107 protein-coding genes, 1 tRNA gene and 1 riboswitch (2 of these 109 cut by a window edge) are annotated in these 112,063 nt (G+C 75.7%); of the genes, 50 read left to right on the forward strand and 58 right to left on the reverse strand.

Features of this window, described 5'->3' with window-relative positions; translation table 11 throughout:
- Nucleotides 1–3,046: the 5' portion of a SpoIIE family protein phosphatase gene (locus ACI79D_RS08295; protein ID WP_456917890.1), read on the reverse strand. 2,060 nt of this gene lie to the left of the window's left edge; only the first 3,046 of its 5,106 coding nucleotides appear in the window; its start codon is at nucleotides 3,044–3,046; its stop codon lies off the left edge, out of view.
- A 44-nt stretch (nucleotides 3,047–3,090) separates the two neighbouring features.
- On the reverse strand, nucleotides 3,091–4,314 hold the full coding sequence (locus ACI79D_RS08300) for a DUF6986 family protein (RefSeq protein ID WP_456917891.1): 1,224 nt from the start codon (nucleotides 4,312–4,314) through the stop codon (nucleotides 3,091–3,093).
- 59 nt (nucleotides 4,315–4,373) lie between these two features.
- Between ACI79D_RS08300 and uraD the strand changes: the two genes are divergently transcribed.
- From uraD to ACI79D_RS08320, 4 genes are read left to right on the forward strand one after another with little or no spacing between them, the layout of a single operon-like run.
- Nucleotides 4,374–4,871: a 2-oxo-4-hydroxy-4-carboxy-5-ureidoimidazoline decarboxylase gene (gene uraD, locus ACI79D_RS08305; RefSeq protein ID WP_456917892.1), complete on the forward strand. Its 498-nt coding sequence runs from the start codon at nucleotides 4,374–4,376 to the stop codon at nucleotides 4,869–4,871.
- A 2-nt stretch (nucleotides 4,872–4,873) separates the two neighbouring features.
- Nucleotides 4,874–5,185, forward strand: coding sequence for a hydroxyisourate hydrolase (uraH, locus tag ACI79D_RS08310; RefSeq protein ID WP_456917893.1), 312 nt, complete (start codon nucleotides 4,874–4,876; stop codon nucleotides 5,183–5,185).
- Nucleotides 5,186–5,231: 46 nt separating this feature from the next.
- Nucleotides 5,232–6,122 (forward strand): factor-independent urate hydroxylase, encoded by an 891-nt coding sequence (gene pucL, locus ACI79D_RS08315; RefSeq protein WP_456917894.1) that lies wholly within the window; start codon nucleotides 5,232–5,234, stop codon nucleotides 6,120–6,122.
- Entirely contained in the window at nucleotides 6,122–6,706 is a 585-nt protein-coding gene (locus ACI79D_RS08320) for a DUF6461 domain-containing protein (protein WP_456917895.1), read from the forward strand. Before pucL ends, ACI79D_RS08320 begins: the two co-directional genes overlap by 1 nt.
- Here ACI79D_RS08320 and ACI79D_RS08325 read toward each other — a convergent pair.
- Complete coding sequence (locus ACI79D_RS08325; protein ID WP_456917896.1) at nucleotides 6,697–7,191, reverse strand: hypothetical protein; 495 nt, start codon at nucleotides 7,189–7,191, stop codon at nucleotides 6,697–6,699. The genes ACI79D_RS08320 and ACI79D_RS08325 overlap by 10 nt on opposite strands.
- A gap of 66 nt (nucleotides 7,192–7,257) precedes the next feature.
- On the opposite strand from ACI79D_RS08325, the gene ACI79D_RS08330 reads away from it, so the two are divergent.
- The gene (locus tag ACI79D_RS08330) at nucleotides 7,258–7,749 is read left to right on the forward strand and encodes a phosphoribosyltransferase (RefSeq protein WP_456917897.1); all 492 of its coding nucleotides are present in this window, start codon (nucleotides 7,258–7,260) and stop codon (nucleotides 7,747–7,749) included.
- A gap of 34 nt (nucleotides 7,750–7,783) precedes the next feature.
- Here the strand turns inward: ACI79D_RS08330 and ACI79D_RS08335 are convergent, their stop codons facing one another.
- The 3 genes from ACI79D_RS08335 to ACI79D_RS08345 all read right to left on the reverse strand — a co-directional run bounded on the left by ACI79D_RS08335 (nucleotide 7,784) and on the right by ACI79D_RS08345 (nucleotide 11,870).
- Nucleotides 7,784–9,367, reverse strand: a complete 1,584-nt coding sequence (locus ACI79D_RS08335; RefSeq protein ID WP_456917898.1) for a methyl-accepting chemotaxis protein — start codon at nucleotides 9,365–9,367, stop codon at nucleotides 7,784–7,786.
- Between the two features lie 128 nt (nucleotides 9,368–9,495).
- The gene (locus ACI79D_RS08340; protein ID WP_456917899.1) at nucleotides 9,496–10,587 is read right to left on the reverse strand and encodes a class I SAM-dependent methyltransferase; all 1,092 of its coding nucleotides are present in this window, start codon (nucleotides 10,585–10,587) and stop codon (nucleotides 9,496–9,498) included.
- Nucleotides 10,588–10,745: 158 nt separating this feature from the next.
- A complete protein-coding gene (locus tag ACI79D_RS08345; protein WP_456917900.1) occupies nucleotides 10,746–11,870 on the reverse strand; it encodes a class I SAM-dependent methyltransferase in 1,125 nt (374 codons plus the stop codon).
- Between the two features lie 196 nt (nucleotides 11,871–12,066).
- Here ACI79D_RS08345 and ACI79D_RS08350 point away from each other — a divergent pair, with 196 nt between their 5' ends.
- The 3 genes from ACI79D_RS08350 to ACI79D_RS08360 are packed head-to-tail and all read left to right on the forward strand — an operon-like array spanning nucleotide 12,067 to nucleotide 13,998.
- Nucleotides 12,067–13,089: an NADP-dependent oxidoreductase gene (locus ACI79D_RS08350; RefSeq protein WP_456917901.1), complete on the forward strand. Its 1,023-nt coding sequence runs from the start codon at nucleotides 12,067–12,069 to the stop codon at nucleotides 13,087–13,089.
- 28 nt (nucleotides 13,090–13,117) lie between these two features.
- Nucleotides 13,118–13,321, forward strand: coding sequence for a hypothetical protein (locus ACI79D_RS08355; RefSeq protein WP_456917902.1), 204 nt, complete (start codon nucleotides 13,118–13,120; stop codon nucleotides 13,319–13,321).
- Nucleotides 13,318–13,998 carry an alpha/beta fold hydrolase gene (locus tag ACI79D_RS08360; protein WP_456917903.1) on the forward strand — a complete coding sequence of 227 codons (681 nt, stop codon included), beginning with the start codon at nucleotides 13,318–13,320 and terminating at the stop codon, nucleotides 13,996–13,998. The genes ACI79D_RS08355 and ACI79D_RS08360 overlap by 4 nt, the downstream gene beginning before the upstream one ends.
- Nucleotides 13,999–14,045: 47 nt before the next feature.
- Here the strand turns inward: ACI79D_RS08360 and ACI79D_RS08365 are convergent, their stop codons facing one another.
- Nucleotides 14,046–15,065 carry a 1-aminocyclopropane-1-carboxylate deaminase gene (locus ACI79D_RS08365; protein WP_456917904.1) on the reverse strand — a complete coding sequence of 340 codons (1,020 nt, stop codon included), beginning with the start codon at nucleotides 15,063–15,065 and terminating at the stop codon, nucleotides 14,046–14,048.
- Nucleotides 15,052–15,708 carry a GntR family transcriptional regulator gene (locus ACI79D_RS08370; protein ID WP_456917905.1) on the reverse strand — a complete coding sequence of 219 codons (657 nt, stop codon included), beginning with the start codon at nucleotides 15,706–15,708 and terminating at the stop codon, nucleotides 15,052–15,054. Before ACI79D_RS08370 ends, ACI79D_RS08365 begins: the two co-directional genes overlap by 14 nt.
- A gap of 114 nt (nucleotides 15,709–15,822) precedes the next feature.
- On the opposite strand from ACI79D_RS08370, the gene ACI79D_RS08375 reads away from it, so the two are divergent.
- Nucleotides 15,823–16,287 (forward strand): rhodanese-like domain-containing protein, encoded by a 465-nt coding sequence (locus ACI79D_RS08375; RefSeq protein WP_456917906.1) that lies wholly within the window; start codon nucleotides 15,823–15,825, stop codon nucleotides 16,285–16,287.
- Here the strand turns inward: ACI79D_RS08375 and ACI79D_RS08380 are convergent, their stop codons facing one another.
- Entirely contained in the window at nucleotides 16,288–16,833 is a 546-nt protein-coding gene (locus tag ACI79D_RS08380) for a GNAT family N-acetyltransferase (RefSeq protein WP_456917907.1), read from the reverse strand.
- Between the two features lie 77 nt (nucleotides 16,834–16,910).
- On the reverse strand, nucleotides 16,911–17,423 hold the full coding sequence (locus ACI79D_RS08385; RefSeq protein ID WP_456917908.1) for a VOC family protein: 513 nt from the start codon (nucleotides 17,421–17,423) through the stop codon (nucleotides 16,911–16,913).
- Nucleotides 17,424–17,516: 93 nt separating this feature from the next.
- Here ACI79D_RS08385 and ACI79D_RS08390 point away from each other — a divergent pair, with 93 nt between their 5' ends.
- From ACI79D_RS08390 to ACI79D_RS08415, 6 genes are all read left to right on the forward strand, one after another.
- Complete coding sequence (locus ACI79D_RS08390) at nucleotides 17,517–18,974, forward strand: aminotransferase class I/II-fold pyridoxal phosphate-dependent enzyme (protein ID WP_456917909.1); 1,458 nt, start codon at nucleotides 17,517–17,519, stop codon at nucleotides 18,972–18,974.
- Nucleotides 18,975–18,991: 17 nt separating this feature from the next.
- Nucleotides 18,992–19,696: a Mut7-C RNAse domain-containing protein gene (locus tag ACI79D_RS08395; protein WP_456917910.1), complete on the forward strand. Its 705-nt coding sequence runs from the start codon at nucleotides 18,992–18,994 to the stop codon at nucleotides 19,694–19,696.
- Between the two features lie 106 nt (nucleotides 19,697–19,802).
- On the forward strand, nucleotides 19,803–21,095 hold the full coding sequence (locus ACI79D_RS08400; RefSeq protein WP_456917911.1) for an Nramp family divalent metal transporter: 1,293 nt from the start codon (nucleotides 19,803–19,805) through the stop codon (nucleotides 21,093–21,095).
- Between the two features lie 96 nt (nucleotides 21,096–21,191).
- Nucleotides 21,192–21,295, forward strand: a riboswitch (TPP riboswitch).
- The gene (locus ACI79D_RS08405) at nucleotides 21,293–21,907 is read left to right on the forward strand and encodes an ECF transporter S component (RefSeq protein WP_456917912.1); all 615 of its coding nucleotides are present in this window, start codon (nucleotides 21,293–21,295) and stop codon (nucleotides 21,905–21,907) included. Its footprint overlaps the riboswitch before it by 3 nt.
- 32 nt (nucleotides 21,908–21,939) lie before the next feature.
- Nucleotides 21,940–23,331 carry an ABC transporter ATP-binding protein gene (locus ACI79D_RS08410; protein WP_456917913.1) on the forward strand — a complete coding sequence of 464 codons (1,392 nt, stop codon included), beginning with the start codon at nucleotides 21,940–21,942 and terminating at the stop codon, nucleotides 23,329–23,331.
- On the forward strand, nucleotides 23,328–24,095 hold the full coding sequence (locus tag ACI79D_RS08415; RefSeq protein WP_456917914.1) for an energy-coupling factor transporter transmembrane component T family protein: 768 nt from the start codon (nucleotides 23,328–23,330) through the stop codon (nucleotides 24,093–24,095). The genes ACI79D_RS08410 and ACI79D_RS08415 overlap by 4 nt, the downstream gene beginning before the upstream one ends.
- Before the next feature lie 12 nt (nucleotides 24,096–24,107).
- On the opposite strand, the gene ACI79D_RS08420 is transcribed toward ACI79D_RS08415, so the two are convergent.
- Complete coding sequence (locus ACI79D_RS08420) at nucleotides 24,108–25,442, reverse strand: uracil-xanthine permease family protein (protein WP_456917915.1); 1,335 nt, start codon at nucleotides 25,440–25,442, stop codon at nucleotides 24,108–24,110.
- Between the two features lie 117 nt (nucleotides 25,443–25,559).
- Between ACI79D_RS08420 and ACI79D_RS08425 the strand changes: the two genes are divergently transcribed.
- Nucleotides 25,560–26,093, forward strand: a complete 534-nt coding sequence (locus ACI79D_RS08425; protein ID WP_456917916.1) for a DUF1697 domain-containing protein — start codon at nucleotides 25,560–25,562, stop codon at nucleotides 26,091–26,093.
- A 119-nt stretch (nucleotides 26,094–26,212) separates the two neighbouring features.
- Nucleotides 26,213–26,638 carry an ATP-binding protein gene (locus tag ACI79D_RS08430; RefSeq protein ID WP_456917917.1) on the forward strand — a complete coding sequence of 142 codons (426 nt, stop codon included), beginning with the start codon at nucleotides 26,213–26,215 and terminating at the stop codon, nucleotides 26,636–26,638.
- 135 nt (nucleotides 26,639–26,773) lie between these two features.
- Here the strand turns inward: ACI79D_RS08430 and ACI79D_RS08435 are convergent, their stop codons facing one another.
- Together ACI79D_RS08435 and ACI79D_RS08440 are read right to left on the reverse strand one after the other, a co-directional pair.
- Nucleotides 26,774–28,816, reverse strand: a complete 2,043-nt coding sequence (locus ACI79D_RS08435) for a SpoIIE family protein phosphatase (RefSeq protein ID WP_456917918.1) — start codon at nucleotides 28,814–28,816, stop codon at nucleotides 26,774–26,776.
- 866 nt (nucleotides 28,817–29,682) lie between these two features.
- Entirely contained in the window at nucleotides 29,683–30,408 is a 726-nt protein-coding gene (locus ACI79D_RS08440; protein ID WP_456917919.1) for a hypothetical protein, read from the reverse strand.
- 325 nt (nucleotides 30,409–30,733) lie between these two features.
- Between ACI79D_RS08440 and ACI79D_RS08445 the strand changes: the two genes are divergently transcribed.
- Together ACI79D_RS08445 and ACI79D_RS08450 are read left to right on the forward strand one after the other, a co-directional pair.
- On the forward strand, nucleotides 30,734–32,077 hold the full coding sequence (locus ACI79D_RS08445; protein ID WP_456917920.1) for an APC family permease: 1,344 nt from the start codon (nucleotides 30,734–30,736) through the stop codon (nucleotides 32,075–32,077).
- Nucleotides 32,078–32,089: 12 nt separating this feature from the next.
- Complete coding sequence (locus ACI79D_RS08450; protein WP_456917921.1) at nucleotides 32,090–33,043, forward strand: nucleoside hydrolase; 954 nt, start codon at nucleotides 32,090–32,092, stop codon at nucleotides 33,041–33,043.
- Here ACI79D_RS08450 and ACI79D_RS08455 read toward each other — a convergent pair.
- Nucleotides 33,006–33,734 carry an ANTAR domain-containing protein gene (locus ACI79D_RS08455; protein WP_456917922.1) on the reverse strand — a complete coding sequence of 243 codons (729 nt, stop codon included), beginning with the start codon at nucleotides 33,732–33,734 and terminating at the stop codon, nucleotides 33,006–33,008. The genes ACI79D_RS08450 and ACI79D_RS08455 overlap by 38 nt on opposite strands.
- Nucleotides 33,735–33,884: 150 nt before the next feature.
- Between ACI79D_RS08455 and ACI79D_RS08460 the strand changes: the two genes are divergently transcribed.
- Nucleotides 33,885–34,382, forward strand: a complete 498-nt coding sequence (locus tag ACI79D_RS08460) for an ATP-binding protein (RefSeq protein WP_456917923.1) — start codon at nucleotides 33,885–33,887, stop codon at nucleotides 34,380–34,382.
- Between the two features lie 77 nt (nucleotides 34,383–34,459).
- Here ACI79D_RS08460 and ACI79D_RS08465 read toward each other — a convergent pair whose 3' ends face one another.
- From ACI79D_RS08465 to ACI79D_RS08515, 11 genes are all read right to left on the reverse strand, one after another.
- Nucleotides 34,460–36,046, reverse strand: a complete 1,587-nt coding sequence (locus tag ACI79D_RS08465; RefSeq protein ID WP_456917924.1) for a GTPase — start codon at nucleotides 36,044–36,046, stop codon at nucleotides 34,460–34,462.
- Nucleotides 36,043–37,740 carry an ABC transporter gene (locus tag ACI79D_RS08470; RefSeq protein ID WP_456917925.1) on the reverse strand — a complete coding sequence of 566 codons (1,698 nt, stop codon included), beginning with the start codon at nucleotides 37,738–37,740 and terminating at the stop codon, nucleotides 36,043–36,045. The genes ACI79D_RS08465 and ACI79D_RS08470 overlap by 4 nt, the downstream gene beginning before the upstream one ends.
- A 30-nt stretch (nucleotides 37,741–37,770) precedes the next feature.
- Nucleotides 37,771–38,412 carry a flagellar brake protein gene (locus ACI79D_RS08475; RefSeq protein WP_456917926.1) on the reverse strand — a complete coding sequence of 214 codons (642 nt, stop codon included), beginning with the start codon at nucleotides 38,410–38,412 and terminating at the stop codon, nucleotides 37,771–37,773.
- A gap of 124 nt (nucleotides 38,413–38,536) precedes the next feature.
- A complete protein-coding gene (locus tag ACI79D_RS08480; RefSeq protein WP_456917927.1) occupies nucleotides 38,537–38,773 on the reverse strand; it encodes a hypothetical protein in 237 nt (78 codons plus the stop codon).
- Nucleotides 38,774–38,844: 71 nt separating this feature from the next.
- Nucleotides 38,845–40,341 (reverse strand): phospholipase D-like domain-containing protein, encoded by a 1,497-nt coding sequence (locus tag ACI79D_RS08485; RefSeq protein ID WP_456917928.1) that lies wholly within the window; start codon nucleotides 40,339–40,341, stop codon nucleotides 38,845–38,847.
- A gap of 3 nt (nucleotides 40,342–40,344) precedes the next feature.
- A complete protein-coding gene (locus ACI79D_RS08490) occupies nucleotides 40,345–41,046 on the reverse strand; it encodes an NYN domain-containing protein (RefSeq protein ID WP_456917929.1) in 702 nt (233 codons plus the stop codon).
- Between the two features lie 127 nt (nucleotides 41,047–41,173).
- Nucleotides 41,174–43,225 carry a putative bifunctional diguanylate cyclase/phosphodiesterase gene (locus tag ACI79D_RS08495; protein WP_456917930.1) on the reverse strand — a complete coding sequence of 684 codons (2,052 nt, stop codon included), beginning with the start codon at nucleotides 43,223–43,225 and terminating at the stop codon, nucleotides 41,174–41,176.
- A gap of 166 nt (nucleotides 43,226–43,391) precedes the next feature.
- The gene (locus tag ACI79D_RS08500) at nucleotides 43,392–45,038 is read right to left on the reverse strand and encodes an acyl-CoA dehydrogenase family protein (RefSeq protein WP_456917931.1); all 1,647 of its coding nucleotides are present in this window, start codon (nucleotides 45,036–45,038) and stop codon (nucleotides 43,392–43,394) included.
- 276 nt (nucleotides 45,039–45,314) lie between these two features.
- Nucleotides 45,315–46,388 carry a DUF222 domain-containing protein gene (locus ACI79D_RS08505; RefSeq protein ID WP_456917932.1) on the reverse strand — a complete coding sequence of 358 codons (1,074 nt, stop codon included), beginning with the start codon at nucleotides 46,386–46,388 and terminating at the stop codon, nucleotides 45,315–45,317.
- A gap of 577 nt (nucleotides 46,389–46,965) precedes the next feature.
- Nucleotides 46,966–47,352, reverse strand: a complete 387-nt coding sequence (locus tag ACI79D_RS08510; protein ID WP_456917933.1) for an SRPBCC family protein — start codon at nucleotides 47,350–47,352, stop codon at nucleotides 46,966–46,968.
- On the reverse strand, nucleotides 47,349–48,620 hold the full coding sequence (locus ACI79D_RS08515) for a competence/damage-inducible protein A (RefSeq protein WP_456917934.1): 1,272 nt from the start codon (nucleotides 48,618–48,620) through the stop codon (nucleotides 47,349–47,351). Before ACI79D_RS08515 ends, ACI79D_RS08510 begins: the two co-directional genes overlap by 4 nt.
- A 126-nt stretch (nucleotides 48,621–48,746) precedes the next feature.
- Between ACI79D_RS08515 and ACI79D_RS08520 the strand changes: the two genes are divergently transcribed.
- The gene (locus ACI79D_RS08520) at nucleotides 48,747–49,445 is read left to right on the forward strand and encodes a hypothetical protein (RefSeq protein ID WP_456917935.1); all 699 of its coding nucleotides are present in this window, start codon (nucleotides 48,747–48,749) and stop codon (nucleotides 49,443–49,445) included.
- Nucleotides 49,446–49,459: 14 nt separating this feature from the next.
- On the opposite strand, the gene ACI79D_RS08525 is transcribed toward ACI79D_RS08520, so the two are convergent.
- The 5 genes from ACI79D_RS08525 to efeU form a co-directional block, all read right to left on the reverse strand.
- The gene (locus ACI79D_RS08525; RefSeq protein WP_456917936.1) at nucleotides 49,460–51,085 is read right to left on the reverse strand and encodes a protein kinase domain-containing protein; all 1,626 of its coding nucleotides are present in this window, start codon (nucleotides 51,083–51,085) and stop codon (nucleotides 49,460–49,462) included.
- Nucleotides 51,086–51,161: 76 nt separating this feature from the next.
- A complete protein-coding gene (locus ACI79D_RS08530) occupies nucleotides 51,162–52,814 on the reverse strand; it encodes a serine/threonine-protein kinase (RefSeq protein ID WP_456917937.1) in 1,653 nt (550 codons plus the stop codon).
- A 219-nt stretch (nucleotides 52,815–53,033) separates the two neighbouring features.
- Nucleotides 53,034–54,320 (reverse strand): iron uptake transporter deferrochelatase/peroxidase subunit, encoded by a 1,287-nt coding sequence (gene efeB, locus ACI79D_RS08535; protein WP_456917938.1) that lies wholly within the window; start codon nucleotides 54,318–54,320, stop codon nucleotides 53,034–53,036.
- Nucleotides 54,321–54,398: 78 nt separating this feature from the next.
- Entirely contained in the window at nucleotides 54,399–55,571 is a 1,173-nt protein-coding gene (gene efeO, locus ACI79D_RS08540) for an iron uptake system protein EfeO (protein WP_456917939.1), read from the reverse strand.
- The gene (gene efeU, locus ACI79D_RS08545; RefSeq protein WP_456917940.1) at nucleotides 55,558–56,457 is read right to left on the reverse strand and encodes an iron uptake transporter permease EfeU; all 900 of its coding nucleotides are present in this window, start codon (nucleotides 56,455–56,457) and stop codon (nucleotides 55,558–55,560) included. The genes efeO and efeU overlap by 14 nt, the downstream gene beginning before the upstream one ends.
- Nucleotides 56,458–56,767: 310 nt before the next feature.
- Here efeU and ACI79D_RS08550 point away from each other — a divergent pair, with 310 nt between their 5' ends.
- The 4 genes from ACI79D_RS08550 (at nucleotide 56,768) to ACI79D_RS08565 (ending at nucleotide 61,130) form a co-directional block, all read left to right on the forward strand.
- On the forward strand, nucleotides 56,768–57,766 hold the full coding sequence (locus ACI79D_RS08550) for a cyclase family protein (RefSeq protein WP_456917941.1): 999 nt from the start codon (nucleotides 56,768–56,770) through the stop codon (nucleotides 57,764–57,766).
- 5 nt (nucleotides 57,767–57,771) lie between these two features.
- Nucleotides 57,772–59,436 carry a long-chain-fatty-acid--CoA ligase gene (locus ACI79D_RS08555; RefSeq protein ID WP_456917942.1) on the forward strand — a complete coding sequence of 555 codons (1,665 nt, stop codon included), beginning with the start codon at nucleotides 57,772–57,774 and terminating at the stop codon, nucleotides 59,434–59,436.
- 99 nt (nucleotides 59,437–59,535) lie between these two features.
- On the forward strand, nucleotides 59,536–60,312 hold the full coding sequence (locus ACI79D_RS08560; protein ID WP_456917943.1) for an enoyl-CoA hydratase-related protein: 777 nt from the start codon (nucleotides 59,536–59,538) through the stop codon (nucleotides 60,310–60,312).
- Nucleotides 60,313–60,413: 101 nt separating this feature from the next.
- Nucleotides 60,414–61,130 carry a hypothetical protein gene (locus ACI79D_RS08565; RefSeq protein WP_456917944.1) on the forward strand — a complete coding sequence of 239 codons (717 nt, stop codon included), beginning with the start codon at nucleotides 60,414–60,416 and terminating at the stop codon, nucleotides 61,128–61,130.
- Here the strand turns inward: ACI79D_RS08565 and ACI79D_RS08570 are convergent.
- From ACI79D_RS08570 to ACI79D_RS08580, 3 genes are all read right to left on the reverse strand, one after another.
- Nucleotides 61,035–62,621 (reverse strand): dynamin family protein, encoded by a 1,587-nt coding sequence (locus ACI79D_RS08570; RefSeq protein ID WP_456917945.1) that lies wholly within the window; start codon nucleotides 62,619–62,621, stop codon nucleotides 61,035–61,037. The two genes, ACI79D_RS08565 and ACI79D_RS08570, sit on opposite strands and share 96 nt — an antisense overlap.
- The gene (locus tag ACI79D_RS08575) at nucleotides 62,618–64,429 is read right to left on the reverse strand and encodes a dynamin family protein (protein ID WP_456917946.1); all 1,812 of its coding nucleotides are present in this window, start codon (nucleotides 64,427–64,429) and stop codon (nucleotides 62,618–62,620) included. Before ACI79D_RS08575 ends, ACI79D_RS08570 begins: the two co-directional genes overlap by 4 nt.
- A gap of 109 nt (nucleotides 64,430–64,538) precedes the next feature.
- Nucleotides 64,539–65,684, reverse strand: coding sequence for an IniB N-terminal domain-containing protein (locus tag ACI79D_RS08580; RefSeq protein WP_456917947.1), 1,146 nt, complete (start codon nucleotides 65,682–65,684; stop codon nucleotides 64,539–64,541).
- A gap of 294 nt (nucleotides 65,685–65,978) precedes the next feature.
- Between ACI79D_RS08580 and ACI79D_RS08585 the strand changes: the two genes are divergently transcribed.
- Nucleotides 65,979–67,916, forward strand: coding sequence for an Hsp70 family protein (locus ACI79D_RS08585; RefSeq protein ID WP_456917948.1), 1,938 nt, complete (start codon nucleotides 65,979–65,981; stop codon nucleotides 67,914–67,916).
- A complete protein-coding gene (locus tag ACI79D_RS08590) occupies nucleotides 67,913–70,477 on the forward strand; it encodes a LuxR C-terminal-related transcriptional regulator (protein WP_456917949.1) in 2,565 nt (854 codons plus the stop codon). The genes ACI79D_RS08585 and ACI79D_RS08590 overlap by 4 nt, the downstream gene beginning before the upstream one ends.
- A gap of 70 nt (nucleotides 70,478–70,547) precedes the next feature.
- Here the strand turns inward: ACI79D_RS08590 and ACI79D_RS08595 are convergent, their stop codons facing one another.
- A complete protein-coding gene (locus tag ACI79D_RS08595; protein ID WP_456917950.1) occupies nucleotides 70,548–70,778 on the reverse strand; it encodes a hypothetical protein in 231 nt (76 codons plus the stop codon).
- A 117-nt stretch (nucleotides 70,779–70,895) separates the two neighbouring features.
- On the opposite strand from ACI79D_RS08595, the gene ACI79D_RS08600 reads away from it, so the two are divergent.
- Nucleotides 70,896–71,534: an MBL fold metallo-hydrolase gene (locus ACI79D_RS08600; RefSeq protein ID WP_456917951.1), complete on the forward strand. Its 639-nt coding sequence runs from the start codon at nucleotides 70,896–70,898 to the stop codon at nucleotides 71,532–71,534.
- Between the two features lie 25 nt (nucleotides 71,535–71,559).
- On the opposite strand, the gene ACI79D_RS08605 is transcribed toward ACI79D_RS08600, so the two are convergent.
- From ACI79D_RS08605 to ACI79D_RS08620, 4 genes are all read right to left on the reverse strand, one after another.
- Nucleotides 71,560–71,829, reverse strand: a complete 270-nt coding sequence (locus ACI79D_RS08605; protein ID WP_456917952.1) for a GlsB/YeaQ/YmgE family stress response membrane protein — start codon at nucleotides 71,827–71,829, stop codon at nucleotides 71,560–71,562.
- 240 nt (nucleotides 71,830–72,069) lie between these two features.
- On the reverse strand, nucleotides 72,070–72,537 hold the full coding sequence (locus ACI79D_RS08610) for an SRPBCC family protein (RefSeq protein WP_456917953.1): 468 nt from the start codon (nucleotides 72,535–72,537) through the stop codon (nucleotides 72,070–72,072).
- A 34-nt stretch (nucleotides 72,538–72,571) separates the two neighbouring features.
- On the reverse strand, nucleotides 72,572–73,312 hold the full coding sequence (locus ACI79D_RS08615; RefSeq protein ID WP_456917954.1) for a GntR family transcriptional regulator: 741 nt from the start codon (nucleotides 73,310–73,312) through the stop codon (nucleotides 72,572–72,574).
- Between the two features lie 51 nt (nucleotides 73,313–73,363).
- A complete protein-coding gene (locus ACI79D_RS08620; RefSeq protein WP_456917955.1) occupies nucleotides 73,364–73,627 on the reverse strand; it encodes a DUF167 domain-containing protein in 264 nt (87 codons plus the stop codon).
- Nucleotides 73,628–73,732: 105 nt separating this feature from the next.
- Here ACI79D_RS08620 and ACI79D_RS08625 point away from each other — a divergent pair, with 105 nt between their 5' ends.
- Nucleotides 73,733–74,305, forward strand: a complete 573-nt coding sequence (locus tag ACI79D_RS08625) for a TetR/AcrR family transcriptional regulator (RefSeq protein WP_456917956.1) — start codon at nucleotides 73,733–73,735, stop codon at nucleotides 74,303–74,305.
- A gap of 4 nt (nucleotides 74,306–74,309) precedes the next feature.
- Here the strand turns inward: ACI79D_RS08625 and ACI79D_RS08630 are convergent, their stop codons facing one another.
- Both ACI79D_RS08630 and ACI79D_RS08635 read right to left on the reverse strand, forming a co-directional pair.
- Nucleotides 74,310–75,524 carry a metallophosphoesterase gene (locus ACI79D_RS08630; RefSeq protein ID WP_456917957.1) on the reverse strand — a complete coding sequence of 405 codons (1,215 nt, stop codon included), beginning with the start codon at nucleotides 75,522–75,524 and terminating at the stop codon, nucleotides 74,310–74,312.
- A 48-nt stretch (nucleotides 75,525–75,572) separates the two neighbouring features.
- Entirely contained in the window at nucleotides 75,573–77,186 is a 1,614-nt protein-coding gene (locus ACI79D_RS08635; protein WP_456917958.1) for a CYTH and CHAD domain-containing protein, read from the reverse strand.
- Nucleotides 77,187–77,329: 143 nt separating this feature from the next.
- On the opposite strand from ACI79D_RS08635, the gene ACI79D_RS08640 reads away from it, so the two are divergent.
- The gene (locus ACI79D_RS08640; RefSeq protein ID WP_456917959.1) at nucleotides 77,330–78,466 is read left to right on the forward strand and encodes a YsnF/AvaK domain-containing protein; all 1,137 of its coding nucleotides are present in this window, start codon (nucleotides 77,330–77,332) and stop codon (nucleotides 78,464–78,466) included.
- Between the two features lie 33 nt (nucleotides 78,467–78,499).
- On the opposite strand, the gene ACI79D_RS08645 is transcribed toward ACI79D_RS08640, so the two are convergent.
- The 8 genes from ACI79D_RS08645 to ACI79D_RS08680 form a co-directional block, all read right to left on the reverse strand.
- Nucleotides 78,500–79,276, reverse strand: coding sequence for a nitrilase-related carbon-nitrogen hydrolase (locus tag ACI79D_RS08645; RefSeq protein ID WP_456917960.1), 777 nt, complete (start codon nucleotides 79,274–79,276; stop codon nucleotides 78,500–78,502).
- Nucleotides 79,273–80,463, reverse strand: a complete 1,191-nt coding sequence (locus ACI79D_RS08650; RefSeq protein WP_456917961.1) for a pyridoxal phosphate-dependent aminotransferase — start codon at nucleotides 80,461–80,463, stop codon at nucleotides 79,273–79,275. The genes ACI79D_RS08645 and ACI79D_RS08650 overlap by 4 nt, the downstream gene beginning before the upstream one ends.
- Before the next feature lie 41 nt (nucleotides 80,464–80,504).
- Nucleotides 80,505–80,765 (reverse strand): RNA-binding S4 domain-containing protein, encoded by a 261-nt coding sequence (locus tag ACI79D_RS08655; RefSeq protein WP_456917962.1) that lies wholly within the window; start codon nucleotides 80,763–80,765, stop codon nucleotides 80,505–80,507.
- A gap of 61 nt (nucleotides 80,766–80,826) precedes the next feature.
- On the reverse strand, nucleotides 80,827–81,546 hold the full coding sequence (locus ACI79D_RS08660; protein WP_456917963.1) for an MOSC domain-containing protein: 720 nt from the start codon (nucleotides 81,544–81,546) through the stop codon (nucleotides 80,827–80,829).
- Between the two features lies 1 nt (nucleotide 81,547).
- Complete coding sequence (locus ACI79D_RS08665; RefSeq protein ID WP_456917964.1) at nucleotides 81,548–82,471, reverse strand: aldose epimerase family protein; 924 nt, start codon at nucleotides 82,469–82,471, stop codon at nucleotides 81,548–81,550.
- Nucleotides 82,472–82,516: 45 nt separating this feature from the next.
- On the reverse strand, nucleotides 82,517–82,693 hold the full coding sequence (locus ACI79D_RS08670; protein ID WP_456917965.1) for a hypothetical protein: 177 nt from the start codon (nucleotides 82,691–82,693) through the stop codon (nucleotides 82,517–82,519).
- Between the two features lie 50 nt (nucleotides 82,694–82,743).
- Nucleotides 82,744–83,223: a GNAT family N-acetyltransferase gene (locus tag ACI79D_RS08675; protein WP_456917966.1), complete on the reverse strand. Its 480-nt coding sequence runs from the start codon at nucleotides 83,221–83,223 to the stop codon at nucleotides 82,744–82,746.
- A 10-nt stretch (nucleotides 83,224–83,233) separates the two neighbouring features.
- Entirely contained in the window at nucleotides 83,234–83,833 is a 600-nt protein-coding gene (locus ACI79D_RS08680) for a TetR/AcrR family transcriptional regulator (RefSeq protein WP_456917967.1), read from the reverse strand.
- Between the two features lie 84 nt (nucleotides 83,834–83,917).
- Here ACI79D_RS08680 and ACI79D_RS08685 point away from each other — a divergent pair, with 84 nt between their 5' ends.
- The 8 genes from ACI79D_RS08685 (at nucleotide 83,918) to ACI79D_RS08720 (ending at nucleotide 89,856) form a co-directional block, all read left to right on the forward strand.
- The gene (locus ACI79D_RS08685; RefSeq protein WP_456917968.1) at nucleotides 83,918–85,081 is read left to right on the forward strand and encodes an acyl-CoA dehydrogenase family protein; all 1,164 of its coding nucleotides are present in this window, start codon (nucleotides 83,918–83,920) and stop codon (nucleotides 85,079–85,081) included.
- A 65-nt stretch (nucleotides 85,082–85,146) separates the two neighbouring features.
- Complete coding sequence (locus ACI79D_RS08690; protein WP_456917969.1) at nucleotides 85,147–85,626, forward strand: pyridoxamine 5'-phosphate oxidase family protein; 480 nt, start codon at nucleotides 85,147–85,149, stop codon at nucleotides 85,624–85,626.
- Between the two features lie 90 nt (nucleotides 85,627–85,716).
- Nucleotides 85,717–86,199 (forward strand): DUF1707 SHOCT-like domain-containing protein, encoded by a 483-nt coding sequence (locus tag ACI79D_RS08695; RefSeq protein WP_456917970.1) that lies wholly within the window; start codon nucleotides 85,717–85,719, stop codon nucleotides 86,197–86,199.
- A gap of 162 nt (nucleotides 86,200–86,361) precedes the next feature.
- Complete coding sequence (locus ACI79D_RS08700) at nucleotides 86,362–86,637, forward strand: metal-sensitive transcriptional regulator (protein ID WP_456918008.1); 276 nt, start codon at nucleotides 86,362–86,364, stop codon at nucleotides 86,635–86,637.
- A 21-nt stretch (nucleotides 86,638–86,658) separates the two neighbouring features.
- Entirely contained in the window at nucleotides 86,659–86,970 is a 312-nt protein-coding gene (locus ACI79D_RS08705; protein WP_456917971.1) for a rhodanese-like domain-containing protein, read from the forward strand.
- 58 nt (nucleotides 86,971–87,028) lie between these two features.
- Entirely contained in the window at nucleotides 87,029–88,408 is a 1,380-nt protein-coding gene (locus ACI79D_RS08710; RefSeq protein WP_456917972.1) for an MBL fold metallo-hydrolase, read from the forward strand.
- Nucleotides 88,409–88,510: 102 nt separating this feature from the next.
- A complete protein-coding gene (locus ACI79D_RS08715; RefSeq protein ID WP_456917973.1) occupies nucleotides 88,511–89,086 on the forward strand; it encodes a rhodanese-like domain-containing protein in 576 nt (191 codons plus the stop codon).
- Nucleotides 89,083–89,856 carry a sulfite exporter TauE/SafE family protein gene (locus tag ACI79D_RS08720; protein ID WP_456917974.1) on the forward strand — a complete coding sequence of 258 codons (774 nt, stop codon included), beginning with the start codon at nucleotides 89,083–89,085 and terminating at the stop codon, nucleotides 89,854–89,856. The genes ACI79D_RS08715 and ACI79D_RS08720 overlap by 4 nt, the downstream gene beginning before the upstream one ends.
- 465 nt (nucleotides 89,857–90,321) lie before the next feature.
- Here ACI79D_RS08720 and ACI79D_RS08725 read toward each other — a convergent pair whose 3' ends face one another.
- Entirely contained in the window at nucleotides 90,322–90,831 is a 510-nt protein-coding gene (locus ACI79D_RS08725; RefSeq protein ID WP_456917975.1) for a hypothetical protein, read from the reverse strand.
- Nucleotides 90,832–90,928: 97 nt separating this feature from the next.
- Nucleotides 90,929–91,171: a response regulator transcription factor gene (locus tag ACI79D_RS08730; protein WP_456917976.1), complete on the reverse strand. Its 243-nt coding sequence runs from the start codon at nucleotides 91,169–91,171 to the stop codon at nucleotides 90,929–90,931.
- 209 nt (nucleotides 91,172–91,380) lie between these two features.
- On the opposite strand from ACI79D_RS08730, the gene ACI79D_RS08735 reads away from it, so the two are divergent.
- Both ACI79D_RS08735 and ACI79D_RS08740 read left to right on the forward strand, forming a co-directional pair.
- A complete protein-coding gene (locus tag ACI79D_RS08735; RefSeq protein WP_456917977.1) occupies nucleotides 91,381–92,430 on the forward strand; it encodes an AraC family transcriptional regulator in 1,050 nt (349 codons plus the stop codon).
- Nucleotides 92,423–93,709 (forward strand): MFS transporter, encoded by a 1,287-nt coding sequence (locus ACI79D_RS08740; RefSeq protein WP_456917978.1) that lies wholly within the window; start codon nucleotides 92,423–92,425, stop codon nucleotides 93,707–93,709. The genes ACI79D_RS08735 and ACI79D_RS08740 overlap by 8 nt, the downstream gene beginning before the upstream one ends.
- Before the next feature lie 77 nt (nucleotides 93,710–93,786).
- Here the strand turns inward: ACI79D_RS08740 and ACI79D_RS08745 are convergent, their stop codons facing one another.
- The gene (locus ACI79D_RS08745; protein WP_456917979.1) at nucleotides 93,787–94,032 is read right to left on the reverse strand and encodes an STAS domain-containing protein; all 246 of its coding nucleotides are present in this window, start codon (nucleotides 94,030–94,032) and stop codon (nucleotides 93,787–93,789) included.
- 1,420 nt (nucleotides 94,033–95,452) lie between these two features.
- A tRNA-Leu gene (locus tag ACI79D_RS08750) sits at nucleotides 95,453–95,538 on the reverse strand.
- Nucleotides 95,539–95,712: 174 nt separating this feature from the next.
- Between ACI79D_RS08750 and ACI79D_RS08755 the strand changes: the two genes are divergently transcribed.
- The 7 genes from ACI79D_RS08755 (at nucleotide 95,713) to pknB (ending at nucleotide 105,355) form a co-directional block, all read left to right on the forward strand.
- A complete protein-coding gene (locus ACI79D_RS08755; protein WP_456917980.1) occupies nucleotides 95,713–96,525 on the forward strand; it encodes an FhaA domain-containing protein in 813 nt (270 codons plus the stop codon).
- A 96-nt stretch (nucleotides 96,526–96,621) separates the two neighbouring features.
- The gene (locus tag ACI79D_RS08760; RefSeq protein ID WP_456917981.1) at nucleotides 96,622–97,083 is read left to right on the forward strand and encodes an FHA domain-containing protein FhaB/FipA; all 462 of its coding nucleotides are present in this window, start codon (nucleotides 96,622–96,624) and stop codon (nucleotides 97,081–97,083) included.
- A 55-nt stretch (nucleotides 97,084–97,138) separates the two neighbouring features.
- Nucleotides 97,139–98,527 carry a PP2C family protein-serine/threonine phosphatase gene (locus ACI79D_RS08765; protein WP_456917982.1) on the forward strand — a complete coding sequence of 463 codons (1,389 nt, stop codon included), beginning with the start codon at nucleotides 97,139–97,141 and terminating at the stop codon, nucleotides 98,525–98,527.
- A gap of 43 nt (nucleotides 98,528–98,570) precedes the next feature.
- A complete protein-coding gene (locus ACI79D_RS08770) occupies nucleotides 98,571–99,989 on the forward strand; it encodes an FtsW/RodA/SpoVE family cell cycle protein (protein ID WP_456917983.1) in 1,419 nt (472 codons plus the stop codon).
- Entirely contained in the window at nucleotides 99,986–101,428 is a 1,443-nt protein-coding gene (locus ACI79D_RS08775; RefSeq protein WP_456917984.1) for a peptidoglycan D,D-transpeptidase FtsI family protein, read from the forward strand. The genes ACI79D_RS08770 and ACI79D_RS08775 overlap by 4 nt, the downstream gene beginning before the upstream one ends.
- Nucleotides 101,428–103,266, forward strand: coding sequence for a serine/threonine protein kinase (locus tag ACI79D_RS08780; RefSeq protein WP_456917985.1), 1,839 nt, complete (start codon nucleotides 101,428–101,430; stop codon nucleotides 103,264–103,266). Before ACI79D_RS08775 ends, ACI79D_RS08780 begins: the two co-directional genes overlap by 1 nt.
- Before the next feature lie 133 nt (nucleotides 103,267–103,399).
- Nucleotides 103,400–105,355, forward strand: coding sequence for a Stk1 family PASTA domain-containing Ser/Thr kinase (gene pknB / locus ACI79D_RS08785; protein ID WP_456917986.1), 1,956 nt, complete (start codon nucleotides 103,400–103,402; stop codon nucleotides 105,353–105,355).
- Between the two features lie 58 nt (nucleotides 105,356–105,413).
- Here the strand turns inward: pknB and ACI79D_RS08790 are convergent, their stop codons facing one another.
- On the reverse strand, nucleotides 105,414–106,070 hold the full coding sequence (locus ACI79D_RS08790; protein ID WP_456917987.1) for an aminodeoxychorismate/anthranilate synthase component II: 657 nt from the start codon (nucleotides 106,068–106,070) through the stop codon (nucleotides 105,414–105,416).
- A gap of 82 nt (nucleotides 106,071–106,152) precedes the next feature.
- Entirely contained in the window at nucleotides 106,153–106,899 is a 747-nt protein-coding gene (locus tag ACI79D_RS08795) for a DUF881 domain-containing protein (RefSeq protein WP_456917988.1), read from the reverse strand.
- A gap of 87 nt (nucleotides 106,900–106,986) precedes the next feature.
- On the opposite strand from ACI79D_RS08795, the gene crgA reads away from it, so the two are divergent.
- A complete protein-coding gene (gene crgA, locus ACI79D_RS08800; protein ID WP_456917989.1) occupies nucleotides 106,987–107,259 on the forward strand; it encodes a cell division protein CrgA in 273 nt (90 codons plus the stop codon).
- Between the two features lie 475 nt (nucleotides 107,260–107,734).
- Here the strand turns inward: crgA and ACI79D_RS08805 are convergent, their stop codons facing one another.
- Nucleotides 107,735–108,892: a thiolase family protein gene (locus ACI79D_RS08805; protein ID WP_456917990.1), complete on the reverse strand. Its 1,158-nt coding sequence runs from the start codon at nucleotides 108,890–108,892 to the stop codon at nucleotides 107,735–107,737.
- A gap of 95 nt (nucleotides 108,893–108,987) precedes the next feature.
- On the opposite strand from ACI79D_RS08805, the gene ACI79D_RS08810 reads away from it, so the two are divergent.
- Nucleotides 108,988–109,422: a PH domain-containing protein gene (locus tag ACI79D_RS08810; protein ID WP_456917991.1), complete on the forward strand. Its 435-nt coding sequence runs from the start codon at nucleotides 108,988–108,990 to the stop codon at nucleotides 109,420–109,422.
- Here the strand turns inward: ACI79D_RS08810 and ACI79D_RS08815 are convergent, their stop codons facing one another.
- From ACI79D_RS08815 to ACI79D_RS08825, 3 genes are all read right to left on the reverse strand, one after another.
- Nucleotides 109,423–110,181 carry a rhomboid family intramembrane serine protease gene (locus tag ACI79D_RS08815; protein ID WP_456917992.1) on the reverse strand — a complete coding sequence of 253 codons (759 nt, stop codon included), beginning with the start codon at nucleotides 110,179–110,181 and terminating at the stop codon, nucleotides 109,423–109,425.
- A 134-nt stretch (nucleotides 110,182–110,315) separates the two neighbouring features.
- Entirely contained in the window at nucleotides 110,316–110,849 is a 534-nt protein-coding gene (locus ACI79D_RS08820) for a peptidylprolyl isomerase (protein WP_456917993.1), read from the reverse strand.
- A 106-nt stretch (nucleotides 110,850–110,955) separates the two neighbouring features.
- The gene (locus tag ACI79D_RS08825) at nucleotides 110,956–111,450 is read right to left on the reverse strand and encodes a DUF1059 domain-containing protein (RefSeq protein WP_456917994.1); all 495 of its coding nucleotides are present in this window, start codon (nucleotides 111,448–111,450) and stop codon (nucleotides 110,956–110,958) included.
- A 216-nt stretch (nucleotides 111,451–111,666) separates the two neighbouring features.
- Here ACI79D_RS08825 and ACI79D_RS08830 point away from each other — a divergent pair, with 216 nt between their 5' ends.
- Nucleotides 111,667–112,063 carry the 5' portion of a VOC family protein gene (locus ACI79D_RS08830; RefSeq protein ID WP_456917995.1) on the forward strand. Its footprint extends 14 nt past the window's final position, so the window shows 397 of its 411 coding nt (coding positions 1–397); it begins with the start codon at nucleotides 111,667–111,669; its stop codon lies off the right edge, out of view.

A 112,063-nucleotide genomic window follows, 5' to 3' on the forward strand; every position in this document is an offset into this window, starting at 1 on the left:
TCTCCTCGGCCAGCGTCCGGTCGTCCTCGGTGTAGGCGGGGGCGTCCGCCCGGCGGCCCAGGACGAGGACGGCGAGCACCCGCCCGCGCACGGTCAGCGGGAGGGCGAGCACCGAGGCGACGGCCAGCGGCGGCGCGACGGCCGGGTGGTCGGCGCCGAGGTCGGTGGCCCCGGACAGCGCCGAGTGCACGACCGACCGGCCGGTTCGCACCACGCCCGGTCCCACGCCGACGTCGGGGTCCAGGCCGGCGAGCGCGGTCTCGGTCTCCCCGTCCAGGCCGGCGATGCCCGCCCAGCGGAGCCGGCCGTCGTCGGTGACCAGCCGGACCGTGCACAGGTCGGCCAGCCGCCGGTCCACCAGCAGCCGGGCCAGCGCGCCCAGCTGCCCGTCGAGGGTCGTCTCCCGGTCCAGCGCGGCCCCGACGTCGGCCAGCAGCGTCTGCCGCTCGGTCTCGCGGATGCGGGCGTTGACGTCGGTGCAGCTGCCGACGTGCCCGGCGAAGGTCTCCCCCGAGCCGATCGGGACGGCCCGCTCCAGCAGCCAGTGGTAGGCCCCGTCGCTGCGGCGCAGCCGGAACTCGACCTCCCAGCCCTCGCGCCGGGACACGGCCGCGTCCACCGTCGCCGCGTAGCGGTCCCGGTCCTCCGGGTGCAGCCCGTCGACCCAGCCGCGGCCGAGCTCCTCCCGCGCCGAGCGGCCGGTGTACTGCGGCCAGCCGCGGTTGACGAACACCCGGCGGCCCTCGGGGTCGGACACCCAGATGAGCGCCGGCGCGAGGTCGGCCATGGCGGTGAACCGCTCCTCCGCGGCCCGGCGGGCCCGACCGAGGCCGAGGTGCGCCCCGACCCGGGCGATGAGCTCCTGCGCGGAGAACGGCTTGACCAGGTAGTCGTCGGCGCCGGCGGCCAGGCCCTCGACCGCCGCCTCCTCCCCGGCCCGGGCCGACAGCAGCACCACCGGGACCCGCGCCGTCCGCGGGTCGGCGCGCAGCGCGGCCAGCAGCTGCACGCCGTCCATCCCCGGCATCATCACGTCGCTGACGACGAGGTCCGGCGGGTCGGCGAGGGCGGCCTCGAGAGCCAGGCGCCCGTCGGCCACGACCCGGACGTCGTACCGGGGGGCCAGCAGCCGGCGGACGTACTCGCGCATGTCGGCGTTGTCGTCGGCCACCAGGACGCGGCCGGCCCGGGCGCCGGCCCCGGGCAGGGGAACGGGGGCCGTCGCGCCGTCGTCCCCGCCGGGGAGCCAGCGCAGCGCCTCGGTGAGGTACGGGGTGGCCGCCGGCGAGACGGCGGGGGCGTCCCCCGCGCCCTCGGCCAGCCGGTCGGACGGCAGGTGCTCGGTGCCGAACGGGAGCGTGACGGTGAACGTCGTCCCCTGCCCGAGGACGCTGTCGACGCCGATGGTGCCGCCGTGCAGGACCACCAGCTCGCGCACCATCGCCAGGCCGATGCCGCTGCCCTCGCCGGAGCGTCCGCGGGCCTCGGCGACCCGGTGGAAGCGCTCGAACAGGCGCGGCAGCTCCTCGGTGGGGATGCCCGTCCCGGTGTCGCTGACGGTGAGCTCGGCGCCGTCGTCCACGGGGCGCAGGCGGACGGCGATGCCGCCGGTGAAGGTGAACTTCAGCGCGTTGGAGAGCAGGTTGAGGACGACCTTCTCCCACATGTCCCGGTCGAGGTGCACCGGTTCCCCGAGCGGCGCGCAGTCGACGGTGAAGTCCAGCCCGGCGCGGGTGACCGCCGAGCGGAAGACGCTGGCCAGCTCGCTGGTGGTGGCGGCCAGGTCGACCGGCTCGAACCGGGCGTCGATGCGCCCGGCCTGGATGCGGGAGAAGTCCAGCAGTGTGTTGACCAGCTTCTGCAGCCGCAGCGTGTTCCGCTCGATGACCTCCAGCTCCTGGCTGATCCGCGGGTCGGCGTTGGCCGCCGGGGAGTGGCGCAGCTCGGCCACCGGACCGGCGATGAGGGTCAGCGGGGTGCGGAACTCGTGGCTGACGTTGCTGAAGAAGTCCGTCTTCGCCCGGTCCAGTTCGGCCAGCGCCTCCGCACGGCTGCGCTCGGCCTCGTAGCTGCTGGCCGCCTGCAGGCCCGAGGCGATCTGGTTGGCGACCAGCTCGAGGAAGCCGCGGTAGCGGTCGTCGTAGCGGCGGTGCGGGTTGAGGCCGGTGACGAGGAAGCCGGTGACGCCCCCGGGGGTCGCACCGATCGGCACCAGCACCGCCTCCTGCGGGGGCCGCCGCCAGTCCCCCGTCGGCAGGCCGGGGAAGCGGTCGGGGAGCTCCTCGACCAGCACGTGCTCCCCGGCCAGCGCCCGCGCCAGCGGCCAGACGCCGTCCCCCGGCCGGAGGACGTGGGGCGCGGCGGCGGAGCCGGGGGCGATCCCGGCCGCGCAGCCCAGCCGGGCGGTCCCGTCCGCCTCGGCCACGTAGGCGAGGCTGAACGGCAGGTCGGCGAGGTTCCGCCCGAGCTGCTCGCAGACGGCATCCAGGACGTCGGCCTGCGTGCGGGTGGCCGCGACCGCCGCGGCGAGGTCGCGCAGGGTGGCCATCCGGCGCTCGCCGACGACGCGCCCGGTGGTCTCGGTGACCACGCAGAGCATGCCTCCCGTACGGCCGTCGGCGTCGTCGAGCGGGCTGTAGGAGAACGTGTGGTAGCTCTCCTCGGGGTAGCCGTTGCGCTCGAGGAACAGCAGCAGGTCCTCGTCCCAGGTCGCGACGCCGGTGTGGAGGACCGACTCGATCCGGGGCCCGATGTCCCCCCAGATCTCCGCCCACACCTCCCGGGCCGGTCGGCCGAGCGCCAGGGGGTGCTTGGCCTGCAGGGTGTCGTGCATGTAGGCGTCGTTGTAGAAGAACGTCAGTTCGGGGCCCCAGGCGGCCCACATGGAGAACCGCGACGTCAGCAGGATCCGGACGACGTTGCGCAGCTCCGCGGGCCAGCTCTCGGGTGGGCCGAGCGGGGTCTCGGCCCAGTTGCGCTGGGCCATCGCGCGGCCGACCTCGCCACCGTCGGCGAACAGCGACCGCTCGAGGCCTCCCTCGTTCACCGCGGCATCACGCAGGGATGGTAGGTCGTGCGGGGCCGGATGGCTCACACCGTGCGGGTCGCGGGCGGCCGACCGGCCAGCTCGTCGAGGACGGCGCGGTCGACCCCGGCGGCGGCGCGCACCTCGGCGTCGTCCACCGCGCCGCAGTCCAGGCCGCGTACCAGCACGCCGGCCAGCGCCCGCGCGGTGGCCGGTTCGTCGAGGACGCCGCCGTCCACGCGCTCCCGGTAGGCGGCCAGCCGCTCCGCGGCCGCGGGCAGCGCCGCCCGGTAGGAGGCGTACGTGGCCACGTAGCGGGTCACCAGCTGGGCGGGGTGCAGGTCCCAGCCCTGGGCGAAGCCGCGCTCCAGCGCCCGCCGCACCAGCCCGGCGTGCAGCCGCCAGGCGGCGTGCACCCGGTCGCGCGGACCCACCGGCAGCACGTTGGTCGACCCGTCGACGGCGCGCGCCCCGGTGCCGGCCACGGCGACCTGCAGCACCTGCTTGGCGAAGTCGGCGGCGGGGTGGTCCGAGGCCTGGTGCGCCGCGGGGATGCCGAGGGCCGCGCTGTAGTCGTAGGTGCCGTAGTGCAGGCCGGTCAGCCGGGGACCGGCCGCGTGCACCAGCCGCGCGGCGGTCGCCGTCCCGTCCGCGCCGAGCACCGCCTGCGGCGTCTCGATCTGCAGCTCCAGGTCGAGGGGGACGCCGTGCGCGGCCTCCAGCGCGTCGAGGACCGGCAGGAAGGCGCGCACCTGCTCGACGTCGGTGACCTTGGGCAGCGTGACGGTGCACCGCGGCGCCGTCCCCGCGAGGCCGCCGAGGAAGAGGTCCAGGCTGCGGACGCCGCGGCGCCGGGTGGGCTCCTCCAGCGACTTGGCCCGGATGCCGATCGACGGCGGGGCCGTCCCCGCGACCACGTCGGCCGCCACCGCCTCGGCCGCCCGGCACACGTCACCGTCCTCGGCACCCGGCGCGCCGCGGTAGCCGTCCTCGGCGTCCACGCGCAGGTCCTCGACCGGCTCCGCGGCCAGCTTGGCGCGCACCCGCGGCAGCACCTGCTCGAGCAGGCCGCCGTCGAGCCCCAGGTCGGGCAGGCCGTGCTCGTCGAGCGCGGCCAGCGCGGCCGCGCCCCAGGCGGCCGCCAGGCCGGGGACGACGGCGTCGGCGGGCACGTAGCAGGTGTGCACCGGCTGCCGGCCGGTCCGTTCACCGGGGTAGCCCGCCGCGCGGGCGGCGTCCACCGGCCCCAGCCGGCGGTCCAGCTCGGCGTAGACGTCGTCGGGGAGCACCCGTCGACCCTGCCACGCCGGCGGGTGTCTGCGCGGCGACGGGCTGGCATCCTCGGCGCATGGGAGCCCTCGACGACTTCAACGCCGAGCCCGCCGACCGCGCCGTCCAGCGGCTGCGGGCCTGCAACGACGCGCCGCGCTTCGCCGCCGAGGTCGCCGCCGGCCGGCCGTACCCGGACGTCGGGACGCTGGTGTCCCGCGCGGAGGAGGTGGCCCGCGGGCTGCCGTGGGCGGAGGTCGAGCTCGCCCTGGCCGTGCACCCGCGGATCGGCGACCGGCCGGAGGGCTCCTCCCCCGGCGCCGAGGCCTCCCGCCGCGAGCAGAGCTCGATGGCCGGGGCGGACGACGCCACCCGGGCCGCCCTGGTCGACGGCAACCGGCAGTACGAGGAGCGCTTCGGCCACGTGTTCCTCGTCCGCGCCGCCGGCCGCAGCCCCGGGGAGATGCTGGCCGAGCTGCGCCGCCGGCTGGGCAACGACGAGCAGGCCGAGCGCGCCGAGGTCACCGAGCAGCTCGCGCAGATCACGGCGCTGCGGGTGCGGGGGCTCGTGTCGTGAGCGTGAGCACGCACGTCCTCGACTCGGTGCTGGGGCGGCCGGCGATGGGGATGGCCGTCCGGCTGTACGCCGGGACCGACCTGCTCGCCGAGGGGGTCACCGACGCCGACGGCCGCTGCCGGCTGGCGGAGGGCGCGACCGGCCCGGGCACCCACCGGCTGGAGTTCGCCACCGGCGTGTGGTTCGCCGAGCAGGGGCGGGACACCTTCTACCCGCAGGTGGTGCTCACCTTCGCCGTCACCGAGCCCGCCGACTCCCACCACGTGCCACTGCTGCTGGCCCCGTTCGCGTACTCCACCTACCGCGGGTCGTGAACGCGCGCGTCATCCGCGCGCAACGTTCCACGTGCAACAGTGCCGCATGGCGATCCGGCTCGGCCCGAACCAGTACGGCAAGGCGGAGGTCCGGGTGGTCGCGGTCGACCGCAGCGGGCCACGGCACGCCCTCGTCGACCTCAACGTCAGCACCAGCCTGCGCGGGGACTTCGCCGCCGCGCACACCGCCGGCGACAACTCCCACGTGCTGCCGACCGACACGCAGAAGAACACCGTGTTCGCCTTCGCCCGCGACGGCGTCGGCACGGTCGAGTCCTTCGGGCTGCGGCTGGCCCGTCACTTCACCGGCGCGTACCCGTGGATCACCGGCGCCCGCGTCGCGATCGACTCCTTCGGCTGGGACCGGATCACCGTCGCCGGGCAGCCGCACGACTCCGCCTTCCGGCGGGACGGCGGCGAGGTGCGGACGGCGGTGGTCACGACCGACGGGGACGACGTGCACGTGCTCGCCGGGCTGCGCGACCTCGTCGTCCTCAAGACCACCGGCTCGGAGTTCTGGGGCTTCCCGCGCGACCGGTACACGACGCTGGCCGAGACCCGCGAGCGGATCCTGGCCACGGCGGTGACCGCCCGGTGGCGCTACACGAGCGCCGACATCGACTTCGACGAGGTGTTCGCGGGGGTCCGGACGGCGCTGCTGGAGACCTTCGCCGCGACCCACTCCCTGGCCCTGCAGCAGACGCTCTACGCGATGGGCGAGGCGGTGCTGGAGCGGTACCCGTGCGTGGCGGAGGTGCGGATGTCGATGCCGAACAAGCACCACTTCCTCAGCGACCTCTCCGCCTTCGGGTCGGACAACCCCGACGTCGTCTACGCCGCCGCGGACCGGCCGTACGGGCTCATCGAGGGCACCGTGCTGCGCGACGACGTCCCGCCCGCCGAGGCGGCCTGGCGGGGGACGCCCGGCTTCTGCTGATGGGCTCCCGTTTCGACTGGTTCGCCGACCGGGTCGCCGAGCACGGGCTGCTCACGCTGACGGCGGTGCGCGGTCCGGGGGTCGAGGACCTGCTGGCCGAGCTCGAGGCGGGCGAGGTCGACCGGGGCGGGTGCACGCTGCGCGAGGCGAGGGACGCCGCCCCGCCGGCCGTCCGGGTCGGGACGACCCAGGGCTGGGTCTACGCCGTGGAGTCCACGACGGTGCGCGGCGCCGACCCCGCGCTGCTCGAGCGGCTGACCGTGGAGGGCGGGGAGGCCGTGGTCCTCTGCTTCACCCCGGCGACCGGCTCCTGCCTGCACGCGCGCGACGGCGTGTACGTGACCGGGTTCGACGCGGCCGTCCCGGAGTTCCGCTGGGGCCGGGAGCCGCACGCCCTGGACACCGAGCTGACCGAGGTCGGGCTGCTGTCCGCAGGTGGGCCGCTGGAAGGGGACGGGCCGCTGGGTGGGGGTGGGCCGCGACCGGCGGCCGCGTGCGCGGAGCTCGTCGAGCGCCGCTTCGGCCTGACCGTCCCCCGCGAGGCGCTCGACGGCCGGCTGCCCTGCGCGACGCTCTACGACTGAGCCGTCGCCGCCGCCTCGACGCCGATGCCGCCGAACAGCATCTGGGCGTGGATGCGCAGGTCGGCGCCGCGCTCGTCGTCGGTACGGGTCAGCCCGGCGCCCTGCTCCACGCCGATCCCGCCGACGCCGCGGAAGGCCCACCACACCCGCCAGTCGGCCGGGACCCGCACTCCCAGGCCACCCATGAGCGCGCGGACGGTGAGGTCGACGCCGCCCGGGACCCGCGGCACGCCGGTGAGGTCCAGCTCGCCGCCGCCCATCACCAGGTCGAGCCGCACCCGGGACAGCTCGGGGTTGGTGGGCCGCAGCTGCACGCCGCCGACCGCGACGACCCGCCGGATGCCGGCCGTGCCCTCGTCGCCCTCGTCCTTGCGGCGGGCGACCAGCCGGCCGGTCACGGCCACCGCCGCCTGGAGCGCCCACCAGCCCAGGAGCCACGGCAGGACCCTGCGGACGGCGGGAGGCAGGCGGCGCGACGTCGTCATGTCCCCAGCCTGCCGGTATCCCGGGCCGCTGCCCAGGGGCGACACCGGGACTGCGACCATCGGCCGGTGAGCGAGCGCGAGACGCTGACCTACGAGACGTTCGGCACCGCGGCGCGCGAGCTGGCCGAGCAGGTCGCCGCGGACGGCTACGAGCCCGACCTGATCCTCTCCATCGCCCGTGGCGGGCTCTTCCTCGGCGGCGCGCTGGGCTACGCCCTCGACGTCAAGAACCTGTTCGTGATGAACGTCGAGTTCTACACCGGCGTCGACGAGCGGCTGGAGCTGCCGGTCGTGCTGCCGCCGACGCTCGACGTCGTCGACCTGACCGGGGCCAACGTGCTGGTGGCCGACGACGTCGCCGACACCGGCAAGACGCTGGAGCTGGTCCGCGACTTCTGCGCCGGCTACGTCGCCGAGGTGCGGACGGCGGTCGTCTACGAGAAGCCGCAGTCGATCGTGCGCTGCGACTACGTGTGGCGCCGCACCGACCGGTGGATCGACTTCCCCTGGTCGACGCTGCCCCCGGTCCGCCGCCGCAGCAGCTCCCCCGGCCGCTGAGCACGGCCCCTGCAGGGGCCGAGGACGGGTCCTCTCAGTAGCGGAAGCGGCCCACCGAGGCGCTGAGCGCGGCGGCCATGCGGGCCACCTCGTCCATCGCGGTCCGCGCGTCGGTCATCGCGCGTGTCGTGGCCCCAGCGGCGCCGGCGACCGAGGCGATGTTCTCGGCGATCTGACCGGCCGAGGTCGCCGCCTCGGCGACGTTGCGGTTCATCTCCGCGGTGGTCGCCGTCTGCTCCTCGACCGCGGCGGCGATGGTGCCCTGCGAGTCGTTGATCAGGCCGATGATCCGGGAGATCTCCCCGATCGCGCGGACGGCGCCGGAGGTGTCGCCCTGGATGGCCTCCACCCGGGCGGTGATGTCCTGGGTCGCCCTGGCCGTCTCCTGGGCGAGCTCCTTGACCTCGTTGGCCACGACGGCGAAGCCCTTGCCGGCCTCCCCGGCCCGGGCGGCCTCGATGGTCGCGTTGAGGGCCAGCAGGTTGGTCTGTTCAGCGATCGCGGTGATCACCTGCACGACCCCGGCGATCTCCGCCGAGGACTCTCCCAGCTTGCTCACCGTCGCGGTGGTCGCGTCGGCGACCTGCACGGCCTGCCCCGCCACCCGGGCCACCTCGCCGGCGTTGCGCGCGATGTCCCGGATCGAGGCGCCCATCTGCTCGGAACCGGCGGCCACCGTCTGCACGTTGACCGACACCTGCCCGGCCGCCTCGGCCACCACCCCGCTCTGCGCCGAGGACTCGTCGGCCAGCCTGGTCATGTCCTGCGCGGTCGCGGACAGCTCCTCGGTCGCCGAGGCCAACGTCGTCGAGGTGTCCCCGATCGTGGCCAGGACGGCGCGCACGTTCCCCATCGAGGCCTCCAGCGCGGCCGCCATCCGGCCCACCTCGTCGCGACTGGTCACCCCCGCCGAGCCGCGCAGGTCGCCGTCCGCGAGGCCGAGGACGACGGCCTGGACACGGCGCAGCGGCCCGACGACCGACCGGGTCACGACCCACCCCAGGGCGGCCAGCACGAGGACGCCGGCGACGGCGACCACGACGGAGAGGGCGATGGCCGTCGTCCGCTGGTCGGCGCTCTCCGCGGCCGCCTCCGCCGCCTCCCCGCCGACGGCCTCTCCCACGGCGGGCAGGTCCTGCTCCAGGACGGCGAACGCCTCGGCGAACTGCGGGTACGCGGCCCGGGCCGCGACCGGGTCGGTGCCGGACAGCGTGACGATCCGGTCGGCGGAGGCCAGGTAGGCCTCGACCGCGGGGGTCACCTCCTCGACGGCCGCGGCGACCACCGGGTCCAGCCCGGCGCCCGCCACCGCCGCGAGGACCTCGCGGAAGGTGGCGGCGTGGTCGGCCAGGTCGGTGACGGCCGCGCGGTGCTCCGGGCCGCCCGCGGCGAGCAGCGACGAGAGCACGTCGCCGCGGACGGCGTCGTGCATCATGTCCGCCTCCAGCGCCGCGCCGGTGGCCGACGTGGTGGCGAGCAGCTCGTCGGCGCGCTCGCCGGTCGCCGACAGCGCCTGCACCGCGACGACCGCGAAGACGGCGAGGACGACGCCACCGGCGGCGACGAGGGCGGCGAGCTTGACGCCGAGGGGACGGTCGGACCAGAGACTGCGCGCCATCGGGCACTCCTGCGAACCGGGATCGGCGCGGAGGTGCGCGCCGTTGCCACGGTGGTTCGGTCGGAGAGTGGAGTGACTACAGCGGAACTGCTCCAAGCTTCATGGACGTGCCCGAACCGTGACCTGCCTCACACGCGCAGCCGGTAGAAGCGGAAGAAGTCGTTGTCGACCGGCAGCACCTCCACGCCGGAGAAGCCGGCCTCCCGGGCGTAGCGCTCCAGGGTCGCCGGCCGCATGACGGTGCCGGTCCCGACCGACGGCTGGGCGGAGCGCCCGTCGGGCAGGCAGCAGGTGAGGCTGTAGCCGTACATCAGCCGCTCGACGTCGTCCCCCGGCGCGGTGAACTGCTCGGCCACCTTCTCGTCGACGACCAGCACGACGCCGTCGGGCCGGGCCATGCGCCGCATCGCGGCGAGGACGGCGACCGGGTCGGGCAGGTCGTGCACGCACTCGAACGCCGTCACCAGGTCGTACACGCCCGGCTCGCCGCCGCCCGACCCCGCGTCGACGGTGGTGAACCGCACCCGGTCGGCGACCCCGGCCTGCTCGGCGTGGCGCCGCGCCTGCTCGACGGAGGGCTCGTCGATGTCGAAGCCCTCGACCCGCGCCTCGGGGTAGGCCCGCGCGATGCCGATGGCCGACCACCCCATGCCGCAGCCGACGTCGGCCACCCGGCCGCCGGCCCGCAGCGCCGCGTCGACGTCGGGCAGCGAGCGCAGGTCCTCCCGGGCCATCGGCCCCAGGAAGTACGGGCGGTTGGCATCGCCCTGGGCCTCCCGGGCGTCAGGCCCCATCTCCGCCCAGCTCAGCCCCGTCCCGGTGCGGTAGGCCTCGCTCAGCCGGGGGAGGTTGCGCGCGAAGGCCAGGGCCACGCGGGCGAACGGCGGCATGTAGGAGAGGTCCAGCTCGTCGAGCAGCACGCCGCGGTACTCCGGCGGCAGGGTGTAGCGCCGCGCGTCGGGCTCGGCCCGGACGTCGTCGACGGTGAGGATGCCGGCCACCGCCTGCTGCTCGAGCCACTCGCGGGCGTAGCGGGCGTCGGTGGCGGTCCGGTCGGCGAGCTCGGGCGCCGTGGCCGGGGCGTCGGCCAGCGCCCGGTACCAGCCCAGCTCGACGCCCAGCTGGAGGGCGGCGAGCTCGAGGGTGGCGATCACCCCGCCGAGGATGCGTTCGGCGAGGTCGGTGGCGGTGCCCGCGGGCGGGGTCTCGGTCGTCGTCATGCCCCCGCACCGTGGCCCGTGGCGCACACCCCCGGCCAGTGCCCTTCGGCCCCGTCCCGGGTCCCGCCCTGAGCTTGCGAGGGGTGGAGAGGACGGGCGGCCTCCTCGCAGGGCCCCGCCGCGAGCGTGCGAGCGGTGGGGGGCGAGGAGGTCCTTCCTCAGCGTCGGGTGGAGACGGTGACGGTGAACCGGCGGTCGGACGCCGCGACCCGGGTCGGCCCCACCAGCCGGCGCAGCGCCGCCCGGTGCGGCAGCCGGTTGTTGTAGACGCACCACAGCTCCCCGCCGGGCCGCAGCACCCGGTGCGCCGCGGCGAACAGCCGGTCGGCGGCACCGGTCACCACGGCGGCGCCGAGGTGGAACGGCGGGTTGCAGACCACCAGGTCCACGCTCCCGTCGGGAACGGTGGACGCCGCGTCGTCCCGGGTCACGCGCACCCGGTCGGCCACCCCGTTGGCCGCCGCCGTCGCCACGGCCGACGCCACCGCGGCCGCGGACTGGTCGCTGGCGTCGACGACGAGCCCCGGCCGGGCCAGCGCCAGCGCCGTGGCGAGCACGCCGGTGCCGCAGCCGAGATCGAGGGCGGTGGCGGCGTCGGGGACGGCACCCGGCAGGGCGGCGAGCAGTGCCCGGGTGCCGACGTCGACCCGCGTGCCGGCGAAGGCGGCGCCGTGCGCGCAGACGGTGAGGCCGAGGTCGGCGTGCTCCTGGCGGTGCGGGAAGGACGTCGGGACGCCCGGCCGCGGCCCCCGGGCGACCAGCACCCGCGACTTCTGCCGGGCCAGCGTGGCCGAGACCTCGGTGAAGCCGATCCGCAGGACGTCGTTCATCGCCAGGGTCATGTGCTTGACCCGGCCGCCGACGAAGAGAGCGACGTCGGGGCCCGCGCCGGCCGCCAGCTCGGTCAGCTCCCGCAGCGCGTCGAGCGACTTCGGCGCCTTGGCCAGCACCACGCGGGCGCCGTCCACCAGCCCGGGGATGAGCGGGAGCGAGCGGTAGGTGCCGGTCAGCCCGGTGCGCTCGGCGTTGCGGGCCAGGGCCAGCTCGCCGACCAGCAGGTCCTGGTGCACGCGGACGTCGCGGGCCCCGGCACCCACCGCGCCGAGGGTCAGCGCGCCGTACGAGTCGTCGACGACGACCACCTCGCCTGGGCCGGCCGCGGCGAGCGCACCGGCCGCCTCGTCGAGCAGCAGCCGGTCGGTGGCGTCGACGGCGACCAGGTCCGGCGCCTCGACGTCCGGCTCCCGCCGCAGCTGCGCGAACAGCTCCTCGGTCACCGACACGCACGCTCCCCCTCCTCCGGCGAGATCGGCGATCTCGGCGGTGTACGGCCCGGGAACCGTACGAGATCGCCGAGCGTAGGCGCGCTCCGCCACCCGGTGATGTGCCATCCGGCCCCGGACGGCGGGGACGGCGACCCGGCGGCAGGATCGGCCGTGCACCAGGTCGAGGGACCGCACCCCGCCGGGAGGAGCCGCCATGGCCGGGACGACGCGCGAGTGGCACCTGGCCGCCCGCCCGCACGGGGAGCCGACACCGGAGGACTTCCGGCTGGTCGAGGTCCCGGTGTCCGACCCGGCCGAGGGGCAGGTCGTCGTCCGCCTGGTCGCGATGTCGGTCGACCCGTACATGCGCGGCCGGATGCGGGACGCCCCGTCCTACGCCGCACCGTGGGCGGTCGGCGAGGTGATGCGGGGCGGCGCCGTGGGCCGGGTGGTCGCCTCGCGGGCGCCGGACCTGCCCGAGGGCGCGCTGGTGCTCACCGACGCGGCCTGGCGGGAGGTCGCCGTCCTGGACGCCGCCGCGGTGACCCGGCTGCCCTCGCTGACCGACGTCCCGCCGTCCTGGTTCCTCGGCGTGCTCGGCATGCCCGGTCTCACCGCGTACACCGGGCTGTTCCGGATCGCCGGGTTCACCGCCGGCGAGGACCTCTACGTCTCCGCCGCCGCGGGCGCCGTGGGCAGCCTGGTCGGGCAGTTCGCCCGGCTGCGCGGCGCCGGTCGGGTCGTGGGCAGTGCCGGCAGCCCGGCCAAGGTCGCCTGGCTCACCGGCGACCTCGGCTTCACCGCCGCGTTCGACCACCACGACGGCCCGGTGGCGCTCTCGCTGGCCGAGGCCGCCCCCGACGGCGTCGACGTGGTCTTCGACAACGTCGGCGGCGCGCACCTCGAGGCCGCGCTGAACGTGCTGCGGGTGCACGGTCGGGCGGCGCTGTGCGGGTCGATCTCCGGCTACAACGCCGTCGAGCCGCCGCCCGGGCCCCGGAACATGGGCCAGATGGTCGGCAAGCGGCTGACGCTGCGCGGCTTCCTGGTCGGGGACCACGCCGACCTGCGGGAGGAGTTCACCGAGACGGTGTCGGGGTGGCTGCGGTCGGGGGAGCTCGTGGTCCGGGAGACCGTGTACGAGGGGATCGAGAACGCCGTGCCGGCCTTCCTCGACCTCCTGCGCGGGGCCAACACCGGCAAGATGGTCGTCCGCCTGGCCCCCGACCCCGACTGAACCGCCGGGTCCGGGGCAGTCTGGGGGCATGTGGCTGTTGCTGACCCGCCGTTTCCGCATGTGGCTGGTGCTCACCGTCGTCGTCCCGCTGACCTCCGGCCTGCTGCGCCGCGCCGGCCGCGCCCTGGAGCGGCGCACCGGCTCCACCCCGCTCACCCGCGGGCTCTACCGCGCCGGCGACCTGGGCGACCGGGCGCGGACGACGCTCCGTGGCGGGCGCCGCCGCCGGTGACGGTCGACCCCGCGCTCGAGCACGTCCCGCCGAGCGGCCCGCTGCGGGCGCTGGCGGTCTTCTGCCACGGCGGCACGGTGGCCAGCGTCGAGCCGCCGCGCGAGCGGGCCCTGTCGCTGCTGCGCATGCGGGCCATCGAGCAGTTCGTCCGCGCGTCGACGGCCGAGCAGGGCGTCGGCACGTACCTGGTCCGCTACCGGGTCGCCGGCTGGAACGGCGTGTCGGCCGACGCCTACGCCGACGTGCGCTGGACCCTCGCCCAGCTGCGGGCCCGCCACGGCGAGGTCCCGGTGGTGCTGGTCGGCCACTCGATGGGCGGTCGCGCGGTGCTGCGCGCCGGCGGGGACCCGGCGGTGCGGGCGGTCTGCGCGCTGGCCCCGTGGACCCCGCCCGGCGAGCCGGTGGAGCACCTGCGCGAGCAGACCGTGGCCGTGCTGCACGGGCGGGGCGACCGCTGGGTGCCGGCGGCGCTGTCGGCCGACTTCGCCGTCCGCGCGCGGGAGGCCGGCGCCCGGATCGCCCGGTTCACGATCGCCGGCGGGCACAGCATGGTGCGGCGGGCGCCGGTGTGGCACGCGTTCGTGCGGGACGTCGTCCTCGGCGGGGCGGGGCTGGCCCCGTGGCGGGCCGACCTCGCCGCGGCCCTGGAGCACACGGAGCTCGCCGTCCCCCTGTGAGCGGAGGAGATCCGTGCGGGTCACCCGCACGGATCTCCTCCGGTGCGTCAGGAGAAGAGGGCGCTGTAGCCGTTGAGCGCGGGCTGCCCGCCGAGGTGGGCGTAGAGCACGGTGGACGACGGGTCGATCTCGCCGCGGCCGACCAGGTCGATGGTCGCGGCCATCGACTTCCCCTCGTACACCGGGTCGGTGACCATGCCCTCGGTGCGCGCGGCCAGCTCCATCGCGCGGATCGTCGTCTCGTCGGGGATTCCGTAGACGCCGGCGTGGTAGCGCTCGTCGAGCTCGACGTCGTCGCGGGTGAGCTCGCGCCGCAGGTCGATCCGCGAGCCCGTGCGCTGGGCGATGCGCAGCACCTGCTCGCGGGTCTCGGCGGGTCTGGCCGACGCGTCGATGCCGAGCACCCGCCGCGGCCGGGCGCCGTCCTCCTCCAGCTTGGCGAAGCCGGCGATCATGCCCGCCTGCGTCGAGCCGGTGACCGAGCAGACCACGACCGTGTCGAAGAAGACGCCGAGCTCGGCCTCCTGCGCGGCGACCTCCTCCGCCCAGCCGGCGAACCCGAGCCCGCCGAGCGGGTGGTCCGAGGCGCCGGCCGGGATCGCGTAGGGCTTGCCGCCGCGCTCCTCGATCTCGGCGAGCGCGGCCTCCCAGCTCTCCTTGAAGCCGATGCCGAACCCGGCCTTGACCAGCCGCACGTCGGCCCCGGCCAGCCGGCTGATCAGGATGTTGCCGACCTTGTCGTACACCGCGTCGGGCCAGTCGACCCAGCTCTCCTGCACCAGCACGCACTTCAGGCCCACCCGCGCCGCCACCGCGGCGACCTGCCGGGTGTGGTTGCTCTGCACGCCGCCGATCGACACCAGCGTGTCGCAGCCCTGGTCCAGCGCGTCGGCGACGAGGTACTCGAGCTTGCGGGTCTTGTTCCCGCCGAACGCGATGCCGGAGTTCACGTCCTCGCGCTTGGCCCACACGGCGGCACCCCCGAGGTGCTCGGTGAGCCGGTCGAGCCGGTGCACCGGCGACGGGCCGAACAGCAGCGGGTAGCGGGGGTAGTCAGACAGGGCCATCGGGCATCTCCAGTTCGGACAGCAGCGCCGTCCAGATCTCGGTGGTGGTGGCGACGGCGGCGTCGACGTCGGATTCCGCGCAGGCGGTGATCAGGCGGTCGTGCAGGACGACGGACTCCCGCCCGTGCGCCGCGGCGAAGCGGGCCCGCTCCAGCCGGCGGACGGCGGGGGTGAAGCGTTCGATCGTCGCGGCCACGGCGGCGTTCCCACAGCGCTCGACCGGGACGGCGTGCAGCTCGTCGTCGGCGGCCAGCGCGGCGTCGACGTCCCCGGTCGCGACCGCGGCGGCGAACCGCTCGTTGGCCGCGCGCATGCGGGCGACGTCGTCCGGGGTCACCTGCGGCACCGCCTCGCGGACGGCGAGCTCGTGCATCGCCCGGACGACGACGCCGGCGTCGTGGACGTCGCGCACCCGCAGCGGGGTGACCCGGGTGTGACTCTGCGGCTTGGCCTCGACCAGCCCCTCGTCGGCCAGCCGGGCCAGCGCCGCGCGCACCGGGGCGACCGACAGCCCGAGCCGGGCGGCCAGCTCGGCGTCCTTCACCACCGCACCGGGCGCCAGCTCGCCGGAGACGATCGCCTGCCGGATGCGCACCAGGGCGACGTCGCGCAGCAGCACGCGGCCGATCGGAGCGAGAGACACAACTGACATCTCAGATGTGAGAGGCGGCGACGTCAAGCGCGCTGGCGGAACCGCTGCGGTCGTTGGCAGTCGGGGGCGTCGTCGCCCGCCGCCCCGCACCCCACGATCGACGGTGTGATCGACGACTGGAGCACGCCGCCCGCCGAGGCCGCCGCGCACTTCGCCCACCGCCTCGCCGTCGAGACCGACGTGAGCGACGTCCACGCCGCGATCGAGTCCGGGGCGCCCGGGTTCGTGCTGCTCGACAGCCGCAGCCGCGAGGCCTGGGAGCAGGGACACGTCCCCGGGGCGGTGCACCTGCCGGGCCGGGAGGTCGTCCGGCGCGCCGCGGCCGAGCTGGACCCCTCGACCCCGGTGGTCACCTACTGCTGGGGCCCGGGCTGCAACGGCGCCACCCGGGCCGCCCTGGCGCTGGCACTGCTGGGCTACCGGGTGCGGGAGATGATCGGCGGCTTCGAGTACTGGGCGCGGGAGGGGCTGCCGGTGGCGACGGCGACCGGCCCCTCCCGGCTCGCGGTCGACCCGCTCACCGCCGTCGACCCGCTCAGGGCCCCCGCCGGCGTCCGCTGCGCCTGCTGATCAGCCGAACGCCGGCGCCGGGTCGTCGGACAGCCGGGCCCAGAGCAGCTCGTCGTGCTTGAGCCCGTCGCCGTAGCGGTACGAGCGGCGCAGCCGGCCCTCGAACGAGAAGCCCGCCTTCTCGGCCACCCGCGCGGAGGCGGTGTTCTCCACCGCGTGGCACAGCTCCACCCGGTCGACGTCCAGCCGCGCGAAGGCCCAACGGCAGGCGGCGTCGACCGCGATCGGGGCGACGCCGCGCCCCCGGGCCGCGGGCACCGTCCAGTACCCGATCTCGGCGTCGGCCTGTGCGCGGTCGATGGAGTGCAGGGACACCGAGGCCAGCAGCGTGCCCGCGGCGTCGACGACGGCCCAGGCGGCACGGTCCTCGAGCGCCGGGTCCATCCGGACCCGCACGATCAGCGCGGCGTCCTCCCGCGAGACCACGCCCGCCCCGCTCCACATCCGGCTGGCGGGGTCCTGCAGCGCGGCGAAGACGTCGGGGACGTCGTCGGTCCGCCAGGGCCGCAGACGCAGCGCACCGGCGGCCAGCTCATCGGGGATCACGGAAGGGCATCGTGCCTCACGGCCCCGAGCGGAGTGCCACGGGCGCGTTCTCCGCGCCGTGGGACTCCGCTGGGGCGTTAGGCGGGGAGGGAGACCCCGACGCCGCCACGGGTGTGCGCGCCGTAGCGGGCGATCTCCTGGTCGAGGTCCAGCGGCGAGGTCATGGCCGCGCCCGCCGTGAGCTCCGGGGTGATGAACTCGGCCGGCAGCAGCCAGGACACCTCGAACTCCAGGCCGTCCGGGTCGTGCGCGTAGAGGGCCTTGGTGGTCACGTGGTCGCTCATCCCGACCAGCGCCCCGGCCTGCAGCAGCGCGTCGCGGATGCGGGCGAGCTCGGCGAGGGTGTCGACCTCCCAGGCCAGGTGGTAGAGGCCGACCGTGCGCCGGCCGGCCTCCGAGGCGCCGGCGGCCGCGCCGATCTGGAACAGGCCGAGGTCGTGGTCGTTGCTCGACCCCTCGGCCTGCAGGAACACCGCGGCACCGGGGATCTCCATCTTGGCGCGGAAGCCGAGCACATCGCGGTAGAAGGCGTGGCTGCGGGCGACGTCGCGCACGTAGAGGACGGCGTGGTTGAGGCGCTGGACGGGCATGGTCGGACTCCTGACGGTCGGCAGGACGCCAGTGTGCGCCCATCTGCTTGAGACTTCAAGTATCGGTCGCGCCCGATCGGGTAGGTGCCGGGCATGGACCACTCGCGCGCCCCCGTCCTCGAGGCCCTGCAGGAGTTCCGCCGCCGGGGGGACGTCGTCTTCGGCCCGCCCGGCCACAAGCAGGGCCGCGGCGCCGACCCGCGGGTGGTCGAGGTCGTCGGGGAGGGCGTGTTCGCCTCCGACGTCCTCTCGCTCAACGGCCTCGACGACCGGCGCGAGTCGCAGGCGGTCACCACCCAGGCCGAGGACCTCATGGCCGACGCCGTGGACGCCGACAAGGCCTTCTTCTCCACCTGCGGCAGCTCGCTGTCGGTGAAGAGCGCGATGATCTCGGTCGCCGGCCCGGGCGAGGAACTGCTGGTCAGCCGCAACGCGCACAAGTCGGTGGTGGCCGGGCTGATCATCAGCGGCATCCGCCCGGTCTGGGTGCACCCGCACTTCGACGCCGAGCGGCACCTGGCCCACCCGCCGGAGCCCGAGGACGTCCGCCGCACGCTCGACCGGCACCCGCAGGCCAAGGGGATGCTGCTGATCACCCCGACCGACTGGGGCACCTGCGCCGACATCGCCGGCGTCGCCGAGGTGTGCCACGAGCGGGACCTCCCGCTGATCGTCGACGAGGCCTGGGGTGCCCACCTGCCCTTCCACCCCGACCTGCCGGCCTGGGGGATGGACGCCGGCGCGGACGTCGTCGTCACCAGCGTGCACAAGATGGGCGGGGCGATCGAGCAGAGCTCGGTGTTCCACCTCAAGGGCTCCCGCGTGGACCCGGAGGTGCTCAAGCAGCGGGAGGACCTGCTGGGCACCACGAGCTCCTCGTCGCTGGTGTACCTGACCCTCGACGGGTGGCGTCGGCACATGGTCGAGCAGGGCGAGGAGCTGCTGGGCAGGGCGATCGAGCGCGCAGCGCGCATCCGGGCGGAGATCGACGCACTGCCGGGCCTGGCGGTCATGGGCCGCGAGGTGGTCGGCACCGGCGGCGCCTTCGACCTCGACCCGCTGGCGATCACCGTCGACGTCCGGGGCCTGGGCATCACCGGCTTCCAGGCCGGGGACTGGGTGCGCGCCGCCTGCCACGTGGACCTCGGCGCGGCCGACACCTTCCGCGTCAACGCCCGCATCACCCACGCCGACGACGACGAGACGGAGAAGGCGCTGCTGGACGCGCTGCGGGCCCTCGTGGAGGGTGCCGCGTCGATGGAGCGCCCGCCGCAGGTGGACCTCCCCTCGCCGCAGGGCCTCGAGCTGGAGCAGGCGATGACGCCGCGCGATGCGTTCTTCGCCCGTGTCGAGCAGGTGCCGGCCGCCGAGGCGGTGGGCCGGGTGGCCGCCGAGCTGGTCAGCCCCTACCCGCCCGGCGTCCCGGTGCTGGCGCCCGGCGAGCGGATCAGCCAGGACGCCGTCGACTACCTGACCAGCGGGGTGCAGGCCGGGATGCTCATCCCCGACGCCGCGGACCCGTCGATGGAGACCCTCCGCGTCGTCTCATAGCCCTCGGGAGGCCAGCGGTGACCGGCTCGGTGGACGTCGTCGTCCCGCCGCCGCTGCGCTTCCTCCTGCCGGGACGGGACCGGCACCGCGGCGTCCGGCGGATGCGGTTCGACCCCGACGCCACGCTCGGCCACGTCGTCCAGGCGGCCGGGGTGCCGCTGACCGAGGTCGGCGGTCTCCGGGTCGACGGCGCCCCCGCCGGGGTCTCCGACCGGACTCGGCCGGGCAGCACCGTGGAGATCGCCGAGGTCCCGCGGCCGCAGCCGGTGCCGGCCGGCGGCTTCCTGCTCGACGTCGGGCTGGGCACGCTGGCCCGCCGGCTGCGGCTGCTCGGCCTGGACGCGGCGTGGTCCAACGACGCCGACGACGCCGACCTCGTGGTCCGCGCGACCGCCGAGGAGCGCGCCCTGCTCACCCAGGACCGCGGCCTGCTCATGCGCCGGGCCCTGCCGTCGGGGGCGCTGGTCCGCGGCGCCCGGCCCGACGACCAGCTCGCCGACGTCCTGGACCGGTTCGCTCCCCCGCTGGCGCCGCTGACCCGCTGCACCGCCTGCGGCGCCCGGCTGCTGCCGGTGGCCAAGGCCGACGTCGCCGACCGGCTGCCCGCCGGCACCCGGCGGACCTACGAGGAGTTCTCCCGCTGCCCGGCCTGCGACCGGGTCTACTGGCGCGGCGCGCACGCCCGCCGGATCGACGCGCTGGTCCGGACGGCGACCCGGTAGGCCCCCTAGGTCGGCCCCCGGGGGCCACGGGCTGGCCCGCACGTGTCACCCGCGGCGGGCACAGGAAGGAGCGCCCACCCACCTGCACCGCTCCTGCGAGGCCGCCGTGTACCTGTCGAAGACCGAGGCCGCCGTCCTGCCGACCACGCTGGTCGGCGCGCCGAGACCGGCACCCTCCGGGTCCGGACGGCGGCGGCTGTGGCCGCTGCTGGGTCCGGCGTTCGTCGCGGCGGTGGCCTACGTCGACCCGGGCAACTTCGCGACCAACTTCGCCGGCGGCGCCTCGTTCGGCTACACGCTGCTGTGGGTGATCGTGGCGGCCAACCTCATGGCGATGCTCATCCAGTCGCTGACCGCCAAGCTCGGGCTGGCCACCGGCCGGGACCTGGCCACCCTCTGCCGCGAGCAGCTGCCCCGGCCGGTCACCCGCGGGCTGTGGCTGCAGGCCGAGGCGGTCGCGATCGCCACCGACCTGGCCGAGATCGTCGGCGGCGCGGTGGCGCTGAACCTGCTGTTCGGCGTGCCGCTGCCGATCGGCGGGGTGATCACCGCCGTGGTCGCGTTCGTGCTGCTGGCCGCGCAGTCCCGAGGGCACCGGCCGTTCGAGCGGGTGATCGCCGGGCTGCTGCTGGTGATCGGCCTGGGCTTCGGCTACACGCTGGTCAGCTCCGGCGTCGACGTCGGCGGGGTCGCCGGCGGCCTCGTGCCGTCGTTCGCCGGCTCGGAGAGCCTGCTGCTGGCCACCGGGATCCTGGGCGCCACCGTCATGCCGCACGTCATCTACGTGCACTCCGCGCTGACCCCGGGCCGGTACGGCGACGTGGTCACCGCCGGGCGCACCCAGGCCGGCCGGCGCCGGCTGCTGCGGGCCCAGCGGGTCGACGTCCTGGTCGCGATGGGCCTGGCCGGGCTGGTCAACGCCGCGATGCTGGTGATCGCCGCGCAGCTGTTCACCGCCGACGACGGCATCGAGTCGCTGGAGAGCGTGCACGCCGGGCTGGGCGACCAGCTGGGCACCGGCGCCGCGCTGGCCTTCGCCGTCGCGCTGCTCGCCTCCGGGTTCGCCTCCTCCTCGGTCGGCACCCACGCCGGGCAGGTGGTCATGGCCGGCTTCCTGCGCCGGCACATCCCCGTCCTCGCCCGCCGGCTGGTCACCCTGGCCCCGGCCCTGGCGGTGCTGCTGCTCGGCGGCGACCCGACCACCGCGCTGGTCTGGTCGCAGGTGGTGCTCTCCTTCGGCATCCCCTTCGCGCTGGTGCCGCTGCTGTGGCTGACCGCCCGCCGCTCGGTCATGGGCAACTGGGTCAACCGGCCGGTCACCACCATCACCGGGGCGGTCGTCGCCGCGCTGATCATCGGCCTCAACGCCCACCTGCTGCTGGGCTTCGTCCTCGGGTGAGGGACCCTGCCGTCACCAGGGGGCCGGGCGCCATGCCCACGGAGGCACCGGCGGACGGCGGCAGCGACGGAACGGTCTAGGCTGGTCACACAACCGAACACACAGCAGGGGAGCGCTTCGGCGCTGAGAGTGCGGGTTCCCGCAGACCCTCGAACCTGATCCGGGTCATGCCGGCGCAGGGAGTCTGGAGGAAAGCCATGGCCGACCAGGCCGTCCGTCCGTCGTCGGCTGCGCCCACCGGGGGCCGCTCGCGCTGGCGCACCGTCGACATCGTCGTCACCGCCGTCCTGGGCGTCGCCTTCGGCGTCGTCTTCTGGGCCTGGGGCCTGCTGTGGGCGGGCACCGGCACGGCCTTCGCCGCCTTCCCGCCCGGGCAGGCGTTCATGTACGGCGTCTGGCTGGTCCCCGCGGTGCTCGCCCCGCTCGTGGTGCGCAAGCCCGGCGCGGGCCTGTTCGCCGAGCTGGTCGCCGCGATCGTCTCGGCGCTGCTCGGCTCGGCCTGGGGGACGACGACCATCGTCTACGGCCTGCTGCAGGGCCTGGCCGGGGAGGCCGGCTTCGCCGCCTTCCGGTACCGCCGCTTCGGGTGGCCGCAGGCGCTGCTGTCCGCGGCGCTGGCCGGCGCGATGGCCGCCGTCCTGGACCTCCTCTACTACTACCCGGACTGGACCGCGGGCTGGAAGACGACGTACGTGGCGCTGGTCGTGGCCGGCACCGTCGTCGTCGCGGGCGCGGGCAGCATGGCGCTGACCCGCGCGCTGGCCGGCAGCGGTGCCCTGTCGGCGTTCGCCTCCGGCCGTACCCGGGTCTGACGCTGACCGGGGGGTCCCCGGCCGCCGTCCGGGTGGCCGGGTGGGGCTTCCGGCACGCCGGCCGGCGGGCCTGGGCGGTCCGGGACGTCGACCTGACGGTGGCCCCCGGTGAGCGGCTGCTGCTCACCGGGGCCTCCGGCTCGGGCAAGTCCACGCTGCTGCGGGCGCTGGGCGGCCTGCTGGACCCGGAGAACGGGGACGCCGTCGGCGAGCTGACCGTCGACGGCGAGCCGCCCGACCGCCGGCGGCAGCGGGTGGGCATGGTCTTCCAGGACCCCGACTCGCAGCTGGTGATGACCCGCGCCGGGGACGACGTCGCCTTCGGGCTGGAGAACGTCGGCACCCCGCCCGCGGCGATCGGGCCGGCCGTGGACGCCGCCCTCGCCGCGGTCGGCTTCGACCTGGGCCGCGACCGGTCCACCGGCGCGCTGTCCGGCGGGCAGAAGCAGCGGCTGGTGCTGGCCGGCGCGCTCGCCCCGCGCCCCGGCCTGCTGCTGCTCGACGAGCCGACCGCGCAGCTGGACCCGGCCGGCGCCGAGCTGGTCCGCGGCGCGGTGGCCCGGGCGGTCGCCGACCGCGGCGCCACCCTCGTCGTCGTCGACCACGACGCCGCGGCCTGGCTGCCCCTGGTCGACCGTGTCGTGGAGCTGCTGCCGGGCGGTGGTGTGGCCGAGCACGGCCCCGGGTGGGCACCGGCTCCGCTGCGCCTCCCCGTCCGGCGCAGCTCCCCCGCGGGGGCGGTGCTGCTTGCCGCCGACGCCGCCGGGTTCACCCACCGCGGCTCGACCGCCCCCGCCCTGCCGCCGACCGACGCCGTCCTGCGGGCCGGGCGGACCCTGGCGGTCACCGGCCCCAACGGCACCGGGAAGTCCACGCTGGCGCTGCTGCTGGCCGGCCTGCGGGCGCCGACGACCGGCCGGGTCACCACCGGGCCGGCGCTCACGGCGGGGCTGCGCCGCCCGGACCGGCCGCCGTCCCGCTGGCGGGCCGCCGAGCTGGTGGAGCGGGTCGGTACCGTCTTCCAGCACCCCGAGCACCAGTTCCTCACCGGACGGGTGCGCGACGAGCTGTCCCTGGGTCCGCTGCGCGCCGGCGCGGGCGAGGGCGCGGCACACCGGCGCGCCGACGAGCTGCTCGAGCGGCTCGGCCTGGCGCCGCTGGCCGAGGCCAACCCGTTCACCCTCTCCGGCGGGCAGCAGCGGCGGCTGTCGGTCGCCACCGCGCTGGCCACCCGGCCGCCGGTCCTGGTGCTCGACGAGCCCACCTTCGGCCAGGACCGGGACACCTGGTCGGAGCTGGTCGCGCTGCTGGCCGAGCAGCAGGACGGCGACCGCGCCCTGTGCCTGGTCACCCACGACGCCGACGTGGTCGCCGCGCTGGCCGACGACGTGCTGAGCCTGGGCGCCCCGGTGGCGGTCCCGTGACCCCGCCGCTCGCCCTGGGGCCGGTGCGCCCGGTCCCGCTGTCGGCGGTGAACCCGGTCGCCCAGCTGGCCGCCATCGCCGTCCTCACCGTCGTGCTGCTGGTCAGCGGCGACCCGGTCACCCCGGCGGTGGTGCTCGCCGCCGAGCTGACGCTGCTGCCGGCCGCGGGGTTGACCACCCCGCGGGAGGTCGCGCGCCGGACCTGGCCGCTGCTGCTGAGCGCGGCCGGCGTCGCCTGGGTCAACGTGGCCTTCGGCGCGCTGGACGGCGCCGATGCCTGGCTCAGCGGCGCCACCTGGGGCCTGCGGGTCATCGCCCTGGCCCTGCCCGGGGTCCTGCTGGTCGCCTCCACCGACCCGGTCCGGCTGGCCGACGCGCTCACCCTGCACTGGCGCGTGCCGCCGCGGTTCGCCTACGGCGCCCTGGCCGCGCTGCGCCTGGTCCCGCTGCTGGCCGCCGAGTGGGAGACGATCCGGCTGGCCCGGCGGGCGCGGGGCGTCGACGCCGGGGCGAACCCCGTCGCCGCGGCCCGGCTGCTCGCCGGCACCGCCTTCGCCCTGCTGGTGGCCGCCATCCGGCGCGGCACCCGGCTGGCGACGGCGATGGACGCCCGCGGGTTCGACTCCGGCGTCCCCCGGACCAACGCCCGCGGCTCGGTCCTGCGCCCCCGCGACGGCTGGTTCGTCGCCGGGACCGTCGCGGTCTGCGCGGCGGCCGTGGCGGCGAGCGTGGCCAGCGGCGCCTGGGACCCGCTGCTCGGCTGAGTTCGCTGCCGGTCAGGCTCCCGGGTGCGGACGGCGCGGCCGGCCGGGCAGCACCAGGTTGAGGACGACGGCGACCACGGCCGCGACGACGATCCCCGAGTCGAACAGCGCTCCCCACTCGCCGGTCGCCCGGTCCACGGCGTCCGGCGCGGCGGCGATCCCCCGGCCCAGACCCACCGACAGCGCCACGATGAGCAGCCCCCGGGTGTCCAGGCCGTCCTTGCTGAGCAGCTGGACGCCGATCGCGCACACCATGCCGAACAGCACGAGCACGCCGCCGCCGAGCACCGCCGGCGGGATCGCGGCCAGCACTGCGGCGACCTGCGGGAGCAGGGACAGCCCCACGAGGACGAGCGCGCCGATGGTCACCACGTGCCGGCTCATCTGCTTGGTGAGGGCCACCAGCCCGATGTTCTGGCTGAACATCGTCGTCGGCAGCGCGCCGAAGACCCCGCCGAGGACGGCGCTGCCGCCCTCGGCCAGGATGCCGCCGCGCAGCTCGCGGGCGGTGGCCGGACGCCCCGCCCCGCCCTCGGTGACCGCGTGCACGGTGCCCACCGAGTCGACCATGTTGACCACGCCGACCACCGCCATCGAGAGCACCGCGACGACCGGGAACGACAGCCCGAACTCGAACGGGGCCGGGACGGCGACCAGCGGCCGGTCGCCGACGCCGGAGAGGTCCAGCAGGCCCAGCGGGATCGCCACCAGGTAGCCGACCACGACCGCGACCAGCACCGAGGCGGTGCACAGCAGCCCGCGGCCGAACTGGTTGAGCAGCACGGTCAGCACGAGCACGAGCGCGGCCACGCCCAGGTTGACCGGCGAGCCGAAGTCCGGGGACCCGACGCCACCGGCGGCCAGGTTGACGCCGCTGGGCAGCAGCCCCAGGCCGATGACCAGGATGATCGTGCCGGTCACCACGGGCGGGAAGAGGAACGCGATCCGGTGGATGCCCAGGGCGATCGCCACCTGGACGGCGGCGGTCACCAGCACCCCGCCGAGGACGGCGGACAGCCCGTACTCCTCGGCCAGCGGGACGGCGACGGCGATGAACGCGAAGCCCGACCCCATCATCAGCGGCAGCCGGCTGCCCACCGGACCGATGCCGACCGTCTGCAGCAGGGTGGCCAGCCCGGCGCACAGCAGGGCGGCCTGGACCAGCAGCACCGCCTCGCCCGTGGTCGCCCCGATGACGCCGGCCAGCAGGATCGCCGGGGTCAGGTTGGACGTGAACATGGCCAGGACGTGCTGCAGCCCCAGCGGCACCGCGACGCCCCACGGCGGGCGGGCGTCGGGGTCGGCGCGGTCGTAGGCCGGGGTGGTCGTCGGCTGGGTGGTGGCCATCGGGGCTCCTGGGGCTGGGCGGCGGTCCGCCAGCAGGGTCGCCGGAGCGTGTTCCGGACCGGTGTCGTCCCCATTGCGTTCCCGGCACCCGCAGGTCGGCGCGTTACGGTGCGGCCCGTGTCGACGCGCTACGTGGTGCTGCTGCGCGGCATCAACCTGGGTCGGGCGCGGCAGATGGGGATGCCCGAGCTGCGGGAGACCCTGACCGCGCGCGGGCACGGCGCCGTCCGCACCCACCTGCGCAGCGGCAACGTCGTCCTCGACAGCCCGCTGACGGCCGAGGAGCTCGCCGCGGACGTCGAGGCCGCGGTGCAGGAGCGGTTCGGGTTCGCGGCCCCCGTCGTCGTCCGGACCGGGACCGAGGTCGCCGCGGTGGTGGCCGCCGACCCGCTCGGCGCCGTCGCCACCGACCCGGCGCGCTACCTGGTCACCTTCCTGTCCCGGGCGCCGGACCCCGAGCGGGTGGCCGCGCTGCCCCCGGCCGACCGCGGCGAGTACCGGGTCGCCGGCCGCGAGCTGTTCCTCTGGCTGCCCGACGGGGTCGCCGACACGCCGCTGGCGTCGTGGCGGTGGGACACCCTGCTTGGCGTGCCGGGGACCTCCCGGAACTGGAACACCGTCCGGAAGCTGGCTGAGCTGGGCGCCGTGTGAGGTGCGTGACAGACAGGTTTAGCGGGGCTCTCCTGGAGCCATACGCAGGTGTTCGGCTCGCCCGCGGGCCGCAGCGAGGTGCGCCTCCGGGCGACGAGCACGTGAGGGGAACCAGCGGCGTGACACGGGAGACGGCCGGGCCGGTCTGGCCGTCGGCCACACCGCCGGCGGCCCGCGGCGGACTCGAGTGGGAGCTCACCGACGTCGCCGAGCTGCCGCAGGTGCGGGCCGCGCTGCGCCGGCACCTCACCGCCTCCGACCCGGCCGCGGCCGACCTGCGGGACCGGCTGGTGCTGGCCCTCGACGAGATGGCGTCCAACGCGCTGCGGCACGGCGGCGGGCACGTGGCGGCAGCGGTCCGCGCGACCGGGACGGGCTGGCTGATCGAGGTCTCCGACGCCGCACCGGCCACCCCGCCGACGCCCGCGGTGGGCCGCGACCCGAGCGAGGGCGGCCTGGGTCTCTACCTCATCGCCGAGCTGGCCGCCGACCACGGGTGGTACGTGTCCGCCGGCGCCAAGCACGTCTGGGCCGTCCTGGGCTGAGTCACCGCGGTCCTCCGGACCGCACCGCGGCCACGTGCCGTCCCCGGCCCACGCCGAGCCCGCCCGGCCGCTCGCCGGGGAACCCTCCGGGCCCCACTCCTCCCGACCACCGCGGCCACCAGCCGTCCCGGCGGGCTACTCCTGGGGGTGCAGGCGGATGGCGACCAGGGCGATGTCGTCCTGCAGGCCCTCCGGGCGCAGCCGCTCGATCACCGCGTCGCAGAACTGCTCGAGGGGCAGGCTGCCCAGCTCGGCGAGGGCGCCGCGCAGCCGGGCGATGCCGTCGTCCAGCGGCAGGTCGCGCCCCTCCACCAGGCCGTCGGTGTAGAGCAGCACCGTGGCCCCGCGGCGGAAGGTCACCGTGTGCTCGCTGCGCCGGGTGGCCGGGTCGACCCCCAGCATGAGCTCCGGACGGTGGCCGGCGAGCTCCGCCACCCGGCCGTCGGCGTGCAGCAGCAGCGGCGGCGGGTGACCGGCGTTGGACCAGCGCAGGGTGGTCAGCCCCGCGGCGCGCTGCTCCGGCGTCTGCTCGACCCGCGCGACGGCGGCGGTCGCCATCGTGGGCATACCCAGGCCCTGGATCGCCGAGTCGAGGTCGGTGAGCACCCGGGCGGGCCCGACGTCGGGCCGGTGGGCGATGCCGCGGAGCATCCCGCGCAGCTGCCCCATGGCGGCCGCGGCGGCGGTGTCGTGGCCGACCACGTCACCGATCACCAGCACCGCGGAGCCGCCCGGCTGCAGGAAGGCGTCGTACCAGTCCCCGCCCACCTGGGCGACCTCGACCGCGGGCAGGTACCGCACCACGATCTCGGCCGAGTCCGGCGCCGGCGGGTCGGTGAGCAGGCTGCGCTGCAGCCCCTCGGCCAGGTTGCGTTCCTGCGCGTACAGGCGGGCGTTGTCCACCGCCAGCGCCATCCGGGAGGCGACCTCCTGGGCGGCGGCGACGTCGTCGGCGTCGGCCAACGGCCGGTCGGCCGACCGGTAGATGCTGAGCGCGCCCAGCGTGCGCCCGCGGGCCGACAGCGGCAGGGTCAGCGCCGTCCGGGGCGCCAGCTCCCAGAAGACGTCGGCCGCCTCGCCGTCCAGGGTGCTGCCGACGGTGGCGCCGACGTCGTCGACGGTCAGCGTCCGGCCCGAGGCCAGCGCCCGCATGACCGGCGCGTCGGGCCGGATGGCGGCCAGCCGGAGACCCGCGTAGCGCTCCACCGTGCGCCGGACGGCGGGGTCGCGGTGCCAGGAGCCGACGTCCCGCATCCGCCCGTCCTCGCCGGTGAGGCTGACCAGCGCCCAGTCGCCCAGCACCGGAACGACCGCCTCGGCCAGCCGCTGCAACGCGGCCTCCACGCCCTTCCCGGCGGTCAGCGTCTCGGCGGTCACCGCGCTGACCTCGGCGATCAGCCGGAGACGGGCCGCACCGGCGCGGGCACGCTCCTCGGCCGCGCGGCGCTCGGTGACGTCGAGGAAGTACACCGACACCCCGTCGGGGCCGCCCCAGGCACGCACCTCGTACCAGGCGTCCAGCGGCGCCGGGTAGTAGGCCTCGAAGACCCGTTCCTCGCCGACGGCCGCCGCACCGCGGTAGTGCACCTCGAAGTCGCTGCCCACGGCGTGCGGGTAGAGCTCCCAGATGTCGCCGCCGATCAGCTCGCCGCGGGAGCGGCCCAGGACGCGCTCGGCCTCGGCGTTGACGTAGGAGAACCGCCACTCCCGGTCGAGGGCGAAGAAGGCCGCGTTCATCGACTCGAGCACCCGGGCGACGCGGGCGTCGGCCTGCCGGTGGTCGGTGGTGTCGTAGCCGGCGCCCAGCAGGCGAACAGCGACCCCGTGGGCGTCGGCGAGAGCGCGGCCGCGGCCCTGGACCCAGCGGGTCTCCCCCGACGGCAGGACGACCCGGAACTCGGCGTCGTACTCGCCGCACGAGTCGATGGCGCCCTGCAGGGCCGCCATGGTCCGGTCGCGGTCGTCCGGGTGGACGCGCGCGGCGAAGGCGTCGATGGTCTCGTCGAAGGACGCGCGGTCGTAGCCGAAGATGGCCAGCAGCCGGTCGTCCCAGGTCAGCCGGCCGTTGACCAGGTCCCAGTCGAAGCTGCCGATCCCGGCCGCGTCGATCGCGAGGTCGAAGCGGAGACGGGCCAGCTCGGGGTCGGGCAACCCGACCTCCGGGTGCGGCCGGTCCACGCTCTTCTCTCGACTCACTCGCATTCCAGGGGCCGGGCGGCGGGGACGGACGCGGCAGCGCCGCGACGTGGCGGCACCTGCGGGCAGACGGCCGACGGTCCTTTCTCCCACGTCCTCGGCCCCGGGGCCACCCGGTGTGGCGGGATCGACATCCCGGACGGGCCCCGCCCCCGGGGGCAGGGAGGGCGAGGCCGGAGCGGTCGCGGGGGACCGCGTCGTCTGGAGCGTTCCTCCACGCTGGGCAACGAGCGGATCACCCAGTGGTTACGACGTGCGGCAGAAACAGGCCGAACGGCGGGCGCCCCGGTCCGGCGGGGCGCCCGCCGTTCGGGCGGGGAGGCGGACGGGTCGACGTCCGCCGGCACGAGGGTCACGTCCTGCGTGCGGGCGTCCAGCGTCCCTGCGAGCTCGGCGGCTCCGTGGCCCGGACGGTCTCTGCGGATCGACTCCGACCGCGCCGGGGGGCGACCCGGCGGCGGACCCGCGACGGCGCCCGGCGAGGTCGTGCCGGTCGGACCCGGGGGGCGCGGGTGCCGGCGGTGACCTGGTCCCTCTCGGAGGACGGCGGCCCGGTGCCGGCAGCCGGCCGCACCCGCGGTCTGCGCCTCCCTGGAGGGTCCGCGCGCTGCGTCGGGGCGCAGTCGGCGGGAGGTCGAGGCGAGAACCGGTGGTGCGGGACGACTGGGGCGGCGGGAGCCACCGTCGGAGGGGGACGGCCTGGGGCGGTGCGAGGTCGGCCAGAGGAGCGAGACGGTGCCGAGGCGACGGTCGCGGTCACCGGAGGGGGAAGGCGGTGACCGGCAGCCGGCGAGCTGGCGGGGGTGCGGTGGACGGCGTCCGCGGCGAGGGCCGTGGTCGCGCTGGGATCAGCCGGACGGCGATCCCCGGGCGGGTGGAGGGCGCGGGTCGCCGCGCGCCCGGGCCGGGGCGGAGGCCCGGGGAGCACCTCGGCGGTGCTCGGCCGGCGCGGATCCCGGGGAGGGGGTGGGCCGCGGTGCCGGCACCTGCCGGGCGAGCGGGGCGACCACCGGGACGCGGGGCGGGGCGACCGGCCGGAGAGCCCGGGCCGGGGCCGGCCGGGGGATCCCGGCCGGACGGAGCGCCGCGGCGGGGGAAGGCGCCGCGGGCTGGATCGTGGGCGTGCTCGGCAGCTCGGTGAGCACCACCGGGCCGTCGGGGCGGGGCGCCGGGGGCACCGGTCGGCCCCACGCGAGGTGGGCGCCGTCGGGCCCGGCGCCCCACAGGGCGAGGCGGCGGACGAGCGCCCGCAGCCGCGCGCGCAGGGTCGGCCGCGGCGCCTCGGCCGGCGCGGGGCGGGCAGCGGACCCGGCCGACGGCGCCGGCGGCGCGGGCGCCACCGCCGGGGAGGCCGGCGCGACCGGGCGGGCGCGCGGCACCGGCACCGGCCGGGCGGCCGGGAGGGAGCGGACCGGCCGCCGGACGCCGCCCGGGCGCAGCGCCGCCGCCCGCACCGGCCGCGGCCGGCGCAGGGGGAGGTCCTCGGCGCGCTCCAGCACGTCCAGCAGGCCGCTCAGGGTCAGGTCGTCGGTCATGCGCGACGTGCGGGACACCGGTGCCCGGTCCAACGCCATGACGTCCTCCTGCAGGTAGTCGCCGCGACCGGGGAAGGTGCCGCGGACAAGGAGAAAGGTAGGGACGGCGGGCCGCGCGGACGGCCGTTCCCGACACCTCCTGGAGGGCGCGTGACCGAACCGTTGCAGCGGCCTCCCCGACGGGTCGGTGACCCCTCGCCCGCACCGCTGCCTTGTCGACAAGCCGTGCCCTCCTGAGCGTGGAAGCCGCTGGTCAGGGGCTCGGTCATCCCGGGACGCGCCCCGGCGCGCCCGCGTGTCGGGGCCCGGTCCGCCGGGTCGGCCCCGGTTTGCCGGGTCGGTCCCGCGTGCCGAGACTCGACCGGTGACCGGACCGGCCGAACCCGAGACCAGGCTGCGCCGCGCCGTCAGCGGCAGGCTCCTCTACCTCTTCGTCCTCGGGGACGTCCTCGGTGCGGGCGTCTACGCCCTCGTGGGCGAGGTGGCCGCGGAGGTGGGTGGCGCCATCTGGGTGCCGCTGGTGCTCGCGCTCCTGCTGGCCCTGCTGACGGCCACCTCGTACGCCGAGCTGGTCACCAAGTACCCGAGGGCGGGCGGGTCGGCGGTGTTCGCCGAGCGGGCGTTCCGGCGCCCGGTGGTCGCCTTCCTCGTCGGCTTCTGCATGCTCGCCGCCGGGGTGACCAGCGCGGCCGGGCTGGCCCTGGCCTTCGCCGGCGACTACCTGGGCGTGTTCCTCGACGTGCCCGCCGCACCGGCAGCGCTGGTGTTCCTGCTGCTCGTGGCGCTGCTCAACGCCCGGGGGATCGAGGAGTCCCTGCGGGCCAACACGGTGATGACGCTGGTGGAGGCCTCCGGCCTGGTGCTCGTCGTCGTCCTCGGGGCCGTGGTCCTCGGTCGGGGGGACGGCGACCTGGGCCGCACCGTGGAGTTCCCGCCCGGGGTCTCGGCGGCCTCGGCGGTCCTCGGCGCGGCGCTGCTCGCCTACTACTCCTTCGTCGGCTTCGAGACCTCGGCCAACGTCGCCGAGGAGGTGCGCGACGTACGCCGGGTGTACCCGCGGGCGCTGTTCGGCGCGCTGCTCACCGCGGGCGTGGTCTACGTGCTCGTCGGCCTCACCGCCGCGGTGGTGCTGCCACCGGAGGAGCTGGCCGGCTCCAGCGGCCCGCTGCTGGACGTCGTCCGGGCCGCGGACGCCGGCATCCCCGACCAGCTGTTCAGCGTCGTCGCCCTCATCGCGGTCGCCAACGGCGCGCTGCTGACGATGATCATGGCCAGCCGGATGGCGTTCGGCATGGCCGAGCAGGGGCTGCTGCCGCGGGCGCTGGGCCGGGTGCTGCCGGGACGCCGCACCCCGTGGGTGGCGATCGCCGTGACGACGGCGGTGGCGATGGTGCTGACCGCGACCGGCTCGCTGGCCGCGCTGGCCAACACCGTCGTCCTGCTGCTCCTGCTGGTGTTCCTCAGCACGAACACCGCGGTGCTGGTGCTGCGCCGCGACCGGGTGGCGGCCGACCACTGGCGGGCGCCGACGGTGCTGCCGGTCCTGGGCATCGCCTCCTGCCTGCTCCTGCTGGCGCGGCAGGAGGCGGGGACGTGGGTGCGCGCCGGGGTGCTGCTGGCGCTGGGGGTGCTGCTGCACGCCGGGACGCAGGTCGCGCGCCGGCGACGGGACCGGACCGAGCCCCGGGAGTCCCCGGTCGCCGGCTGACAGGATGGCGCGGTGGCCGACCGCACCCCGCTGGTGATCGACACCGACCCGGGCATCGACGACGCGCTGGCGATCCTGCTGGCCCTGGCCAGCCCCGAGGTGGACCTGCGCCTGGTCACCACGGTGCACGGCAACGTGGAGCTGGCGCAGACCACGGAGAACGCGCTGCGGGTGCTGCACCTGGCGGGCCGGGCCGACGTCCCGGTCGCGGCCGGGGCCCGGGACTCGCTGGTCTACCGGCAGCCGGAACGGGCCGGGCACGTGCACGGCGGCACCGGGCTGGGCGGGGTGGAGCTGCCGGCGTCGCCGGCGGCGGTCGACCCCCGGCCCGCGGTGGTGGCCCTCGCCGACCTGCTGCTCACCTCGGAGCGGCCGGTGACGGTGGCCGCGATCGGGCCGTGGACGAACATCGCGCTGCTGCTGGCCACCTATCCCGAGGCCGCGGACCGGATCGGCCGGCTGGTGCTCATGGGCGGCTCGGCCGGCCGCGGCGGCAACGTCACCGCGGCGGCGGAGTTCAACGTCTGGGCCGACGCCGAGGCCGCCCAGCGGGTGCTGGGCTCGGCGGTGCCGACCGTGCTCGTCGGGCTCGACGTCACCCTGCCGACGGTGCTCGACGACGACGGCATCGCCCGGTTCGCCGCGGCGGGGCCGATCGGGGCGACGGCTGCGGGGATCCTCCAGCAGTACGTGGACCACGCCCGCACGCAGTACGGGACGACCGGCGTCGTCGTGCACGACGCGCTGGCGCTGACCGAGGCGATCGTGCCGGGCACCCTGGGCACGGCCCGGCGGGACGTCGTCGTCGACACGACCCTGGGTGCCGGCCGCGGTCAGACGCTGGTCGACCGGCGTCGCGTGTCGAACTCCCCCACCGCCGTCGAGGTGGCCGAGACCGTCGACAGCCCGGCCGCGGTGGAGTTCCTGGTCAGTCGGCTGGAGGCGCTGAGCCGCGGAGCCCGGTGACCTGGCCGCCGTCGTGCGTCGAGGCGACGATGCCCGCGGCGATCTCGCGCAGCTTGCGGTTGTAGCGCTGCGAGGCCTCGCGGAGGATCTCGAAGGCCCCGTCGGCGTCGACCCGGCGCTGGGCCATGAGCACGCCCTTGGCCTGCTCGATCACCGCCCGCGACTCCATCGCCAGCCGCATGTTGCGGGCCTGGTCGGCGAGCCGGTCGTGGGCGTCGGCGTTGGCCACGGCGACGGCGATGGCCTCGGCCACCGACGTGCCGACCTCCTCCGACTCCGGCGCGGCGAACGCGGCCGGCTGCGACGAGTAGACGTTGAGCGCGCCGATGGCGCTGCCCTGGTAGGGCAGCGGCACCGACAGCGAGCTGCGGACGCCGACCTCGACGACACGGACCGTGTAGTCCGGCCACCGCTGCTCGGTGCGCATGTCGTCGATCCGCAGCACGACCCCGCCGCGGCCGGCGTCCATGCACGGGCCGTGCCCGCGCTCGTACTGGAGCTCGTCGGCGGCCAGCGCCATCTCGCCGTGGTGCGCGGCGGTGAACGCCGTGTCCCCGCGGACGAGGGTGATGGAGGTCGACTCGGCGCCCGGGATCGCCCGGGCGGCCACTTCGGTGATCTCGCCCAGGACGTCGGCGAGGCTCCGGTCGGCCAGCGCCACCCGGCTCAGGTCGCGCAGCAACTCCTCCACGGCGCCAGTGTGCCGTGCGCGCCCGTCCTTGAGGAGTCGCCTCCGGTACACACCTGCACCCGCCGCTGCAGGACTCGGCCCTTTCGGTCAGGATGGAGGCGGGCTGGGCGCCGACGCCCTCGTCCGCTCAGCACCGGCGAGGAGGTCGCGATGGGGCAGGAGACGTGGCCGCACGCTCCGGTCCCCTCCGTGCCCGGCGACGTCTGGCACTGGGCGCTGGACGCGATGCACGTCGTCTCGCGGGTCCGCGCCGACCTGCGGGCTCGCATCGCGCACCCCTCGGTGTGCTCGTCGTCCACCGACGACGCCCGCGACGGCCTGCTGCTGGTGTTCGAGGAGCTGGCCTCCAACGCCCTGCGGCACGGGGGCGGCGCCGTCCGCGCCCTGGTGATCGCCGGGACGGACGGCTGGCTGCTCGACCTCAGCGACGAGGCCCCCGACCGGCCGCCGGTCCCCGCCGTCGACCGCGACCCCGCGCTGGGCGGCATGGGGCTGCACCTGGTCGCCCAGCTGTCCACCGAGTACGGCTGGGAGAAGCGGCCCGGGCGCAAGCACGTGTGGGCCCGCCTGCCCAACGGCCGCGAACCGCTGGAGGCCGCCCAGGAGTGGGTGCCCGAGCCCCGCGCGCCGGAGGTCCCGCGCGAATAGGCGCTGCGACATCGTCGTCAGCCCGGCCCCCGCTCCTCATCCGTGCCCCGCAGGGCGACCTCCCTCAGGACCCGCCGCTACCTGCTGGCCCGGGTGACCGCGGCGCAGAAGCGGTCGTGGTCCTCGCGCACGTCGGCCATGGGGGCCAGCACCTCCTCTTGCGCCACGACGTCGACCGCGGCCTCCAGCCGCTGCTCGGCCCGCCGCGCCCGCCGCCGCGCCCGCATCCCCACGAACGGCCGTGACACCAGCGCCAGCAGCGCCCCGGCGAGCAGACCCCCCACCAGCAGCAGTGTCGGGAGGGGCAGCCCCTCCACCCGGGGCAGCGGGACGACCTCGTCCAGCTGGAACAGGCCCAGGACGACCAGGGCCAGCAGCCACAGCGCTCCGGCCAGCGCCACGAGGGTGAGCAGCCACTGCAGCCCGCCCACCCCGCGCTGCCACAGCGGCGTGCGCTGCGGGCCCAGGTCGGTGCCGGCGACGGCGCGGTCGAGCCGGTCGGCCAGCGACTGCTCGGAGACCTCGACGGTGCGCCGCAGGTCGTCCCGCCAGGCCTGCGGCAGCCCCTCGCCGGCGGCCTCGCGCGCCGCGCGCACGGCCCGGCTCACGCCGGCCTGCTGCACGGCGCCGGCCGCCGGCAGCGACGTCCGGCTGCTCTCGTCCCCGAGGTGCAGCCGCTCCAGCGGGTCGGCGCGCAGCTTGCGGGTCCACCGGACGACGGGCCACCCGGTGGCCGCCGTCCCGCTGCGGCGCACGGACCGCTCGACGGCGGCGGCGACCGTGGGCACCCCGGCGGCCTCGGCCAGCGCGTCGGTCAGCTGCTCCCGCTCCCGGCGCCCGACCTCGGGGCCGGTCTGCCCGCACTGCTCGGCCAGCGCCCCGGCCACGTCGCGGACGTCGGCGGTGAGCCGGTCGGTGGCCGCGCGCCGGGCCGACACCCGCCGGGCCAGGTCGGCCCGCAGCTCGCCGACGCCGGTGCCGGTGCGCGCCGAGACGGCGAGCAACGGGGTCGCCGCCAGCCCCTCCCGGTCCAGCAGCGCGCGCAGGTCGGCCAGGCAGGCCCGCGCGGCCTCGGGGTCGAGCCGGTCGACCTGGTTGAGCACGACGAGCAGCACGCCGGCGTGCCCGGCCAGCGGCACGAGGTAGCGCTCGTGGACGGCGGCGTCGGCGTACTTCTCCGGGTCGAGCACCCACACCAGCACGTCGACCAGCTGCACCAGCCGGTCGACCTCCAGCCGGTGCTCGAGCCGGATGCTGTCGTGGTCGGGGAGGTCGAGCAGCACCAGGCCGTCGAGCGCGGGCTCGGACGCGTGCCGGTGCCTGCGGGGGACCTCCAGCCAGTCCAGCAGCCGGTCGGAGGAGTCGTCGGCACGGCCGTCGGACCCCCACACGGTGGCGTGCGCGACCCCGGTCGTCGGCCGGCGGATGCCCGGCGTGCTCACCTCCGCGCCGGAGAGCGCGTTGAACAGCGTGGACTTGCCGCTGCCCGTCGCTCCCGCCAGCGCCACGACGGTCGCGTCGCCGAGCGCCTCGCGGGCGCCGGCCTTGGCCAGCAGGGCCCGCGCCCGGCCGACGTCCGGCACCTCCAGCCGGCCCTCGGCCACCTCGACGGCCTCGCGCAGCGCCGCCAGCCGGTCGGCCAGCTGCGGGGTCCCGCGCCTCACCGGCCGGTCCGGGCGGCGCCGAGGGCGGAGGCGGCGGCCCGCAGCCGGGCGGCGTCGTCCGGCGCGGGGCCGGCGGTGTCCAGCAGGTCGTCGAACCGGCCCTGCTCGTAGTCGAGCAGCGAGTCGGCGCGGGCCTGCAGGTCCTCGCGCGCCCGCGTGGCCAGCGACCGCACGGCGGCGTCGCCGAACACCGCCTCCAGCAGCCGCTGCCCCAGGGCCGTCGTCCCGCCGGCGACGGCCACCTCGCCGCCGGTCAGCCCACCGGTCTGCGCGAAGACGGCGACCATGACGACCGCCCCCGCACCGTTGACCCCCCAGGAGAGGACGCGGGCACGGGTCCGCTTGTCGGCGCCCTCCTCGCGGACCAGGTCGAGCACGCAGCCCTGCCAGTCCCGCACCTGCGCGGCGGCGGCCTCGGGGAAGTCCTCGGAGACCCGCTCCAGGTCGTCGTCGCTCGCGGCGAGGAGCGCCGGCCCGCCGGGCAGCGCCCGCCACGCGGTGACCGTCCGCTCGGCGGCGCGGTCGGCCTCGGCCCGCAGCAGCGTCTCCACGCTGGACTCCAGGGCACCGGTGAGGTCCTCGACCGGGGTGGGGCGCCCGGTGAGCGCGGCGGTGACCCGGTCGCGCAGCCGGCCGATCGAGCTCTGCAGCGAGCGCATCCACTCCCCGGTGCCGACGAACTCCTGCCAGCGGGCGAGCACCTCCCCGCGCAGCAGGCTGCCGCTGCGCACGCCCTCTTCCACGCCGTCGCGCGCGGCGGCGTAGGACGCCGCGGCGGCCGCGCGCAGCGCCGCGGCGGCCCCGGCCTGCTCGTCGACGGCCGCGGCGATGCCGGCCACCCGGTCCTCGAGGCTGGCCAGCGCGCCGGTGAGGGTCTGCCGGACGACGGCGGCCCGCTGCTCCTGGTCGGCGGCGAGCGCGTGCAGCCAGTCCCGCAGCGGGGCGACCTGGTCCTCGGGCAGCCGGCCGTCGACCAGCGGGCGCTCCTCCACCACGAACAGCCGCGCGCCCGACAGGCCCGCGCGGTCGAGCATCCCCGCCAGGTCGGGGGCGATCTCGCCCGCGGCGCCGACCGGCACCCGGTCGAGCACCACCGCCAGCGCGGTGCCGCGCTCCTGCGCGGTCCGCAGCAGGTCCCAGGGGACGGCGTCGGCGTAGCGGGCGGCGGTGGTGACGAACACCCACAGGTCGGCGGCGGCCAGCAGTTGGGCGGCCAGGTCGCGGTTGGACTCCACCACCGAGTCGACGTCCGGCGCGTCGAGCAGGGCCAGCCCGGGCGGGACGTCGTCCCGCGCGACGACCTGCAGCGTCCCGGGACCCCCGGCCCCGCCGGTGACCCGGGCCAGGCCGGGGAGCACGCGGTCGCTCTCGAAGGAGGGCTGGTCGACGCGGGCGCAGACCAGCACCGGGGCGCGGGTGGTCGGCCGCAGCACGCCGGAGGTGGTCACCGGCGCGCCGACCAGGCTGTTGACCAGGGTGGACTTGCCCGCGCCGGTGGAGCCGCCCACCACGGTGAGCAGCGGGGCGTCGAGGTCGCGCAGGCGCGGCAGCAGGTAGTCGTCGACCTGCTCGACCACGCCGCGGGCGGTCCGGCGGGCGGCCTCGCTCCCGGAGGTGGCCAGCCCGAGCGGAGCGGTCGAGACGGCGTCCCGGAGGGCGGCCAGGGCCTCGGGCAGGCGGGCGGGGAGCGTCACGCCAGGGGGACTGCCCCGCCGTCGCCGTGCTCAGTCCTCGCTGCGGCCCGCGCGTTCCTCGCGCAGCGCCTGGAAGACGCGGCGGCGCAGGCGGTCCTGCTCCCGCTCGGGGAGATCGAGGAAGCGCAGGGACAGCTGCCACCGGGCACCCCGGGTCTGCTGGCGGGCGACCTCGGCGCGGGTCGCCAGCGCGCCGTCGCCGAGGTCGAGCGTTACGCCGAGCGTGGCGCCCGGCAGCGGCGGGTTGCCGTAGGCCTCGGCGACGCAGCGGGAGCCGGCCTCGCTGAGGTCCAGGCACTGGCCCTCGAGGTCGACGCCGTTGACGGTGAGGACGACGGGCAGGGTGACCCGCGCCCGGACGGCCTCCCGGCGCTGGGTCTGTTCGGCGGGGCCGGTGACGGTCAGGTGCCAGCGGGGCACGGCGCCGCGCGCGACGGTGTCGACGTCCGCGGGCACGCTCCAGCCGCTGACGCCGTCCCGCCAGAAGACCCGCACCGAGTCACCGACGCGGACCACCTGCTGGTCGACGAACTCGCTGCTCGAGGGCCGGACGAGGAGCGTCGTGTCGCCGGAGGCCTCGACCCGGGTGCTCACGGAGACCCGGTGACCGGCGACGGTCACCTCGGCCTCCGCGTCCACCTCCGGGCGGACGGCCCCCGCCACGACGTCCATGCGCGTTCTCCGTTCCGTTCCGCGACACCGCAGCCCTGCAGTTGTCGCGCCGACTGGAACGGTAACCGCCGTTACGGCGTGCAATCGTGCCGCGACGCGGAGCCCACCCCGGCGGGTGAGACGGCTAGGCGTGGTCGCTGACCGCCGCGTCGCCGTGCACGTGCCGGGCGCAGTGCGCGCAGCAGTAGAAGGACCCCTGCACGACGACGCCGTGGCCGATGACCTTGCACCCGCAGTGCTCGCACACCGGCGCCATCCGGTGGATCGCGCACTCGAAGCTGTCGAAGGTGTGCCGCGCTCCCTGGGCCACCACCTCGAAGGCCATCTCGTAGTCGTTGCCGCAGACCTCGCAGACCGCCATGGCCCCTCCTCGTCGTCCGGGCTCCGGGAGTTCCCCCGGACGGGGCCGCAGACACCCGCGCAGCCGCCTGGTCAGCGCCCCCGGGGGCGGAAGCTGCGCCGGATGCGCCGCCACCGGTTCGGCGTCCGCTCGGCGTCCAGCAGCTCGGTGTCGGCGAGCACCCGGTCCAGCGGGCCGAGGTCGGGCGCCCGGAACGGCACCAGCGAGCGGCCGACCGGCCGGCGCAGGCTCTCCACCGCGCGCACCAGCGAGCCACCGCAGGCCGCGACGGCCGCGGCGACGTCCTTCGGGCGCACCCCGAGGTGCTCGCCGAGCAGCCGGTCCCGGAAGCCGGTGATCGTGGCGGCCAGCTCGTCGCGCCGCGGGTCCCCGCTGCGGGCCTCGATGGACAGGTCGCACTCGGTGTCCAGGCCCATCGAGCGGTTGTTCAGGTTGGACGACCCGATCCGCAGCAGCCGGTCGTCGACCACGGTGACCTTGGCGTGCACGTAGACCGGCCGCCGTCCGGCCGTGACCGGCACGTACAGCCGGAACCGGTCGTGGACGTCGGCGTCGCGCACCAGGGCCAGCAGCTTGGCGCGGGCGGTGCCCATCGCCTTCTCCTCCAGCCAGCCGTCGGCGCTCTCCGGGTTGACGACGACGACCTCCGGACCGTCGTCCTCGCGCAGCCGTTCGGCGATGGCCTCGGCGATCCGGCGGTTGGCGAAGTACTGGCTCTCGATGTAGACGCTGTGCCGGGCGCCGGCGATCGCGGCCAGCCACAGCAGCTCCACCTCGTGCACCAGCTCGTCACCGCCGTGCTCGGGACGGGTGCGGGAGATGGCGACGTCGACGTCGGTGAGCAGCGGCTCGACCTCGGGCGGCCAGCAGGCCTCGACGTCGGGTACCGGCTCGAGGGGGCGGCCGGTGCCGCTCGCCCAGCGCTCCCGGGCCAGGTCACCGAGCGCCCGCGCAGCGGGGCCGGACACCAGGCTGGTCACGTCGTGCCACGGGCCGGTGGGCCGGTGGGTCGAGGGACGGCGGCGCAGCGGCTGCCGGTCGAGGTGCTCGGCGGTGTCCCAGCGGTCGGCGGTGACGTCGATGCCGCCGGCGAAGGCCAGGCAGTCGTCGATCACCACGATCTTCTGGTGGTGCGCGCCGCCGACCGGGTGGTGGGTGTCGACGGTCATCGTCAGGCGGGACGGGGTGCGCCGGTTGAGCAGCACGATCGGGGCCAGCCCGCGGCCGAGGGCCAGCAGCATCCCGTAGTCCCACTGCAGGACGCCGATCTCCAGCTGCGGGTTGGCCTTGACGGCGTCCTCGAGCACCCGGCCGAGCTTGTCCGCGCGCCGGGCGCCCGTGCGCCGCCGTCCGGAGCCGCGCGGGTCCAGCCGGATGCGCGGGTCGAAGTCCCAGCCGATGAACAGCACCCGCCGCCGGGCCCGCAGCACCGCGCCCTTGAGCGCCGCGAAGTAGTCCGCGGCGTCGACGAACACCGCGTGCTGCTCGGCCCGCTCCACCCGCCAGCAGGTCTCACCCGGGACCAGGAGGTCCTCGCTGGCGACCGGCCCGGATGCCTCGCCTGCCACCCGTCAGCCGTTGCGGCGCAGGAAGCCCGACACGAAGTCGCGCAGGCTCCGCGTGGGCCGAAGCCACGCGCCGTCCGGCGGCAGGGCGTCCAGCCGCACGCGGTCCAGCGGCTCGACGAAGGCGCCGGGCACGTCCTCGATGTCGATGAACTCCAGCAGGTCCGACCCGATGGCGTAGCCGGCGACCTCGCTGAACGCGACGACGACGACCTGCGTGCCGGAGCGGGCCAGCTGCTCCAGCGGCTCGGCGAAGTTGCGGCCGTCCCCGGAGAAGACGACCAGCCGGCGCAGCCGGTGGCTGTGCTGCCGGACGGCGATGTGGTCGAGCATGTCCTGGTCGATGTCGTCGTCCGGCTGGGTCTTGGGCCGGGCGAAGACGGCGAACCCGAAGCTGCGCAGCGCCTCCACCCAGCGCTGCAGCGAGCCGACGACCGGCGGGATGTTGGCGAACACGCACGCCTCGACCTCGGGGGCGTCGGGCGCCCCGGGGTCGCCCGCGCCGTCGACGAACCACGCGGCGATGGCGTCGAACCGCGGCCGGGAGGCGGCCGTCGGGCGGGCCCCGATCACCGTCGACAGGGTCATGTCGATGTTGGGCGCGTCCCAGATGAGCAGGTCCAGCGCCGGTCGGGCCCGCCCCTCGGGCGCACCGTCGGCGGTGTCGGCGTCCGGCTCGCCGGCCAGGTCCAGGTCGAGGTCGCTCACGGGGGCAGTCTGCCGGGTCGCCGCCGGCGCGGGGGACGCCGGACCGGCCGGGCGCGGCGGACCGGCGGGGGCGGTGGCCCGACGGGACACCCTCCGCCGGAGGCGGGACGCGCTCACCGGCCGGCCGTCACCGTCGGCTCTGCAGGGCCAGGGCGCAGGAGTCGCCGCCGGCGGCGCGGACCCGGGACGCCCAGCGGGTGACGTCCCCGGCGGGCATGGGGCGGGCCACCAGGTAGCCCTGGGCCAGGTCGCACCCGGCCTCCCGGACCATCTGCAGGTGCTCGGCGGTCTCCACGCCCTCGGCGACCGACCGGATGCCCAGAGTCCGGGCCAGCGAGACGATCGCGGCCAGCACCGCGCCGGTGCCGCCGGCGGCCAGCCGTGCCGCCGCGGTCAGCAGCGAGCGGTCGATCTTCAGCGTGCCGATGGGCAGCGCGAGGAGCTGGGCCAGGGAGGACCAGCCGGTCCCGAAGTCGTCGATCGCCACGCGGACGCCGAAGTTGCGCAGCACCGACAGCTGGTCCTCGGCGCGGGTGGGGTCCTCGGCGACACTGGTCTCGGTCAGCTCGAGCACGAGCCGCTCCGGGGGCAGCCCGGAGTCGTGCAGGGCCACCCGGACGTCGCGGACCAGCGTCTCGGCGGAGAAGTGCCGGGCGCTGATGTTGACCGACATGCGCAGCGGCAGGCCCTGGGCGGCCCACTCCGCGGCCTGGCGGGTGGTCTCGCCCAGCAGCCAGCGGGTGATCGGGATCAGCTGGCCGGTCTCCTCGGCCACGGAGAGGAAGGCGTCGGGCGAGAGCAGGCCGCGCTCGGGGTGGTTCCAGCGCAGCAGCGCCTCCACGCCGTCGATCTCGCCGGTGTCGACGCGCACGACCGGCTGGTAGTGGACGACGAACTCGTCGACCGCGCCGTCCCGCAGCCGGTTGGCCACCTCCAGCCGCCAGCGCGCGGCCTCGCGCAGCCCCGGGGAGAACAGGTGGATGCGGTCGCGGCCGGATCCCTTGGCCGCGTAGGCCGCGGCGTCGGCGTCGCTGAGCAGCTGGTGCGCCTGCTGGGCGCCGGGCTGGGCGGAGGCGACGCCGATGCTGGCCGACAGCGGGACGGAGATGCCGTTGGCGACGAAGGGGCGGGCGAACGACGACTGCAGCCGGAACGCCAGCGCCGCGGCCTCGGAGGTGTCGCACCCGCGGGCCAGGACGAGGAACTGGTCGCCGCCGAGCCGGCCGACGGCGTCGGTGGGCCGCACCTGGTCGGCTAGCCGCGCGCCCACCTGGCGCAGCAGCTCGTCGCCGACCTCGTGGCCCAGGGAGTCGTTGACCGTCTTGAACCCGTCGAGGTCCAGGAAGAGCAGCGACGCCCGGGCCCGGGGCTCGGCGAGGGCCTCGCCGATCAGCTGAAGCAACCGCGAGCGGTTGGGCAGCCCGGTCAGGTCGTCGTGGCTGGCCTGCCAGGCCAGTTGCTCCTGCACCCGCACCCGCTCGGTGATGTCGGTGTGGGTGACGACCACCTGCCCGGAGGGCTCGACCCGTGCGGCCTGCAGCCGGAACCACTGGGGGTCGGCGCCGAAGGCGTGCGCGTAGTCGTGGACGAACGCGCGGTCGGCCGTCCCCGGGCCGCCGGTGAGGAGCTCGCCGATGCCGGTGGAGATGGTGCGCAGGTCCGCGAGCGACAGGTTCTGCGCCAGGACCTCCAGGTAGTCGTCCCCGACCGCGCCGGGCCGCAGCCCCGCGGCGCGGACGAGCTCGCTCGCGGCGTGCCACCGGCGGTTCACCGAGGCGATCCGGCCGTCCGGGTCGATCAGCGCGGTGGCCTGGGGCAGCGCCTCGAGCACGGCGGAGACCTGGTGCAGCTGGGCCGCGGTCTGCCGTTCACTGCGGCGCTCCTCGTCGATGTCGCGCAGGAAGGCGGTGAGCCCGTCGGCGTCGGCGAAGGCGCGGATCTCGAACCAGCGGCCGAAGGGGACGTAGAAGTACTCGAAGGTCCGGGGTCGCCCGTCGGCGAGCACCGCCCGGTACTCGTCCTCGATGACGGTGCCGCGGACCTCGGGGAAGAGCTCGAAGGCGTACCGCCCGACCATCTCGTCGGCGTCGTCGCCGAACAGGTCCTCCGCGGCGGCGTTGACGTACGTGAACCGCCAGTTGCGGTCGAGGCGGTAGACGGCGTCGGCAACCGGGGACAAGGGGTCGGCTGTGGCGACGTGCTCACCCCGGACGTGTCCGTGCACCAGCCAGCTCACTCTCCCCCTGCAGCGTGCGTCGGCCCCCGTCGGTGGGACGACGCCACGGCCCGTCCCCCCACGGATCCGGCGTCCGACGCAGTACCGAGGGTAACGGCACGCGTGTAATTCAGGCAGCCTCCACTGTCGCCCGGTCCATGATGCGGCGCACGGCCGACCCGGCCGGGAGGGACCCCAGTGCCGGGCTCCAGTCGCCGGCCAGGCGGGTCGCGCAGAACGCGTCGGCGACCGCGTCCGGGGCGAACCGCAGCAGCAGCGACCCCTGCAGGCACAGCGCGAGCAGGGCGGCGACGCGGCGGGCGCGCATCGGCAGCTGGTCGGGGTCGGCGAGCTCGGCGGCCAGCCGGGCGACCGCGGTGTCCAGCCTCGGGTCGGCTCCGCGGGTGAGGTCGATCTCGGCGCGGACGGCGGCCAGCGAGTCCGAGGAGCGGCTCATCGCCCGCAGCACGTCGAGGGCGATGACGTTGCCCGAGCCCTCCCAGATGGAGTTCAGCGGGGCCTGTCGGTAGAGCCGCGGGAGCCCGGACTCCTCGACGTAGCCGTTGCCGCCCAGCACCTCCATGGCCTCGGCGACCGCGGTGGGGGTGCGCTTGCAGACCCAGAACTTGGCGGCGGCTCCGGCCAGGCGGAGGAAGGCCGACTCCCTCGCGTCGACGGCCGCCGCCAACCGGACGGCCAGCGCGGTGGCCGCCTCGCTCTCGACCGCGAGGTCGGCGAGGACGTTCTGCATGAGCGGCTGGTCGGCGAGCAGCGCGCCGAACGCCCACCGGTGCCGGGCATGGTGGACGGCCTGGGTGAGCGCGGCGCGCACGGTGGCCGCGGAGCCGAGGACGCAGTCCAGCCGGGTCGCGTTGACCATCTCGATGATCGTCGGGACCCCGCGGCCGGGCTCGCCCACCAACCAGCCCGTCGTCCCCTCGAACTCGACCTCGCTGGAGGCGTTGGAGCGGTCGCCGAGCTTGTCCTTGAGCCGCTGCAGCCGGAAGACGTTGCGGCTGCCGTCGGGCAGCACCCGGGGGACGAGGAAGCAAGAGACACCCTCGGGGAGCTGGGCGAGGACGAGGAAGAGGTCGCTCATCGGGGCGCTGGTGAACCACTTGTGGCCGGTCAGGGCGTAGCTGCCGTCCGGTGCCGGGACGGCGCGGGTGGTGTTGGCGCGGACGTCGGAGCCGCCCTGCTTCTCGGTCATGCCCATGCCGGCGACCAGGCCGCGCTTGCCCGTCGGCTCGGCGAGGCCGAACTCGTAGGCGGTGGCGGTGAGGCCGGGCTCGTAGCGGGCGGCCAGGTCGGGGGCGGCGCGCAGCGCGGGGACGACGGCGTAGGTCATGGTCACCGGGCAGGCGTGCCCCATCTCGACCTGGGTCCAGCCGAGGTAGCCGACGGCCCGGCGCACGTGCGCGTGGGGGTCCGCCGGGGTGGTGGGGTGGGCGGAGGACACGGGCGCCCACGGTGCGCCGGCCAGCCCGTGCTCCACCGCGGTGCGCATGAGGTCGTGCCAGGCGGGGTGGAACTCCACCTCGTCGACCCGGTGCCCGTAGCGGTCGTGGGTCCGCAGGCGGGGCGGGTTCTCGTTGGCCAACCGCCCCCACTCCTGCGCCTGCTCGCTGCCGGCGAGGGCGCCGAGCGCCTTGAGCGAGTCCAGGGTGGCGGCGTCGGCGTGCCGTACGCAGGCCTCGGCGAGGGCGGCGTCCCCGGCGATCGGGTCGTGCCCGGCCAGCGGCGGGGCCTGGTTCGTGACCTCGTGCGTGACGCCCATGGCGGCACGGTACGACCGTGCGGTTCCACGTGGAACGCGCTCGACGGGGCCGCTCGACCGCCGTCGCTGGAGCTCTCGAGGACGCCGCCGCCCGCGGTCACACGGCCGGGGGGCCACGCGGTACGGCCCGCGCGCCGACCCCTCCGACGCCACGTGGGTCGGAGGGGTCAGGTCGCGGCGTGCAGGAGCGGGCCCGGGGCGAGTCAGGCGGCCATGGGCAGCAGCGGACCAGGGCGGGGCCGACCGCGCGGGGCGGCGGGCCCGCCGCGTGGCGTGTCAGGCGGCGGCGGGAAGCAGCGGGCCGGTGTGGATCGGGGTGCCGTCGGGGCGCCAGGTGCGCCATCGGCCGTCGGGTTGTCGCTCGACGCGGAAGCCGTGGTGGACCTTGGTGTGGTGCCGCTCGCAGAGCAGCGCGGAGTTGTCCAGGCTGGTGTGGCCGCCGTTGATCCACTCCAGCACGTGGTGCACGTCGCACCACCAGGTCGGAGCGCCGCAGCCGGCGAACACGCAGCCGCCGTCGCGGACCTCCACCGCCCGTCGTAGGTGGGGCGGGACGAGGCGGAGGGTGCGGCCGTAGTCCAGCGGCCGCCCGTCGGGGCCGAGCACGATCCGGGTGAGCTGCCCGTCGCAGGCCAGCCACCGGGCCCGGGCCGCGGAGATCACCGCCCCCGAGCCGAGCGTGCCGGCACCGGGGGCGGTGGCCGGGTCCACCAGGTCCTCGATGCCGATCTGCACCAGCACCTGCGGCTTGTGCCCGCGCAGCTGCGGCAGGCCGCCGGCGGCCAGCTGGTTGTCGCACAGCTGCACCAGCGCGTCGGCCAGCTGCTGGCCGCGGGAGCGGTCGTCGCCCGCGCACCGGCCGGCCTGCACGACCGCTTCCAGCGCGGCGGCCAGCTTCTCCCCGCCGACCGCGTCGAGGTCGACCCGGCCGGTGATGCCGCCGTCGGCGTGGCGGGCGATGGCCAGCCGCCGACCCGCGGTCGGATCCGGCTCGGGCCCGTCGGGATCGAGGCGGGCCAGGTAGTGGTGCACCACCTGCCGCAGCTCGTCGTGTGGCCGCTGCGCGGCGACCTGCGCCAGCACGGCGTCCACCTCGGCCAGGTCGACGCCTTGGGCGGCGGCGCTGAGCCGGTCGTGCCGGGTGATCGGCTCGATGAGCGCGACCTGGCCCTCGGTCACCGCGCCGGCGGCGAACGCCGCGGCCACCGCCGGCAGAGACGCGCACGCCCGCCCGGCGCGGACCACCCGGCCGGCCTCGGCCGCCGACAGGTGCCCGTGCCCGCGCAGCCACGACGCCATGGACTTCAGCCCGTCGAACTCCGCCGCGCCGGTGCCCTCGCACTCGGCCACCGTGCGCGCCACCTCGGCGGCCAGCCGGTTCTGCGCGGCCAGCAGCCCACGGCAGCCGGACCAGCAGCGCCGGCCCGAACAACGGCGCCAGCTCCTCCCCGGACAGGGTGTCAAGGGCTGCGGTCAGCGCCCGCAGCACCTCCGGCAACTCGTCCACGACACCTCCCCAGCGGTTCGATCAAGCGTTCGTAGTCCACCGCCGCGAGGGTCCCGCCGCAGGTCGAATCCCCAGGTCATACGGCTGTCCACAGATCCACGGGCGTGGTTGACGGCCACGCTTCGGAGGAGTCGCGGCGGCGGAGTCCGGTGGCCTTCGGCACCGTCCTCGCCGTGTGGTCGCCGAACACGCACTACACCGCGGGTCCGGCGACCAGAGCGCGTGGTTCGTCGCCGTCAGGGCTGCCACGGCGCGTGGTTCGTCACCTTCGGAGCGGGCGCAGAGGACGGCGCTGGTTCGTCGCCGTCAGGGCGGCCACGGCGCGTGGTTCGTCGCCGCCGGGGCGGGCGCAGAGGACCGCGTGGAGGCCGGCGTCCACGCGGTGGCTCGGACGGCGGACGACGGGCCTGGACCCGTGCCTCAGTGGACCAGGCGGCCGATCGCCCACCGGGCCAACGGGGCGTACCCGAGCACCAGCGGCGCCGGGCCCGCCATCCGCAGCCCGGTCGTGCTGCCGCCGTCCGGACCTTCGGCCACCCAGTGCAGCAGGTGCAGCCGCACCGGGCCGAGCGCCACCGTCCAGGACCACCGGCGGGCCGGCTCGTCCACGGCATCCACCACGAAGGGCAGCGCCACCCCCAGCGGGCCGTGCACCCGGCCGTGCACACCGGCGACCAGCCGGGGAACGGGCAGCTCCACCCCGGTGACCTGCGGCGCCCACTCCGGCCACCGCGCCGGTACGGCGTAGCGCTCCCAGACCTCCGCCGGCGCCTCGGGCCCGGTCGCGTGCAGCGTCAGGACGCTCACGCCGGCGGGCCGCCGAGGAGCAGCTGGCGCAGCATGTGCATCGCCAGCGACACGGCCCGCTGCCGGACCGCCGAACGCGACCCCGGCAGCACCACCGACCGCGGCTGGTGCCCGTCCGGGCCGACGGCGCACAGGTGCACCGTGCCGACCGGCTTCTCCGGCGACCCGCCGCCGGGGCCGGCGATCCCGGTGATGCCGACGCCGACGTCGGCACCGAAGCGGGCCCGCGCCCCCTCCGCCAGCGCCGCCGCCACCTGGGTGCTCACCGCGCCGTGCTCGGCCAGCATCTCCGCCGGCACGCCGACCAGCTGCTCCTTGGCCGAGTTCGCGTACGAGGCCACCCCGCCGAGGACCCACGCCGACGACCCCGCCCGCTCGGTCAGCCGCGCCACGAGCAATCCGCTCGTGCAGGACTCCGCGGTGGCCACCGTCAGCCCGCGCGAGCCGAGCGCCTCGGCGACCAGGTCGTCGACGGTCGGGCCGGTGGAGAACAGCTGCCCGCCGTGTGCCTCGCGCAGGACGTCGACCAGCCGGTCGTACTCGGGCTGCGCCGAGGGCCCGAACCGGCTGACGATCTCCAGCTCGCCCTCCCGGAGGCAGGTGGTGATCTCCAGGCCGGGGAACTCGTGCTGCCGCAGCGTCGCCGCCAGCTGCGACTCCAGCGTCCCCCACAGCCGGACCGTCTCCTGCCGCAGCTCGACGCGGTCGGCCAGCGCCCGCTGCACCTGCGCGTCGGCCAGCGCGGCGGGCCACATGCCCTGCAGCTCCGACGGCGGGCCGGGCAGCACGACGACCACCGGCCCGGTGCGGCCCTCGGCCGGTGGGACGACGAGACCGGGTGCGGTCCCGACCGGCGGCAGCACGGTGGCGCCCGCGGGGACCAGCGCCTGCTTCCGGACGCCGGCCGCGGTCGCCTCGGCGTCGGCCCGCCAGCCGCGGCCCTCCATGAGCCCCTCGACGATCGCGCCGATCCGCCGCTCCAGCTCCGGGTCGACCGCGGACGGCCGGCCCTGCACCTCGCCCACGAGTTGCGCGGTCAGGTCGTCGGCCGTCGGCCCGAGGCCCCCGGTGGTGATGACGAGGTCCTCGCCGGCGAGGTACCGCAGCGCCCCGCGCAGGTCGTCGGGCCGGTCCCCCACCACGAGGACGGCACCGACGTCCACACCCAGGAGCCGCAACTGCTCGGCCAGCCACGGGCCATTCCGGTCGGTCACCCGCCCGGTGAGCACCTCGGTCCCGGTGACGACGATCCCCGCGCGCACGCCCACCCGGCCGACCCTAGTGAGGTCCGAGACCCGCCGCGTCGCTTGCGGGGAACACGCTGCTCACCCCGCTAGCGTGCCGGGGGACGGACCGGTCCGCTTCCGGACGCCGCGCGTGAGCGAGGAGGAACCGTGCACCAGCCGACCACCAGCCCCGAGCCCGCGATCCTGCCGGAGACGCCGGTCCGCGGCGTCGCCGAGGCGCCGGTGCCTCCCGGACCGCCGGTCCAGCCCACCGGCCCCGTGGACTTCGTCCCCGGGCCGCCCGGCGTCGGCGCCCCGCCGCTCCCCGGGGCCACGCCGCCCCCCGGGTTCGTGTCGCCACCCGGGGCCACGGCGCCCCCCGGGGTCGCGTCGCCACCCGGGGCCACGGCGCCGCGTCCCCGCAGGGGAGGCCGGCAGGGCGAACGGACTCGCACACGGCGCGACCCCCGCGAGGACCGCACCGCCCGCACCGCTCCCCGCCTGCCCCGCCAGCAGGCCGGGCTCGCCGGTGCCGGCCTCGCCGCCCTCTGCCTGCTCCTGCTCGAGGTCGGGCTGACGCTGGGCTTCGGCGACGGCCCGCTCTGGTCGACGGTCCCGCTGTGGTCGGCGTTCGCCACGCTGGGCGCCCTGCTCGGCCTGCTGCCGTTCGCCGGCCGCGTCGTCCCCGGCGCCCGGGTGCGCCCCGAGGGCGCGTGGCGGGTGGCCGCGGCCGGCCTGACCGGCCTGGCGGTCTTCTGGGTGCTCGTGGTCCTGCCGGAGGTGGCCGGCAACCGCGGCTTCGTCCTCACCGTCGCGCTGGCCGCGCTGGGCGCGGCGCTCTGGATCGCCCCGGCCCGCCGGCGCTGACCCCGGGGCACGGGTCAGTCGCGGCCGTTCCCCCGGCCGTTGCCGTTCCCGTTGCCCGCGTTGCCGTTGCCGTTACCCGAGTTGCCGTTGCCGTTGCCGTTGCCCGGGTTCCCGCCGGAGTCCGGCCCGTCGTCGGCGTCCCCTGAGCCGTCGGCGTCCCCTGAGCCGTCCGAGTCCCCCGAGTCGTCGGCTTCCCCGGAGTCGCCGGAGTCGCCGAAGTCCCCCGAGCCGTCGGCGTCGTCACCCGCGAGGTCGTCCGGCGCCGCCCCCGACGCCGAGTCCGCCCCCGAGCCCGACGCCGGCCCCGACGCGTCCGCGACCGGGTCGTCGACGACGTCCACGACGGGAGCGGCCGGCGCCGCCGGCGGGACCACCGTCTCCACCACCCGCTCCACCACGACCGGCGCCGGCGGCGTCACCGCCACGGTGAGCGTCACGAGGTCACCCGGCGCGAGCGCGCCGACCGGGCCGAGGCCGACCACCTGGCCGGCCGGGACGTCGCCGCGTTCCTGCGTCACCCGCTCCACCCGCAGGCCGAGCGCGGCCAGCGCGGCCTCCACCTCGTCGACGGGCCGGCCGAGGTGGTCGGCGGCGGCCACCAGCACCCCCGTGGACGCCGGGTCGGACGGGGCGGCCGGCGGCGCCGCGGTCCCCGCCACGGGCTCGTCGCCGGCGACCTGCAACGCGGCGATCCCGATGCCGGCACCGGCCAGCAGCGCGGCGACCGGCACCAGCAGCCGACGGCGGCGCGGCACGGGCGCGAGCCCGGTCAGCGACAGCGGCGCCGTCGGGGGCGGCGGGAGGGTCCGCCCGGCCCGGACGTCGGCGACGGCGTCCCGGACGGCGGCACCGTCGGGGAACCGGGCGGCCGGGTCCTTGACCAGCGCGGTGGCGACCAGGGTGCGCAACGGCCCGGGGACGTCGGCGGGCAGCGGCTCGGGCTCCTCGCGGATCTGCATGAGCGCGATCTGCACCGCGTTGTCCCCGTCGAACGGACGCCGACCGGCGAGGCACTCGTAGGCGATCACCCCGAGGGCGTAGACGTCGCTGGCCGGGGCCGCCCGCCCGCCGGCGGCCTGCTCCGGGGACAGGTAGTGCGCGGTGCCGACGACCTGGCCGGTCCGGGTGAGCGGCACGCTCGACGCCGACCAGGCGATGCCGAAGTCGGTGACCTTGACCCGGCCGTCCACCCCCAGCAGCAGGTTGCCGGGCTTGACGTCGCGGTGCACCACCCCCGCGGCGTGCGCCACCGCCAGCGCGGCCGCCACCTGCCCGACGACGTCCAGCGTGCGCTCGGCGTCGAGCCGGCCCTCCCGGGCGAGCAGGGCGGAGAGCGGCTCGCCCTCCACCAGCTCCATGACCAGGTAGGCGAGCGTCTCCCCCTCCGCCGACACCTCCTCGCCGTAGTCGTGCAGCGCGGCGATGCCCGGGTGTAGCAGCCGGGCGGTGTGGTGGGCCTCGGCGCGGAAGCGGGCGAGGAAGGTCGGGTCGCCGGTGTACTCGCTGCGCAGCACCTTCACCGCGACGGCCCGGTCGAGCAGCTGGTCGCGCGCCCGCCACACCTGCCCCATGCCGCCGGTGGCGAGCAGGGTCTGCAGCTCGTAGCGGTCGCCGAGCGTGCGCCCCTGCGGTCCCGTCACCCTGCCCCCCGACCTCGCCGGTTCTCAGCGGTCTGCCAGCGTGCCACCGCGCGCCGTGGCCGGCCTCCCGGAGCGGTCAGTCGTCGTCCTCGTCGTCCTCGTGAGGGGGCCAGGAGTCCTCCGACCGGGTGATCGTCGACGGTGTCGCGGACGACGACGGAGCCGTGGTGGTCGTGGGCGCGGTGGACGTGGTCGTCGGCGCGGTCGTCGTGGTGGGCGCCGACGTGGTGGGCGGGGCGGACGACGGCGCCGCGCTGCCCGGCTGCTGGGTCGTCTGCGGGGCCTCGGAGGCGCTCGGCGGGGCGGCCGGGGCGGCGTCCTCCTGCGGCGCCGGGGTGGCGGGGGTGCTCTCGCCCCCGGCGTGGCCGGTCTGCGGCGTGGACGCGCGCTGCGAGGTCCCGGGGCTGGGCGGCGCGACGGCGTAGCGGACGACCACCTCGTCGCCGGGCCGCAGCGACCCGCGGGGCGGCTCCAGCCCGGTGACCAGGCCGGGCACCGAGTCCGGGCTGACCTGCTGCTGCCGGGAGACCAGCAGACCCAGCGCGGACAGCGCGAGCGCCACCTCGTCGACCGGGCGGCCCACGTAGTCGGCCGAGTCGAGCGCGATCGTCGCGTCCTCGGTCTGCGCCGCCGGCCGCGGCGACGGGGACGGGTCGTTGTTCACGGCGACGAAGACGCCCGCGGCGACCCCCGCGCCGAGCAGCAGCGTCAGCAGCGGCACGAGCACCGCCGCCGCGCGGTGCCGGCGACGCACCGGCGGGCTGATCGTGTGCGGCGCGGGCGTGCTGTCGGTCCGCGGGCTCGGCAGCGACGGCGCGACGGCGGGCTGCTCCCCGCTGCCGGGCGGGGGTGGGGGGACGGCGACCGCGCGCGTGGCCGGCGGCTCGGCCTGCGGGCGCCCGGCCCGGATGTCGCCGATCGCCGCGACGAACGCCGCGCCGTCGGGCATCCGCACCGCGGGGTCCTTGCTCAGCGCCCGGCGGATCAGCGACCGGACCTCACCCGGCAGCTCGTCGGGCATCGGGCGGGGGTCCTCCCGGACCTGCTTGAGCGCGATCGTGACGGCGTTGTCGCCCTCGAAGGCCGGGTGCCCGCACAGGCACTCGTAGCCGACCAGGCCGAGGGCGTAGACGTCGCTGGCGGGGGTGGCGTGCTTGCCCTCGGCGACCTCGGGCGCGAGGTACTGCGGAGTGCCGATGACCTGGCCGGTGCGGGTGAGCGGCACGCTGTCGGCCGACCAGGCGATGCCGAAGTCGGTGATCTTCACGCTGCCGTCGACGCGGATCAGGATGTTGCCCGGCTTGACGTCCCGGTGGACCAGGCCGACGCGGTGCGCCTCCGCCAGCGCGGAGGCGGTCTGCTCGAGCAGGCAGAGCGTGGCCTCGGCGTCGAGCCGGCCCTCCCGGTGCAGCACCGCCGACAGCGGCTCGCCCTCGACCAGCTCCATGACCAGGTAGGACAGCGCCTCGCCGTCGGGGGTCTCGGTCTCGCCGTAGTCGAAGACGGCGGCGATGTTCGGGTGGCTGAGCGCGGCGGCGTGCTGCGCCTCGGCGCGGAAGCGGGCCCGGAACGTGGGATCGGCGGTGTACTCGCTGCGCAGCACCTTCACCGCGACGGGCCGGCCCAGCAGGTTGTCGACCCCGCGCCACACCTGTCCCATGCCGCCGGCGGCGATCAGGGCGGCGAGCTCGTAGCGGTCACCCAGGCTGCGCCGTCCCGGCTCCACCACGGTGGCTCACCCCTCGCTTGCGACCGGCCGCCCCGTCTCAGCCCCAGGGACTGCCGGTGCCCCTGGTCAGAAGATGTCCCGCCTCGCCTGCGACTACACATGCACGGGCTCGCCGGTCGCATCCCGGGCGTGTCGCAGTCCGGAGAACGCGTCCGGCTCCCCCGACGGGAACCGCCTCCATCATCCCAGGGCGGCGGCAGCGTGGGACGGGGTCGTTCGTCACCCCTCGAAGAGGGCGCGCCCCCACCAGTCGTCGTCCCCGCGGACCCCGGGCGGGCAGGCGAACACGGCCGAGGAGGTGTGGACGACGTACTCGTTGAGCTCGTCGTTCTGCAGGTTGCGCTGCACCTGGACGAACCCCGTCTCGGGGTTGCGCTGGAACGCGATGAAGAACAGCCCGGCGTCGAGGCGGCCCAGTTCGTCGGAGCCGTCGACGAAGCTGTAGCCGCGCCGCAGGATCGCCGTCCCCGCGTTGGTCGGGTGGGCGAGGAAGACGTGGCTGGTCTCGGGGATCGCGAACTCCCCGTCGACCTGCGCGGTGAAGTCGACCGGGTCGAACTCGCGCTGCTGCCCCAGCGGCGCCCCCTCACCCTTGGTCCGGCCGATGGTCTTCTCCTGGTCGTCGAGCGTCGAGCTGTCCCAGACCTCGATGTGCATCCGGATCCGCCGGGTGACCAGGTAGCTGCCGCCGGCCAGCCAGTCCGAGCCGCTGTCCCCGTCGGCCACCCACACGAACCGGTCGATCGCGGTGGCGTTCTCCGCCTTGAGGTTCGCGGTGCCGTCCTTGAACCCGAACAGGTTGCGCGGGGTGGCCTGGTCGGTCGTCGTGGACGACGTCCGGCCGAAGCCGAGCTGCGACCAGCGGACGCTGACCTTCCCCGCGCCGATGCGGATCAGGTTGCGGACGGCGTGCACCGCCACCTGCGGGTCGTTGGCGCAGGCCTGGATGCACAGGTCCCCGCCGCTGATCGCCGGGTCGAGCGACTCGTTGGCGAACGGGGGCAGCTCGGCGAGCGGCTCGGGACGGCGGGCGGCCAGCCCGAAGCGGTCGCGCCCGTCGGCGGTGGTGAACAGGGTCGGGCCGAAGCCGATGGTGAGCGTGAGCCGCGAGGCGGGCAGGCCCAGCGCCTCGCCGGTGTCGTCCGGCACGGCGTACTGGCCACCGCCCAGGGCGCCCTCGGGCCCGGCGTCCTGCCCGGCGGCCATCCGGCGGGCGGCCGCCGTCCAGGCCTGGAGGAGCGCGACGAGCTCCTCGCGGCTGTCGGCGGTGACGTCGAGCGCGACGAAGTGCAGCCGGTCCTGCGCCGGCGTGACGATGCCCGCCTGGTGGGCACCGGAGAACTCGACGACGTCGCTGACGTCCGTGCCGGGCGCGGACCCCGCCGTGGCCCGGCCGATCGCGCCGCCGGCGGCCCCGGCCGCGAGGACCCCCGCCGTGCCGGCCCCGAAGAGGCCGAACAGGCGTCGCCGGGACAGGCCCCGGGCAGGTGGGGTCGGTTCGCTCATGGCTGCCTCACTGCACTGGTCCGCGGCCGGGCACGACCGCGGACGACGATCAGCGGCCGGGGACGACCGCGCTGCTGGTCAGCGGTCGGCGACGACCGCGGCGACCTGGCTGACGGACTCGCTGAGCGCAGTGACGCTGTCGCTCAGGCCGCGCAGCTGCTCCTGCGTGAGCTGGTCGTAGAGGACCCAACCGTCGCCGGCCCGGTACTGTTCCAGCTCCGCCTCGGTGGCCGCGAACCGCTCGTCGATCTGGGCCACCAGGTCGGGGTCGGCCTCCTCGAGGTAGGGCCGGAGCGCCTGGACGGCGGCCTCGGAGCCCTCGAGGTTGGCCGCGAAGTCCCACAGGTCGGTGTGCGAGTAGCGGTCCTCCTCGCCGGTGATCTTGCCGGTCGCGATCTCGTCGAGCAGCGCCTTGGCGCCGTTGGCCAGCTGCAGCGGGTCGAGGACCACCTCGTTCGCGAGGTCGACGATCTCCTGCACGTTGGCGTCGAGCTGGTCGGCGTACGGGCCCATCGCCGAGACGTCGCCGGTCTCCCACAGCGCCTGCTCGATGCGGTGGTAGCCGGTGAAGTCCTCCCCCGGCGCCTGGTCACCCTCGCGGCCGTCGATGAGCGGGTCGAGGTCGCCGAAGCTCTCGGCCACCGGCTCGATCCGCTCCCAGTACGTGCGCGCCACCGGGAACAGCGCCTTGGCCCCCTCGACGTCCCCGGCCCGGACGGCGTCGGTGAAGGCCTTCGTCTGCTCCAGCAGGGCGCCGGTCTGGCTCTGCACGTAGCGCTGGTAGTCCGCCGAGGCCTGGGCGAGGGTCTCGTCCTCGGACAGCTGCGGCGCCTCACCGGTGACGGTGAGCGCGTTGCGGATCCCGTCGCCGACCATGCCGGGCTTGCAGGCGGTCTCGTAGTCCCCGGACGGCAGCTCGACCAGCAGCTCGCGGGTCAGCCCGGGCGCGATGTTCTCGACCTCACCCATGACCCGGTCGCCCTCGGCGTAGACGTAGAACTCGGTGACCCTGCTGCCCTGGTTGGTGACCTCGAACGAGTGGGTGCCGGCCGGCAGCTCGGACTCCGCGACGTCGCAGGCGTCGTCGGTGGAGGCCACCGTGATCGTGTCCGCCGCCGCGGAGCCGGAGGCGCCCTCACCGCCGGCGTCGCTCCCGCTGCTGCCGCAGGCCGCGGTGGTCAGGGCCGCGAGCAGGGCCGCGGTGAGGAGGGGGAGGCGACGGCCACGGAGGCGGGGACTATGCGCGGACATTCTCGTGGGTCTCCGGCTTCGACGGGTCCCCCGGCACGGCGCCGGGGGACGAGGGGGTGGCGGCCGCCCGCGGGCGGGCCGGCCAGAGGAAGGCGACGAGCACCGGGACGACGTAGACGACCCAGGCGACCGACTCGAGGACGGTCGGGGCCGGGGTGATGTTGAACATCCCGGCCAGCGCCGCGCCGTACCAGCTGTTGGGGTCGAGGACGCCGGACACGTCGAAGGCCAGCGTGTCCAGGCCGGGCAGCACGCCGGCCTCCTGGAAGTCGTGGACGCCGTACTTGAGGATCCCGGCCGCGACGAAGACCAGCAGCACGCCGCTGACCGTGAAGAACTCCGACAGGTCGACGCGGATCGCGCCGGCGTAGAGCCCGAAGCCGATGAGGACGGCGCTGAGCACGCCGCCGGTGATCGCGACCAGCGGCGTCGCGGTGGTCGTGGCCCCCTGCGCGGCGGCGTAGAAGAGCAGCGTCGTCTCCAGGCCCTCGCGGACGACGGAGAGGAAGGCGACGCCGGCGACGGCCAGCGCGCCCAGGCCCAGGGCGTGCTCCAGCTGCCCGGTCAGCTCGCCCTTCAGCTTGCGGGCGGTCCGCCGCATCCAGAAGACCATCCAGGTCACCAGGCCGACGGCCAGCACCGAGGTGATCGCCTCGAACAGCTCCTGGGACCGGAAGTCGGCGAGCAGCGTCGTCTCGGTGTAGGTGAGCAGGGCGCCGAACAGCACCGACAGCGCGACGGCGAGGGCGACGCCGGCCCACAGCGGCCACAGCTGCCGCCGGCGGCCGGACTTCACCAGGTACGCCACCAGGATGCTGACCACCAGGGTCGCCTCGAGCCCCTCGCGGAGGCCGATCAGGAAGCTGGCGAGGAACGCCTGGTCCATGCGGGACCCCATCCGTGACGCGACGAAGCCCCGCGACGGCGCCGTAGGGCAGGCTCACCTTACTCACGTCACCCGGGATCGTTGCCTCGGTCATCCGTCCCGGTTCCGGCCGCCGGAGGTCCCGGGACGGCGGGTGTCGCGGGCCGGCGTCCGGGGGGTGTGGCGGGTCGGCGTTGCGCCGACGTTGCAGCGGTACCGGCCGGTACGCGGCGAACGCTTGCCAGGTGCAACCGCCGACTGTGACGGTGGACACGTCGGTGGCCGGTCCGGGCCGCCGGACACCTCCCAGAGCCGAGAGGACGGTCCATCGATGACCAACGCTGCCGAGCAGGCCGAGGAGCAGTCCCCCACTGCGCCCCGTGCCGTCCCGGACATGACCGAGGTCCTGGCCGACGCGCCCACCAACTGGGGCAAGTGGGGGCCGGACGACGAGGTCGGGTCGCTCAACTACCTCACCGCCGAGGAGGTGCTGCGCGGCATCCAGCACGTGAAGCAGGGCAAGGTCTTCACGCTGCAGCGGCTGATCGGCGACCCGAAGGGCGACCCGGTCTGGCCGGGGCGCTCACCGGCGGAGCGGACGATGATCCTGGACGAGTCCAGCTGGGACTCCCCCGACGCCCCGCAGTTCCCCGGCGGCCTGCACTACGCCGACGACAAGATCAACGCCTTCCTGCAGGGCTCCACGCAGTACGACGCCCTGGGGCACGTCTGGTACGGCGGGCAGATCTGGAACGGCTACGACGCCCGGACGACGGTCGGCGGGATGGACAAGGCCAGCGTCGAGCCGATCGCCCAGCGCGGCGTCGTGGGCCGCGGCGTGCTGCTGGACATGGCCCGCTTCCGCGGGAGGAAGACCCTCGACAAGGGCGAGACGTTCACCCACGAGGACCTCGTGGCCTGCGCGGAGGCCCAGGGCACCCGGATCGAGAAGCACGACATCCTCGTCATCCGGACCAACTTCCTCCAGCTCTTCTACGACCAGGGCGAGAAGTTCTACGACGGCTTCAACGAGCCCGGCCTGGTCTACAGCCCCGAGCTGGTGCGCTGGTTCCAGGACATGGAGATCCCGAACCTGGTCACCGACACCATCGCCAACGAGGTCACCTACGACCCGAACAACGGCACCGCCCTGCCGCTGCACTGCGCGCTGATGCGCAACCTCGGCGTCACCCTCACCGAGATCTGCGACCTGGAGCGGCTGGCCGAGGACTGCGCGCAGGACCAGCAGTACACGTTCCTGTACGCCGCCGCGCCGCTGAAGGTGCACCAGGCCACCGGCTCGCCGGTCAACCCGCTCGCCGTCAAGTAGGCACGATGTCGGTCTACGAGCAGCGTCCGTGGCTGGCCCTCTACGCGGAGGGCCAGCCCGCGGACATCACCCCCGAGCACGACACGGTGCTGGCGGTCTTCGAGGCCGCCCTCGTGGCCGCGCCGGACGCCGTCGCGATCCGCTACTTCGACGGCGTCCTCACCTTCGCCGACCTCGACGCCGCCTCCGACGCGCTGGCCGTGGGGCTGGCCGAGGCAGGGTTCGCCCCGGGCGACCGGATGGGCGTCTACGTGCAGAACGACCCGGCGTTCGTCATCGGGCTGCTCGGCGCGTGGAAGGCCGGCGGCGCGGCGGTGGCGATCAACCCGATGAACAAGGCCCGCGAGCTGACCTACCTGCTCGGCGACTCCGGTGCCACGGCGCTGCTGTGCCTGGACGACCTGTACGAGTCGGTGGCCCGCGACGTCCTGCCCGAGACGCAGGTGCGCACGGTGGTCACCTGCTCGGCGCTGGACCGGCAGAGCCGCAACGACCCGCGCGTGCTCGGCGACGTCGTCCGCTCCCGGCCGGAGGGCACCCTCGACCTCGAGGAGCTGCTCGCCACGCACGCCGGCAAGGAGCCGAGCGCCCCGGCGCCGTCCGGGGACGACGTGGCGATCCTGACCTACACGTCGGGGACGACGGGCGTGCCCAAGGGCGCGATGAACACCCACCGCACGATGGTGTTCAACGCCTACACCTACCGGGAGTGGGTCGGCCTGACGCCGCAGGACAGCGTCCTGGGCATCGCGCCGCTGTTCCACATCACCGGGCTGGTCGCGCACGTCGCGGTCGCGCTGCTGGTCGGCTGCCCCCTGGTGCTGGCGCACCGCTTCCACCCGGAGGCGGTGCTCGACACCATCCGGGAGCAGCGACCGACGTTCACCATCGGGTCGATCACCGTGTTCATCTCCCTGATGGGGGTGCCGGGGGTGTCCCGGGACGACTTCACGTCGTTCCGCGCCATCTACTCCGGCGGCGCGCCGATCGCCCCCGCGGTGACCGACCAGTTCGAGGCGCTGACCGGGCACTACATCCACAACGCCTACGGGCTCACCGAGACCAACTCCCCGTCGCACCTGGTCCCGCTGGGCCGCAGGGCGCCGGTGGACGCCGACTCGGGTGCGCTGTCGGTCGGCGTGCCGGTCTACGACACGGTCGTCCGGATCCTCGACGAGGACGGCAAGGAGCTGCCCCCCGGCGAGATCGGGGAGATCGCCACCGCGGGGCCGCAGGTCGTGCCGGGGTACTGGAACAAGCCCGAGGCGACGGCGGAGTCCCTGCCCGGCGGCGAGCTGCGCACCGGCGACGTGGGGTTCATGGACGAGCAGGGCTGGTTCTACATCGTCGACCGCAAGAAGGACATGATCAACGCGGCCGGCTACAAGGTCTGGCCCCGCGAGGTCGAGGACGTCCTGTACGGGCACCCCGCGGTGCGCGAGGCGGCGGTCGTCGGCGTCCCGGACGCCTACCGCGGCGAGTCGGTGAAGGCCTTCGTGTCGCTCAAGCCGGGCATGACCGCGACCCCCGAGGAGGTCATCGCCTTCGCCAAGGAGCGCATGGCCGCCTACAAGTACCCGCGGTCGGTGGAGCTGGTCGACGAGCTGCCGAAGACGACGACGGGGAAGATCCTCCGCCGCGAGCTCCGCGACAAGCCGCCGACCGGCTGACCCGCCGGGTCGAGATCGCGCGATCTCGTACGCTCCCGCCCCGGGAGACGGCGAGAGCGCGCGATCTCGACGTGCCAGGACGACGTGAGAGGGACGACGATGCCCGAGACCGTGACCCGCGAGGACGCCGACGGCGTCGCCACGATCACCATGCTGCGGGCGGGGCTCACCCACCGGTCGCGCCGCGAGCTGCTCGACGTCGTCCGCGAGGTCGGCGCCGACGGGTCGGTGCGGGCGGTCGTGCTCACCGGGACCGGCCGGGCGTTCTGCGTGGGCCAGGACCTGGCCCAGCACGTCGAGGCGCTGAAGGACGACGCGGCGGGCTCGCTGTCGGTGGTCGAGGACGAGTACAACCCGCTGGTCCTGGCGCTGGCCGCGCTGCGCGTGCCGGTCGTCGTCGCCGTCAACGGCGCGTGCGCGGGGGCGGGCCTCGGCCTCGCGCTCGCCGGCGACCTGCGGATCGCCGCCGCCGGCGCGAAGTTCACCACCGCCTTCGCCGGCATCGGGCTGTCCAGCGACTCGGGCCTGGCCTCCCGCCTGGTGCACTGCGTCGGCGGCTCGCGGGCCGCCGAGATCCTCCTGCTGCCCGACCCCTTCCCGGCCGAGACCGCGGCGATGTGGGGCCTGGTGCACCGCGTGGTCGAGCCCGAGCAGGTGCTGTCCGAGGCCCAGGCGCTGGCCGCCCGGCTCGCCGCCGGCCCCACCGCCGCCTACCGGGCGCTCAAGACCGTGCTGGCCACCGCGGCCACCGACTCCCTCGAGGACACCCTCGCCCTGGAGGCCCGGCTGCAGAAGGAGCTCGGGCAGACCGCCGACCACCGGGAGGCCGTCGAGGCGTTCCTGGAGAAGCGCACCCCGCGGTTCATCGGTCACTGACGGTGTCGACACGGCCGACACCGCCCGCCGCACGCCGTAGGGGGACGGTCACCGCCGGTCGGCGATGACAGGCTCCGCCCAGGTCGTCAGGAGGGGGAGACGTGACGGAGCTGGCGGGGTCCCGGGGGACGCGGAGCACGGCAGCGGGGGGTCCGGCCGGGAGGTCGCCGTCCCCGCGCCCCGCGCCGGCGCCGCGGACGGCGCGGGACCGGGAGCCGCAGCCGCGGACGGCGCAGGACCGGGGACCGCGGCCGCGGCCGGTCGTCTTCACCGGCAACGTCGTCGCCCAGCTCCCGCCACCGCCGCCCCCGCGCCCGGCGACGACCAGTGACATCGCCCCGCCGATCGGCCGGACCCGGCCGGAGGTGCCCGGCACCGTGCGCGCCACCGCCGCCCTGTGGTGGGCCGGCTGTCTGGCGGCGCTGACCGGCCTGGGCGCCGCGCTGCTGGACTCCGAGGCGCTGCGGGCCCGGCTGACCGAGACGGCCACCGCCGCGGACCCCACCGCCGCCGCCGACCTCGTCGCCGACGGGGTGCGCGCCACGATGGTCCTCGTCCTGGCCGGCGTCGCCGTCCTGGTGGCGGTCTCCCTGGTCTGGGTGGGCCTGCTGCTGCGGGCCCGGTCGTGGGCCCGCTGGGCGCTGGTGGTCACCGCGCTGCCGACCCTGCTGGCCCTGGACGTCGCGCAGAGCGTGGTCGCCGGCGACGCCGACACCGACCGGCTAGCGCTGGTCGCCGCCGCCGGGCTGCTCGTCGTCGCGCTCGTCCCGCTGCTCAGCCGCTCGGCCCACGCCTTCTGCCGGAGTGCCCGGCGCTGACCCCGGCCAGCCGTCCAGCTCGGCGAGCAGCGCCTCGCAGGCGCGGACGACGACCGCGGCGGCGTCGGCGCTCGCCCGGCCGGCCAGCGGGTCGCCGGCGACCGCACGCCAGCGGTCCAGCGCGGCCCGCGCCGCGGCCCGCAGGTCGGCGTGCGCGGTGTCCTCCGGCAGCCCGAGGCGGGCGGCGGGGCCGGTCCCGTCGGCCCCCAGCAGGCGCTCGGCGTCCGGCCGCCGCTCCTCCGGCAGCGGGCTGTCGGCCGACCGCGTCCGGGCCAGCAGCTCCAGCTCGGCCAGGCCCGGCGCGGTCAGGCGGACCCGCTCCACCCCGGCGCGCAGCGCGTCGGCGCCGTCCACGGGGTGCTCGTCCAGCACCGTCTGCAGCAGCCGCAGCGCCGTCCCGGCCTTCACGTGGGCGCCGCGGTCGGTCAGGTGGACCCGCATCAGCCGCTGCAGCTCGGCCAAGCCGCTGCGCCGCAGCAGCTCCTCGGCCAGGGCGGAGGCGTCGGGCACCCCGGCCTTGATCAGCGTCAGCGACAGCCGGATGCCGAACAGGCCCAGCCGGTCCAGCAGCGAGGCGCGGACGTCGGCCGGGACCGGCACGGTCGCCTCGGGGCGGCAGAACCGGTCGGGGGTCAGCAGCATCGCGGCGACCTGCGCCTGGTCCGCGCCGGCCAGCGTGCGCAGCGCGACGAAGTCCCCGTGCCGCAGCGTGCGGGCGGCCAGGGCGAGCAGCCCCGCGACGGGCACCACGGCCGCGCTCACCGCCCGGACCGCGGGGTCCTCCGACATGCGCCGGGCCACCGCGCCGGCGGCGTGCATCGCGTCCAGCCGCCCGGCGCCGACCTCGTCGGCGCGGGAGAGCACGGTGATCGTGGTGGTGTGCGCGCCGGCGGCGGTGCCGGCCTGGAACGCGGCGAGGACGGCGACGTCCTCGGGCTGGGGCTGGCGGGTGAGGAACACGACCGCGTCGGCGCCGGAGAGCCCCTCGTCGGCGTCGAGGAAGGTGCGGGTGCGGGCGCTGGTGCCCGTGGACAGCGAGGAGATGCCGGGGGTGTCGATCACGGTCGCCGGCTGCAGGTCGGGGGCCGGCCACTCCACCACCAGCCGGTCCACCTCCTCGGGCGGGGTGCCCCCCAGCTCCAGCTGCAGGCCGCCGTCGGCCCGGCGGACCGGCAGGGCGCGCGCCTCGCCGTCGGTGCCGTGCAGGACCACCCGGGGGGTGGCCCCGTGCTGGTAGAGGGTCACCACGCGGGTGCACTCGCCGGCGTCGGTGGGCGCGATCCGGGCGCCCACCAGCGCGTTGAGCAGCGTGGACTTCCCCGACTTCACCCGCCCGACCAGCGCCAGCCGCAGCGGCTCGTCCAGCCGCCGTCGCTGCGCCCGGAGCAGCTCGGCGACCGCGGGCTCGTCCGCGTAGCGCTCCAGCGCCTCGTCCAGCAGGGCGCGGACGTCGTCCAGGACGGTCGCCGGTGCGGGCACGGTGAGCGTCACGGGACGGCCACCGCCGGCCGGTTGAGCTGCCGCACCTCGGCGGCGAGCCGCTCCAGCTGGTCCAGCCGCAGCCGCAGCGAGCGGATGCGGGCGTCCCGCTCGGCGGTGGCCTCCTTCGTCGACCGCTGGGCGGCGGCCACGGCGTCGGCCAGCGAGCGGGACATCTCCTCGGCGGTGTCGGTGATCAGGTCGCGCAGGGTGCGCTGGACCGTGCGCAGCCGGTCCTTGAGCTGCTTGCCGACCTGGAACACCACCTCGTCGAGGTGCCGGCGGACGACGGCCTTCGCCTCGGACTGCCGCCGCTGCACCCGCTGCTTGCGGTCGTCGTTGTAGGCCTTGCGGCCGAGCAGGACGCCGGCGGCCAGCGAGATCGGGTTGATGATCGCCATCCCGGCCAGGCTGGTGACCAGCCCGGTCATCAGGACGCCGGTGTAGGAGCCGCGCAGGCCGATCAGCGTCCGCTCCCGCAGGGTCATCGCGCCGTCGTCGATCTCCGGCAGGTCGACCAGGTTCTCCAGGGCGTCGCCGGCGGCCCCGACCGACAGTGCCGGGACCGCCGCGCCGCCGTCCCGGGAGAATTGCTCGATCACCCGCTCGGCCAGCCACTCCGAGCGCTGCTCGGCCCAGACGTAGCTGTCGGCGACCGCGGCGGCGATCCGCCGGTCCAGCCACTCGGCCAGCTCGGGCCAGGCCGGGCCGGGGTCCTGGGCGTCGATCACCTCCTCCGCCTCCCGGATCACCACCCGGGAGCGGTCGCGCAGGTCGAAGTCGATGTCGCTCATCAGGTCGGTGACGCCGTCGGCGAGCACCTGCTGCCAGCGGGAGGACCGGCGCCGCAGGTCGTCGGCGGCGGCCTTGGCCTCCTCCAGCCCGCGCAGCAGCTCCTCCCGGCCGGCGGGGTCCTCCAGGCCGGCCAGCTCCGAGCGGACGGCGAGGGCGAGGTGGTCGGTCACCGCGCCCAGGTCGTGCACCAGCGAGCGCCGCGCGAGGACCTCGGCGCGGTCGACCACCTCGCGGCGCAGGTGCGTGACCAGCGCGCCGATGCCCGACTCCTGGTGCAGCTCGCGGTCGCGGTGCTGCACCGCCAGCTGGGCCAGGGCGGAGGAGACCGCGAACAGCGGCGCCTCGACTCCGCGGCCGGCCAGGTGGGCGCGGTCGAGCTCGACCACCGTGCGCCACTGGGGGCAGGCGTCGGTCTTGGTGAGGACGCAGATCACCGTCGGGCACAGCGCGCGGGCCTGCTCCAGGAAGGCCATCTCCGGGGCGGTGAACTCCTGGCTGGCGTCGGACACCAGCAGGACGGCGTCCGCGGTGGGCAGCAGGTCCACCGTCCGCAGCGCCCGGACCGTGCCGACCCCACCCACCCCGGCGGTGTCGACGAGCTCCAGGCCGCCGTCCAGCAGCCGCCGCGGCAGCTCCACCTCCGCCTGCACCAGCCGCTCGTCGGGACCGGTGACCCGGGCGGCGACCTGCTCGATCGGCACCGGCACCCGCTCGGTGGGGACGTCCTCGCCCGCCTCGCCGGCCGGACCGGTGGCCAGCACGAGGGTCGCGCGCGGCGCCTCCCCGTTGCGCACCACCGTGGGGACGACGGTCGCGACGTCGTCGGCCACCGGGCAGACCGGCGCACCCACCAGCGCGTTGACCAGCGAGCTCTTGCCCTGCTTGGGCTCCCCCACCACCAGGACCCGCACCCCGGGGGACTGCGAGCGCGCCCGCGCCTGCAGCAGCCGCCGGTGCAGGTCCGGCCGCTCGCAGACCTCCGCGAGCGCCAGCGCCCGGTCGATCACCTGTGCTGACGTGGCCACGATCACCTCCTGGTACCCCGGTCCTACCACCCGTGAGGACGACAGCCGTGCACCCGGTCCCGGACGCCCTGGGCGGGCAGCCGGGACCGGGTGCGTCGGCGTGTCGGGGTCAGTCCTCGACGGCGACCTCGACCGGGCCGGTGTTGGCCAGCGCCTCGTCCGCCGCGAACGCGTTCTCGTCGTTGTTGTTGAAGTCGTTGTCCTCGGAGGTGAAGGAGTCCTCGAGGTCGGCCTGGAAGGAGTCGTTGATCGAGTTGTCGGAGTTGTCCTGGAAGGAGTCCTCGACCTCGACGTCGTAGTTCGTGGAGTTGTCGGAGTTGTCGGAGTTGTCGGAGTTGTCCTGGAAGGAGTCCTCGACGTCGACGTCCACCGACTCGTCGTTGAAGGAGTCGTTGACCTCGACGTCCACGTCGTCGCCCACCTGGCCGCCGCGGTCGGCGATCGCGGTGTCCTCGTTGAAGCTGTTGGTGGCGTTGCCGACGTTCTCGGACTCGTCGACGAGCGCGCCGTCGCCGGTGTTGACGTTCACGTCCTCCAGGTCGACGTCGACGTCGGTCTCGGAGTTGCCGATCTCGTTGTCGTGGTTGCCGTTCCCGATGATCCCGTCACCACCGATCTCGTTCTCGGTGGTGCTGTTGTCGATCTCGATCCCGGAGTCCTCCACGTCGCCGCCCACGGCCACACCGTCGCCGGTGTTGTTCACCACGTCCTCGACGTCGCCGCCGGCGGCCACGCCGTCCCCGCCGACGAGCACGTTGTCGTCCCCGAAGATCGCCTGCGCGTCGCCGCTCACCCAGATGCTGTGCGAGGCGTCGACCGAGACGTGGGTCTCGTGGTTGGTGTACTGGATCTCCTGCAGGTGGGTGATCACGACCGTCTCGTGGCCCCCGCTCGACCCCGAGTGGCCGTGGTCGCCGGAGTCGTCGCCCTCGTCGTCGTCCTCGTCGTCGTCCCGACCGGAGGAGACGCCGGTGGGGCGGTCGTCGTCCTCGTCGCGGTCGCGGCCCGAGGAGACGCCCGACGGCCGGCCGCCCCCGTCGCTGTCGCAGGAGTCCCCGCCGCCGCCGTTCCAGCCGCCGACCGTGGAGTAGTCCGAGACCATCGGCATCAGGTCGGCGACGTCGTCCGGGGAGACGTCGGTCAGCCCGGCCGCATCGAGCGCGCCCTGGGGGTCCTCCTCGTAGGCCGCGGCCTTCTCCGGGTCGCGGAACAGGTCGAGGATGAAGTCGAGCAACGAGCTGGCGAGAGTCGACATGGCTGGCACTCCTGGGTCTGGGGCCGGTCCGCCATCGGCCGGCTGGCGAGTGCAGTCCACCTCCCGGGGAGCCCCCCGGCATCGGGTCCGATCCCCCCATCCTCGTCACCCGATTAGGGGGTGTCCGTTGACGGACCGTTAGGGGCTGCGGGGTGTCGCCCCCCACTTACGGTCCGCATCCGTCCGTGGCGTGTGGCTGGCGGGACAGACGGTGGAGCGGGCCATACGTTCGCAGGACCCGGCAGGTCGAAGACGTGGCCCCGGGGTGTGAGCGATGCGGATCAGGGGGCACCTGTGCGCAACGGCGAGTACGGGTTGGGGATCGACATCGGCGACGGAGCCATCTCCGCCGCGGTGTCGGGGAGCGACGAAGAGGGCGCGGCGACCGCGGAGACGCTGGTCATCGAGGGGAGCGGCAGCACGGCGCCGGCGGCGCTGGCCGTCGGCGACGACGGCCGGGTGACGTTCGGCGAGGGCGAGGGCGCGACCCCCGTGGGGCACGTGCTGGCCCGCGTCGGCGACCCCGCTCCCCTCTACGTGGGCGACCGCCCCGTGGGGGCCGCCGAGCTCGCGGCCGGCGCGGTGCAGCGCATCCGCGAGGCGGCCGCCCGCCACGCGGGGCGGCCGGACTCCTGGACCGTGGTCACGGTGCCGCCGTCGTGGGGTGGGCACCGCCGGTCGGTGCTCGCCCGCGCGCTCGAGACCGCCGGCGTGCCCCGGTTCTCCCTGGTCTCGAGCGCGGTCGCGGCGGCCCACCACCACGTGACCTGCGGGGACCTCCGGCCCGACGCCACCGTGGCCGTCTACGACCTCGGCGCCAGCACGCTGGACACCGCGGTGGTGGGCCCCACCCCCGACGAGCCGCTCGGCCACCTGGGGGTCCCCCCGGCTCCCCGGCCCTGGGGCGGGCGGGACGTCGACGACGCCGTCGTCGCGCACGTCGTCCGCTACGTGGGGACGCCGGCCGACGCCGTCGCGGGCCGCGCGCTGCGCGCCGCGTGCACCGCGGCCAAGGAGGCCCTGTCGACCGAGACGACCGTCCTGGTGGCGGTGGACGGTGCGGACGGACCGGTCCGGCTCACCCGCGAGGAGCTCGACGAGGTCCTCGACGGGCCCACGCGGGCGTCGGTGTCGGCCGTCGTCGAGGCCCTCGCGGCCGCCGGGGTAGACCTCGCGGACCTGGACGCGGTGGTGCTGGCCGGCGGCGGGGTCCGCGTCCCGCTGGTCGCCGAGGTGCTCTCCGGCGAGCTCGGCCGGCCCCTCGTCGTCGCGCCCGACCCCGCCCTCACGCCGGCCCTCGGTGCGGCCGCCCTCGCCGCCGACGCCCTCCTGGCGGTGCAGCTGCTCGCCACCGCTGCCGGGGACACCACCGCTGCTGGGGGCGCCGTCGCCGCCGCGCCGGAGCCCGCCGACCCCGAGGAGGACGCCCCGGGCCGGCTGGTTCCCCGGCGGCCGGGCGGCACGCAGCGCCCCGCACGGACCCACCGCAGCTCCCGCCTCCGGCGGGGGGCGGTCGTGGCCGGGGGCTTCCTCGGCCTGGTCGTGCTGCCCCCGGCCCTGGCCGGCGTGCTCGGCGTCGACCCCACCAGCCTCCCGAGCGACAGCGTGGTCTCCGACGCGCAGGACCGGGCGGTCGTGGCCTCCGGCAGCGCGGCGGTCGACGGCAGCTCGGCGCCCCGCGAGGCCGCCGCCGAGGACCGCGGTCAGGGCGCCGGCACGGGTCGCGCCCCCGCGGCCGACCCGGGCAGCGTGCTCCCGGGCGGCGGGCTGAGCGCCGGCGCTCCCACGGGCACGCAGGACACCACCCGGCCCGCTCCGGGCACCTCCGCGGCCGGCACCCCGCGGGCGCCCGGCACGACCACCTCCTCCGGCGGCGGGACGACGACGAACCCGCCCCGGCCCGGCACCACGCCGCCCACCACGCCGAGCCAGGGCACGACGACGCCGCCGGTGACCACGCCGCCGACCACCGACCCGCCCACCACCAACCCGCCGACGACCACGCCGCCGACCACCGACCCGCCCACCACCACGCCGCCGACGGACCCGGCGCCGGTGACCGAGCCCGACCCGGTGCCCGACCCGGACCCGGTGCCCGACCCGGTGCCGGACCCCGAGCCCGTGCCCGACCCCACACCCGGGCCCGACCCCACTCCCGACCCCGTCCCCGACCCGGCCCCCGAGCCCGCGCCCGACCCCGCCGGGATCGTGCTCGCGGCGGCGGACCTGTGATCGCCGACATCGGCGCCGGGGGGACACTGCTGGCCGACTGCGGGCCCGACGTGGTCCGCGAGCTGGCCGGGCACGCCGGCCGGTCCGCCGTCCCGGTGACCGTCCAGGGCCCCGGGGGGACGGGCAAGACCCGGCTGCTGGAGGAGCTGGCCGCGGCGCACCGGCGGGCCGGGCTGCCGGTCCTCGACGCGGCGCCGGCCGATCCCGCCGTCCTCCCGGACGCGTTCGCCGTCGTGGTCGACGACGCCCACCGGCTGACCGAGGCCGCCGCAGCCGGGCTGATCGACCTGCTGCGGCACCCCGGTGCCCGGGTGTCGATCGCCTACCGGCCGTGGCCGCGGCCGCGGCCGCTGACCGCGCTGCTGGCCGAGCTGGGCGCCGACCGGCGCGCCGTCGTCGTGGGCCACGCCGACCGCGCCCAGGTGCGCGGCTGGGCGCGGGAGCACCTGGGTCAGGCGGTGTCCCCGGCGCTGGTGGACGCCGTCCTGGCGCAGACCGGCGGGCTCCCCGCGCTGGTCCACCCCCTGCTGCGGTCGCTGGCCCGGCGCGGACCCGGGTCGGCCACCCCGGGGCAGCCGGCCCGGCTCGTGGTCCCCGAGGAGGTCGCCGACCGGGCCCGCGCCGGCCTGGTGTCGGTCGACGAGGGCACCCGGGCCCTGCTGCACGCCGTCGCCGCCGGCGCTCCGCTGGACGACGAGGTGCTCGGCGACCTCCTCGGCGTGCCGGCGCTCGACGCGGCCGAGCTGATCAGCGCCGCGCGGGCCACCGGGCTGCTGCTGGGGACAGGAGCGGTGGTGCCGGTCGTGGCGCACGTGCTGCTCGCGTCCACGCCGCCCGACATCACCCGCCGGACCCGCCGGCAGCTGCTGGCGCTGCTGCTCGAGCGCGGCGAGGAGCCGCTGGAGCTGGCCCGGCGGCTGGCGGCCGAGCGGGTGCGCGACCCGCGGGCGGCGCGGTTGCTGGAACGGCACGGGGAGGCCGCGCTGGCCGCGGACCCCGCGCTGGCCGGGGAGCTCCTGGGCGAGGCCGCGCGGACCGGCGCTCCGGTGTCCGGGCTGGCCGCCCGTCGCGCCCAGGCCGCCGCGCTCGCCGGGGACCTCGACGGCGCCCTGCAGTGGGCCGACACCGCCCTCGCCGACCCGGCCGCGCCGGACCGGGCCCGCGCGGCCGGGGTGACCGCGGCCGTGCTGGCGCAGCGCGGACTGCTCGCCCGGGCGGCCGACCTGTGCCGCCTGGCCGGCCCGGAGCGGGCCGGGGCCGCGGCGCTGGCGCTGCTGGCGACCGGGGCGCCGGCCGAGGCCGACGCCGTCCTCGCCGAGGCGCGGACGGTGCGCGGGGTGCCCACGATGCTGTCGGTCAGCGAGGAGCTGACCGCCCAGGGCATCGCGCAGTCGCTGCGGACCGGCGAGAACGCCGCCGACGACATCAGCGCGGCGCTGTCCACCCTCACCCGGGCCGCGGCGCTGCTCGAGCCGGTGGGGCGCACGGCGCTGCTGCTGGACACCCCCGCCGCCCTGGCCGCGCTGGTGGCGCTGCACAGCGGCGAGCTGGGGGTGGCCGAGTCGGTGCTGCAGCGGGCGGTGGACGCCGACCTGGGCGGCCCGCCGTGCCGGCCGCGGCACCGGCTGCTGCTGGCCTGGATCGCGATGCTGGGCGGGCGCATGACCCGGGCCCGCGAGCTCATGGAGTCCGCCCGGGAGGGGACGGCGGCCCTCGAGCCGCGCGACGACGTGTTCCTGCAGGCGCTGGAGGTCGGGCTGGCCCGCCGCAGCAGCGACGTGCCGGCGCTGGTGCGCGCGTGGGTTCGGGCGCGCGAGGCGGTGGTGCGCCACCCGGTGGACCTGTTCACCCTGCTGCCGCTGGGCGAGCTCGTCGTGGCCGCGACCAAGCTGCAGGACGACGACCGGCTCCGCCCGCACCTGGCCGAGGCGCAGGCGCTGCTGAGGCGGCTGGGCGATCCGCAGCTGTGGGCGACGTCGCTGCACTGGAGTGGCGCGCAGGCCGCGATCCTCGCCGACGACCCCGACCGGCTGCGGCCGCACGCGGCGGCCCTGGTCGCGGCGTCGAGGACGAGCCCCTACGCGGCCACCCTGGCCCGGGCGGGACGGACCTGGATGCGCGTGCTGGCCGGCGACGTGGACGCGGCCGGCGTGGTGAGCGCGGCCGAGGAGCTCACCGCGGTGGGGCTGGGCTGGGACGGGTCCCGGCTGGCCGGTCAGGCCGCGGCGCGGGCCACCGACCAGAAGGCCCGGGCGCTGCTGCTGGGCTGTGCCCGGTCACTGGCCGACAGCGCCGGGTGCGAGGGCGCGCCCACGGTGCCCGCTCCCCGTCCGGCCGGGGAGGGTGCTGCCGCGCCGGCCCCCGGGGGTGCGCTCAGCGAGCGCGAGCGGGAGGTGGCCCGGCTGGTCGTGGCCGGGCAGACCTACCGGGAGATCGGCGGCCGGCTCTACATCTCGGCGAAGACGGTGGAGCACCACGTGTCCCGGATGCGGCAGCGGCTGGGCGCGAGCAACCGGTCGGACCTGCTGGCCCGCCTGCGTGCGGAGCTCGCCGAGGCGTGAAGGACCCCCTGCCCCCCGCCACTCGCAGGCTCGCGGCGGGACCCTGCAGGGGGCCGACTGCTGGGGCCGATCAGCGAGCGAGGACGACGCAGGCGGGGCAGACGTCGCGGGCGGGGGTCGGCCACGGCTCGTCGACGGTGACGCGGGCCAGGGACCCGCACAGGGTCAGCTCGCAAGCGCCGTCGAGCTCGGCGGTGGGGCGGTGCAGCTCGACCGCGTGCCACAGAGCGGCCGTCGGGCCGTGGGCCCGGCTGCGGGCCGGGACGATGGTGGGGGCGGGAGCGAGGGTCGAGGAGCGCATGCCAGAACGGTCGGCACGGCGTCCGCCGGGGGATACGGCTGCGCCGGTCCCCCTCCCCCGGACGGGTGAGACAGACGCCCGATCGCCGGTCGGGAGCAGGCGCGGCAGGATGCGGGCATGGAGCTGACCAAGCAGGGCCACGCCTGCGTCGTCCTCAGCGAGGGGGAGCGCCGGCTGGTCATCGACCCCGGCGCCTTCACCGACCCGGCCGTCCTCGAGGGGGCCAGCGCCGTCCTGGTGACGCACGAGCACTTCGACCACTTCGCGCCCGACGCGCTGCGCGCGGCGATGGACGCCGATCCGGGGCTGGAGGTGTGGACCAACCGCTCGGTGGCCGGTCAGCTCGACGGGCTGGGCGGGCGGGTGCACGTGGTCGGGCACGGGGACGCGGTCACGGTGGCCGGCTTCGACGTGACCGTGCACGGGGAGCTGCACGAGGTTCTCCACCCCGACATCCCGCGGATCCCCAACGTCGGGTTCCTGGTCGACGGCCAGGTCTTCCACCCCGGCGACGCCCTCACCGTGCCGGAGGTGCCGGTCCCCACGCTGCTGCTGCCGGTGCACGCACCCTGGTCGAAGGTCTCCGACGTGATCGACTACGTCCGCGCGGTCGACGCCGACCAGGCGTACGCCGTCCACGACGGGTTGCTCAACGAGACGGGGCTGGGCGTCTACGGCGGCATGCTGGGCGAGCGCGGCCCCGGCACGCCCACCCCGTACAGCCGGCTCGCCCCGGGGGACTCGGTCGACCTCTGATGGCGACCGGGTCCCCCGGCGCGGGTCACCGGACGGCGCGGTTGCGACCGCCCGACAGGCCCTCGGCGACGCCGATGAGCAGCACGGCGGCGATCACCGCCACGATGAAGCCCAGCACGTTCAGCTCGAAGATGTCACCGGTGCCCAGCAGGCTGGCCACGATGCCCCCGATGAGCGCGCCGACCACACCGAGGAGCAGCGTCGCCAGGATGCTCAGCCGCTGCTTGCCCGGCTTGATGAGGCGAGCCAGCGCCCCGATGATCAGGCCGACGACGATGAGACCGAGGATCTGCACGTCTTCCTCCTTGCGTCCTCGGGCACGCCCCAGTCGGCGCACCCGGTCGGCAGGTGGCTACCCGCAAGATCACCCCGGCACACCTGACGCTCCCCCGAACGGGCGACCGACCAGCCGATCAGTCCAGGCAGGTGCCCCGACCGGTCTCGGCGGTCGACGGTCGGTGATGTGCGTTCGTGGCGGCTCCTGCGGCCACGACAGGCCACGAACGCACACTGCGCCGGCTCGCTCGCCGGCGCCTCAGCCCGCGATCAGCTGCTCGACGTGGGCCGGCAGCTTGTCCAGCTCGCCGTCGACGGTCCGCTGCACCATCTGCCGGACCGCGCCGCGCTGCAGCCGCCGCACCAGCCGGCCGCCGGACCGGGGCTCGTGGGTGAGGGTGATCGTGACGCGGGTGGCCCCGGGGCCGGCGTCGGCCAGGTCGATGCGCGTCGTCCACGTCTCGGGGGTGAGCTCCAGGCGGGTGGCCACCGTCCGCTCGGGGTCCCACTCGACGATCTCGCCGCGCGGCGCCCCCGCGGGCGGCTGCGCGTCGGCGTCCAGCCGCCCCGGCACGCAGACGAACGTCGTCCCCACCCCCGGCGCTCCGGAGCCGTCGACGACGTAGGAGACGTCGCAGACGGTGCAGTACGGGGCGAGGACGGCGAGGGCGCGCCACACCTGGGCGCGGTCGAAGGGCACCTCGCGGGTGCCGCTGGCGGTGGTCATCGTCGACGACGGTAGTCGGCTCCGGGCTCCGCCCTCACCGGCCGCCGACGGAGACCTCGAACTCCACCTGGCTGACGTCCGGCCGCAGGCGCGAGAAGCTGTGCACCTGCGGCTGGCCGGCGCTGTCGCGCACCGTCGTCCGGACGACGAGCAGCGGGGAGCCTGCGACGACGCCCAGCACGTCGGCCTCGTCCGGCGCCGCCGTGCCGACGTCCACCACGATCCGCGCGTGGGCCAGGTCGGCGGAGTACTCGCGCCGCAGGAAGTCGTACAGCGAGCCCTCGCTGAAGTCCGCCTCGGCTGCGCGCGGATAAGCCGAGGCGGCCATGAAGCTGTGCGCCACGTGGTTGGGCACCCCGTCGAGGCTGCGCAGCCGGACCAGCTCGACCACGTCGGTCGCCGGCTCCAGCCCCAGCTCGGTCGCGACCGGTGGCTGCACCGGCACGACCCGCTGGGTGAGCACCGTGGTGCCGACCTGGGCGCCCTGCTCGGTCATCACCGAGCTGAAGCCGGCGATGCGGTGCACGAAGCTCTCGCGGTACTCGTGCCGGATGGCGGGGCGGGTGACGTAGGTGCCGCGGCCCTGCTCGCGCACCAGATGACCGTCGGCGACCAGGCCGTCGACGGCCCGCCGCAGGGTGATCCGGCTGACCCCGTACTCGGCGCACAGCACCGGTTCGGGCGGGAGCAGTGTGTGCTCGGGGAGCGCGGACACCCGGCGGCGCAGGTGCTCGCGGACCGACAGGTACTTCGGTCCCGACACGGCACTGGTCACGACAGCAAAGGTACTGGACAGGTAGACGTCTGGTCGTCTGAGACGTCTGTCTCAACCGGTCGGGTCATCACCCAGCAGAGCGGCCAGCCGGTCGGGGTCGGCGCCCTCGACCTCGACCACCTTGGTCCGGCTGGTCGCCCCGGTGACGAGGGACACCTGCCGCCGCCGCACGCCCAGGGCCGTCGCCACGGCGGCCAGCGCCGCCTCGGTGGCCTGGCCCTCCACCGGCCGGGCCGCCACCCGGACGACGAGCGCACCGTCGTGGGCGCCGCCGACCGCCGTCCGGCCCGCACCGGGGCGCACTCGGATCGTCACGCGCACACCGCAGTGTCCCCCCCGGCCGGGCGATGAGATCGTGGACGGGACGAGCACCGTGGGGGCGACGAATCTGCCGCGCGGGATGACCGAAGATGGCAGGTTGTGACCGTGTCGCAGGACGCCCGAACCCGGCGCCGCCAGGAGACCCACCGGCGCATCTACGCCTGCGCCATGCGGTTGTTCCGGGAGAACGGCTACGACGAGGTCACCGTCGCCCACATCGTGGCCGCCGCGGGCGTCTCGGTGCCGACCTTCTACGACCACTTCCCGAGCAAGGAGCACATCGTCCTGCCGATGCCGACGCCCGAGGAGGTCGAGCAGGTGCTGCCGTCCGTGGGCGAGGGGCTGACCGTCGCCGAGCGGCTGCGCCGGGGCATCGTGGGCTGGCTGGCCAGCTACCAGGGGCCCGAGCGCGAGGACCTCCTCGAGCGGTGGCGGATCGTCGTCCGGACGCCGGGGCTGCGGACCCGCGCGGCGACCTTCGAGCGGGCCACCGCCGAGATGGTGCTCGGGCTGGTGAAGGCCGAGGAGTCCACCGCCGGCCTCCCCGACGTGGTGGTCGCGGCCAGCCTGTCGGCCTACACCCAGATCCTGCTGCGCTGGGCCGAGGCCGACGGCCGGGTGCCGCTGGAGGAGATCGCAGAGCAGGTCCTCGCCGCCCTCCGCGAGTTGTGACGCCTCAGGGCGCCCGGAGCTCCACGACGGCGACCTCGGGTCGCGCGTCGATGCGCATCGGCGGGCCCCAGTAGCCGGCGCCGGTGGTCACGTAGAGCTGGGTGTCGCCGAACCGGGCGAGCCCCTCCACCACCGGCTGGTCGAGCCGGATGGCGTAGTCGAACGGCCACAGCTGGCCGCCGTGGGTGTGGCCGGACAGCTGCAACCCCACACCGGCGGCGGCGGCCTGGTCGACCATCCACGGCTGGTGGGCCATCAGCACCAGCGGGACGGCGTCGTCCCGGCCGTCCAGCGCGGCGTCGAGGTCCGCGCCGTGCCCGGGGACGCCGGAACGCGCGGCCGTCCGGTCGTCGATGCCGGCGAGGTCGATCGAGGCGCCGCCGCGGCGGATGGCCACCCGCTCGTTGCGGAGCACCTGCACGCCCAGGGTCGGCAGGTGGTGCAGCCAGGCGGTGGTGTCGACGAAGTACTCGTGGTTGCCGGTGACGAAGTAGACCCCCTGCTCGCTGACCAGGTCGGCCAGCGGGGCGACGTCCTCGCGCAACTCGGCGACGTCGCCGTCGACCAGGTCGCCGACGATCGCCACGACGTCCGGGCGCTGCGCGTTGACGACCTCGACCAGCCGCTCGAACCGCCGTCCGCCGTACGTCGAGGACAGGTGGCCGTCGGAGAAGGTGACGATCCGCAGGCCGTCCAGCGCCGGGTCCAGCCCGGCCAGGGTCACCGGCACCCGGCGGACGACGGGCGCGGAGTTGGCCAGGTAGGCGCCGGTGCCCGCCGTCCCGAGGGCCACGACCCCGGCGGTGGCGGCGAGCCCGCGGGCCAGCAGCAGCCGCCGGGAGGGGTCGGCGACGGTGTCGTCGGCCCGCGCCTCGGGCAGTGGGGGTGCCGGCGTCCCGGCGAGGACCGTTTCCGGCTGCGGCCGGCGGGCCCACCTGCGCAGCGCCAGGCGCACCGGCTCGAGGACCAGCAGCGTCAGGAACAGGTAGAAGGCGATCCCCAGCCAGCAGAACCCGACCCAGGCGAGCACCGTGGCGGCGGGCGAGTCGTCGCGGCGGAGGAGCACCGCCGCGGCCGGCAGGAGGGCGAGGACGACGGTGAGCAGGGTCAGCCGGCGGCGCGCCGGCCCCGGCCGGGTGGTGCTGCGGACCAGGCGCCACCACAGGTAGCCGTGCAGGAGGACGAGGGCCAGCAGCACGACCGTGCCGAAGCCCAGCACACCGATGAGGGACAGGGGGAGCCTCGCTTCTCGCCGGGCCGGTGCCGGTCAGGCCCGCGAGGCGGCGCGGACGGCGCGGCGCAGGGTCGGCTCGATCGTCCAGAACTGCGCCTGGGCGGCAGCGGCGCGGGCCTCCTCGAGGCCGTGCAGCCGGCCGTAGGTCCAGGCGTTCTCCCCCGCCGCGAAGGCGGCCCGCCCGAGGCGGGTGCAGTACTCGCGGGTGACGACGGTGTCCTGCGAGGCGCCCAGCACGTCCTGGACCTGCTTCATGCAGTCGACCAGCTCCGCCGTCGGGGCGCCGAGCACGTCCGCGGCCACCTCGGCGGTGTACCGGACCCGCTTGGCGGCCTTGCGGGCGTCGTGCAACGCGTGCTCCCGGTCGGCACCCTCGGCGTCCTGCGCCACCGCGACGGCCCGGCGCAGCCGCTTGCCGGCCCGCCGGACGGCGTCGGCGAGCACCGTCGGCGCCGGGGCCGCGGCGGCGTCGGTGACCGGCGGGTCGGCCAGCAGGGCGTCGAGGGCGTCGAGCAGGAGCAGGTAGCGGCGGTCGGTGAGGGCCCGGGACACCTTCCGCGACCCGGCCTCGTGGTCCTTGACGGCGGTCTGCTGGATGCGGGCGACGACCGGCCCGAGGACCAGCTCCACCGGCTGCGCGTCGACGAGCTCGCGCAGGTGCTGGAGGGCGACCTCGCCGTCCCTGGCGGCGGACAGCTGCTCGCCCACCCAGCGCAGCTCCTCGCGCAGGGGGTCGGTCTGCTCGCGGTCCAGCACGGGCCGGAAGGCGGCGAGGATGCTGCGCAGCCGGCGGCAGGCGACGCGGACGTCGTGCACGCCCTCGGGCTGCTCGGTCCGGACGTCGAGGTCGGCCCGGCGCAGCGCGGCCAGCTGGGCGGCCACCGCGGCGAGGACGACGTCCCCGGCGGGAGGGCCCTGCTGCTCGGCCGCCTTCTTCGCGGCCTTCTTCCCCTTCTTGCCCTTCTTCCCCGTGGTGGCCTCGTCCTGGTCCGCGGCTGCCGCGCCGGCCCCGGCCTCCCCGCTGCGGGTCTCCTCGACGCGGCCGTCGAGCACCCGGCCGACCTTGGACGGCACCTCGGAGACCCGCGCTCCGGCCGCCACCAGCCGCTCGGTGACCGCCTCGAGCAGCGCCTCGTCGCCGTCGACCAGCTCCACCTCGACCTCGCGCCAGGTGGTGACCGTCGCCGGCTCGCCGTCGTTCCTCGCCAGGGCGGTGCCGACGACGCTGTCGTCGGCGACCTCGGCCAGCACGCGCTGTTCGCCGTCGAGCAGGCGGTGCACGACGCGGCGGGTGCGCAGGGTGGCGACCGGGCCCGGGGACGCCGTCCCGAGCAGGCCCAGGACCGGCGCGACGACGGCCTTGGGCACCGTCCGGCCGGCCCGCCCGAGCGGCTGGTGCAGCTCGCGACGGGCGCCCGCGGAGGCGGGCAGCTTCACGTGCCAGCCGGCGTCCGAGCCGCCGGTGCGCCGCCGCAGGGTGACCCGGGAGCGCAGCAGCCGGAGGTCGGGGGTGTCGAAGTAGGTGGCCTCGAGCACCTGCTCGTCCGGCGCTGCGACCGTGGCCACGCCGTCCACCTCGAGGCTCGGCAGGGCGAAGGCCTCGTCGGCCTCGAACTTGCGCTCGATCTCCAGGTGCTCGGTGGTCACGACCGCTCACGGTAGGCCAGGTACGGGCTGGTCAGCACACCGCCGGGTGCTCGTCCATGTTCGCCGGAGGTCCGGTCTGGGCACGCTCCCCGCCGAGGAGAGCGCCCCGTCGGGGCCTCCTGTCAGGAGGGGAGCCGGCCCAGATGTTGAGCGAGCGGGAGTTGTCGGCGGCGATCGGCGCCACGGCCTACGGCCCGGACGGGCACAAGATCGGCACGGTCGAGCACTTCTTCACCGACGACCGCACGGGGGCGGCGACCTGGGTCGCGGTGTCCACCGGCCTGTTCGGGACCCGCCGCTCCGTCGTCCCGGCGGCGGAGGCCACCTTCGACGGCGACGGCCTGCGGTTGCCGGTGACGCGAGACGCCGTCCGCAACGCGCCGCACGTCTCCGACGAGCACCTCGACCCCGACGCCGAGGAACGGCTGCGCCGGCACTACTCCGGGGAGAGCGCGGCCGCTGAGGACGGGGCCGTCGAGGGCGGGGCACGGGACGCCGGGAGCCCGGACGCCGGGACGGCGGCCGCTCCGGAGGCCCGGGCCGGGGCGGCGCAGGACGTGGCACCCGCGCCGACCGGCGCCGGGCCGGACGAGCGGACCGAGCGGGTGGACCAGACCGCCCACGCCGGCGACACCGTGCGGGTCGAGGAGAGCGGGCGCGCCGGGGACACCGTGCGCGTGGCCGAGGTGGCGCCCGCAGGTGCCGGCTCGGCAGGGGCCGGCGCCGTGGAGGCCGGCTCCGCAGGGACCCGCGGGGGAGGTGCGACCGCCGGGGCCGCGGCAGCCGCTGCGGGGGCCGGCGCGGGGACCGCTGCGGGGACCGCTGCGGGGACCGCGGCTGGAGCCGCCGCTGGGACCGGTGCCGGAGCCGCCGGCGACAACGCGATGACCCGCAGCGAGGAGCAGCTGCGGGTGGGCACCGAGCGGGTCGCCACCACCCGCGCCCGGCTGGTCAAGTACGTGGTGACCGAGGAGGTGACCCTCACCGTCCCCATCCGCCGCGAGGAGATCCGGGTCGAGCAGGTGCCGATCGACGCCCCCGACCCGGCGCCCGGGGAGTCCTTGGCGCCGGACGAGGTCCCGGGCGGCGGACCGTCGTCCGGGCTGCCCGACGAGATCGTGCTGCACGCCGAGCGCCCGGTGGTGACGGTCGAGGTCGTCCCGGTGGAGCGGGTGCGGCTGCGGACCGACGTGGTCACCGGCCAGGAGCAGGTGACCGAGCAGGTGCAGCGCGAGCAGGTCGTCCTCGACCAGGACCCCCCGCGCGGCCGAGTGGAGTGAGAGGGGCGCGTTCTCCGCGCCGTCCCACTCCGCTCAGCTGCGGCGGTCGGCCAGGAAGGGCAGCCGCTCCCGGACGGCGGCGACCTCCGCGGCGTCGACGTCGGCGACGACCAGCGTCTCCACCCCGGCGGCGGTGGCCAGCAGCTCCCCCATCGGGCTGACGATGCGGCTGTCGCCGGCGTGCTCGGTGCCGTCGCCGGCGGCGCCCACCCGGTTGCAGCCCACGACGTAGGCCTGGTTCTCGATCGCCCGCGCCTGCAGCAACGTCTGCCAGTGGTGCCGGCGGGCGGCGGGCCAGTTCGCCGTCACCAGGTAGACGTCGGTGTCCTGCGCCGCAGCCCAGAAGACGTCGGCGAAGCGCAGGTCGTAGCAGATGAAGGGGGTGACCCGCAGCCCGCCGATGTCCACGGTCAGCGGCTTCTCGCCGGCCCGGAACCGCTCGTGCTCGCCGCCGTGCGTGAACGGGTGCAGCTTCCGGTAGCGGTGCACCGTGCCGTCCGGCCCGGCCAGCACCAGCGAGTTGTGCGGCAGGGCCTCGGTCCCGCCATCGGGGTCCGTGGAGATCTCCGGGCAGCTGCCGGCCACCCACACGCCGTGCTCGGCCGCCTGCTCGGCGAGCCACTGCGAGGACGGGCCGCCCTCGGGCTCGCCGATCCCCGGCGTCATGGTGAACCCGGTGGAGAACGTCTCGCTGAGCAGCACGAACTCCGCCCCGGCGCCGACCGCGCGGGCCACCTGCGGGGCCAGCCGGGCGAAGTTGGCCGCCCGGTCCTCCCAGACGATGTCGTGCTGGACCGCCGCGATCCTCATCGGTGCATCCTCCCCAGTCGCTCGACCGCTTCCCCGAGCACGTCGTCACCCTTGCAGAAGGCGAACCGGACCAGGTGCCGGCCCAGGTGCGCGTGCGCGGGGTCGTAGAACACCACGGTCGGGATGGCGACGACCCCGGCCCGCTGCGGCAGCGAGCGGCAGAACGCCACGCCGTCGCCGTCGGGCTGCACCGGCCGGACGTCGACCGTGGCGAAGTAGGTCGCCTCGGGGCGGACGACCGGCAGGCCGGCGGCGGTGAGCCCCTGGACCAGCACGTCGCGGCGGTACTCCAGGTCGCGGGCGATCCCGGTGAAGTACTCGTCGGGCAGCTGCAGCCCCGCGGCGACGGCCGGCTGGAACGGCCCGCCGTTGACGTAGGTCAGGAACTGCTTGGCCGTGCGGACGGCGGCCACCAGGTCGGCCGGACCGCAGATCCAGCCCACCTTCCAGCCGGTGACGTTGAACGTCTTGCCCGCGCTGCCCACCACGAGGGTGCGCTCCCGCATGCCGGGGAACGTGGCGATCGAGGTGTGCCGGGCTCCCGCGAAGACCAGGTGCTCGTAGACCTCGTCGGTGAGCACGAGCAGCTCGTGCTCCATGGCGAGGGCGGCCAGCGTGGCCAGCTCGGTCCGCGTGAAGACCTTGCCGGTCGGGTTGTGCGGGGTGTTGAGCAGCAGCAGCCGCGCCCGCGGCGTCACCGCGGCCCGCAGCTCGGCGGGGTCGAAGGTCCACGGGCCCGCGCCGGACGCCGGGGGCCGCAGCGGCACCGGCCGTGCCACGCCGCCGGCCATGGCGATGCCCGCGGGATAGCTGTCGTACATCGGCTCGAAGAGGACGACCTCGTCGCCGGGCTCGAGCAGGGCCAGCAGCGCCGCGGTGAGCGCCTCCGTGGCGCCCGCGGTGACCAGCACCTCGTCGGCCGGGTCGTACGCGTGGCCGCCGAACCGCTTCCCGTGCGCGGCGATCGCCTCGCGCAACACCGGGATGCCCGGCCCGGGCGGGTACTGGTCGTGCGGGGTGCCGATCGCGGCGCGGGCCACCTCCAGCACCTCGGGCGGGCCGGGGTAGTCGGGGAACCCCTGGCCGAGGTTGATCGATCCGGTGGCGACGGCGAGGGCGCTCATCTCGGCGAAGATCGTCGTCCCGAAGCCCTGCAGGCGGGCCGACAGGTACGGCGCGCGGGTCATGCCCCTCAGCCTGGCAGACGACGTTCCACGTGGAACGCCGATCAGCCGATGCGGACGTCCTCCATACCCTCGATCGCCACGACGTCGCCCGTGCGCAGCTGCCGGCCGCGGCGCTCCTCGGGCTCGCCGTTGACCCGCACGGTGCCGGTGAGCAGGACGTCCTTCACCTGCGCGCCGGTCGGGACGGCGTCGACCAGCTTGAGCAGCTGGCCGAGGCGGATGGAGTCCTCGCCGGGACGCAGGTCGACGGTGCGCACCCGGCCATCCTCGACCATCGCGTCGTCGAGGGCGGCACTCGGCACCTGCGCACGCTCGTGCTCTGCCCACTGTGGCGGGCAGAGCACGAGCACCGACGAGGAGACCTCAGCCGGCGGCGGTGAGCTCGTCGCCCACGGCCACCCGGCCGGGCCGCACCACCAGCGCGCCGATCGCCAGCGCGCCGCCGCGCTCGCGGTGCACCGTCTTGAGCACGCCGTTGTCCCGGCCGATCCCGCCGGGCTGCGGGCGGGTCACCATCACGCACCGGTCGATCTGCTTGACGACGTCCAGCTCGGCCCCGCCCAGTCGCACCCGGCCCCCGACCAGGGCGTCCTCCCCCTCGCCGGTGAGGACGACGTTGGCGCGGAACCGGCGCCGGTCCCAGGTGCCCAGCGTCCCGGTGGACACCAGCGAGACGCGGGTGCGGGAGCTGTCGTGGAACGCCCCGCGGGCGCCGGTGAAGGCGTCCCAGTCGTACTCGTCGTCCTCCCCCACCTCGGCGGGGTTCTCGTAGCGGCGCTCCTCCGGCGCGTCCGCGGCGGCGCGCAGCTCCACCGGTCGGCCCAGCCACCTCGACAGGACGGCGTCGTCGGCGGTGACCGTGCCGTCCGGCAGCACGATGTCCACCCCGCCGTCGGCATGCAGCCGGCCGGAGGCGAACAGCAGGTCGGGCACCCGCCGGGCGGTGAGGCCCAGGCCGCTGTCGACGTCGAACAGCGCCCACTGCCGGTCACCGGCCAGCCCCTCGGCGCCGACGTCCACCCCGGCCAGCCGCTCCCCCTGCAGGGACTTGACCGGGTACCGCCACAACTCCGCGACCTGCACCTCAGCCCTCCCAACCGAGCGTCCAGCTGCCCGCCCACGCCGTCCCGGGGTCGAGGACGACGAGGTCGACGCCGTCGGCCAGCGCGTTGGGCGGGCAGGTCATCGGCTCGACCGCGACGCTGCGCCGCCGCTGCCCCTCGGGCAGCGTGTCCCCCGTGTAGACCTGCAGCCAGGGCCACGAACCGTCGACGGCGAGCTCGACCCGGCCGGCGGGGCCGGCCAGTCGCACCCGCGCCCAGCCGTCGTCGTCGCGGACCAGGTCGGTGAGCGGGGTGTCGATCGCGCGGTCCCCGATCCGGCCGACGGCGCCGTCGAAGGGCGCCCGGTCCCCCGTCGGCAGGCCGCCGTCGGTGGCCAGCGCGGTCCGCGCCGGCACGGTCAGCTCGGCGTCGGCGATCCCGCCGTCCTCGGTGGCGCCGACGGCGAGGTAGGGGTGCATGCCGACACCGAACGGCGCGGGCTCCCTGCCGGCGTTGCGCACCCGCACGGTCACGGTGAGCCGGTCCGGCCGCAGCGCGTAGTCGATCGCGGCGGCCAGCCGGAACGGGTAGCCCGGCCGCGGCTCGACCACGGTGCCGACGGTGACCGCGTCGGAGAAGCGGGACAGCACCGCGAACGGCTGCCAGGAGACCAGCCCGTGCGCGGCCGGCTTGCCCGGGGCGGCGACGTCGAGCTGGAGCTCCCGGCCGGCCCACGCCCAGCGGCCGTCGCGCAGCCGGTTGGGCCAGGGCAGCAGCACCCCGCCACGGCGGCCGGCGGGCACGGTGCCGGTGGGGTAGCCGTCGAGCACCGCCCAGCCGCCGACCGTCAGGGCCCGCAGGCCGCCGCCGCGCAGGTCGACGGCGAGGCGGGCGTCCCCGGCGACCAGGTCGACGTCGACCGGGTCGGTCGGCGGCCAGGCGGTCTGCGGCGGCACCATCGTCATGCCGCCAGCCCACCACACCGGGACCGCGGCGGTCAGCCGGACCGCTCAGGGCGTGTAGGTCACCTGCTCGGCCATCTCGAGCACCTGCTCCCGGGTCAGCACCTGCGGGGCGACCAGCTGGAAGAACGGCCCGCCGGGGAGCTGTCCGGTGACCAGCCACCGGTCAGGGTCCGACCCGCCGTCCGCGAGCGCCACCCGGCCCGGCAGCTCCTGGATGGTCACCTGGTCGGCGATCCGGGTGTCCGGCGTGGCGGATCGGGTTCACGCCCGGGTCACGCCGGGCCGAGCACCCGCTCGTAGTACAGGGAGCAGCCGGCATCGGGCTCGTCGACGTACCCGCCGAACGCCGGGATCGCCCGGTACCCGGCGCTCTCGTACAGCCCGACGGCCTCCGGCTGCCGCGGACCGGTCTCCAACCGCAGGGTGGTCCAGCCCCGCTCCAGCGCCGCGGCCTCCAGGGCGGCGAGCACCCGGCGGGACACGCCGCGGCCGCGCGCCGACGGCACCACGTACATCCGCTTGACCTCGGCGACCCCGGGCTCCAGCGCCCGCAGCGCGCCGCACCCGATCGCCGTCCCGTCGGCGTCGCGGGCCACGAGGACGACGCTGACGTCGGCGGACGACGGCGGCGTCCCAGGCTCCCCGGCCCCGTCGTAGCGCGCCCGCAGCTCGGCCTGCTGCGCCGTGGTGAGGGCGCGGACCTCCGGGTCGTCCCAGGCGGCGGCGACGACGGAACAGGCGGAGGCGGTCACCGCCTCATGATCACAGGCTGATGCCGTGCAGCAGGAGGGCGGCCAGCTCGCGGTAGGCGGCGGCGTCGTCCAATCCCGTGGCGCGGGCGGTGTCGCCGCGGCCGATCCGGAACACCAGCGTGCTGACCGTGTCGGCGACCAGTGCCGGGTGCACCTCGCGGAAGCGGCCCCGGGCCACCCCCTCGGCGATCAGCTCCCGCACCCGCTCGGCGGCCCGAGCGGTGTTCTGCTCGTAGACCGCCCGCCCGGGCGCGAAGGAGTCCAGGTCCCGGTAGAACGCCGGCCCGGCCGGCGCCAGGGCCCGCGCGACGGCGGTCAGGTAGGCGGTCACCCGCAGCGCGGGGTCGCCCTCGGTCGCCGTGCGCGCCTCGACCTCGGCGGTGGCCTTCCGGAAGAAGTGCCGGATCACGCGGGCGGCGAGCTGCTCCTTGCTCTCCGCCAGGGCGTAGAGCGTGCTCTTGGAGCAGTGCAGCCGGACGGCGAGGTCCTCGAGGGTGAAGCCGCTGAAGCCCTCGGCCAGGAAGAGCGCCTCGAGCTGGTCGAGCAGCTCGGCCTGTCGCCGGGTCAGCCGTGCGCCCCCGGCCTCGGACGGCGGGACGGTCGTCGTCATGGCACCTCCGGCGGACCAGCATCCCCCTGGACCGAAAACAGTACTGCGGTATCGTCGCCGGTACTGTCTCGACGAGGAGATGCCGTGCGGGTCGACCGTGAACTGCCCACCGAGGAGGCCGCCGACCTCCTCGCCCTCACCCGCGAGATCGCCGACGCGGAGCTGGCCCCGAAGGCCGCGCAGTACGAACGCGAGGAGCGCTTCCCCCGCGAGGCCTTCCGCCTGCTCGGCGAGGCCGGCCTGCTCGGCCTGCCGTTCGGGGAGGACGTCGGCGGCGGCGGCCAGCCCTACGCCGTCTACCTGCAGGTCGTCGAGGAGCTCGCCGCGCGCTGGGCCAGCGTCGCCCTCGGCGTCAGCGTGCACACCCTCGCCTGCTTCCCGGTCGACCGGTTCGGCAGCGAGGCGCAGCGCCGCGACCTGCTGCCCGCGATGGTCGGCGGCGAACTGCTCGGCGCGTACTGCCTCTCGGAGGCCCACGCCGGCTCCGACCCCCGCGCGATGCGGGCGAGCGCGAAGGCCACCGACTCCGGCTGGCTGGCGACCGGCGAGAAGGCCTGGGTCACCCACGGCGGGCACGCGGACTTCTACTCCACGTTCCTGCGGACGCCGGACGACGGTGCGCGCGCCATCTCCTGCTTCCACCTGACCCCCGACCTCGCCGGCCTGTCCGCGGCGCGGCCCGAGGAGAAGATGGGGCTGACCGCGTCGACGACCGCCGCGATCCGGCTGGACGACGTCGTCGTCCCGGCCGACCGGCTGGTCGGGGAGCCCGGCCACGGACTGGGCATCGCGCTGGCCGCCCTGGACTCCGGCCGCCTCGGGGTGAGCGCGGTCGCCGTCGGGCTGGCCCAGTCGGCGCTGGACGTGGCGGTGGCCTACGCCCGGGAACGGGAGACGTTCGGGCGGCCGATCGTCGAGCACCAGGGCGTGGCCTTCCTGCTGGCCGACATGGCCGCCGCGGTCGAGTCCGCCCGCGCCACCTACCTGGTGGCCGCGCGCCGCAAGGACGCCGGCAAGCCCTACGCGCGGCAGGCCAGCATCGCCAAGCTCGTGGCCACCGACGCCGCGATGAAGGTGACCACCGACGCCGTCCAGGTGCTCGGCGGGGCCGGCTACACCCGCGACCACCCCGCCGAGCGGTTCATGCGCGAGGCGAAGGTGATGCAGATCTTCGAGGGCACCAACCAGATCCAGCGGATGGTCATCGGCCGGCACCTGGCCTCCGAGGGCACCCCCGCCGCGCACTGACGCCGTCGCCTCCCCCGGCGCAGCGGGGGTCCGATCCGTCGGTGGCCGGGTGCACGATCGCGCCCATGGGCTCGTTCGCGGACGTGGCAGCAGCCGAACCGGAGTTCGCCGCGCGGGTGCGGGCGGCGTTCGACGCGCACCGGCACAAGGTCCTCGCCACGCTGCGCGCCGACGGCTCACCGCGGGTGAGCGGCATCGAGATGCAGTTCGTGGCCGGCGAGCCGTGGCTGGCCGGCATGCCCGGGTCGGTGAAGTTCGCCGACCTGCGCCGCGACCCGCGGTTCGCGCTGCACTCCGGCAGCGACGAGCCCGACACCTTCACCGCCGACGCCAAGCTCTCCGGGCGCGCGACCGAGGTGACCGAGCCCGGGGAGCGGCGTCGGTACGCGGCCGCGGCGGGCGTGCCGGAGGAGTCGGTCGACTACGACCTCTTCCGCGTCGACCTCGACCAGGTGGTGCTCACCGCCCTCAACGACGAGAAGACGGCGCTGGTCATCTCCTCGTGGCGGCCGGGCAGGGGGCTGACGCGGACCGAGCGCACATGACCTCTTCCACGGGCAAGCCATGACGAACGTCAGTGGACCGGGGGTCCCGTCCCGGTCGAGACTGGACTCCCCGTTCCAGGAAGGTCCCCGATGCCCGACCCGCACCTGCGCGCCGCCGACACCGACCGCGCAGCTGTCGCCGACCAGCTGGGCGAGCACATGTCCGCCGGCCGGCTGACCGTCGCCGAGTACGACGAGCGCCTGGCCCGCACCTACGCCGCCCGCACCTACGGCGAGCTGGCGGAGATCACCGCCGACCTGCCGGTGCCGAAGCCGACTCCGCCGACGTCCCCGGCTGCCGCCACCCCCGCCGTCCACTCCGGCGCGACGGGGATCTGCGGCGCCGGTTCGGCCTGGGGCGGCTGGGCCGGCGGGGACAGCCGACGGGCGGCGTGGGCGAGCTGGCTGGGCACCGCCGTCATCGTGATCACCATCTGGCTGGCCACCTCGATCGCGGCCGGCGACCTGCTCTACCCGTGGCCGGTCTGGGTGATCGGCCCGTGGGGCGCGGTGCTGCTGGCGCAGTCGATCACGGGCCGCGGGGACGACGGCCGACGGCGCCGGCTGCACTGACCGGCTGGCGGGCCTCGCCGGAGGGCTGGGGGTTCGCCCCGGCGGTGGGCACCGCAACACCATGCGGTGGCGCGTACGACACGGGCCACGACCGACGGTCGAGGAGGACGTGGGGGCCATCACCGTCCCGCCCGGTTGCATATACCCCGGGGGGTATCCATGATGGACGACGTGGACATCCCCCAGGGCGAACTCGCCGACGTCGTCAAGCGCCTCCGCCGGATCGAGGGGCAGATCGGCGGCATCGTGAAGATGATCGAGGACGGCCGGGACTGCTCGGCCGTGGTCACCCAGCTGGCGGCGGCGTCAAAGGCGCTGAGCAAGGCCGGATTCGCGGTCATCTCCACCGGGATGCGCCACTGCTCGACCTCCGAGGACGGCGAGACCCGTGAGGTCGATCTGCGCGAGCTCGAGCGCCTCTTCCTGACCCTCGCCTGACCAACGACCTCCGGAGCACTCATGAACCCGCAGATCCCCCAGCTCACCCCCGCCCAGGCCGCCGACCGCACCGAGGCGGTTCTGCTCGACGTCCGCGAGGCCGACGAGGTCACCGAGGGCCGCATCGCAGGCAGTACCCACATCCCGCTGGGTCAACTGGCCGCTCGCACCTTCGAGCTCGACCGCGGTCGCCCGGTCGTCACCGTCTGCCGCAGCGGCGGACGCAGCTCCCAGGCCGCGCAGTTCCTCGCCGACCAGGGCTACGACGTCGCCAACCTCGCCGGCGGCATGACCGCCTGGACCACCGAGGGACGACCGGTCGCCACCGGCTGACCTCGTCCCCATTTCGGCCGCATATACCCCTGCCCCGTACCGTACTTAGGAGCTCTTCGTGCAGATCGACGTCATCGAAACCACCGGCCTCGGCGACCGCAGCTACCTGGTCAGCGCCGGCGGCGTCGGCGTGGTCATCGACCCGCAGCGCGACATCGACCGGGTGCTGGCGCTGGCCGAGAAGCGGGACGTCCGCATCGCACTGGTGGCCGAGAGCCACCTCCACAACGACTACCTGACGGGCGGGCTGGAGCTGGCCCGCACCGTCGGCGCGGACTACGCCGTCCCCGCCGGGGACACCGTCGCCTACGACCGGCTGCCAGCAGCCGACGGCGACGTGCTCGCCGCCGGCCCGATGCGGCTGCGGGTGATGCACACCCCCGGGCACACCCACCACCACGTCAGCTACGTGCTCACCGACGCCGACGGCACGGTGCAGGCGGTGTTCACCGGCGGCTCGATGCTCTACGGCGCGACCGGCCGCACCGACCTGGTCGGCGCCGAGCACACCGACGAGCTCACCCACGCCCAGTACCACTCGGTGCGGCGGCTGGTCGACGAACTGCCCGCCGGTACCCCGGTGTTCCCCAGCCACGGGTTCGGCTCGTTCTGCGCGGCCACCCCGACCAGCGGGGAGTCTTCCACCGTCGGTGAGCAGGCGCGGGTGAACCCCGCGCTGACCCAGGACGAGCAGACGTTCGTCGACCAGCTGATCGCCGGGCTGACCGCGATCCCCGCCTGGTACAGCCACATGGGCCCGGGCAACGCCGCCGGCCCCGCACCGGTGGACCTGTCCATGCCGCGGCTGGTCGACCCCGCCGAGCTCGCCGACCGGCTGGCCGCCGGCGAGTGGGTGATCGACCTGCGCAGCCGCACCGCATTCGCCGCCGGCCACCTGCCCGGCGCGCTGAACTTCGAACTGGCCATCGCCAACTTCGTCACCTACGTCGGCTGGCTCATCCCGTGGGGTGCGCCGCTGACCCTGATCGGGGAGACCGAGCAGCAGGTCGCCGACGCCCGCCGCGAACTGGTCCGCATCGGCATCGACCGGCTCGCCGGCGCCGCGATCGGCAGCCCCGAGGCCCTGGTCCCCGGCCGGGAGCTGACCTCCTACCCGGTCAGCGACTTCGCCGGCCTGGCCGCGGCGATCGCGGCCGACCCCGACCTGGTGGTCCTCGACGCCCGCCGCGACGACGAGCGCGCCGGCGGCGGAGTGCGCGGCTCCCGGCACATCCCGATCCACGCACTGGCCGACCGCCTCGACGAGGTCCCCGCCGGCGACGTGTGGGTGTACTGCGGGTCGGGCTACCGCGCCTCGATCGCCGCCTCGCTGCTCGCCCGCGCCGGCCGCCGGCCGGTGCTGGTCAACGGCGGCTATGGCGACCCCGACACCGGCGCGGCCGCCGTCGGCCTGCACGCCCAGCCCGCCACCGTCTGAGCCTTCCCAGACGCCGGCGGCCACCGGGGGCCCCCAGGCCGGTGGCCGCCGCCTTCCGCCTGCCCGCAGCACTCTCGGCACTCGATCCGGAGGACGATCCCCGTGAACCCCCGCACCCCTGACCTGATCACCCCTGCCGAGCTGACCGCGCAGCAGACCGGCACCGCCGCACCCACCGTCGTCGACGTGCGCACCCCGGCGGAGTACGAGACCGCGCACATCCCCGGCTCGATCAACATCCCGCTGCCACTGGTAGAGCAGCACGCCACCGACCTGGCCGGTGAGCTGGTTGGTCCGGTCGTGCTGGTCTGCCAGGCCGGTGGCCGCGCCCGCACCGCGCACGCGGCGCTGGCCGCGGCCGGCGCACAGCAGCTGACCGTCCTCGACGGCGGCATCACCGCGCACACCACCGCCGGGCAGCCGGTCCGCCGCGGCCGCCCCCGCTGGGCCCTGGAGCGCCAGGTCCGCCTGGTCGCAGGGGGCCTGGTCGCCGGCAGCATCCTGGCCAGCCTGCGCTTCCCCCGCGCCCGGTTCCTCGCCGGCGGCGTCGGCGCAGGCCTGGTCACCGCCGCGCTCACCGACACCTGCGCGATGGGCGCGGCGCTGGCCAAGCTGCCGCACAACCGCGGTGGCCGCCCGGTCACCGTCGACGACGCCCGGGAAGCCCTGCGGTCGTGATCGTCGCCGTCATCGCCGGGCTGGTCATCGGCGCGCTCGTCGGCCTGCTCGGCGGCGGCGGCTCGATCCTCGCCGTCCCGGCCCTGGTCTACGCCGCCGGCCAGGACCTGCCCCAGGCCGTCGCCACCTCCCTGCTGGTCGTCGGCATCACCTCGCTGGTCGCCCTCCTCCCCCGCCTCCGGGCCGGCCGGGTCGCCTGGCGCATCGCGGTCTTGTTCGGCGCGGCCGGCGCGGCCACCGCCTTCGCCGGCGCCGCGGTCAACCGACTGCTGCCCGACGACGTCGTCCTCGGCCTGTTCGCCGCCCTCATGGTCGGCGCGGGCGTGCGGATGCTGGCCGAGAAGCCCGCCACCGGCGCGGCCTGCGCGGTCGACGGCGGGCGGGTGAACTGGCGCCGCTGCCTGCCTCGCACCCTGGCCGGTGGGCTGGCCGTCGGCTTCCTCACCGGTCTGCTCGGCGTCGGCGGCGGCTTCCTGATCATCCCGGTGCTGGTCCTCGTGCTCGGCCTGCCGATGACCACCGCGATCGGCACGTCGCTGGTCATCATCGCGGCCAACTCTGCCGCCGGGTTCGCCGCGCACGCCGGCGAGACCACCCTCGACGTGCCGGTCACCGCCGCGTTCACCGCCGCGGCCGTCGTCACCGCGCTGGCCGCCGGCCGGATCGCCAGCCGGGTCGACACCGCCCGACTACGCCGCTGGTTCGCCTACCTGGTCTTCGCCGTCGCGGCCTTCATCCTCGTCCAGATCGGCGCCGGCCTGCTCGCGTAGCCCGCCGGCCGGCGACACCCTGCTGCGGTCCGCAGCGGAGCCGAAGTCCGCCGGCAGGAGGCGCACCCCGCGTGCCGGCTGGCTCCGAGGCGGCCCTCAGCCGCCAACTCGGTCCTCGTTCGCGTGGTGAACGCGACCGCTACCGTCCGCGGCCATCCACCGTCCTCGGACACGGCTACTGCCGGCGGGGCGCGGCGCTGGCGCGGCCCCCGGCACGCCCTCCGCCTCGACCTCCGAGGGCAGCGCGCCGGCCACGACCGGCCGCTGTGGGAACGGCAGGCCGCCGGCCGGAAGGTCGCGCGGCTGGAGCAGCCCGTCCGCGGCGCGCGCACCGGTGGGCTGGCCCTCGGCGACCTGGTCGCGGACCGCGAGCAGCCGGACCTCGTCCTCGGCGCTTCGAGGACGACCGCCTGCGCATCGTGCGGAACCTGATGAACGAGCGGGACCGGGCCGTGACCACCGCACTCACCGCCGGCGCGCCGACCTGGGCCGACGCAGCGGCCGCCGCCGGCTATCCGCCGGAGGTGGGCGGTCCGGCAGGTCCAGCCCGGCCTGCCGGAGCGCCGCCAGGAGATGGGGCGGGAAGACGGTCGGGTCGTCGTCGCCGGCGTCGAGCGACAGCCAGGCCACGCGGCGGCCCCGCTGCGCGCGCATCCACGTGGCCGCGAGCACCGTCTTCCCCGAACCGGCGGGGCCGGACAGCAGCGTGACCGGCGTGGTGGCCACCCCGCGGGTCAGCGCCTGCAGCAGCCGTGGCCGAGGCAGCGGCGGAAAGCCCAGCGGTGGTGGGCTCAGCTTGTCCAGCAGCAACGTTCCGGTCCAGTCCGGGGCGCTGTGCTCGGGCCGGGGGCGGCGTGCCTGGAGGGTCCCCGCCGTCGCCTGGAACATCGGCCCACTCCACTGCCGGTCGGGCCGGACGGGCGATGCGACCGGCCACTTCTCGGGGGACGCGCCTGCCAGGCGGTGCGCGGTCATCTTGACCTCAACCAATCTGTTTCGACACAGGGCCGTTGGTCCTCGGAGCGAGCACCCTCGGTCGGTGGCCGGTGCCCCGGTCCTCGGGTGGGCTCGGTCAGAGCAGCCCGAGGTCTCGGGCTCGCGGCACCACCTGCTGCCGGTTGGTGGCGTCCAGCTTGGCGCGGAGGTGGTGGATGCGGGCGCGGACCGTGTTCGTGGAGACCGACATGGCCACGGCGATCTGCGCGGTCGATCGGCCGGCGGCGAGCAGGCGCAGCGCGTCGAGCTCCCGGGCAGACAGGACCGGCCTTCCGTCGTTGCGGGCGCCGTCGGATTCGGCAGCGGGCGGGTCGGGCATGGCGGCGCTCCGTTCCCTACGGTCGCACCGCACCCGGCCGCTCCCGGTCCGCTGCGACGGACTTCTGCAGCACCCCGCGGGGCCGGGCGACCGGTACGGGCGCCGCGGCTCCAGGTGCCGTCACGCTAGGAATCCGCAGTCTCGGACGCTTCACGGATGTGGTCGGCCTCTTTCGCATCCTGGCCACCGGCGCAGCGGAAGGAGCTCACATGGACCGCTTCGTGCGCTACGCCGCGTTGACCGGCTACCCGGAGCTCGCTCGCTCCGTCGGCCTGGACCCGGCACGGCTGATGACCGACGCGGGGCTGAACATCGCCGACCTCGCGGAGCAGGACAAGTGGATCCCCGCCGTCCCGGTCGCCCGGCTGCTGGAGCGCTCGGCTGCGGAGTCCGGCGTCGAGGACTTCGCCGTCCGGCTCTCCGGGCGCCGGCGACTCTCAGCACTCGGCCCGCTCAGCGTGGTGCTGCGCGAGGAGCCCGATCTGCGCAGCGCCCTGGACCTGCTGATCCGCTACGAGCAGGCCTACAACGGCATCCTCGACCTGCGGCTGCTGGAGGCCGACGGGCTGGCCACGGTGCAGGTCTGGCTGGAGTTCGGGGCGCCGGTACCGGTCCGCCAGAGCGTGGACCTGACCGTGGCCAACCTGCTCGGCGTGCTGCGCTCCCTGGTGCGCGCCGACTGGCAACCGCTGTCCGTACTCATCGCGCACCGCCCGCCGGCCGACCTCGGTCTGTTCCGGCAGGTGTTCGGCCCGGGCCTGCGCTTCGACCAGGCGTTCACCGGCGTGGTCTTCCCGGCCTGCGATCTGGACCTGCCGACGGTGACCGCCGATCCGGCGCTGCGGCCCTACGCCCGCCGGCTGCTGGACACCGTGCTCCCACCACCTCCGGCGACCGCGACCGCGCAGGTCCGCTCGATGGTGGAAGTCCTGCTTCCGGCGGGGCGGTGCTCTCTGGCGCACGTCAGCCGCGCCTTGCACGTCCCACCCCGCACCCTGCACCGGCACCTGGCCGAAGAAGGAGAGACCTTCTCGGCGATCGTGACCGACATCCGCGCCGGGTGGGCCGAGCGGTACCTGGCCACCGACGCCTACTCGCTGACCGAGATCGCGCATCTGCTGGGCTTCGCCGCGCCTAGTGCGTTCTCCGTCTGGTTCCGCGGCCACTTCGGCACCACCGCGACCGAGTGGCGCCAGCGCGGCCGCGCCGGGCCCGCATCGACCCTGCGGCTGCAGCACGGGAGCGGCGACCGTGCCTGACGCCGCCGCCGACCCGCCGGTCCCCGGCGCGACCCGGGCGCACTACCCCTGGGTGGTCTTCGCGCTGGCCTTCGCGCTGCTGCTGTCGGACTTCATGTGCCGGCAGGTGCTGGCCGCGGTGTTCCCCTTCCTCAAGGCCGAATGGGCGCTGACCGACACCCAGCTCGGCGCGCTCAGCAGCGTCGTCGCGCTCACCGTCGCGGTGCTCACGGTTCCGCTGTCGGTGCTCGGCGACCGACTCGGCCGCCGCCGCGCCATCCTGGCGATGGCCGGGCTGTGGAGCCTGGCCACCCTGGGCTCGGCGCTCGCCGCCGACTACGGGCAGCTGCTCGCCGCCCGGGTACTCGTCGGGGTCGGCGAGGCGGCCTACGGCAGCGTCGGCCTCGCCGTCGTGCTCGGGGTCTTCCCCGCCCACCGCCGCGCGACGCTGTCCGGGGCGTTCACCGCCGGCGCCGCGTTCGGGGCAGTGCTCGGCATCGCCCTCGCAGGCGCCCTGGCCTCCCGGTTCGGCTGGCGGTGGGCCGTCGCGGCGATGGCCGTGCTCGGCCTCGTGCTCCTCGTCCTGTTCCGGATGCTGGTCACCGACGACGAGCTCGCCCGCCACACCGTGCCCGACGCCGGGGCCGGGGACCGGCCGCGTGCGCCGCTGTCGGCGGTGCTGTCGCCGCCCGCGGTGCTGTGCACCTACCTCGGCAACGGCCTGCAACTGTTCGTCGCCGGCTCCCTGCTGGCCTGGCTGCCCAGCTACCTCAACCGCAGCTACGCGCTCCCCGCGGGGACCGCCGCCATGCTCGCCGCCGGCCTGCTGCTGCTCCTGGGCGTCGGGATGATCGGCTGCGGAGCGCTCACTGACCAACGCGCGCGCACCCGGCCGCTGCGCCGCTGGACCACCGCGATCGGCTACGCAGTGGCCTCGCTGGCCCTGCTCGGCGCCGGCTTCTCCCTGCCCGCCGGGCCGGCGCAACTCGCCCTCATCGGCGCCGGAGTCTTCTTCGCCGCCGGCACCTCCGGCCCGGCCGGTGCCCTGGTCGCGGAGCTGACACCCGCCTCGATCCGGGCCAGCGCGCTGGGCATGCTCGCCCTGGCCAACAACCTCATCGGCCTGACCGCCGGCCCGGTGGTCACCGGAGCGCTCGCCGACCGGTTCGGGTTGCCGACCGCGCTGCGGCTCGTGCCGGTCGTCTCCTTCGCCGCCGTGGCCGTGCTCACCATCGGACGGCAGATCGCCCCGAACCGCCCAGGCCTCGCCACAGAACTGACACCGGCGATCGACTCGTAGTACCCCCGCTTGCGGAGCCGTCGACCGTGGGGACCGCCGGGATGCCGGGCTGAGGGCCGGCACAACGGTCGGTCGGGTCAGGACATCGTGGGCTCGTCCAGGGTCGAGTCGCCGTCGCCTGCCAGGACGTGGTGGTCCAGGTGCGACCGGCTCAGGGCGCCGCGCAGGGCCGGCGAGGCACCGCGCAGAGTGATCCGGCGGTCGTGCCGCAGCGCCCGGCGGTGGGCGCGCCCGATGGCGCGCAGGCCGGCGTGGTCGACGACCAGCTCGGTGACCTCAACCGTCCAGCGCGGTTGCCCACTGCCCAGCAGCGCGGAGACCACGTCGTGCGCACTGCTCAGGCAGCAGCCGCCGGCCCGGCCGCAGGCCGTTGACCACGTCGGCGCTGACGACCTCGAGCACCGGTCGCTGCTGCGAGCAGCCGACTGGTTGGTGTTCGCCGACCTCGCCGTGGGTCGACAGCAGGTCGGCGTTGGGCGACTGGGCTGGTGGCTTCGAGGCCCCGCCCGGTGGAGCGCCGCGGACCGGTGAGGGGCCTCTGTCTCTCACCAAGCGGGGTTGCACGTCATCTTTCATGGAACACGTCCGTCCGCAACCCCGGCGCCGATGCCGCTCCGGTGGTGGTCGGACCGCCCCGACCGAGCCGGAGGCGACGGCATCCTGATCTCCCCCTCGCATCCGCCCCGCAGCTCGATGACGCTGGTGACACCGGCGGACCGGAGGTTGGACCGCAGACGCCGGGGTACAGACGCCGCCACCGGCAGGCGACAGAGGACCATCCGAGTCCGGGGCGCACCTGCCGGTCGGCTCATGCCCGGCACGCGCCCCGTCTCCGCAGCATCGTTGGTGCACGGGGAAGCGTCCGCTGAGCAGGTCCCGGACCATCGGCGAGTCCACCGCGCGACCCGCCCTCCAACGTGCTCCCGGTCACGGCCCGGCGCCGCCCATCGCAACCGGAGGACGCTCGTGCGCTCCGCGCCGTGGCTGCTGCAGGACAGCGACGCTGCCGGCGACCGGCCACCCGCCGCCGTCGACCGCGACCCCGGCCAGGGCGGGCTCGGTCTGGGCCTCGTCGCCGAGATGTCCGTCAACCACGGCCGGCGCGCGGACGCCGACGGCGGCAAGACGGTCTGGGCTCGCGTGGCCTTCCGCCACCCCGCCGCGGCGGAGCAGGACACCACCGCGTCCAGCCAGCGCCGGCTGTCTTCCCCGCACGGACCACGGAGTGGCCGTTCTCACGCGCGGCCACCAGGAGGGTCCGCTGATCCCGGCCCAGGGCGCTGAGCGCCTTGCCCGAGCTCACGCGGTTCTGGGCGTCGATCGGAGCGGCCTGCCCGTGCCGGGTACCGCCGTCGCGGGCCGGCCGGGGAGCGCGGTCCGCGAGGTGCACGACCGAGGCGAGCGGTTCACCCGCGTCGGGGCTGTCGGTGCGGTCGGCGTCGGATGCGCCGGCGCCCCTTCCGACGTGGGCGAGCGTGTCGTCCCCGGGGTAGGGGGCCCGGATCCCAGCGATGCGGGCAGCGGTGCCGTAGCGGGCGGCGAGTCCGTGCGGCACGAGCGCACCGGTGTCGAGCTGCCCGGCGGGCGCAGTCCCCTCCACCGGCACCGCGGCAGCCGCGGCGGAAGTGGGAGCGCCAGTCGAGGATCCGTGCACATCCGGGGAGGCGTCGGACCCTGATGAACCGAGCTGCCCGGCGTGCGGATGACGGCCACGGCCGCCAGTGCCTGGGGATCCCCACGATCTGGTGGGCAAGGGGGGAGTTGAACCCCCACGTCCTTTCGGACACACGGACCTGAACCGTGCGCGTCTGCCATTCCGCCACTTGCCCTGGCGCCGAGAACACTAGCAGCCCGGCGAGGACTGCCTGGCAGGGGGGCGGTCCGCTCCGCACGGCTGTGCCGGGTGGGGCGCCTGGGGCGTTGCGTGACGGTCAGCCGCGCCGCACCCGGCTACGATCAACGGCGGTAGATCGGGACCGCCGGGCGAACGCGAGGGAGCGACTGTGGGTGTGCTGCAGCGCTTCGAGCGACGGCTGGAAGGCATGGTCGGCCTGGCCTTCGCCCGGATCTTCAAGGGCAAGGTGCACCCCGCCGAGATCGCCAAGGCGCTGACCCGCGAGGCCGACGAGCAGCGCTCGGTGCTCGGCGAGGGCCGGGTGCTCGCGCCCAACGTCTACGACGTCCGGCTGGGCTCCACCGACTACGAGCACCTGGCCGAGTGGTCCGAGCAGCTGGCCGGCCAGCTGGCCGACATGGTCGCCGAGCACATCGAGGGCGAGGGCTACCAGGTCTTCGACGCGGTGCAGGTCCGCCTCCAGCGGGACGAGGAGCTGCCCACCGGCGTGTTCGAGGTCAGCTCGCACGTCGCCGACCCGGCCCGTCCGGGCACCCGCGCCGACGAGGCCGCCGCCCCGGTGACCGGCAGCGACGCGGTCCCCCCGCTGCCCCCGCTGCGCGGCCGCATGGCCACCGACACCGGCCGGCAGGTGCCGTCGTCCGTCGTGGGCCGGGCGGGGTCGAAGCCCGGCGTCACCCACGTGCTGCTCGTCGACGGTCCGGGCACGCGCCACGAGCTGACCACCGGGCGCAACGTGATCGGCCGCGGCACCGACGCCGACATCCGGCTGCCCGACACCGGGGTCAGCCGAAAGCACGTCGACGTGGTGCTCGACAACGGCACCGCGATCGCCGAGGACCTCGGCTCCACCAACGGCACGCTCGTCAACGGTCGCCGGATCACCCGTCAGCCGCTGAGCGACGGCGACGTCATCCGCATCGGCCACTCGGTGCTGGTCTACCGGCAGGACGGCGCGTGAGCCCCCGCGAGGACGGGACGTGACCGGGCCGGCGAGGTCACGCGACACCACGGCACGACGCGGCGCGGGGCGGACGAGCGCCAGCGAGGGAGCTCCGTGACGGCCGAGATCGTCCTGCAGATCTTCCGCTTCGGCTTCCTGCTGCTGTTGTGGCTGTTCATCTTCGCGGCCTTCCGCGTGGTCCGGGCCGACCTGTTCGGCGGCCGCGCCGGACGGGTGGCGTCGGTGCCGCCGCGGGCGGCCGCGGCGGGCAAGCGGAAGACCCGCGGCCCCAAGACGCTGGTCGTCACCGCCGGCCCGCTGACCGGGACCAAGATCACCCTCGGGGACCAGCCGATCCTCATCGGCCGCGCCGACGACTCCACCCTGGTGCTGACCGACGACTTCGCCAGCTCGCGGCACGCCCGGCTGACCAACCGCGGCGGCCAGTGGTACGTCGAGGACCTCGGCTCCACCAACGGCACCTACCTGGACCAGCAGCGCGTCCAGGGCCCGCTGCTGGTGTCCCCGGGCCAGCCGATCCGCATCGGCCAGACGGCCCTGGAGCTGCGCACATGACCCTCGCCCGCGCGTGCACCCCGTGGAGCGCCGGCACCTCCGGGAGCACGATCCGATGAGCCTCGCGCTGCGCTACGCGGCCCGGTCCGACCGCGGCCTGGTCCGCGGCAACAACCAGGACTCGGTGTACGCCGGCCCCCGGCTGCTCGCCGTCGCCGACGGCATGGGCGGCCACGCGGCCGGCGACGTCGCCAGCAAGGTCGTCATCGCAGCCCTCGAGCACCTCGACGACGACGCCCCCTCCGGCGACATGCTGCAGGCGCTGCGGTCGGCGGTGTTCGACGGCAGCGAGCACCTGCGCGAGGTCATCCGCGAGTCCCCGCAGCTGGAGGGCATGGGGACGACGCTGACCGCCGTCCTCTTCGCCGGCGGCCGGCTGGCGCTGTGCCACATCGGCGACTCCCGCGCCTACCTGCTGCGCGACGGCGTCCTCACCCAGATCACCCACGACGACACGTTCGTGCAGACCCTGATCGACGACGGCCGGATCACGCCCGAGGAGGCCAACCACCACCCCCAGCGCTCGCTGCTGCTGCGCGCGCTGAACGGGCAGGAGGTCGACCCCGACCTGTCGATGCGGGAGGCCCGCGCCGGCGACCGCTACCTGCTGTGCTCCGACGGGCTCTCCGGCGTGGTCAGCGAGGAGACCCTCGGCGAGGCGCTCAAGGACCCCGACCCGCAGTCGACCGCCGACCGGCTGATCGAGCTGGCCCTGCGCAGCGGCGGCCCGGACAACATCACCGTCATCGTCGCCGACGTCGTGGAGGACGGCGGGCACGACTACCCCCTCGACCCGGTCGTCGACGGCGCGGCCGGCGACAACGTCGGACAGCGCGAGGTCGACCCGCGGTCGGCCGCCGGGCGGGCCGCCCTGGCCGACCCGCCGCCGCCCCCGCCGTCGACAGCGGTGTCGGTGGCCACCGCTCCGGCGCCGCGCCGTCGCCGGCGGCGGTTGCTGTGGCTCCTGGGCGCGCTGGTCGTACTCGTCGCGGCCGCCATCGGCGCCTACGTGTGGGTGCTGTCCAACTGGTTCGTCGGCGTGCAGGAGACCTCCGACGGCGAGCAGGTCGCCGTCTTCCGGGGCATCGACACCTCGCTGATGGGGATCGACCTCAACCGGGTCGCCGACGTGACCGACCTCGCCGTCACCGACCTCACCCAGGCCGACGCGACCAAGGTCCGGCGGGGCATCGAGGCCACCGACGGCGACCACGCCGACCGGATCGTCGCGATGCTGCGCGACTCCCGCCTGCCGGTCTGCCCGGCGACCGACGAGGAGAGCGACCGGTCGCTGTCGACGTCGGCCAGCCCGACGTCACCGGCACCCGACAACGGTTCCGAGTCACCGTCGGAGAGCCCCGCGCCCACCGGGTCCGCCGAGCGGACTCCCGCCGAGCGGACGCAGACGCCCGAGCCCGGAGTCGACTGCCGGGAGGCCCAGTGAGCCGGCTCCGAGGAGGCGGCCGGGCAGGAGAGGAGGTGGTCGCGTGACCGCGGCCCCCTCGACCGACCCCCGGGCCGCCGCGGCGGGCTCGGCCCCGCCCACGCGGCGCAACACGGAGCTGGCGATGCTCGGCTTCGCCGTCCTCATCACGCTGGCCGCGCAGTGCATCGTCGACCTGACCATCACCGGGTCGCTGCGCGCGGAGCTGGCCACGTTCGGGGGCTGGTTCACCGCGCTGTGGGCGGTGCTGCACGTCGTCGTCCGGAAGTTCGCGCCGTACGCCGACCCGCTGCTGCTGCCCGCCGTGGCCCTGCTCAGCGGGCTCGGGTTGACCATGATCCACCGGCTCGACCTCGCCGCGGAGCAGGTCGACGCCGCCGTCACCCGCGAGGACGCGCCGGTCCAGCTGATCTGGGCCACCCTGGGCGCGGCGCTGTTCGTGGCCGTGCTGGTCCTCCTGCGGGACCACCGGCTGCTGTCCCGCTTCGCCTACACCCTGGCGCTGGTCGGCTTGGTGCTGCTGGCCCTGCCGGCGGTGCTGCCCGCCTCGATCTCCGAGGTGTACGGCGCCAAGATCTGGATCCGGGTGGCCGGCTTCAGCATCCAGCCCGGCGAGTTCGCCAAGATCTGCCTGGTCGTCTTCTTCGCCGCCTACCTGGTCGACAAGCGCGACGTGCTGGCGCTGGCCAGCCGGCGGGTGATGGGCCTGGAGGTGCCGCGCGCCCGCGACCTCGGGCCGGTGCTCGTCGCCTGGGCGATGTCGATCCTCGTGCTGGTCTTCGAGCGCGACCTGGGCAGCTCGCTGCTGCTGTTCGGCATCTTCGTCGTGATGCTCTACGTCGCCACGGAGCGGGCCAGCTGGCTGCTCATCGGCGTCGGCCTGTTCGCCGCCGGCGCGTTCCTGGCCTACCAGCTGTTCGGCCACGTCCGCGTCCGCGTCGACACCTGGCTGGACCCGTTCGCCTACCGCGACGAGGGCGGCTACCAGCTGGTCCAGTCGCTGTTCGGGCTGGGCACCGGCGGGCTGTTCGGCGCGGGCCTGGGCGGCGGCCGCCCCGACCAGGTGCCGGTGGCCAAGAGCGACTTCATCGCCGCGGCGATCGGTGAGGAGCTGGGGCTCTTCGGCCTGGTCGCGGTGATCATCCTGTACCTGATCCTCGTCGAGCGCGGCCTGCGGACGTCGCTGATCGTCCGCGACGCCTTCGGCAAGCTGCTGGCCGCCGGCCTGGCCTTCGCCATCGCCTGGCAGGTGTTCGTCGTCCTGGGCGGTGTCACCGGGCTGCTGCCGCTGACCGGCCTGACCACCCCGTTCGTCGCCTACGGCGGGTCCTCGCTGGTGGCCAACTTCGTGCTGGTCGCCGTCCTGGTGCGGATCAGCGACGCCGCCCGCCGCCCGGCCGCCCCCGCCGGACCGCCGAAGCCGGCGCTCGGCGACGCCCCGACCGAGGTCGTGACACCGTGAACGCCCCCCTGCGCCGCGTCGCGATCAGCGTGCTCGTCCTGTTCACGCTGCTGATCGTCAACGTCAACTACATCCAGGTCGTGCGCTCCGACGAGCTGCGCAACGACCCCGGCAACACCCGGGTGCTCACCGAGGAGTACGACCGCGAGCGGGGCTCGATCGTGGTGGCCGGCACCGAGGTCGCGACGTCGGTGGCCACCGACGACCGGCTCACCTACCTGCGGCAGTACTCGCAGGGTCCGGTGTACGCGCCGGTCACCGGTTACTACTCGCTGGTGTACGGCAACGCGCAGACCGAGCGGGCGGAGAACGACGTCCTCTCCGGCAACGACGCGCGGCTGTTCGCCCGGCGCATCGCCGACCTGTTCACCGGGCGCGACCCCAGCGGCGGCGACGTCGTCCTCACCCTGGACCCGGCCACCCAGGAGGCGGCGATGTCCGCCCTCGACGGCGTCACCGGCGCGGTGGTCGCGCTCGACCCGTCGACCGGCGCGGTGCTGGGCATGGCCAGCCAGCCCACCTACGACCCGAACCTGCTCTCCAGCCACGACCCGCAGGCGATCCGGGACTACTGGGCGCAGCTCAACGACGCCGACCGCGACCCGCGGCTGAACCGGGCGATCAGCGACAACTACCCGCCGGGCTCGGTGTTCAAGGTGATCGTCTCGGCGGCCGCGCTGGCCAGCGGGGACTACACCCCGGACACCGTCATCCCGGCGCCGGACACGCTGACCCTCCCCGGCACCTCCACCGAGCTGGAGAACTTCGGCGGCTCGAGCTGCAGCAGCACCGGCGAGCAGCCGCTGATCGACGCGCTGACCATCTCCTGCAACACCGCCTTCGCCCAGCTGGGCATCGACCTCGGTGAGGACGCGGTGCGGGACATGGCCGAGGCGTTCGGCATGGACGGCGAGCAGCGGCAGATCCCGCTCACGGTGGAGCCCAGCACCATGGGCGACCCGGAGGACGACGCCCAGCTGGGGGTGAGCTCGATCGGCCAGCAGAGCGTGGTGGCGACCCCGCTGCAGGCCGCGATGATCGCCGCCGCGGTCGCCAACGACGGCACGCTCATGCAGCCGTACCTGGTCGACCAGCTGCGCGCCCCGGACCTGTCCGTCATCGACGAGACCGACCCGGAGGAGCTGAGCGAGCCGGTCACCCCGGAGGTGGCCGACCAGCTCACCGAGATGATGGAGAGCGTCGTCACCAACGGCTCGGGCCGCGCCGCCCGCATCCCCGGCGTCACCGTCGCCGGCAAGACCGGGACGGCGGAGAACGCCGGCCCCGACCACAACTGGTTCATCGGCTTCGCCCCCGCCGACGACCCGCAGATCGCGGTCGCGGTCTTCGTCGCCAACGGCGGGGGTACGGGTGGGGACGTGTCCGCACCCATCGCCCGTCAGGTCATGCAGGCCTACCTCGAGGGACAGGGCGGCTGATGGCTCTCTCCACCGGCACGATCCTCGCCGGCCGCTACGAGATCACCGCCCCGATCGCCACCGGCGGCATGGGCGAGGTCTGGCGGGCCCGGGACCGCGTGCTCGACCGCGTCGTCGCCGCCAAGGTGCTGCGCAGCGAGTTCACCGGCGACCCGAGCTTCGTCGCGCGGTTCCGCAACGAGGCGCGGCACACCGCGGCCCTCAGCCACCCCAACATCGCCTCGGTCTACGACTACGGGGAGACCGAGGACGAGCGCGGCGCCCAGCTGGCGTTCCTCGTCATGGAGCTGGTGGAGGGCAAGCCGCTGGTCACGATCCTCCACGAGGAGGGCAAGCTCCCCGTCGACTGGACGCTGCACGTCCTGGGCCAGGCCGCCGACGGGCTCTCGGCGGCGCACAAGGCCGGCGTCGTTCACCGCGACATCAAGCCGGGCAACCTCATCGTGCGCCCGGACGGCGTGGTGAAGTTGACCGACTTCGGCATCGCCCGCGCCCGCGACGCCACGCCGCTCACCCGCACCGGCATGGTCGTCGGCACCGCTCAGTACCTCTCCCCGGAGCAGGCGCAGGGCTTCGACGTCACTTCCGCCTCCGACGTCTACTCCCTCGGCGTCGTCGGCTACGAGTGCCTGACGGGCGGCCGGCCCTTCGACGGCACCTCGCAGGTCGCCGTGGCACTGGCGCACATCAACCGGCCGCCGCCACCGCTGCCGGCCAACGTGCCGCCCGCGGTGCGGCTGCTCATCGAGCGCGCCCTGGCCAAGGACCCCGCCGACCGCTTCGCCGACGGCGCCGCGTTCGCCGCCGCCGTCCGCTCCGTGGCCGCGGGCAACGGGCTGGCCCCCGGCAACGGGGTCGCCTCCGGCGCCGGGCTGGCCGCCGCCCCGGTCCCGCTGGCCACCGACCGCACCCAGGTCGTCTCCGACCTCGACGACGACCGCACCGCGCTGGTCCCCGACATGGCCGAGGACCGCACCCAGGTGTTCGGCGCCTCCACCGGCGGGGCGGGCGGACCGGGGACGGCCCCCGGGACCATGCCCCCGCTGCGCCGTCCGGACGACGACGAGGACCGGGAGGACCGCTACACCGGCGGGCGGCACGCCTCCGCGCGGCCGTCCCGCAACCGCTGGACCTGGCTGGTCGTCGGGCTGGTGCTGCTCGCGCTGGTGGGCGGGGGCACCTGGTTCCTGCTCGCCGGCAACGACGACCCGGGCGCCGGCACCCCCGGGGCCACGACCACCTCGGCGCCTCCCGCCACGACGTCGGCCGGCACGTTCACCATCGACCCGGCCCGGTTCGTCGGCCGGCCCGCCGACGACGTCCAGGCCGAGCTCGAGGGCCTGGGCCTGGGGCTGGTCGTCCAGCAGGAGCCGGCCGACGCCGCCCGGCTGGCCGCGGCCGGCCTCGCCCTGGACCAGGGTGAGGTCGCCGCCCTCGACCCGAGCGGCGGCACGGTCGGTCAAGGCGACACGGTGACCCTCTTCTACGCACCGCAGGACTTCGCGCCCGACAGCGGTGAGGAGGAGCCCTCCCAGGCCCCCGAGACCACCACGGCCCCCACGACCACGGCCGAGCCCACCGAGGACGAGCAGACCTCCCAGGCGCCGGCGCCCACGACCCGGCGGACGACGACGGCCCCGCCGACCCAGCAGACCGAGCCGGACCAGGACGAGGAGGAGCCGCCGGCCGAGGAGGAACCGCCGGCCGAGGAGGAACCGCCGGCCGAGGGGACCCCTGCCCCCACCACCGCGACCGACGCCGACGAGCGCCCCGGCGGACCCGCAGCTGGCAACGGCGGCACGGTGCTGGGTGCGGGCGCACCGGACGGGACGGCGTGATCGCACTCGCCCGCGCCGCCCGGATCCGGGCCACCGGAGCGGTTAGGCTCCCCGGCGGCCCATCCGTCCACAGTGCTCCCCCGTGCCTCCCTCCCCCCTGGACGCAGGACCGCACCGCCCGAGAGGACCCCTGATGACCACGCCGCAGGTGCTCGGTGAGCGGTACGAGATCGGCGGGGTGCTCGGCCGCGGCGGCATGGCCGAGGTGCACCGCGGCCGCGACCTGCGGCTGGGCCGCGAGGTCGCCGTCAAGGTCCTGCGCAGCGACCTCGCCCGCGACCCGTCCTTCCAGGTCCGCTTCCGGCGCGAGGCGCAGGCGGCCGCATCGCTGAACCACCCGGCGATCGTCGCGGTGTACGACACCGGCGAGGACCGCACCGCCAACGGCGCCACCCCGTACATCGTCATGGAGTACGTCGAGGGCCAGACGCTGCGCGACGTGCTCCGCCGGGAGGGCGTGCTCTCCCCGGAGCGGGCCATGAGCCTGTCGGCCGACATCTGCGGCGCCCTCGACTTCAGCCACCGCAACGGCATCGTCCACCGCGACGTGAAGCCCGGGAACGTGATGATCACGCCCCAGGGCACGGTCAAGGTCATGGACTTCGGCATCGCGCGGGCGGTCTCGGACTCCGCCGCGACGATGACCTCCACCGCGGCGGTCATCGGCACCGCGCAGTACCTCTCCCCCGAGCAGGCGCGCGGCGAGGGCGTCGACGCCCGCTCCGACGTCTACTCGGTGGGCTGCCTGCTCTACGAGCTCGTGACCGGGGCGCCGCCGTTCACCGGCGACTCGCCGGTCTCGGTGGCCTACCAGCACGTGCGGGAGGACCCGCGCCTGCCGTCGTCGATCAACCCGGCCATCCCGCCGGAGCTCGACGCGATCCTGCTCAAGGCGATGAGCAAGAACCCGGCCAACCGCTACCAGTCGGCCGCGGAGATGCGCAACGACCTGCTCCGGGCACTGGCCGGCCAGCAGGTCGAGGCCACGCCGGTGATGGGCGACGCCGAGAAGACCACGATCCTCGGCGCGCCCGCCGGCTACGGCCAGGCCGACTGGGACGACGAGGACGACGCCGCCCGCAAGAAGAAGCGCAACCGGGTCATCGCGGCCGTCGTCGCGGCGGTGGTGCTCATCGGCGGCGTGGTCACCCTGGCGCTCGTCCTGAACTCCGGGGACGACGAGGAGCCGCCGGCCGTCGCCCAGGTGGCGGTGCCCTCCGACCTCGTCGGCAAGGACGAGGCCGCGGCCACCCAGTCCCTCGAGGCGGCCGGCCTGCGGGTCGGACAGGTCACCACCGCGCCCAGCTCCGAGGAGCAGGAGGGGCTCGTGATCAGCACCGACCCGGCCGGCGGCGCGCAGGTCGCCCCCGACTTCGCGGTCGCGCTGGTCATCGGCGGCGGCGTGGACACCGTCGAGGTGCCGGCGGTCATCGGCCTGGACGCCGACCGTGCCCGGACCACCCTCCAGAACGCCGGCTTCCAGCGGGTCAACACCGACGACGTCGACTCGCTGCAGGCCGAGGGCACCGTCGTCGACGTGAACCCGGCCGAGGGCAGCGCCGTGGACCCGAGCACCGCGGTGACCCTGTCGGTCTCCGACGGCAACGCCCCGCTGCCCGACGTCGTGGGCCAGCAGCAGGCGGCCGCCACGCAGGCGCTGCGGGACGCGGGCTTCACCAACGTCACCCCCGAGCAGACCGAGTCCGACCAGCCCGAGGGCACCGTGATCGCCATGGACCCCGCCGCGAACAGCCAGGCGGCCGCCGGCGACGGGATCACGCTGCAGGTGTCCAGCGGGCCGGGCGAGGTCGAGGTGCCCGACGTGGTCGGCTCGACCGAGGCCGAGGCCCGCGCGGCCCTGCAGCAGGCCGGCTTCACCGGCACGGTGACGGTGGAGACCACGGAGGCCTCCGACCCCGGCGACGTGGGCGTCGTGCTCGCCGTCTCGCCGCGGGCCGGCGGCTCCGTGGCCCCCGACGGCACGGTCACCCTCACCGTCGGCGAGGAGCCGGCCGGCGGGACCGGGGACGAGGACGACGACTCGGGTCCCGGCGGTGGCGGCGGGGGCGGCGGCTCCGGCGACAACTGAGGCAGACGCACCAAGGGCCCCTCCCGGCGCGGGAGGGGCCCTTCGTGCGTCTGGGAGCTCAGCCGGGCGTGGCGACCGTGGTGAGCCGGTGGGCGGCGGCGCTGGCGGCCTCAACGGCGTCCGGGTCGGGGGCCAGGCCGCAGGTCTCCAGCCAGGTGGCCAGCATCCGGTGCCCGCCCTCGGTGAGCACCGACTCGGGGTGGAACTGCACGCCCTCGATCGGCAGCGCGCGGTGCCGCAGCGCCATGACGATCCCCGAGCGCGTCGTCCCGGTGACCTCCAGCTCGTCGGGCACGGTGTCCCGGTCCACGGCCAGGGAGTGGTAGCGGGTGGCGGTGAACGGCGAGGGCAGGCCGGCCAGCACGCCGACCCCGTCGTGCACGACCTGGCTGGTCTTGCCGTGCAGCAGCTCGGGCGCCCGCACCACCTCCGCGCCGAAGGCCTCGGCGATCGCCTGGTGGCCGAGACAGACGCCGAGCACCGGCGTCCCGGCCTCGGCGGCGGCGCGCACCATCGGCACCGTCACGCCGGCGTCGGCCGGCGTGCCCGGTCCGGGCGAGAGCAGCACCCCGGCGACGTCGAGGCCGGCGAGCTCGTCGACGGTGACCGCGTCGTTGCGGCGGACGATGCAGTGCACGCCCAGCTGGCCCAGGTACTGGACCAGGTTGTAGACGAAGCTGTCGAAGTTGTCGACGACGAGGACGGGACGACTCACGGTCCCTGTGTACCAAAAGGACCCCGTCCTCCCCACCTTCGCAGGCTCAGGGCGGGACCCGGGACGGGGCCGGCCAGCAGCGTCAGCCATCGGCCGTCGTGGCGTACTCCATGTCCAGCGGTCCGTCGTAGCCGGGCAGGTCGACCGCGCGCTCCCGGACGGCGAACCCGAGCCCGAAGTCCTCCACCGCCTGCTGGAACACCGCCACCTGCGGCGAGGCGGCGAGCTGCGCGCGGATGGCCTCGGCGTCACCGATCGCGGTGACCACGAACGGCGGCGAGTAGGTGCGCCCCTGGAGCAGCAGCACGTTGCCCACGCAGCGGACGGCGCTGGTGCCGATCAGCCGCTGGTCCATGATCGCGACCGCGTCGGCACCGGCGGCCCACACCGCGTTGACCACCGCCTGGACGTCGGACTGGTGGATGACCACGTCGTCGGGGCGCGCGCCGATCGGTAGCGAGCCGTCGGGGCGCCGCGGGGCGTCGTCCAGGGTGATCTCCACGCCGCGACCGGTGAGGGGGACCAGCCCGGCCGACAGCTCGCCACCGGAGCCCTCCTGCTGGGCGGCGGCCACCGCGCCGTCCCGGGAGGCGGCCTCGTCGGTCAGCGCCTGCGCCTGGGCGCGCAGCCCGGCCAGCTCCTCCTCCTGGGCGCGCAGGGCGTCCTCTCGCGCGGCGATCAGGGTGGAGAGCTCGGTGACCTCCCCGCCGCGCAGGTCGGTGCCCTGGGCCGTCTGGCTGGAGGTGGCGAACAGCAGGCCGGCCGCGAGCGCCACCACGGGCACCAGCACCGCCCACCCCGAGGGGCGGTGGGTACCCCGAAGGGTCATGGTGCGGGCTCCGGCCACGTCCGCAGCTTAGGCTGGGGAGCGGTCACGGCCGGCCGCGACGATCCGGCCCCGGAGGGAGTTCGCACGGTGCCCAAGTCCAAGGTGCGCAAGAAGTCGGTCTACACGCCGCCGCAGGGCACCCTGCAGTCGGGGACGGCGGCCGCGCGGGCCGTCCAGCCCAGCCCGCGCTGGTACGCGCCGCTGATGGTCGCCCTCATGGTGCTGGGGCTGCTGTGGATCGTCGTCTACTACGTGGCCGGCGACCAGATCCCGTTCATGGTCTCGCTGTCGGCGTGGAACTTCGCGATCGGCTTCGGCCTCATGGTCGCCGGGCTGGTCATGTCGATGCGCTGGCGCTGAACGCCGCAGCCCCGAGATCGAGGCCCTCGTCCCACCGGGACGGGGGCCTCGTCGCTTGTCACCGTCCGCGCACGCTCCGTGTTGTGCACAGGCGCCGCTGTGCACAGCCGATCGGCGCCGTCCACAGGTCGACAAAGCGCGAACTCCCCAGGTTTGTCCACCGAGTGTGGAGAACGGGTGTTCGACCGCACGCCGCTGACCTCGGCATTTGCCGGGTGTGAGACTCGTGTGACGAGAAGGGCAGCCGAGTAACTACACGACTGTGACTCCATCCCCAGCTGTGCACACAGCTGTGGATGAGTCGACTTGGCGGCAGCCGCCGGATGGCGACGTCGCCGCCCGTGTACCCCGGGAACGAGCCGGCGACACGCGTTCTGAGCACGACAGATGCCCGGGGAGGACCTGTCGTCCCCACCACGCCGACGGCCCCCGGTCCGCAGGGACCGGGGGCCGTCGGCTGGGGACTGTGGAGAACTCAGTCCGTGAGCAGTTCGAGGATCGTCGCGTTCGCCATCCCGCCGCCCTCGCACATGGTCTGCAGGCCGTAGCGCGTCCCGGTGCCCACCATGGTGTGGACGAGCGTGGCCATGATGCGGGCGCCCGAGGCGCCCAGCGGGTGGCCCAGGGCGATCGCGCCACCGCGGGGGTTGAGCCGCTCGGCCGGCGCCCCGGTCTCCGCCTGCCAGGCCAGCGGCACGGGCGCGAACGCCTCGTTGACCTCGAAGACGCCGATGTCGCCGATCGACAGCCCGGAGCGCTGCAGCACCTTCTGCGTCGCCGGGATCGGGGCGGTCAGCATGATCACCGGGTCGTCCCCGGCCACGACCGTGGTGTGGATGCGCACGAGCGGGCGCAGCCCGAGCTCGCGGGCCTTCTCGGACGTGGTGACCAGCAGCGCGGCCGACCCGTCGGAGATCTGGCTGGCGTTGCCGGCGCTGATGACCCCGTCGGCCTTGAAGGGCGTCTTCAGCGAGGCCAGCTTCTCCAGCGTGCCGCCGGGCCGCACGCCCTCGTCGGCCCGGACCACGGTGCCGTCCGGGGTCGTCACGGGGACGATCTCCTCGTCGAACGCGCCGTCGGCCTGGGCCTTGGCCGCCCGCTCGTGCGAGGACAGCGAGTACTCGTCGAGCTGGGTGCGGGAGAACCCCCACCGCTCGGCGATCATCTCGGCGCCGATGCCCTGGTTGGGGGCCACGCCGTAGCGCTCCATAAAGCGCGGGCCCAGCGGGCGGCCGGTCGATCCGTCCCCGACCGAGGAGCCCATCGGCACCCGGCTCATCGACTCGACGCCGCCGGCGACCACGACGTCGGCCTGACCGCTGACGACGGCTGCGGCGGCGAAGGCCACGGCCTGCTGCGAGGAGCCGCACTGCCGGTCGACGGTCGTGCCGGGCACCGTCTCGGGCCAGCCGGCGGCCAGGACGGCGTTGCGGGCGACGTTGTAGGTCTGCTCGCCGATCTGGCTGACACAGCCCCAGAAGACGTCGTCCACGACGGCCGGGTCGATGCCGGCGCGCTGGGCCAGGGCGTCGAGCACGTGGGCGGACAGGTCGACGGCGTGCACGCCCGACAGCCCACCGCCCCGCTTGCCCACCGGCGTGCGCACGGCGGCGCAGATGACGGCATCTCGCATGGGTCCTCCTCGTCGACGTGGGCGGGATCACGCCCACCGGCGATCGTAGGACGTCCACGCATCGGTTCCCCAGCACCGCCTGGGACTCTGGGGGCGTGGAGTGGTCGGCGCGACGGGGTGAGACGGCCGCGCTCACCGTCGCCGGGGCCGTCCTGGCCCTGGCGACCGTCGTGCTGGACGCCGCGGGCCGGGTGCTGGTCGGCGGTGCCGCGCTGCTGCTGCTGGCCCTGGCCGTGCGGGACCTCCTGCTGCGGCCGCGGTTGTCGGCCGGGCCGGCGGGGGTCGTCCTGCGGACACTGGGCGGCCGACGGCAGCTGCCCTGGACCGGGCTGCGGGTGCGGGTGCGCGAGACGCGGCGGCTGGGCGTCCGCTCCCGGCTGCTCGAGCTGGACACGGCCCCCGGTCCGGCCGAGGACGGCGTGCTGGTCCTCCTCGGCCGGCGCGACCTCGGGACCGACCCGGGCGAGGTCGCGCGGGCGCTGGGCGTGCTGCGGCCCCGTCCAGGCGGTGAGGACGACGGGGTCCGCTGACTAACCCAGGACGACCAGCGTCGGCACGGTCAGCGCCACCACGACGAGGGCGGCGGCCAGCAGCATGAGGCCGAGCACCTGGAACTCCGTGCGCCGGCGGGCCAGCACCACGATGCCGGTGGCGACGAACCCGGCCACCAGGCCGCCGAGGTGGCCGAGCAGCGAGACGCCGGGCAGGAAGCTGATGACGACGTTGATCGCGAGCAGGGTGAGCAGGCCGCGCAGGTCCTCCCGGCGGGCGATCATCAGCACCGCCAGGCCGCCCAGCAGGCCGTAGATGGCCGCCGACGCGCCGGCGACCGGACGCCCGGGCTCGCCGAACAGCTGCAGCGCCACTGCACCGCCGAGCAGCGAGACCAGGTAGACGGCGAGGTAGCGCCAGCGGCCCAGCTGCCGCTCGAGCTCGGAGCCGAAGACCAGCAGCGCGAGCATGTTGAGCACCAGGTGCACGACGCCGATGTGCAGGAAGGCCGCGGTGACCAGCCGCCAGTCCTCTCCGAGCTCGACGAGGACGGGGATCTGCGCCAGCCGGACGAACAGCGGCGAGAACTGGTTGTCCAGCGGGTTGGCCCCGGCCAGCCCCGCGGAGACCGCGGTGACCACGAACAACGCGACGTTGAGCCCGATGAGGGTCACCGTGACCGCGCCGAACCGGCGGCCGGCCCGGCGCAGCAGCGGCGCCTGGCGGGGCCGGCGCACGGTGGCGTTGCCCGCGCGGACGCACTCCGGGCACTGGAACCCCACCGAGGCGGGGGTCATGCACTCCGGGCAGATGGGCCGCTCGCAGCGGGTGCAGGTGATGCGGGTCGGCCGGTCCGGGTGCCGGTAGCACGTGGTCGGGGGCGCCGGCTGCGGCTGGCCGGGGCCGGCGCCCCCGTCGTCGGGGCTGGTGGTCAGCTGCGCTGCACCTCGACCGACTGCAGGACGACGTCCTCCACCGGCCGGTCCCCGCGGGCGGTGCGCACCTTGGCGATGCGGTCCACGACGTCGCGGCTGGCCTGGTCGGCCACCTCGCCGAAGATCGTGTGCTTGCCGGTCAGCCAGGTGGTGGGGGCGACGGTGATGAAGAACTGCGAACCGTTGGTGCCGGGGCCGGCGTTGGCCATCGCGAGCAGGTACGGCTTGGTGAAGGCCAGCTCGGGGTGGATCTCGTCGCCGAACTGGTACCCGGGGCCGCCGATGCCCTGACCCAGCGGGTCGCCGCCCTGGATCATGAAGCCGTCGATGATCCGGTGGAAGACCGTGCCGTCGTAGAGGCGGTCGGTGGTCTTCTCCCGGGTCTGCGGGTGGGTCCACTCCCGGCGGCCCTCGGCCAGGTCGGCGAAGTTCGCCACGGTCTTGGGCGCGTGGTCGGGGAACAGGTCGACGGTGATGTCGCCGTGGTTGGTGTGCAGCACGGCACGGCGTGCGGGAGTCGCTTCGGTCACGACGTCCACTCTCCCACTGGTCGGCTCCCCGCGAGGCACGGGGAGCCGACCGTGGCCCCTGGCAGGGTCCCGCCGCGAGGCGGCGAGGAGCGGGGGCGAGGGGCGCCTACATGCGGCGGACCTCGGCGACGTCGAGGTTGCGGAAGGACGCCTCCCCCTCGGTGATCTCCTGCATCCGCTTCGAGATCTCCGAGGTCACCGGGTGCTCGGAGTTCCGCATCGCGGACGCGTGGTCGGGGAAGGCGACGATCTCGACGTAGGTGTCGGCACGGTCGTGGTCGGCCGTGACGGCGATCCAGCGGGCGGTCGTCTCCCGCCCCATCCGCTCCTGCCACTCGTCGCCCATCCGGCGGAAGCCCTCGAGGTCGCGGGTGCGGAACTCGATCAGCTGGACGAAGGCACCCTGCTCCAGCTGCAGGGCCTGCTCGTCCCCCATCGCGGCACGCAACTGGTCCCGCAGCTGCGGGCTGTCGGTGTGGCCGTGCGCGGAGACCGCGTGCTGGACGGCCAGTTCGAGGACGTCGTCCTCCTCACCGGAGACGAAGACGGTGCAGTTGCTCTCGCTCGGCATCAACCGGCAGTCGATCGACTTCCGAGCCATGACTCCTCCTCAGGGCCGAGCCCTGGCCCGACCGGCCGGTGGGCCACGGGCGGCGCCGACAGTGGCCCTGAGGACGGCGACCGTCCAGGGGCCGAGGTCCCTGGACGTCTGCTCGTGCCGAGGCGTCGCTCCCCGGTCACATCCTCCAGTCGCGGTCCGTCAGTGCTGTGACGGCGCCGCCCGCGGCGATGTGACAGGCAGCAGAGGAGAACCGCCGTGAATGCTCGAACGCAGATCCCCGCCCCGCTCGAGGGGGTCGGCAGCGTCCGCTACCTGGTCGACGACGTCGACACCGCCGTCGCCTTCTACGCCGGCCAGCTCGGCTTCGCCCTGCGAGCCGACGCCCGGCCGGCCTTCGCCGAGCTGGTGCGCGGCCCGCTGCGGCTACTCCTCAGCGGCCCGGCCAGCACGGCTGGGCGGCCCATGCCCGACGGCCGCACGCCCGTGCCGGGCGGCTGGAACCGCATGCACCTCGTCGTCGACGACCTCGACGCCGAGGTGAGCCGGCTGCGCGCCGCCAGTGTCACCTTCCGCAACGACGTCGTCAGCGGCCCCGGGGGGCGACAGGTCCTCATCGAGGACCCCTGCGGCAACCCCGTCGAGCTCTTCCAAC

The sequence above is a fragment of the Geodermatophilus sp. SYSU D00708 genome (assembly GCF_054050115.1).

What these genes read in the sequence shown, in the direction of transcription:
- uraD (WP_456917892.1), top strand. Translation starts at nt 4,374, where the DNA reads ATGGGAGCCCTCGACGACTTCAACGCCGAGCCCGCCGACCGCGCCGTC.
- pucL (WP_456917894.1), top strand. Translation starts at nt 5,232, where the DNA reads ATGGCGATCCGGCTCGGCCCGAACCAGTACGGCAAGGCGGAGGTCCGG.
- ACI79D_RS08320 (WP_456917895.1), top strand. Translation starts at nt 6,122, where the DNA reads ATGGGCTCCCGTTTCGACTGGTTCGCCGACCGGGTCGCCGAGCACGGG.
- ACI79D_RS08325 (WP_456917896.1), bottom strand. Translation starts at nt 7,191, where the DNA reads ATGACGACGTCGCGCCGCCTGCCTCCCGCCGTCCGCAGGGTCCTGCCG.
- ACI79D_RS08335 (WP_456917898.1), bottom strand. Translation starts at nt 9,367, where the DNA reads ATGGCGCGCAGTCTCTGGTCCGACCGTCCCCTCGGCGTCAAGCTCGCC.
- ACI79D_RS08340 (WP_456917899.1), bottom strand. Translation starts at nt 10,587, where the DNA reads ATGACGACGACCGAGACCCCGCCCGCGGGCACCGCCACCGACCTCGCC.
- ACI79D_RS08350 (WP_456917901.1), top strand. Translation starts at nt 12,067, where the DNA reads ATGGCCGGGACGACGCGCGAGTGGCACCTGGCCGCCCGCCCGCACGGG.
- ACI79D_RS08355 (WP_456917902.1), top strand. Translation starts at nt 13,118, where the DNA reads ATGTGGCTGTTGCTGACCCGCCGTTTCCGCATGTGGCTGGTGCTCACC.
- ACI79D_RS08365 (WP_456917904.1), bottom strand. Translation starts at nt 15,065, where the DNA reads ATGGCCCTGTCTGACTACCCCCGCTACCCGCTGCTGTTCGGCCCGTCG.
- ACI79D_RS08385 (WP_456917908.1), bottom strand. Translation starts at nt 17,423, where the DNA reads ATGCCCGTCCAGCGCCTCAACCACGCCGTCCTCTACGTGCGCGACGTC.
- ACI79D_RS08390 (WP_456917909.1), top strand. Translation starts at nt 17,517, where the DNA reads ATGGACCACTCGCGCGCCCCCGTCCTCGAGGCCCTGCAGGAGTTCCGC.
- ACI79D_RS08405 (WP_456917912.1), top strand. Translation starts at nt 21,293, where the DNA reads ATGGCCGACCAGGCCGTCCGTCCGTCGTCGGCTGCGCCCACCGGGGGC.
- ACI79D_RS08420 (WP_456917915.1), bottom strand. Translation starts at nt 25,442, where the DNA reads ATGGCCACCACCCAGCCGACGACCACCCCGGCCTACGACCGCGCCGAC.
- ACI79D_RS08440 (WP_456917919.1), bottom strand. Translation starts at nt 30,408, where the DNA reads ATGGCGTTGGACCGGGCACCGGTGTCCCGCACGTCGCGCATGACCGAC.
- ACI79D_RS08460 (WP_456917923.1), top strand. Translation starts at nt 33,885, where the DNA reads ATGGGGCAGGAGACGTGGCCGCACGCTCCGGTCCCCTCCGTGCCCGGC.
- ACI79D_RS08475 (WP_456917926.1), bottom strand. Translation starts at nt 38,412, where the DNA reads ATGGACGTCGTGGCGGGGGCCGTCCGCCCGGAGGTGGACGCGGAGGCC.
- ACI79D_RS08480 (WP_456917927.1), bottom strand. Translation starts at nt 38,773, where the DNA reads ATGGCGGTCTGCGAGGTCTGCGGCAACGACTACGAGATGGCCTTCGAG.
- ACI79D_RS08500 (WP_456917931.1), bottom strand. Translation starts at nt 45,038, where the DNA reads ATGGGCGTCACGCACGAGGTCACGAACCAGGCCCCGCCGCTGGCCGGG.
- efeB (WP_456917938.1), bottom strand. Translation starts at nt 54,320, where the DNA reads ATGAGCGAACCGACCCCACCTGCCCGGGGCCTGTCCCGGCGACGCCTG.
- efeO (WP_456917939.1), bottom strand. Translation starts at nt 55,571, where the DNA reads ATGTCCGCGCATAGTCCCCGCCTCCGTGGCCGTCGCCTCCCCCTCCTC.
- efeU (WP_456917940.1), bottom strand. Translation starts at nt 56,457, where the DNA reads ATGGACCAGGCGTTCCTCGCCAGCTTCCTGATCGGCCTCCGCGAGGGG.
- ACI79D_RS08550 (WP_456917941.1), top strand. Translation starts at nt 56,768, where the DNA reads ATGACCAACGCTGCCGAGCAGGCCGAGGAGCAGTCCCCCACTGCGCCC.
- ACI79D_RS08555 (WP_456917942.1), top strand. Translation starts at nt 57,772, where the DNA reads ATGTCGGTCTACGAGCAGCGTCCGTGGCTGGCCCTCTACGCGGAGGGC.
- ACI79D_RS08560 (WP_456917943.1), top strand. Translation starts at nt 59,536, where the DNA reads ATGCCCGAGACCGTGACCCGCGAGGACGCCGACGGCGTCGCCACGATC.
- ACI79D_RS08580 (WP_456917947.1), bottom strand. Translation starts at nt 65,684, where the DNA reads ATGTCGACTCTCGCCAGCTCGTTGCTCGACTTCATCCTCGACCTGTTC.
- ACI79D_RS08595 (WP_456917950.1), bottom strand. Translation starts at nt 70,778, where the DNA reads ATGCGCTCCTCGACCCTCGCTCCCGCCCCCACCATCGTCCCGGCCCGC.
- ACI79D_RS08600 (WP_456917951.1), top strand. Translation starts at nt 70,896, where the DNA reads ATGGAGCTGACCAAGCAGGGCCACGCCTGCGTCGTCCTCAGCGAGGGG.
- ACI79D_RS08610 (WP_456917953.1), bottom strand. Translation starts at nt 72,537, where the DNA reads ATGACCACCGCCAGCGGCACCCGCGAGGTGCCCTTCGACCGCGCCCAG.
- ACI79D_RS08640 (WP_456917959.1), top strand. Translation starts at nt 77,330, where the DNA reads ATGTTGAGCGAGCGGGAGTTGTCGGCGGCGATCGGCGCCACGGCCTAC.
- ACI79D_RS08645 (WP_456917960.1), bottom strand. Translation starts at nt 79,276, where the DNA reads ATGAGGATCGCGGCGGTCCAGCACGACATCGTCTGGGAGGACCGGGCG.
- ACI79D_RS08650 (WP_456917961.1), bottom strand. Translation starts at nt 80,463, where the DNA reads ATGACCCGCGCGCCGTACCTGTCGGCCCGCCTGCAGGGCTTCGGGACG.
- ACI79D_RS08665 (WP_456917964.1), bottom strand. Translation starts at nt 82,471, where the DNA reads ATGACGATGGTGCCGCCGCAGACCGCCTGGCCGCCGACCGACCCGGTC.
- ACI79D_RS08680 (WP_456917967.1), bottom strand. Translation starts at nt 83,833, where the DNA reads ATGACGACGACCGTCCCGCCGTCCGAGGCCGGGGGCGCACGGCTGACC.
- ACI79D_RS08690 (WP_456917969.1), top strand. Translation starts at nt 85,147, where the DNA reads ATGGGCTCGTTCGCGGACGTGGCAGCAGCCGAACCGGAGTTCGCCGCG.
- ACI79D_RS08695 (WP_456917970.1), top strand. Translation starts at nt 85,717, where the DNA reads ATGCCCGACCCGCACCTGCGCGCCGCCGACACCGACCGCGCAGCTGTC.
- ACI79D_RS08700 (WP_456918008.1), top strand. Translation starts at nt 86,362, where the DNA reads ATGGACGACGTGGACATCCCCCAGGGCGAACTCGCCGACGTCGTCAAG.
- ACI79D_RS08705 (WP_456917971.1), top strand. Translation starts at nt 86,659, where the DNA reads ATGAACCCGCAGATCCCCCAGCTCACCCCCGCCCAGGCCGCCGACCGC.
- ACI79D_RS08725 (WP_456917975.1), bottom strand. Translation starts at nt 90,831, where the DNA reads ATGACCGCGCACCGCCTGGCAGGCGCGTCCCCCGAGAAGTGGCCGGTC.
- ACI79D_RS08730 (WP_456917976.1), bottom strand. Translation starts at nt 91,171, where the DNA reads ATGCCCGACCCGCCCGCTGCCGAATCCGACGGCGCCCGCAACGACGGA.
- ACI79D_RS08735 (WP_456917977.1), top strand. Translation starts at nt 91,381, where the DNA reads ATGGACCGCTTCGTGCGCTACGCCGCGTTGACCGGCTACCCGGAGCTC.
- ACI79D_RS08765 (WP_456917982.1), top strand. Translation starts at nt 97,139, where the DNA reads ATGAGCCTCGCGCTGCGCTACGCGGCCCGGTCCGACCGCGGCCTGGTC.
- ACI79D_RS08780 (WP_456917985.1), top strand. Translation starts at nt 101,428, where the DNA reads ATGGCTCTCTCCACCGGCACGATCCTCGCCGGCCGCTACGAGATCACC.
- pknB (WP_456917986.1), top strand. Translation starts at nt 103,400, where the DNA reads ATGACCACGCCGCAGGTGCTCGGTGAGCGGTACGAGATCGGCGGGGTG.
- ACI79D_RS08795 (WP_456917988.1), bottom strand. Translation starts at nt 106,899, where the DNA reads ATGACCCTTCGGGGTACCCACCGCCCCTCGGGGTGGGCGGTGCTGGTG.
- ACI79D_RS08805 (WP_456917990.1), bottom strand. Translation starts at nt 108,892, where the DNA reads ATGCGAGATGCCGTCATCTGCGCCGCCGTGCGCACGCCGGTGGGCAAG.
- ACI79D_RS08815 (WP_456917992.1), bottom strand. Translation starts at nt 110,181, where the DNA reads ATGACCCCCGCCTCGGTGGGGTTCCAGTGCCCGGAGTGCGTCCGCGCG.
- ACI79D_RS08825 (WP_456917994.1), bottom strand. Translation starts at nt 111,450, where the DNA reads ATGGCTCGGAAGTCGATCGACTGCCGGTTGATGCCGAGCGAGAGCAAC.